97 protein-coding genes, 3 tRNA genes, 1 pseudogene and 1 riboswitch (1 of these 102 running past the window's edge) are annotated in these 114,933 nt (G+C 60.2%); of the genes and pseudogenes, 35 read left to right on the forward strand and 66 right to left on the reverse strand.

What is annotated here, in order from left to right:
* Positions 1-82: 82 nt before the first annotated feature.
* The gene (locus ACW5XC_RS02325) at positions 83-1,009 is read right to left on the reverse strand and encodes a phenylacetate--CoA ligase family protein (protein WP_042055280.1); all 927 of its coding nucleotides are present in this window, start codon (positions 1,007-1,009) and stop codon (positions 83-85) included.
* 155 nt (positions 1,010-1,164) lie between these two features.
* Between ACW5XC_RS02325 and ACW5XC_RS02330 the strand changes: the two genes are divergently transcribed.
* Both ACW5XC_RS02330 and ACW5XC_RS02335 read left to right on the forward strand, forming a co-directional pair.
* Positions 1,165-1,638: a peroxiredoxin gene (locus ACW5XC_RS02330; protein ID WP_042055283.1), complete on the forward strand. Its 474-nt coding sequence runs from the start codon at positions 1,165-1,167 to the stop codon at positions 1,636-1,638.
* A 126-nt stretch (positions 1,639-1,764) separates the two neighbouring features.
* Positions 1,765-2,733 carry a calcium/sodium antiporter gene (locus ACW5XC_RS02335; protein ID WP_042055284.1) on the forward strand — a complete coding sequence of 323 codons (969 nt, stop codon included), beginning with the start codon at positions 1,765-1,767 and terminating at the stop codon, positions 2,731-2,733.
* A gap of 84 nt (positions 2,734-2,817) precedes the next feature.
* Here ACW5XC_RS02335 and ACW5XC_RS02340 read toward each other — a convergent pair whose 3' ends face one another.
* Entirely contained in the window at positions 2,818-3,984 is a 1,167-nt protein-coding gene (locus tag ACW5XC_RS02340; RefSeq protein WP_042055287.1) for a type III PLP-dependent enzyme, read from the reverse strand.
* A gap of 507 nt (positions 3,985-4,491) precedes the next feature.
* Positions 4,492-4,607, forward strand: a riboswitch (glycine riboswitch).
* A 107-nt stretch (positions 4,608-4,714) separates the two neighbouring features.
* On the opposite strand from ACW5XC_RS02340, the gene ACW5XC_RS02345 reads away from it, so the two are divergent.
* On the forward strand, positions 4,715-6,091 hold the full coding sequence (locus tag ACW5XC_RS02345) for an alanine/glycine:cation symporter family protein (RefSeq protein ID WP_005338391.1): 1,377 nt from the start codon (positions 4,715-4,717) through the stop codon (positions 6,089-6,091).
* 114 nt (positions 6,092-6,205) lie between these two features.
* Here ACW5XC_RS02345 and ACW5XC_RS02350 read toward each other — a convergent pair whose 3' ends face one another.
* Together ACW5XC_RS02350 and ACW5XC_RS02355 are read right to left on the reverse strand one after the other, a co-directional pair.
* Positions 6,206-6,922 carry a lipoyl protein ligase domain-containing protein gene (locus ACW5XC_RS02350; protein ID WP_042055290.1) on the reverse strand — a complete coding sequence of 239 codons (717 nt, stop codon included), beginning with the start codon at positions 6,920-6,922 and terminating at the stop codon, positions 6,206-6,208.
* A 102-nt stretch (positions 6,923-7,024) separates the two neighbouring features.
* Entirely contained in the window at positions 7,025-8,422 is a 1,398-nt protein-coding gene (locus ACW5XC_RS02355; protein WP_040066712.1) for a nucleobase:cation symporter-2 family protein, read from the reverse strand.
* A gap of 246 nt (positions 8,423-8,668) precedes the next feature.
* On the opposite strand from ACW5XC_RS02355, the gene ACW5XC_RS02360 reads away from it, so the two are divergent.
* Positions 8,669-9,790: a GGDEF domain-containing protein gene (locus ACW5XC_RS02360; protein WP_005349944.1), complete on the forward strand. Its 1,122-nt coding sequence runs from the start codon at positions 8,669-8,671 to the stop codon at positions 9,788-9,790.
* A 33-nt stretch (positions 9,791-9,823) separates the two neighbouring features.
* Here ACW5XC_RS02360 and ACW5XC_RS02365 read toward each other — a convergent pair whose 3' ends face one another.
* Positions 9,824-10,072, reverse strand: coding sequence for a YciN family protein (locus ACW5XC_RS02365; protein WP_005338382.1), 249 nt, complete (start codon positions 10,070-10,072; stop codon positions 9,824-9,826).
* Positions 10,073-10,195: 123 nt separating this feature from the next.
* Positions 10,196-11,575 (reverse strand): MATE family efflux transporter, encoded by a 1,380-nt coding sequence (locus ACW5XC_RS02370; protein ID WP_042055292.1) that lies wholly within the window; start codon positions 11,573-11,575, stop codon positions 10,196-10,198.
* Positions 11,576-11,695: 120 nt separating this feature from the next.
* Between ACW5XC_RS02370 and ACW5XC_RS02375 the strand changes: the two genes are divergently transcribed.
* Both ACW5XC_RS02375 and ACW5XC_RS02380 read left to right on the forward strand, forming a co-directional pair.
* A complete protein-coding gene (locus ACW5XC_RS02375; protein ID WP_042055296.1) occupies positions 11,696-12,553 on the forward strand; it encodes a helix-turn-helix transcriptional regulator in 858 nt (285 codons plus the stop codon).
* A gap of 69 nt (positions 12,554-12,622) precedes the next feature.
* Positions 12,623-14,317, forward strand: coding sequence for an NAD-dependent malic enzyme (locus ACW5XC_RS02380; RefSeq protein ID WP_005338379.1), 1,695 nt, complete (start codon positions 12,623-12,625; stop codon positions 14,315-14,317).
* Between the two features lie 85 nt (positions 14,318-14,402).
* Here the strand turns inward: ACW5XC_RS02380 and ACW5XC_RS02385 are convergent, their stop codons facing one another.
* The 4 genes from ACW5XC_RS02385 to ACW5XC_RS02400 all read right to left on the reverse strand — a co-directional run bounded on the left by ACW5XC_RS02385 (position 14,403) and on the right by ACW5XC_RS02400 (position 18,901).
* Positions 14,403-15,440 (reverse strand): OmpA family protein, encoded by a 1,038-nt coding sequence (locus ACW5XC_RS02385; RefSeq protein ID WP_456516091.1) that lies wholly within the window; start codon positions 15,438-15,440, stop codon positions 14,403-14,405.
* Positions 15,441-15,670: 230 nt separating this feature from the next.
* The gene (ompA, locus tag ACW5XC_RS02390) at positions 15,671-16,669 is read right to left on the reverse strand and encodes a porin OmpA (protein WP_005358919.1); all 999 of its coding nucleotides are present in this window, start codon (positions 16,667-16,669) and stop codon (positions 15,671-15,673) included.
* 307 nt (positions 16,670-16,976) lie between these two features.
* A complete protein-coding gene (ompA, locus tag ACW5XC_RS02395; protein WP_042052634.1) occupies positions 16,977-17,996 on the reverse strand; it encodes a porin OmpA in 1,020 nt (339 codons plus the stop codon).
* Positions 17,997-18,304: 308 nt separating this feature from the next.
* A complete protein-coding gene (locus tag ACW5XC_RS02400) occupies positions 18,305-18,901 on the reverse strand; it encodes a hypothetical protein (RefSeq protein WP_042052636.1) in 597 nt (198 codons plus the stop codon).
* 258 nt (positions 18,902-19,159) lie between these two features.
* On the opposite strand from ACW5XC_RS02400, the gene ACW5XC_RS02405 reads away from it, so the two are divergent.
* Together ACW5XC_RS02405 and ACW5XC_RS02410 are read left to right on the forward strand one after the other, a co-directional pair.
* Positions 19,160-19,426 (forward strand): helix-turn-helix domain-containing protein, encoded by a 267-nt coding sequence (locus tag ACW5XC_RS02405; protein WP_005338367.1) that lies wholly within the window; start codon positions 19,160-19,162, stop codon positions 19,424-19,426.
* Positions 19,427-19,624: 198 nt separating this feature from the next.
* Entirely contained in the window at positions 19,625-20,965 is a 1,341-nt protein-coding gene (locus ACW5XC_RS02410; RefSeq protein ID WP_005338365.1) for an APC family permease, read from the forward strand.
* Between the two features lie 73 nt (positions 20,966-21,038).
* On the opposite strand, the gene ACW5XC_RS02415 is transcribed toward ACW5XC_RS02410, so the two are convergent.
* The gene (locus ACW5XC_RS02415; RefSeq protein ID WP_005338362.1) at positions 21,039-21,914 is read right to left on the reverse strand and encodes a patatin-like phospholipase family protein; all 876 of its coding nucleotides are present in this window, start codon (positions 21,912-21,914) and stop codon (positions 21,039-21,041) included.
* Between the two features lie 45 nt (positions 21,915-21,959).
* Positions 21,960-23,498, reverse strand: coding sequence for a sensor domain-containing diguanylate cyclase (locus ACW5XC_RS02420; RefSeq protein ID WP_042052637.1), 1,539 nt, complete (start codon positions 23,496-23,498; stop codon positions 21,960-21,962).
* A 197-nt stretch (positions 23,499-23,695) separates the two neighbouring features.
* Between ACW5XC_RS02420 and ACW5XC_RS02425 the strand changes: the two genes are divergently transcribed.
* The 3 genes from ACW5XC_RS02425 to ACW5XC_RS02435 all read left to right on the forward strand — a co-directional run bounded on the left by ACW5XC_RS02425 (position 23,696) and on the right by ACW5XC_RS02435 (position 30,382).
* Positions 23,696-24,745, forward strand: coding sequence for an efflux RND transporter periplasmic adaptor subunit (locus ACW5XC_RS02425; RefSeq protein WP_041980582.1), 1,050 nt, complete (start codon positions 23,696-23,698; stop codon positions 24,743-24,745).
* A complete protein-coding gene (locus ACW5XC_RS02430; RefSeq protein ID WP_021229114.1) occupies positions 24,745-27,861 on the forward strand; it encodes an efflux RND transporter permease subunit in 3,117 nt (1,038 codons plus the stop codon). The genes ACW5XC_RS02425 and ACW5XC_RS02430 overlap by 1 nt, the downstream gene beginning before the upstream one ends.
* A gap of 211 nt (positions 27,862-28,072) precedes the next feature.
* Positions 28,073-30,382, forward strand: a complete 2,310-nt coding sequence (locus tag ACW5XC_RS02435; RefSeq protein WP_042052638.1) for a YgiQ family radical SAM protein — start codon at positions 28,073-28,075, stop codon at positions 30,380-30,382.
* Between the two features lie 152 nt (positions 30,383-30,534).
* Here the strand turns inward: ACW5XC_RS02435 and ACW5XC_RS02440 are convergent, their stop codons facing one another.
* The 5 genes from ACW5XC_RS02440 to ACW5XC_RS02460 form a co-directional block, all read right to left on the reverse strand.
* Positions 30,535-31,998: a DUF4041 domain-containing protein gene (locus ACW5XC_RS02440; protein ID WP_042052640.1), complete on the reverse strand. Its 1,464-nt coding sequence runs from the start codon at positions 31,996-31,998 to the stop codon at positions 30,535-30,537.
* Positions 31,999-32,002: 4 nt separating this feature from the next.
* Positions 32,003-32,350 carry a hypothetical protein gene (locus ACW5XC_RS02445; protein WP_074042628.1) on the reverse strand — a complete coding sequence of 116 codons (348 nt, stop codon included), beginning with the start codon at positions 32,348-32,350 and terminating at the stop codon, positions 32,003-32,005.
* Between the two features lie 391 nt (positions 32,351-32,741).
* The gene (locus tag ACW5XC_RS02450; RefSeq protein WP_042052641.1) at positions 32,742-34,241 is read right to left on the reverse strand and encodes a histidine-type phosphatase; all 1,500 of its coding nucleotides are present in this window, start codon (positions 34,239-34,241) and stop codon (positions 32,742-32,744) included.
* A gap of 290 nt (positions 34,242-34,531) precedes the next feature.
* The gene (locus tag ACW5XC_RS02455; protein WP_143182537.1) at positions 34,532-35,176 is read right to left on the reverse strand and encodes a hypothetical protein; all 645 of its coding nucleotides are present in this window, start codon (positions 35,174-35,176) and stop codon (positions 34,532-34,534) included.
* Positions 35,177-35,533: 357 nt separating this feature from the next.
* Positions 35,534-36,142, reverse strand: a complete 609-nt coding sequence (locus ACW5XC_RS02460) for a short chain dehydrogenase (RefSeq protein ID WP_021229106.1) — start codon at positions 36,140-36,142, stop codon at positions 35,534-35,536.
* A 105-nt stretch (positions 36,143-36,247) separates the two neighbouring features.
* Here ACW5XC_RS02460 and ACW5XC_RS02465 point away from each other — a divergent pair, with 105 nt between their 5' ends.
* Both ACW5XC_RS02465 and ACW5XC_RS02470 read left to right on the forward strand, forming a co-directional pair.
* Complete coding sequence (locus tag ACW5XC_RS02465) at positions 36,248-37,129, forward strand: LysR family transcriptional regulator (protein WP_042052644.1); 882 nt, start codon at positions 36,248-36,250, stop codon at positions 37,127-37,129.
* Between the two features lie 128 nt (positions 37,130-37,257).
* On the forward strand, positions 37,258-38,172 hold the full coding sequence (locus tag ACW5XC_RS02470; RefSeq protein WP_042052645.1) for a Gfo/Idh/MocA family protein: 915 nt from the start codon (positions 37,258-37,260) through the stop codon (positions 38,170-38,172).
* Between the two features lie 111 nt (positions 38,173-38,283).
* Here ACW5XC_RS02470 and ACW5XC_RS02475 read toward each other — a convergent pair whose 3' ends face one another.
* From ACW5XC_RS02475 to ACW5XC_RS02485, 3 genes are all read right to left on the reverse strand, one after another.
* Entirely contained in the window at positions 38,284-38,634 is a 351-nt protein-coding gene (locus ACW5XC_RS02475; RefSeq protein WP_005347582.1) for a TusE/DsrC/DsvC family sulfur relay protein, read from the reverse strand.
* A 24-nt stretch (positions 38,635-38,658) separates the two neighbouring features.
* Positions 38,659-40,812, reverse strand: a complete 2,154-nt coding sequence (gene yccS, locus ACW5XC_RS02480) for a YccS family putative transporter (protein ID WP_042052687.1) — start codon at positions 40,810-40,812, stop codon at positions 38,659-38,661.
* Positions 40,813-40,976: 164 nt separating this feature from the next.
* Positions 40,977-41,633 carry a Bax inhibitor-1/YccA family protein gene (locus ACW5XC_RS02485; RefSeq protein WP_005338308.1) on the reverse strand — a complete coding sequence of 219 codons (657 nt, stop codon included), beginning with the start codon at positions 41,631-41,633 and terminating at the stop codon, positions 40,977-40,979.
* A gap of 208 nt (positions 41,634-41,841) precedes the next feature.
* On the opposite strand from ACW5XC_RS02485, the gene ACW5XC_RS02490 reads away from it, so the two are divergent.
* Positions 41,842-41,929, forward strand: a tRNA-Ser gene (locus ACW5XC_RS02490).
* Between the two features lie 139 nt (positions 41,930-42,068).
* Here ACW5XC_RS02490 and exeN read toward each other — a convergent pair.
* The 18 genes and pseudogenes from exeN to ACW5XC_RS02580 form a co-directional block, all read right to left on the reverse strand.
* Positions 42,069-42,836, reverse strand: coding sequence for a GspN family type II secretion system protein ExeN (gene exeN / locus ACW5XC_RS02495; protein WP_042052646.1), 768 nt, complete (start codon positions 42,834-42,836; stop codon positions 42,069-42,071).
* On the reverse strand, positions 42,833-43,324 hold the full coding sequence (gene exeM / locus ACW5XC_RS02500) for a GspM family type II secretion system protein ExeM (RefSeq protein WP_042052647.1): 492 nt from the start codon (positions 43,322-43,324) through the stop codon (positions 42,833-42,835). Before exeM ends, exeN begins: the two co-directional genes overlap by 4 nt.
* On the reverse strand, positions 43,321-44,505 hold the full coding sequence (gene exeL / locus ACW5XC_RS02505; protein WP_042052648.1) for a GspL family type II secretion system protein ExeL: 1,185 nt from the start codon (positions 44,503-44,505) through the stop codon (positions 43,321-43,323). Before exeL ends, exeM begins: the two co-directional genes overlap by 4 nt.
* Positions 44,506-44,627: 122 nt before the next feature.
* Complete coding sequence (gene exeK, locus ACW5XC_RS02510) at positions 44,628-45,629, reverse strand: GspK family T2SS minor pseudopilin variant ExeK (protein WP_080771368.1); 1,002 nt, start codon at positions 45,627-45,629, stop codon at positions 44,628-44,630.
* A gap of 106 nt (positions 45,630-45,735) precedes the next feature.
* Positions 45,736-46,383 (reverse strand): annotated as a pseudogene (gene gspJ, locus ACW5XC_RS02515) (type II secretion system minor pseudopilin GspJ); the annotation flags it as partial.
* Positions 46,380-46,739 (reverse strand): GspI family T2SS minor pseudopilin variant ExeI, encoded by a 360-nt coding sequence (gene exeI / locus ACW5XC_RS02520; RefSeq protein ID WP_005338301.1) that lies wholly within the window; start codon positions 46,737-46,739, stop codon positions 46,380-46,382. The pseudogene gspJ and the gene exeI, both read right to left, overlap by 4 nt.
* Positions 46,736-47,308, reverse strand: a complete 573-nt coding sequence (gene exeH, locus ACW5XC_RS02525; RefSeq protein ID WP_042052651.1) for a GspH family T2SS minor pseudopilin variant ExeH — start codon at positions 47,306-47,308, stop codon at positions 46,736-46,738. Before exeH ends, exeI begins: the two co-directional genes overlap by 4 nt.
* 38 nt (positions 47,309-47,346) lie before the next feature.
* Positions 47,347-47,778 carry a GspG family T2SS major pseudopilin variant ExeG gene (exeG, locus tag ACW5XC_RS02530; RefSeq protein WP_005338297.1) on the reverse strand — a complete coding sequence of 144 codons (432 nt, stop codon included), beginning with the start codon at positions 47,776-47,778 and terminating at the stop codon, positions 47,347-47,349.
* 97 nt (positions 47,779-47,875) lie between these two features.
* Positions 47,876-49,096 carry a GspF family T2SS innner membrane protein variant ExeF gene (gene exeF / locus ACW5XC_RS02535; protein ID WP_005338296.1) on the reverse strand — a complete coding sequence of 407 codons (1,221 nt, stop codon included), beginning with the start codon at positions 49,094-49,096 and terminating at the stop codon, positions 47,876-47,878.
* Between the two features lies 1 nt (position 49,097).
* Positions 49,098-50,603 (reverse strand): GspE family T2SS ATPase variant ExeE, encoded by a 1,506-nt coding sequence (gene exeE, locus ACW5XC_RS02540; RefSeq protein ID WP_042052652.1) that lies wholly within the window; start codon positions 50,601-50,603, stop codon positions 49,098-49,100.
* Entirely contained in the window at positions 50,603-52,642 is a 2,040-nt protein-coding gene (gene exeD / locus ACW5XC_RS02545; RefSeq protein WP_042052653.1) for a GspD family T2SS secretin variant ExeD, read from the reverse strand. Before exeD ends, exeE begins: the two co-directional genes overlap by 1 nt.
* Positions 52,643-52,663: 21 nt before the next feature.
* Positions 52,664-53,497, reverse strand: coding sequence for a GspC family type II secretion system variant ExeC (gene exeC, locus ACW5XC_RS02550; protein WP_143182540.1), 834 nt, complete (start codon positions 53,495-53,497; stop codon positions 52,664-52,666).
* A gap of 227 nt (positions 53,498-53,724) precedes the next feature.
* Positions 53,725-54,417 (reverse strand): GspB family T2SS assembly factor variant ExeB, encoded by a 693-nt coding sequence (gene exeB, locus ACW5XC_RS02555; protein ID WP_042052655.1) that lies wholly within the window; start codon positions 54,415-54,417, stop codon positions 53,725-53,727.
* Complete coding sequence (locus tag ACW5XC_RS02560) at positions 54,417-55,985, reverse strand: ExeA family protein (RefSeq protein ID WP_042052656.1); 1,569 nt, start codon at positions 55,983-55,985, stop codon at positions 54,417-54,419. The genes exeB and ACW5XC_RS02560 overlap by 1 nt, the downstream gene beginning before the upstream one ends.
* A 327-nt stretch (positions 55,986-56,312) precedes the next feature.
* Positions 56,313-57,758: an HD domain-containing phosphohydrolase gene (locus ACW5XC_RS02565; RefSeq protein ID WP_042052657.1), complete on the reverse strand. Its 1,446-nt coding sequence runs from the start codon at positions 57,756-57,758 to the stop codon at positions 56,313-56,315.
* Between the two features lie 49 nt (positions 57,759-57,807).
* Entirely contained in the window at positions 57,808-58,929 is a 1,122-nt protein-coding gene (locus tag ACW5XC_RS02570; RefSeq protein ID WP_042052658.1) for a beta-ketoacyl-ACP synthase III, read from the reverse strand.
* A gap of 54 nt (positions 58,930-58,983) precedes the next feature.
* Positions 58,984-60,147 carry a vWA domain-containing protein gene (locus ACW5XC_RS02575; protein ID WP_042052660.1) on the reverse strand — a complete coding sequence of 388 codons (1,164 nt, stop codon included), beginning with the start codon at positions 60,145-60,147 and terminating at the stop codon, positions 58,984-58,986.
* 3 nt (positions 60,148-60,150) lie between these two features.
* On the reverse strand, positions 60,151-60,993 hold the full coding sequence (locus ACW5XC_RS02580; RefSeq protein ID WP_013723987.1) for an AAA family ATPase: 843 nt from the start codon (positions 60,991-60,993) through the stop codon (positions 60,151-60,153).
* A gap of 159 nt (positions 60,994-61,152) precedes the next feature.
* On the opposite strand from ACW5XC_RS02580, the gene cysK reads away from it, so the two are divergent.
* The 4 genes from cysK to crr all read left to right on the forward strand — a co-directional run bounded on the left by cysK (position 61,153) and on the right by crr (position 65,145).
* Positions 61,153-62,121, forward strand: a complete 969-nt coding sequence (gene cysK, locus ACW5XC_RS02585; protein ID WP_042052661.1) for a cysteine synthase A — start codon at positions 61,153-61,155, stop codon at positions 62,119-62,121.
* A 440-nt stretch (positions 62,122-62,561) separates the two neighbouring features.
* A complete protein-coding gene (locus ACW5XC_RS02590; protein ID WP_005338266.1) occupies positions 62,562-62,819 on the forward strand; it encodes an HPr family phosphocarrier protein in 258 nt (85 codons plus the stop codon).
* A gap of 46 nt (positions 62,820-62,865) precedes the next feature.
* Positions 62,866-64,593: a phosphoenolpyruvate-protein phosphotransferase PtsI gene (gene ptsI, locus ACW5XC_RS02595; RefSeq protein WP_021229076.1), complete on the forward strand. Its 1,728-nt coding sequence runs from the start codon at positions 62,866-62,868 to the stop codon at positions 64,591-64,593.
* A 42-nt stretch (positions 64,594-64,635) separates the two neighbouring features.
* Positions 64,636-65,145 (forward strand): PTS glucose transporter subunit IIA, encoded by a 510-nt coding sequence (crr, locus tag ACW5XC_RS02600; RefSeq protein ID WP_005338264.1) that lies wholly within the window; start codon positions 64,636-64,638, stop codon positions 65,143-65,145.
* Between the two features lie 98 nt (positions 65,146-65,243).
* On the opposite strand, the gene ACW5XC_RS02605 is transcribed toward crr, so the two are convergent.
* The 5 genes from ACW5XC_RS02605 to pykF all read right to left on the reverse strand — a co-directional run bounded on the left by ACW5XC_RS02605 (position 65,244) and on the right by pykF (position 74,303).
* On the reverse strand, positions 65,244-66,176 hold the full coding sequence (locus ACW5XC_RS02605; RefSeq protein ID WP_042052662.1) for a GGDEF domain-containing protein: 933 nt from the start codon (positions 66,174-66,176) through the stop codon (positions 65,244-65,246).
* Positions 66,177-66,515: 339 nt separating this feature from the next.
* Positions 66,516-68,546 (reverse strand): M13 family metallopeptidase, encoded by a 2,031-nt coding sequence (locus tag ACW5XC_RS02610; RefSeq protein WP_042052663.1) that lies wholly within the window; start codon positions 68,544-68,546, stop codon positions 66,516-66,518.
* 54 nt (positions 68,547-68,600) lie between these two features.
* A complete protein-coding gene (locus ACW5XC_RS02615) occupies positions 68,601-69,005 on the reverse strand; it encodes a hypothetical protein (RefSeq protein WP_042052664.1) in 405 nt (134 codons plus the stop codon).
* Positions 69,006-69,410: 405 nt separating this feature from the next.
* Complete coding sequence (gene mscK / locus ACW5XC_RS02620) at positions 69,411-72,740, reverse strand: mechanosensitive channel MscK (RefSeq protein ID WP_042052665.1); 3,330 nt, start codon at positions 72,738-72,740, stop codon at positions 69,411-69,413.
* Between the two features lie 150 nt (positions 72,741-72,890).
* Positions 72,891-74,303: a pyruvate kinase PykF gene (gene pykF / locus ACW5XC_RS02625; RefSeq protein ID WP_031227651.1), complete on the reverse strand. Its 1,413-nt coding sequence runs from the start codon at positions 74,301-74,303 to the stop codon at positions 72,891-72,893.
* A gap of 308 nt (positions 74,304-74,611) precedes the next feature.
* Here pykF and ACW5XC_RS02630 point away from each other — a divergent pair, with 308 nt between their 5' ends.
* Together ACW5XC_RS02630 and ACW5XC_RS02635 are read left to right on the forward strand one after the other, a co-directional pair.
* A complete protein-coding gene (locus tag ACW5XC_RS02630; protein WP_005338258.1) occupies positions 74,612-74,854 on the forward strand; it encodes a hypothetical protein in 243 nt (80 codons plus the stop codon).
* Between the two features lie 167 nt (positions 74,855-75,021).
* Entirely contained in the window at positions 75,022-75,786 is a 765-nt protein-coding gene (locus tag ACW5XC_RS02635) for a DODA-type extradiol aromatic ring-opening family dioxygenase (RefSeq protein WP_042052667.1), read from the forward strand.
* 93 nt (positions 75,787-75,879) lie between these two features.
* Here ACW5XC_RS02635 and ACW5XC_RS02640 read toward each other — a convergent pair whose 3' ends face one another.
* From ACW5XC_RS02640 to ACW5XC_RS02650, 3 genes are all read right to left on the reverse strand, one after another.
* Complete coding sequence (locus tag ACW5XC_RS02640) at positions 75,880-79,632, reverse strand: AAA family ATPase (protein WP_042052668.1); 3,753 nt, start codon at positions 79,630-79,632, stop codon at positions 75,880-75,882.
* Complete coding sequence (locus tag ACW5XC_RS02645) at positions 79,629-80,855, reverse strand: exonuclease SbcCD subunit D C-terminal domain-containing protein (RefSeq protein WP_042052669.1); 1,227 nt, start codon at positions 80,853-80,855, stop codon at positions 79,629-79,631. Before ACW5XC_RS02645 ends, ACW5XC_RS02640 begins: the two co-directional genes overlap by 4 nt.
* Positions 80,856-80,958: 103 nt before the next feature.
* Positions 80,959-81,387 (reverse strand): GNAT family N-acetyltransferase, encoded by a 429-nt coding sequence (locus ACW5XC_RS02650; protein ID WP_041208255.1) that lies wholly within the window; start codon positions 81,385-81,387, stop codon positions 80,959-80,961.
* A 180-nt stretch (positions 81,388-81,567) separates the two neighbouring features.
* Here ACW5XC_RS02650 and rdgC point away from each other — a divergent pair, with 180 nt between their 5' ends.
* Both rdgC and ggt read left to right on the forward strand, forming a co-directional pair.
* Positions 81,568-82,479 carry a recombination-associated protein RdgC gene (rdgC, locus tag ACW5XC_RS02655; RefSeq protein WP_033113354.1) on the forward strand — a complete coding sequence of 304 codons (912 nt, stop codon included), beginning with the start codon at positions 81,568-81,570 and terminating at the stop codon, positions 82,477-82,479.
* Between the two features lie 177 nt (positions 82,480-82,656).
* Positions 82,657-84,438, forward strand: coding sequence for a gamma-glutamyltransferase (gene ggt, locus ACW5XC_RS02660; RefSeq protein ID WP_042052670.1), 1,782 nt, complete (start codon positions 82,657-82,659; stop codon positions 84,436-84,438).
* Between the two features lie 65 nt (positions 84,439-84,503).
* Here ggt and ACW5XC_RS02665 read toward each other — a convergent pair whose 3' ends face one another.
* The 7 genes from ACW5XC_RS02665 to ACW5XC_RS02695 form a co-directional block, all read right to left on the reverse strand.
* A complete protein-coding gene (locus tag ACW5XC_RS02665) occupies positions 84,504-84,974 on the reverse strand; it encodes an FKBP-type peptidyl-prolyl cis-trans isomerase (RefSeq protein ID WP_005338245.1) in 471 nt (156 codons plus the stop codon).
* A gap of 174 nt (positions 84,975-85,148) precedes the next feature.
* Positions 85,149-86,297: a sodium:phosphate symporter gene (locus ACW5XC_RS02670; RefSeq protein WP_042052672.1), complete on the reverse strand. Its 1,149-nt coding sequence runs from the start codon at positions 86,295-86,297 to the stop codon at positions 85,149-85,151.
* A gap of 313 nt (positions 86,298-86,610) precedes the next feature.
* Positions 86,611-87,957: an APC family permease gene (locus tag ACW5XC_RS02675; protein ID WP_021230506.1), complete on the reverse strand. Its 1,347-nt coding sequence runs from the start codon at positions 87,955-87,957 to the stop codon at positions 86,611-86,613.
* Positions 87,957-88,097, reverse strand: coding sequence for a hypothetical protein (locus tag ACW5XC_RS02680; protein WP_005338239.1), 141 nt, complete (start codon positions 88,095-88,097; stop codon positions 87,957-87,959). The genes ACW5XC_RS02675 and ACW5XC_RS02680 overlap by 1 nt, the downstream gene beginning before the upstream one ends.
* Before the next feature lie 664 nt (positions 88,098-88,761).
* Positions 88,762-90,111, reverse strand: coding sequence for an APC family permease (locus ACW5XC_RS02685; RefSeq protein WP_005359067.1), 1,350 nt, complete (start codon positions 90,109-90,111; stop codon positions 88,762-88,764).
* 366 nt (positions 90,112-90,477) lie between these two features.
* Complete coding sequence (gabT, locus tag ACW5XC_RS02690; protein ID WP_042052673.1) at positions 90,478-91,767, reverse strand: 4-aminobutyrate--2-oxoglutarate transaminase; 1,290 nt, start codon at positions 91,765-91,767, stop codon at positions 90,478-90,480.
* A gap of 124 nt (positions 91,768-91,891) precedes the next feature.
* The gene (locus ACW5XC_RS02695) at positions 91,892-93,355 is read right to left on the reverse strand and encodes an NAD-dependent succinate-semialdehyde dehydrogenase (RefSeq protein WP_042052675.1); all 1,464 of its coding nucleotides are present in this window, start codon (positions 93,353-93,355) and stop codon (positions 91,892-91,894) included.
* Between the two features lie 416 nt (positions 93,356-93,771).
* Between ACW5XC_RS02695 and puuR the strand changes: the two genes are divergently transcribed.
* Together puuR and ACW5XC_RS02705 are read left to right on the forward strand one after the other, a co-directional pair.
* The gene (puuR, locus tag ACW5XC_RS02700; protein ID WP_042052677.1) at positions 93,772-94,374 is read left to right on the forward strand and encodes an HTH-type transcriptional regulator PuuR; all 603 of its coding nucleotides are present in this window, start codon (positions 93,772-93,774) and stop codon (positions 94,372-94,374) included.
* A gap of 45 nt (positions 94,375-94,419) precedes the next feature.
* Positions 94,420-95,697, forward strand: a complete 1,278-nt coding sequence (locus tag ACW5XC_RS02705; RefSeq protein WP_042052678.1) for an NAD(P)/FAD-dependent oxidoreductase — start codon at positions 94,420-94,422, stop codon at positions 95,695-95,697.
* 127 nt (positions 95,698-95,824) lie between these two features.
* Here the strand turns inward: ACW5XC_RS02705 and ACW5XC_RS02710 are convergent, their stop codons facing one another.
* The 5 genes from ACW5XC_RS02710 to ACW5XC_RS02730 all read right to left on the reverse strand — a co-directional run bounded on the left by ACW5XC_RS02710 (position 95,825) and on the right by ACW5XC_RS02730 (position 99,430).
* Positions 95,825-96,073, reverse strand: coding sequence for a DUF3297 family protein (locus ACW5XC_RS02710; RefSeq protein WP_005338226.1), 249 nt, complete (start codon positions 96,071-96,073; stop codon positions 95,825-95,827).
* A gap of 111 nt (positions 96,074-96,184) precedes the next feature.
* Entirely contained in the window at positions 96,185-96,613 is a 429-nt protein-coding gene (locus ACW5XC_RS02715) for an N-acetyltransferase (protein WP_042052680.1), read from the reverse strand.
* Between the two features lie 85 nt (positions 96,614-96,698).
* The gene (locus ACW5XC_RS02720) at positions 96,699-97,178 is read right to left on the reverse strand and encodes a TIGR00645 family protein (RefSeq protein ID WP_230848197.1); all 480 of its coding nucleotides are present in this window, start codon (positions 97,176-97,178) and stop codon (positions 96,699-96,701) included.
* A gap of 192 nt (positions 97,179-97,370) precedes the next feature.
* Positions 97,371-98,756, reverse strand: coding sequence for an ATP-binding protein (locus ACW5XC_RS02725; RefSeq protein ID WP_005338217.1), 1,386 nt, complete (start codon positions 98,754-98,756; stop codon positions 97,371-97,373).
* Positions 98,756-99,430, reverse strand: coding sequence for a response regulator transcription factor (locus tag ACW5XC_RS02730; RefSeq protein WP_041201856.1), 675 nt, complete (start codon positions 99,428-99,430; stop codon positions 98,756-98,758). Before ACW5XC_RS02730 ends, ACW5XC_RS02725 begins: the two co-directional genes overlap by 1 nt.
* 199 nt (positions 99,431-99,629) lie before the next feature.
* On the opposite strand from ACW5XC_RS02730, the gene ACW5XC_RS02735 reads away from it, so the two are divergent.
* The gene (locus ACW5XC_RS02735) at positions 99,630-100,310 is read left to right on the forward strand and encodes a bactofilin family protein (protein WP_042052682.1); all 681 of its coding nucleotides are present in this window, start codon (positions 99,630-99,632) and stop codon (positions 100,308-100,310) included.
* A gap of 86 nt (positions 100,311-100,396) precedes the next feature.
* Here the strand turns inward: ACW5XC_RS02735 and ACW5XC_RS02740 are convergent, their stop codons facing one another.
* Positions 100,397-100,945 carry a cytochrome b gene (locus ACW5XC_RS02740; RefSeq protein WP_042052684.1) on the reverse strand — a complete coding sequence of 183 codons (549 nt, stop codon included), beginning with the start codon at positions 100,943-100,945 and terminating at the stop codon, positions 100,397-100,399.
* A gap of 287 nt (positions 100,946-101,232) precedes the next feature.
* Positions 101,233-101,937 carry a tRNA (N6-threonylcarbamoyladenosine(37)-N6)-methyltransferase TrmO gene (gene tsaA / locus ACW5XC_RS02745; RefSeq protein WP_074042627.1) on the reverse strand — a complete coding sequence of 235 codons (705 nt, stop codon included), beginning with the start codon at positions 101,935-101,937 and terminating at the stop codon, positions 101,233-101,235.
* A 213-nt stretch (positions 101,938-102,150) separates the two neighbouring features.
* Between tsaA and ACW5XC_RS02750 the strand changes: the two genes are divergently transcribed.
* Positions 102,151-103,149 (forward strand): NAD-dependent epimerase/dehydratase family protein, encoded by a 999-nt coding sequence (locus tag ACW5XC_RS02750; RefSeq protein WP_042054952.1) that lies wholly within the window; start codon positions 102,151-102,153, stop codon positions 103,147-103,149.
* A 160-nt stretch (positions 103,150-103,309) separates the two neighbouring features.
* Here ACW5XC_RS02750 and ACW5XC_RS02755 read toward each other — a convergent pair whose 3' ends face one another.
* The 4 genes from ACW5XC_RS02755 to cydD form a co-directional block, all read right to left on the reverse strand.
* Complete coding sequence (locus ACW5XC_RS02755) at positions 103,310-103,696, reverse strand: DUF488 domain-containing protein (RefSeq protein WP_005338205.1); 387 nt, start codon at positions 103,694-103,696, stop codon at positions 103,310-103,312.
* A gap of 8 nt (positions 103,697-103,704) precedes the next feature.
* Positions 103,705-104,076 carry an Rcs stress response system protein RcsF gene (gene rcsF / locus ACW5XC_RS02760; protein ID WP_013723982.1) on the reverse strand — a complete coding sequence of 124 codons (372 nt, stop codon included), beginning with the start codon at positions 104,074-104,076 and terminating at the stop codon, positions 103,705-103,707.
* 163 nt (positions 104,077-104,239) lie between these two features.
* Positions 104,240-105,970 (reverse strand): heme ABC transporter ATP-binding protein/permease CydC, encoded by a 1,731-nt coding sequence (gene cydC / locus ACW5XC_RS02765; protein WP_042054954.1) that lies wholly within the window; start codon positions 105,968-105,970, stop codon positions 104,240-104,242.
* A complete protein-coding gene (gene cydD / locus ACW5XC_RS02770; protein WP_042054956.1) occupies positions 105,963-107,732 on the reverse strand; it encodes a heme ABC transporter permease/ATP-binding protein CydD in 1,770 nt (589 codons plus the stop codon). Before cydD ends, cydC begins: the two co-directional genes overlap by 8 nt.
* 201 nt (positions 107,733-107,933) lie before the next feature.
* Here cydD and ACW5XC_RS02775 point away from each other — a divergent pair.
* Both ACW5XC_RS02775 and ACW5XC_RS02780 read left to right on the forward strand, forming a co-directional pair.
* A tRNA-Gly gene (locus tag ACW5XC_RS02775) sits at positions 107,934-108,007 on the forward strand.
* 15 nt (positions 108,008-108,022) lie between these two features.
* A tRNA-Gly gene (locus ACW5XC_RS02780) sits at positions 108,023-108,097 on the forward strand.
* Between the two features lie 162 nt (positions 108,098-108,259).
* On the opposite strand, the gene arcA is transcribed toward ACW5XC_RS02780, so the two are convergent.
* A complete protein-coding gene (gene arcA / locus ACW5XC_RS02785; RefSeq protein WP_005338193.1) occupies positions 108,260-108,979 on the reverse strand; it encodes a two-component system response regulator ArcA in 720 nt (239 codons plus the stop codon).
* Positions 108,980-109,375: 396 nt separating this feature from the next.
* Between arcA and ACW5XC_RS02790 the strand changes: the two genes are divergently transcribed.
* Positions 109,376-109,783 carry a DUF3293 domain-containing protein gene (locus ACW5XC_RS02790; RefSeq protein WP_080771407.1) on the forward strand — a complete coding sequence of 136 codons (408 nt, stop codon included), beginning with the start codon at positions 109,376-109,378 and terminating at the stop codon, positions 109,781-109,783.
* A gap of 42 nt (positions 109,784-109,825) precedes the next feature.
* Positions 109,826-110,305, forward strand: coding sequence for a putative 4-hydroxy-4-methyl-2-oxoglutarate aldolase (locus tag ACW5XC_RS02795; RefSeq protein WP_042054958.1), 480 nt, complete (start codon positions 109,826-109,828; stop codon positions 110,303-110,305).
* A gap of 3 nt (positions 110,306-110,308) precedes the next feature.
* Here ACW5XC_RS02795 and ACW5XC_RS02800 read toward each other — a convergent pair whose 3' ends face one another.
* Positions 110,309-110,788 (reverse strand): hypothetical protein, encoded by a 480-nt coding sequence (locus ACW5XC_RS02800; protein ID WP_042054960.1) that lies wholly within the window; start codon positions 110,786-110,788, stop codon positions 110,309-110,311.
* A 157-nt stretch (positions 110,789-110,945) separates the two neighbouring features.
* Between ACW5XC_RS02800 and ACW5XC_RS02805 the strand changes: the two genes are divergently transcribed.
* The 5 genes from ACW5XC_RS02805 to arsB all read left to right on the forward strand — a co-directional run.
* Entirely contained in the window at positions 110,946-111,344 is a 399-nt protein-coding gene (locus ACW5XC_RS02805) for an META domain-containing protein (RefSeq protein ID WP_005359119.1), read from the forward strand.
* Between the two features lie 254 nt (positions 111,345-111,598).
* Positions 111,599-111,967 carry an ArsR/SmtB family transcription factor gene (locus ACW5XC_RS02810; protein ID WP_042054961.1) on the forward strand — a complete coding sequence of 123 codons (369 nt, stop codon included), beginning with the start codon at positions 111,599-111,601 and terminating at the stop codon, positions 111,965-111,967.
* Between the two features lie 4 nt (positions 111,968-111,971).
* Positions 111,972-112,340 (forward strand): arsenite efflux transporter metallochaperone ArsD, encoded by a 369-nt coding sequence (gene arsD / locus ACW5XC_RS02815; protein ID WP_042054962.1) that lies wholly within the window; start codon positions 111,972-111,974, stop codon positions 112,338-112,340.
* 27 nt (positions 112,341-112,367) lie between these two features.
* The gene (gene arsA, locus ACW5XC_RS02820) at positions 112,368-114,131 is read left to right on the forward strand and encodes an arsenical pump-driving ATPase (protein WP_042054965.1); all 1,764 of its coding nucleotides are present in this window, start codon (positions 112,368-112,370) and stop codon (positions 114,129-114,131) included.
* Positions 114,132-114,240: 109 nt separating this feature from the next.
* Positions 114,241-114,933 carry the 5' portion of an ACR3 family arsenite efflux transporter gene (gene arsB / locus ACW5XC_RS02825; RefSeq protein ID WP_005338173.1) on the forward strand. The gene runs 372 nt beyond the window's last position, so the window shows 693 of its 1,065 coding nt (coding positions 1-693); its start codon is at positions 114,241-114,243; the stop codon falls past the right edge of the window.

The raw sequence follows: 114,933 nt of genomic DNA on the forward strand, positions 1-114,933 counted from the left end.
CAACTTCATATATCCTCTTCTCCAGAGACAAGACGGGCAGCCTGATGGCTGCCCGTCTGCCTTTGTGCATTTACTTGGCCTGCTACACCAGCTTGAGGCGCCGGTTGGTGCGCCCGCAAGCGCTCGGTTTGGCGAGCCAGTGACCTTGCCAGTCGGTGGCTAGCCGCAGCAGCGGATACTCCAGATCGAGCCTTGTCACCACAAGCTGGCCTGTTTCATCGCCACTCACGGGATTGCCGCTGGCGGGATCGATGATCTCGACGATGCAGCTCTCGTTGACGATAAAGCCCTGACCAGGCTGACTCTCGTAGGCCACCACCCCCACATCCTGCCACACCAGACAGTTGAGGGCCGCAATGCCGTGAATGGCGCGCAGTGGCGCGGTTTCCGGGTGAGTGGCTTCACACAGCAGGGCGCGGCGCAGCGAGTCGCTCGGGATCTCCGCCGCTTCGGCCGCTTCCAGCAGGTCGAGCAGGGTCACCAGCGGGCCGACGTAGCCGGTGGGTTGATAGCGCAGCAGTGCCTCCAGCTGGCGCTGGGTATCGTGGGGGCCGCAGGGTACCACGGGAGCCCCCAGCTGGCGGGCGCCGTTATCGAAGATAAAGGCGGTGGGGCCAGCGTGATAGTCGTGGCCGTTGAACATCACTTCCCCCGCCTTGAAACCGGCGGCAAACAGCGCCCGAGCGGCGCCCCACCAGTCTGCACCCGCATACTCGGGGATGGCCAGCTGGCCCGGACAGGAGAATACCCGCAGCGCCTGACTGGCCGGACGGCCGGTGAGACCGGCAAAGGGGGGATGAGCCTGCTGGGCGGCAAAGAGTTCTTTGCTGTCGAGTAGCGGCAGGGTGGCCAGCTCTGCCAGATCCTCGAGGCGGCACTGGCGATAGGCGCTGGAGTAACCGGCGCAATATTGACTGACATGGGTAAGCTGATGATTGATCTGGTCCAGTTGCTGCTGTTCGCGCATGGCGGGGGGACGAATTTCCAGACCATCGTAATAGTGTTGCATGGGGCCTCCTGGCGCCGTGAAACCAGCTCAAGAGTAGTCTGCCCAAGGGGAAAATGCCTGCCGCTATCCATGGTCAGGATCAGAGCCGCTGTTAGGCGGCATCGTCACTCTGGGATAAACTGGCGACTTCCCATCACGACTCAGGACGAGAAATCATGATTGCTGTAGGACTCCCCCTGCCTGCGGGCGAATTTACCTTTATCACTGCCGAGGGCAAGCAGTTGCGGGATAGTCAGACGCTGTTCGCCGGTAAAAAAGTGGTGCTGTTTGCGGTACCCGGCGCCTTTACTCCCACCTGCTCCAATGCTCATCTGCCGGGTTACGTGGTGCTGGCCGATCAGTTCATGGCCAAAGGGGTGGATGCCATCTGTTGTCTGTCGGTCAACGACGCTTTCGTGATGCGGGCCTGGCAGACGGCCCAGAATGCAGAGGCGATCACCATGCTGGCGGATGGCGACGGCAGCTGGACCCAAGCGCTGGGTCTGGCCAAGGATACCGGCGCCTTTGGCGGCATCCGTGCCCAGCGCTTTGCGTTGATCGCCAACGATGGTGTGGTCGAGCAGCTGTTTGTGGAGGCGCCGGGCAAGTTCGAGGTCTCCGATGCCGCGAGCCTGCTGGCTGCACTGTGAAATGTTAATCACGGTTTGATTTCCCCTTGAAATGGGAGGTGGCACAGCTACACTGGCGCCACTTTCCCATGGTGCCTGCCCGTTTGGGCTGGCGCTTCGTTGCAGATAACAAGAGATGAAGATCCTATGACCCTGGCTTTTGTTGCCCTGATTGCCGGACTGGCGCTGCTGGTCTGGAGTGCTGACAAGTTTGTGGATGGTGCTGCGGCGACCGCCCGTTATGCGGGGATGCCACCGCTGCTGATCGGCATGGTGATCATCGGTTTTGGTACATCGGCCCCTGAGATGGTGGTCTCGGCGCTGGCGGCGTCACAGGGCAATCCCGGGTTGGCGCTTGGTAATGCCTATGGCTCCAACATCACCAATATCGCGCTGATCCTGGGTCTGACGGCACTGATCAGCCCTATCGCGGTGGCCTCTCAGGTGGTGCGCAAGGAGATCCCCATTCTGCTCGGTATTACCCTGCTCTCCGGCGCCCTGCTGATCGATGGTCATCTGGGCCGGATGGATGCGGTCATTCTGGGGGCCGTCTTCGTTGCCCTGATGGGCTGGTCTATCTGGGCTGGCATGAATGGCAAGGGAGATGCGCTGGATACCGAGACCGCCGAGGATATCGAGAGTGAGGGGATGTCCCTCAAGAGCGCCGTTTTCTGGCTGGTGGTCGGGCTGGTGCTGCTGATCGGCGCTTCCCGCCTGTTGGTCTGGGGGGCGGTGACCATCGCTCAGGCACTTGGTATCAGCGATCTGGTGATTGGTCTCACCATAGTCGCGATAGGAACCTCCCTGCCGGAGCTGGCTTCGTCTCTCATCGCCATTCGCAAGAACGAGCATGATCTGGCCCTTGGCAACGTGCTGGGCTCCAACCTGTTCAACACCCTGGCGGTGGTGGGGATCGCGGCGGGTATTCATCCGTTGGATGTGGCGCCGGAAGTGCTCTCCCGCGACTGGAGCATCATGATGGGGTTGACCCTGCTGCTGCTGGTGATGTGTCTGGGCCGCAAGGGGCAGGGCCGCATCAACCGGCTGGAGGGGGGCGTGCTGCTCACCTGCTTCGTTGCCTACACCGGCTGGCTGCTGACCAGTCAGTTTATCTGATAGAGGTTGGTGAAATGAGAGAGGGGGAAGCTCAAGCTTCCCCCTCTTGTTTTTGCCCAGTGAACCTGTTGGCGAGCGGTGTGCTCAGGCTACTGCCACCAGCTTCTGCCCTTTCTGGCTGCTGTCCAGAATGAGGATGCTGGCTTTGGGAAAGAAGTTGAAGGTGGAGGCGGAGGCCCAGGTGTAGGCGCCCATCACCTTGCCAACCACCAACTCGCCGATAGCCAGATCCGGCAGCATGATGCCATCGCGGATCACATCCACGCTGTCGCAGGTCGGGCCGGAGAGCACCGAGTTGTGCTGCTCGCCGCTGGCATAAGGCGTGCTCACCGGATAGGTGACGTGGTCATAGAGCTGGCCGTTGTAGCTGCCGTAGAGACCGTCATCCAGGTAATACCAGATCTTGTCGCCGCGGTGCGCCTTGCCCATCACGCTGGATACCGAAGTCATGGCCGGTGCGCTGATAAAGCGGCCCGGTTCGGCAATCTTCTGCACGGTAGCGGGCAGCTTGGCCAGCGATTCGCGGATCGGCGCGCAGAAGCCGTCGATATCGAACTCGCCCCCCTCATAATCGACCGGGAAACCGCCGCCGATATCCAGCACCCAGGGCTTGAGCCCGAGCGCCCAGGCCTGCTCCATGATCTCGCGGCAGGCGTCGATAGCCTGCACATGGCGACGGGCATGAGGTACTTGGGAGCCGACGTGGAACGACAGCCCCATCACCTTGATCCCCTTGGCGTGTGCCAGTTGCAGCAGCGGCAGCGCCTGCTCCGGGGTGCAGCCAAACTTCTTGGAGAGATCGACCTTGGTCTCGGGGTTGGGGAAGCTGACCCGCAGCAGCAGTTTCACTTCGTCCTTGTAGGGAATGAACTTTTCCAGCTCCAGCGGGTTGTCGTAGACAAACACAGTGCAGCCGAACTCCAGCGCGTAACGGATATCGCTGTCGCGCTTGATGGGATGGGTATGAATGCAACGTCCCGGGCGAACCCCCTGACTGCGCACCAGATCCACTTCGCCGTTGGTGGCCAGATCGAAACAGGCCCCCTCTTCCTTCAAGACAGAGACCACCGCCTCATGGGGCAGGGGTTTGAGTGCATAGTGCAATCGTACATCGGGCAGGGCGGCGGCCAGGGCCCGATACTGTTTGCGGACGGCTGCCTTGTCGAGCAGCAGCAGGGGGGAGCCGAATTGTTCAACCAGCTGACGGTAATCTTGTGCGACCACATCTTTTGCAACCAGGGTCTCGTTCATTCTCTTTTGGTCATCCTTAGGGGGCGTGATATGCCCAAGCCATATGCGATTGAACCGGCGACGGCCGGGTCAGGCGAGCGGTCCGGTGGGACCAACCGAACACAGTGCATAAATTGATGGCAAAGTGCTTGGTTATGCAGCGGATTATCGGCTTATTGATTCTGTGTGCAAGCATTTTGATTGGATATGTCGGCAAGATTTTCTTGGCGAAACGAGAGGGATCACTGTTCTCTATCCGCCATTTTTCCCGTTTGGGCCACATTTGATCCGTGGGAGCCTAACTTGTTGATAGTTAACTAACATTTAACATTCTTGCTGCGATTCTTGTGGTCACTAAAAAAATATAAATGGGGGCGGCCAAGTGCGAGACAGCTCACATTTTTTGGATTAACATGCCGACTTCCTAATCCAAACTAGTTCGGATGAAGGTAGCAGGAGAGCGATGGGCAACCATCCACCGAAGAAGTGAATCTTTCAGGTACCGGGCAACCGGTGTGGACTGCTACTGGACGATACTCTGGAGAGACCCGTTAAATCGGGCGCCGAAGGAGCAAGGCACCATGACTACCCGCAAGGGCAGGCTGGCGCCGGAAACTCTCAGGCAAAAGGACAGAGGGGATGGGATGGTTGTACCTGGGCTTGGCCCGCATCCGATCGCCTCTGGCCGATCGCGACACCTATGGGAAGATCATCCTTCTCCTCCTTAATTTTTGTTTCTTAAGGAGGATGCATGTCATCAATTCAATCGGCGTTAACCGCCATCGATAGCTTTATCTGGGGGCCGCCCCTGCTGATCCTGCTGGTCGGGACCGGTATCTATCTCACCCTGCGTCTGGGTCTGCTTCAGGTGGTGCGCTTGCCGCTCGCTCTGCGGCTGGTTTTTGGTCGTGATCAGGGGCAGGGCAAGCAGGGGGATGTCTCCAGCTTCGGCGCCCTCTGTACCGCCCTCTCTGCCACCATAGGTACCGGCAACATCGTCGGGGTGGCCACCGCCATCAAGCTCGGCGGCCCCGGTGCCCTGTTCTGGATGTGGATGGCGGCACTGTTCGGCATGGCCACCAAGTATGCCGAGTGCCTGCTGGCGGTCAAATACCGCGAGCAGGATGCCAACGGCCAGATGGCTGGCGGCCCCATGTACTATCTGGAGAAGGGGCTCGGTTCCAAACCGCTCGCCAAGCTGTTTGCCCTGTTTGGCATCGGCGTCGCCTTCTTCGGCATCGGTACCTTCCCGCAGGTCAATGCCATCTCCGACGCCATGAGCCTCTCCTTCTCGGTGCCCCGTGAAGCGACCGCCGTGGTGCTGACCCTGATCGTGGCGCTGGTGACCCTGGGAGGGATCAAGTCCATCTCCAGCGTGTCGAGCAAGGTGGTGCCCTTCATGGCCATCTTCTACATCGTCGCCTGTCTGGGCGTGCTGGTGAATAACGCCAGCGCCTTGCCCGATGCCGTCATGCTGGTGATCGAGAGTGCCTTCACCGGCCATGCGGCGACCGGCGGCTTCGTCGGTGCCAGCATCATGCTGGCCATTCAGTCCGGGGTGGCGCGCGGGGTCTTCTCCAACGAGTCGGGGCTGGGGTCGGCCCCCATCGCGGCGGCGGCGGCCAAAACCGATTCGTGCGTGGAGCAGGGGCTGGTCTCCATGACAGGTACCTTCATCGACACCATCATCATCTGCACCATGACCGGCCTGACCCTGGTGGTGACCGGCGTGTGGAGCGGCGATGCAAGCGGCGCGGCCATGACCAGTCTGGCCTTTGCCCAGGGGCTCGATGCTCATGTCGGCCAGTATCTGGTGAGCATTGGCCTGCTGTTCTTCGCCTTTACCACCATCCTTGGCTGGAACTACTACGGCGAGCGCTGCACCGAGTATCTGTTCGGGGTTAAGGCAATCAAGCCCTATCGTCTGGTCTATCTGGCGCTGGTGGCGAGCGGTGCTTTCCTCCATCTGGACATGATTTGGCTGCTGGCCGATATCGTTAACGGCCTGATGGCGGTGCCCAACCTCATCGGCCTGATTGGCCTGCGCCATGTGGTGATCGCCGAGACCCGCGCCTATTTTAGCCGCGATCTGGATAGCGAAGCTGAACCGGAGCCGCAGACGGCTTGAGCGCCTCAGCTCGTTTCACGCTTCCCTTGAAAAGAACAAGTCACGACTTCGGTCGTGGCTTTTTTGTGCGCTGTGTCTAAGGATAGGTACTTTCCCTCTCCCTTCGGGATAAGGTCAGGATGAGGGGGATAGCCCCTCGCTCAGCAGGCTATCCAGACGTGCTCGCACTTTCTCTACCAGCGCCTGATCGCTACCGTGCCAGCCGATGCAGCTTGCCAGCGTGGTGGAGGTTCCCGTCATAAAACGCAGTTCCCCGCCCGCCAGCTCGTAGAAGCGGCTTGCCATCCTGGTTCCCTCATCCACATCACCCGCCACCAGCAGCATGGCTTGCGCCAGCACGGCGCCCTGGTGATCCTGCCCTGGCGCCAGCCAGCGCTGGGCGGTACCGGTGATCTTGCGTCCCCCGATCACCAGATTGTACTGACCATCGCAAAAGGATCCGGGCACGAAGTCATAGCTTCCCTCAAGGCCGTACTCCGCCAACAGGGTCAGCAGCGGCGCCCCCAGCAGCCGGTAGTAGTGGGCGAGATCTGTGGTGGTGCGGGGCAGCAGCAGGGATAGGTTGAGGATCCCCGCCCCGTGGGGCACGGCGGTACCGCCACTGTCGCGCACATGCACCGGCCAGCCTTCGTCTGCCAGCTGTTTGCAGGCGGCTTCGTAATGGGGGAGGCGGGTATCCTTGCGAGTGACAATCAGGCATTGGGGCGCCTGCCAGAGGTGAGCGCGGGGCTGGCCGTCATGGGCACAGTCGCGCAGCCAGCGCTGCTCTTGCGCCAGTATTTGTGCGGGTGAAGCGGTATCGGGGAGGGGAGAGAGCAGGCGATAGGGCATGGCGGCATCCTCAAAAAAGGCTGCCCAGCACACTACCCGTGGCGACTGGCAAGGTAAAGCCCCGCAGTGCGGGGCTTGGGTTGGCTATCGGTGGACGATGTCTCAGGAGTGACGCGCTTCGCGCTTGGGCAGCAGCAGGTTGAGCACGATGGCGGTAATGCCACCGGTGGCGACGCCGTAGGAGAGCACGCTCTTGGCCAGCTCCGGCAGGTGTTGCAGCACTTCCGGCACCTGCGCGACCCCCAGCCCCATGGCCAGCGACACCGCCAGGATCATCAGGGCGCGGCGATCCAGCTCCTCGCGGGCAATGATGCGCACGCCAGCGGCGGCGATGGTGCCGAACATCACGATGGTGGCACCCCCCAGCACGGGCTCGGGGATCTGCTGTACCAGACTGGCGACCGCCGGGAACAGGCCGAGCAGGGCCAGCATGGCGGCGATAAAGAGCCCGACATGGCGGCTGGCGACGCCGGTCAGCTGAATGACGCCGTTATTCTGGGCGAAGGTGGACATGGGGAAGGTGGAGAAAACTGCCGCCAGCATGGAGTTGGCACCATCGGCCAGCACGCCGCCTTTGATCCGCTCCATATAGACAGGCCCTTCCAGTGGCTCGCCGGAGATATCCGAGGTGGCGGTCATGTCGCCGATCGCTTCGAGCGCCGTCACCACGAAGATGATGGCGAGCGGCACGAACAGCTGCCAGTCAAAGCCGAGACCGTAGTGGAGCGGAATGGGCACCATCACCAGCGGGCCGTCGAAGGTGGGGGCGCTCACTTTGCCCAACAGCAGGGCCACGGCATAGCCCGCCAGCATGGCGATCATGATGGCGGAGAGACGCAGCCAGGGGTTGCGACTGCGTTGCAGCAACACGATCAGGCCGAGCACCAGCAGTGAGAGGAAGAGGTTGGTGTGACTGGCGAAGCTGCCATCAGAGAGGGCTGCATAGCCGCCGCCCATGCTGATCAGGCCCACTTTGATCAGGGTCAGGCCGATCAGCAGCACCACTATGCCGGTGACCAGCGGGGTGATGATCCGTTTCACCAGATGGAGGAAGCGGCTCATCACCACGATAGTGAGTGCGGCAACCATCATGGTGCCAAACAATGTGCCCAACAGATCCTCGGTGGGCATGGCGGCCTGCTTGAGGGCGAGACCTGAGGCGATGATGGGGCCGAGGAAGTTGAAGCTGGTGCCCTGTACCGAGAGCAGGCCGGAACCGATGGGGCCGAAGCGACGGGTTTGAATGAAGGAGGCGATGCCGGACATGACCAGCGACATGGAGACGATATAACGGGTGTCGGCGGCAGGGAGGCCGAGGGCATTAGCGATAATCAGGGGCGGGGTAATGATGGCGACAAACATGGCGAGCATATGCTGCAGGGCGGCGAACAGCGTCTGGGGCAGAGGCGGGACATCCTCTATGCCATAGACCAGTTCGCTATGGGCTCGCCTGGGTGGATGTGCCTCTCGATTGGCGCGTGTGACAGCAGCCTGTTCCATAAGTACCTCGAATTGTGTGGGGAGGGGGAGAAAATTGGGCGCTATTGTAGTGATTGAAATGAGGCTGACCAGCGCTAATTATGCAAAAAAAGGTTTATTTTTTGATGGGTTGAAACGTTTGCGCGCTGCGATTATCATCTGTCGGTTTGTGTGACCGACCTCTCCTTTTTATTCTCCCCGCTAATGACATTTTTACCACTTTGTAGGTGTAGAATGAGCCCTCAGTATTCATCGTGGAGACTCTGGATGCTCAAGTTGTCAGAGTTCTGGAGTGCGAGGGTTCACTCCGAAGACTTTACTCGTACTCGCATGGGGTTTATGACGGTGCGTTTGCGCCTGCTGACCTGCTTGCTGATGCTCGGATTGCCCGCCTGGGCCGTGGTGGATTGGTTGACCTTGCCCGCCGTTCATTTCGAGCAGCTGTTTCAGGCCAGGATCTTCTGCACCCTGGCGCTCTCGCCACTTATTCCGCTCTCGTACCTCATCCACTTCAAGCGGGAACGGATGAAGCTGGCCCTTGGCTACCTGATGGCCGTGATGATGCTCTTCTCCCTCTTTTGCCTGAACAGCTTTGGCGCCGGACAGGAGTTGCAGGCGGGTTATGCGGCCTTTCCCTATCTGCTGATCACCCTGTTTGCCATCTTCCCCATCCCCCTCTCCCTCGGCTTGCAACTGGCAGGCGTGGTACTGGTGACCATGCTGCTGGGCCACTGGCTGCTGGTGGGACAGAGCATCTGGAGTCAGGCCACTCTGAATCAGGTGTGGGTGCTCGGCATGTTTACCATGGCCAGTTGCTGGGTGCAGTGTGGCCAACTCAACATGCTGCTGCGGCTCTATCGGGAATCGACCACCGATGAGCTGACCGGCATGATGAACCGCCGCCTGCTGATGAAGCAGTTGGAGCAGGCCAGAATCCGGCTGCAACTCAAGAAGAAGCCCTTTGCGGTGATGCTGCTGGATCTCGATCGCTTCAAGCGGATCAACGATATCTACGGCCATCTGGCGGGGGATGCGGTGCTCAAGGAGGTGGCTACCACCCTGGGGGAGCAGCTGGAGCCTGACATGGTGCTGGGGCGTTATGGTGGTGAAGAGTTTGCCATCCTGATGCACAACTGCGCCGATCCGGCACTGGCGAGCAAAATGGCCGAGCGGCTGCGCATTGCCGTCGAGGCGCGTCTGGTGAAGAGCCCCACCTCGGACGAATTGCTGGAGGTGACGGTGAGTATCGGGATTGCCATGGCTCGTTCCGATGACACCATCGACATTCTGATCAACCGTGCCGACGAGTGTCTCTATCAGGCCAAGATGGCGGGACGCAACTGCGTGGTGGTCGAGGGGCAGAACCGCGCAAAAACAGATGCCGCCTGAGGGCGGCATCCTGTTGGCAATGAGCTGGCGAGATCAGGCCAGCTTGTACTTGCCGGAGAGCTGCTGGGCCAGCAGCTTGAACATGTTGAAGACCGCCATGGTCTTGCCGGTCGGGGTGCCATCTTCGGCCAGGAAATACTCCCCCTTGAACACCAGAATATCCCCCTTCTGCTCCACCGAATCGGCGCGCATACCGTGGATGAAGTCTTCATGCTCTTTGATGATCTTGTTGGCCATCTCAAGCAGGGCCGTCTCGGTGATCAGCTCTTTCTGTGGTTGCATGCTCGTCTCCTTAAACGACTACTGGACAGGGAAACCGTGGATCCCTGCCTCTGATTGAAGAGGCGCCCAGCATACTGCAAACAGGGTTTTTCTGTCATTGATATGACCCCGATTTGTGGCTGTTTATCCGATCACCAGATTCTTCAACCAGCAGCGCTGGCGAATACGGCGTTGCACCAGCAGCACCTTGCTGAGCTCCTCCAGCAGTACCACCGCTACCACCAAGGAGAGGGGCCAGCCGAGCAAAGTGACCGCCACCCAGGCGAGCGGGATGCCGATGCACCACATGCCGACGATGTCGATGAAGATGCTGTAGTTCACATCGCCGCCAGAGCGCAGTACCCCGATGATCCCCACCATGTTGAACACCTTGAGCAGCATCCCGAGGCACATGATGCCGAGCACCTGTCCCGCTTCCATCATCAGCTCGGGGGGCAGGTTGCCGACCCACTGCAGCAGGTTGGCTTGCAGCAGCCAGACGATGATCCCCACCAGTAGCGCGCCAATCGGTGCCAGTAGCAGGAATAGCTGGGAGTGCTGCCAGGCGACCTCGTACTCCTCGGCCCCGAGCCGATGACCGAGCAGGGTGGAGCAGGCCACCGCCAGTCCGAAGAAGAGGGAGATAAGGATGCTCTCTAGGGTGCCGAGTGTGGTCATGATGGCCAGCGAATCGGTGCCAAGATGGGCATAGAGAAAGCCGTAAATCAGCATGCCGAAGGCCCAGAGGCCGTCATGGAACAGCAGCGGCAGGGCGATCAGGGTAAAGCGCACCACCTCCTTACGCTTGAAGGCGGCCAGCCAGTCTGGTGCGCGCGGGATCAGGCGCGCCTCATAACGCTTTACGTAGAGCAGCAGCAGGGCTGTCTGCAGCAGCCGGGAAATGGTGGTGCCCCAGGCCGAACCGGCGACCCCCATCGCCTCGAAGCCGAAGTGACCGAAGATGAGGGCGTAGTTGAGGATGACGTTGGCGATGATGGCGATAATGCCGATGCGAGTCGGCGCGGCGGCATTGCCGACCGAGCGCAGGGCTGACTCCAGCGGCACCACGATGGCGGTACAGAGGATGGTGGCGCCGGTGATCATCAAGAATTGATCCGCCAGTGCCCGCAGTGCCGGATCCTGACTGGCAAAACCCAGCACGCTGCCCGGTGATAACACATAGATGAAGGCAAAGGGCAGGGTGACCAGCAGGGCGCCCACTATGGCCAGCGCTAGGGAGCGGCGCACCCCGGCCATCTCCCCGCGCCCGAAGTATTGTGCTGCCAATACCGAGACCCCGCCCGCGAGGCCCGCTATCACCAGCAGATTGAAAAAGAAGACCCGGTTACCCAAGCCGACCGCCGCCACAGCCGTGGTGCCAAGCTGACTCACCATCATGATATCGATGAGGCCGAGCAGGGAGAACATCATGGATTGCAGCGAGACAGGCAGAGCCAGCCGCCACAATCGGGTCATGAACTCGCGATCGGTGGTTTGTTTTAAAATCGCTTGCCAATAATTCATAGTTGTTAACCGGGTATGAGAAAAGCAAGGTTTGTCATGGGTATGATAGGGGCTGACGAGGCTCTTCTCACTGTGAGTAGCTCTCGATTTTCTTGTGTAAAACTATCCTGTTGAGGTGTTATGCCATTTGCCAGCGAGTGTCTGGAGATAGCGCCAGCCTGTGAAGAGCAGATGCTGGGACGTGAAGGGCTGCCCCTGCTCGGCGAGGCGGGGATCTTCCTGACCGGCCTCTCCCGGGTGCGAGATCACTACCTCATCCGTCGCAATCGCCCCGAGTTTCACATCCTGATGGTGAGTCACGATGAGGGTGGCGCGCTGCTCACCGACGAGGGTGAGCAAGCCATTCCGGCCGGATCGCTGATTTTCCTGCCGGCCGCCGTGCCCGGTGGGCTCAAGCTGATTGGCGAAAGCTGGCAGATCAGCTGGATTTTGCTCGATGACGTGCCGCGCTGGCAGTATCTGCACCGCCTTGGGCACCGTATCTGGCAAGGGGATGGCGGCGATCAGCTCTACCATCTGCTCAGCCTGATGCAGGGGGAGGGGGTTCGCTCCCCGCTTCAACCTCAACTGCTCAGCCTGTTGCTGGCGCTGCTGGAGCGGACCCTGCAAGGGGAGGTACGCGGTACCCCTGAACTTAGATTGCAGGCACTGTTTCGCCGGGTGGAGGCGCGCCTGGACGAACCCTGGAGTGTCGCCCTGCTGGCCCGACAGATGGCCTGCTCGGTGCCCCATCTGCATCGCCTCTGCCAGCAAGCGTTCGGTATGGGGCCGATGGCAAGGGTGACCGAGCTCAGAATGAACAAGGCGCGCCAGCTGCTGCTCTATACCAACTGGCCACTTGGCGAGCTGGCGGCCCGGGTCGGTTATAGCGATGGGGCCAACTTTGCCAACCGCTTTCGTCGTCTGACTGGTCAGACCCCCGGCGCCTTTCGTCGACTGGGTCGCAAACCTTTTGCAACGGATGTGCAAACTCTTTGAAATTAATGAGACAAGCCCCTAGGATCGGCGGGTCCCTGCGTCTAGCTAACCGTTTAGGTACCAAGATCCATGTTTGAAGATAATAACCAGAAACGTCCTCTCTACATTCCCTACGCCGGTCCCGCCCTGCTGGAGACCCCTTTGCTCAACAAGGGCAGCGCCTTCACCAGCGAAGAGCGCAGCAACTTCAACCTCGAAGGTCTGTTGCCCCAGAATATCGAGACCATCGAAGAGCAGGCCGAGCGTGCCTATCGCCAGTTCATGGCGTTTGGCAACGACATGGACAAGCACATCTACCTGCGTAACATCCAGGATACCAACGAGACACTGTTCTACCGTCTGCTGCACAACCACCTGACCGAGATGCTGCCCATCATCTACACCCCGACCGTCGGTAAGGCATGCGAAGAGTTTTCCAACATCTATCGCCGCGCCCGTGGCCTGTTTATCTCCTATCCGGACAAGGACAGGATCGATGACATGCTGCAAAATGCCACCAAGCAGAACGTCAAGGTGATCGTGGTGACCGATGGCGAGCGGATCCTGGGTCTGGGTGACCAGGGTATCGGCGGCATGGGCATTCCCATCGGCAAGCTCTCCCTCTACACCGCCTGTGGTGGCATCTCGCCTGCCTACTGCCTGCCTGTGGTGCTGGATGTCGGCACCAACAACCAGCAACTGCTGAATGACCCCTTCTATATGGGGTGGCGCAATCCGCGTATCTCGGGGGATGAGTACGCCGAGTTTGTCGATGCCTTCATTCAGGCGGTCAAGCGCCGCTGGCCCGACATCCTGCTGCAGTTCGAGGATTTCGCCCAGAACAACGCCATGCCGCTGCTCAACCGCTACAAGAACGAGCTCTGCTGCTTCAACGACGATATTCAGGGTACGGCTGCCGTGACCTTGGGCAGCCTGATCGCCGCCTGCAAGGCCTCCGGCGCCAAGCTCTCCGAGAAGCGGGTTGCCTTCCTCGGTGCGGGCAGCGCCGGTTGCGGCATCGCCGAGCAGATCGTGGCGCAGATGAAGGCCGAGGGGCTGACCGATGCCCAGGCCCGCAGCCGGGTCTTTATGGTGGACCGCTTCGGTCTTATCACCGACAAGATCCCCAACCAGCTCGACTTCCAGCGCCGTCTCTCCCAACCGGTGGAGCGCATCGCCGACTGGCCGGTGGGGGACAATATCTCCCTGCTGGAGGTGATGGAGCACGGTCGCCCGGATATCCTGATCGGGGTCTCCGGTCAGCCGGGGCTGTTCACCGAAGAGGTGGTCAAGACCATGCACAAGCACTGTGCCCGTCCCATCATCTTCCCGCTCTCCAACCCCACCTCCCGGGTCGAGGCGACGCCGGCAGACCTTATCCGCTGGACCGACGGTCAGGCGCTGGTGGCCACCGGCAGCCCGTTCGCACCGGTGGAGCACAAGGGCAAGCGCTACGTCATCGCCCAGTGCAACAACTCCTTCATCTTCCCGGGGATCGGCCTTGGCGTCATCGCCTCCGGCGCCACCCGGGTGACCGACGCCATGCTGATGTCGGCCAGCCGCGCGCTGGCGGAGTGTTCGCCGCTGGTGAAAGGGGAGGAGGGTTCTCTGCTGCCGGATCTGGCGGATATCCATCAGGTCTCCCGCTACATCGCCAAGATGGTGGCCAAGACCGCCATGCTGCAGGGCAAGGCGGTGCAGACCCCGGACGAGGTGATCGATCAGGCCATCGACGCCAACTTCTGGCATCCGGAGTATCGCCGCTACCGTCGCACTTCGTTCTGATTTCTGCGCAAAGACGCAAAGCAAAAGGGATGCCTCGGCATCCCTTTTTACTGCACGTCTGACATGGTTATCGCCTCAAGATCAACTACTCGCTGCCGCCCTGTACGCCGGTGACACGTACCTCTACCCGGCGATCCGGCCCAAGGCAGTCGATGAGCGCCGCCTTCGCCTTGATGGCATCACACTGGTTGCCGGTGACCGGATTACTCGCGCCATTGCCCTGGATGCTCACCTTGTCGGCAGGCAATCCCTTGCTGATCAGAAAGTCGGCAACGGTTTGGGCCCGAGCTTCTGACAACCTCTGATTGTTGGTATCCGAGCCGATGCGGTCGGTATACCCCATCACCACCGCACTGCCATCCTTGGGCTGCACGTCGACGATCTGCTGGTAGAGATCGTCCAGCGCACTCATCCCCTCCTGTTTGAGGTCCGCTTTGCCAAAGGCGAACAGCACATCGGAACTGAGGTTGAAGGTCTGATCCACCACTTCCGGTTCGGCCGGTGGCGGGGGAACCACGACCGGGGCGGGCGTGGGGGCTGCTTCTTTGGGTTGGCTGCGGTTCGGGTGGATCACCAGCTCCAGCGTGGCGGTGCTGATGTCGCTGACCCAGCGCTGGGTGCCGCTGTTGGCTTTGCCGTTATCCGGATCATCGCCAACGCGCACTATGTAACGGTAGCGTGCCTGCAGATCGACCCAGTCATGGAGCCGGGCCGTCACTCCCAGACCCGCCAGCGGCGCTAGGTTGTCGTCCCCGCCATTGACCGACTCGACGTGGTAGATATAGCCACCACCCTCGGCAAAGAGCGAGAACATCTCGCTGAGAGGCAGGCGGCCAATGACTGACAGCGTGGCTCCCTTGCTGTTGAAGTCATGGCCGCTGATATCCCAGTCACCGGTGGAGAGATAGCCAATCTCTGTCCCCAGATTTTCCGTGAAGTTGTAGCCGCCAAACAGGGAGAGCGCAGTCGCATCCTTGCCGACATCCTGACTGAAATCATTCAGATTGTGGGCAATGGCCCAGCCACCGCCAACCCCGGCATACCAGTCGTGAACCGGTTCCGCTTGTGCGCCTGTGCTCGCCAATGCCAGTGCAATCCACACAGGTTTTACTCTTATGTTCATCGCGTATCCTCGTCGATGTTTGGTGTAGTGAGGTTGCCTGCTGGTCAAACCCCACACTTATGTATAGGTGACGGGCTGTTTTTAACCACCAAAGAGGTATGGGGGGCGACACGCCGTGAACCATGGATGCGAGACGGGAAGTGGAAGAGCAAAAGAGGGTTACAAGGTGGGCGAATAAGCGGCAAGAAAAAGGAGGCCAGGTGGCCTCCTTGTTATGTCGGACTGCAGGATTACTGTTGTACTTGCTGCACGCCGGTGACGCGTACTTCTACACGGCGATCCGGTGCCAGGCAGGAGATCAGCTGAGCCTTGCCCTTGACGCTGTTGCACTGGGTACCGGTGACCGGATTGGCTTCACCGCGACCTTCGATGGCAACTTTGCCAGCCGGCAGACCTTTGCCAACCAGGAAGTCGGCTACGGTACGGGCACGCGCTTCGGAGAGTTTCAGGTTGTAGGCGTCAGAGCCGATACGGTCGGTGTAACCGACGACCACGGCGCTGCCATCTTTCGGCTGAACATCAACGATCTGCTGATACAGCGTATTCAGCGCTGCGACACCTTCTGGCTTGAGGGTGGATTTGCCAAAGGCAAACAGCACGTCAGAGCTCAGGGCGAAGTTCTTGTCGACCAGTACCGGCTCGGGAACCGGCTCAGGCGCAGGGGCGGCAACCGGGGCAACATAAGAGGTGCGATTCGGGTGCATCACCAGCTCCAGGGTCGCGACGCTCATGTCGCTCTCCCAGGTTTTCTGCTCGTCACCCAGATTCCACAGATAGCGGTAGCGTGCTTGCACATCGATAAGGTCGGAGAGCTTGGCAGTCAGACCCAGACCCGCCAGCGGCGCAGTGCCGTTGTCGCTGTTGCCATTGCCGTTGACGTGGTTGAAGTAGGCACCACCTTCAGCAAACACCGAGAAGATGTCGCCCAGCGGCAGGCGGGCGATACCGGAGAGGGTGGCACCCTGGGTTTTGAAATCGGCACCGTCCACGCCCGCTTTACCGGCGTAGAGGTAGCCCAGTTCCGCTGCGTAGTAGTCGTTGAAGTTGTAACCGCCGAACAGGCTCAGTGCAGTGGCGTCTTTGTCAGTGTCTTTGCCAAAATCATCCAGACCGTGGGCATATGCCCAACCTGCACCAACACCGGTGTACCAGTCATCGGCAGCCTGAGCTGTGGTGCCTGCGGCGGCGAGCGCCAGTGCAATCAGGGTAGGAGCCATTTTGAGTTTCATCGGTTTATCCTCGTTGTGTTAGCCCATGTCGGGCAATGCACTTGTTTTTATTGCTGCGAAAAATCGCCAGCAAAGTGGATAGCGAAGGCTTTGGACTCTCATGATGCATTGGCGTCATGGACAACAGACCGGACAAGAAGCGCTTTTTAGTGCTTATCCAATACCTTACAGGCGCAACTACTTTATGCTTTCGAGACGAGGCAGGCAAGGGCAGGGAGGCGGGAGTGAGGGATGCAAGCGAGAACGAGACAAACAAAAAGGGATGCCGCAGCATCCCTTTTTTTCGCACTATCTGAACGAGGTCAGATTATTGCTGAACTTCTTGTACGCCAGATACGCGAACTTCTACGCGACGATCCGGAGCCAGGCAGGAGATCAGTTGAGCTTTAGCAGTTACGCCGTTGCACTTGGTGCCGGTAACCGGGTTGGCTTCGCCACGACCTTCAATGGCAACTTTGCTGGCAGCCATACCTTTGCTTACCAGGAAGTTGGCAACGGTGCGGGCACGGGCTTCAGACAGCTTCTGGTTGTAAGCGTCGGAACCGATACGGTCGGTGTAACCAACAACAACAGCGTTGCCATCTTTCGGCTGGAACTCAACGATTTGCTGATACAGACCGTTCAGGGCTGCAACGCCTTCCGGCTTCAGGGTGTCTTTGCCGAAGGAAAACAGCACGTCTGAGTTCAGGGCGAAGTTCTTCTCTACCACTTGCGGAGCAGGAGCCGGAGCTTCTTCAACTACCGGAGCAGCTACCGGAGCTACGTAGGAAGTACGGAACGGGTGGTATACCGCTTCCAGAGTAGCGATGCTCTGGTTGGCTTTGTAACGCTCACCGTTGGCGTGCAGGTCAGCCACGTCCCACATGTAGCGGTAGCGAGCTTGCAGATCCAGCGCGTCATTTACCTTGTAAGTCACACCAGCACCGGCCAGCGGGGAAACTTTAGTGTCGCTGGTGCCCAGACCATCGGTGTGACCCCAGTAGGCGCCGCCTTCAGCGAACAGGGAGAAGTCGTTGCCAACCGGCATACGGGCGATACCGGACAGGGTGGCACCCTGGCTCTCGTAACGGTTGCCGTCGGTGTTGCCACGACCGGTGTACTGGTAGCCCAGTTCGGTACCGAAGTTCTCGGTGAAGTTGTAACCCATGAAGGCGTTGGCAGCAGCCGCGTCTTCCTGGCCTACATTGGTGCTTTCCAGCTTGTTCAGGCCGTTGAAGTGAGTAGCACCGACACCGGCACCGAAGTAGATGTCGTCAGCGGCGTGAGCAGCGGTAGCACCCAGAGCAGCCATGGCGATGGCGATCATGGAAGGAGCCATTTTCATCATAAAAAAATCCTCGTTGAGATCGCACGTTATTCACGTGCTTCACACTTTGTAATTTATGTAAGCTGCAGGCTCCGCCGTACGGCTGGCGTCGAGTCTGGCAGATGACCCGGTATAACCGGGTTGCACACTCTCCTGGTGTGTCGAGTGCGCTGGCATGGCACGCAATGCGTGAGAAACCACTGCCAGGCAACTGATGTCATTCCGATGACGAGGCGCACTCTATGCCGATTTTAAAACATGATCAAGCTCACAAATGAGCCTTGTGGCAAATTGTGTCGTGCCCTTAACTGGCTGTTTATTTTGATTAATTAGTGATCCAGATAGGCCCTGTGCAGTTTCTTCTCCAGCTTCATATAAGCCTGAACCCAGTCGCTATGCGGGCTGGCAGGATTCGCTCTGGCGGCAAAGACCGCAAGGTAATCTGCCTGGGTTGCGCTCTGCAGCAGGGGGGTAAATGTCATCAAGAAATGTCGGGCCAGATAGGGGTCAAGGGGCCAGATGTTGAGGATGGCGCGAGCCACAGGCTGAACCGCAGCTGAACAGATGAAGTGGCGATGTCCCGCCTCCAGCCAGTCGGCCATCTCGCACATGCCCGATTCGGGTACCAGACCACCATCACCCGGGGTGGTTGCCAGAGCAATTGCCTGACCATTTACCGTGACTAGCTGCTCATTGTTATGCAGGGTGCCGTCATGGCTGCGCAAGGCCAGGTCCGGGCATGCCTGTTCAAGAAACAGGCTGCAGCTCTCCGGCAGGGCTGCCAGCAGTTCGCTGGCGTGGCTGGACATCAAGGCCGGAAGCCAGAATGCTTCGGCGCGATATTGTTCACCTTGCAGGCGCTGTTGTGCCAGTTCTTCTGTGCTGGATACGGGGTGCAGGCGAGAGATAATGCCGGGAAACGCCATACTTATTCCTCTTAATGGGTATCCGGCGGATTATACGAGTTATTGGGGGGGCCACAATAAAGGTTTCTTTTCGAGACTGTTTACCTGAGGCGGCTGAGCGATTACCATCCCCCCTTGAAGGCAAGGGTTGTCGCCGAAAGGCGCTCATAAGATAGAGGCTCGACCATAACGAGTCCGAACAAAACTGATACACTTGACTACGAGTCGTCGCGAAAAATAAAAGGCGGAGTAAATCCGCCAAACGGAGTATGGAACATTATGAATTCAAATATCGTCACTGTTGGCAAGAAGATCCGTCAGATCCGTGAAGCGGTCGGTTTGAGCCGTCCGAAGTTTGCAGATTTGCTGGGTGTTCCTCCCACCACGCTGAAAAACTACGAGCTGGGTTACCGTGAAGTTGGGGGCGCCTTCCTGGTTGCCCTGGCGCACCACCCGGATCTGCACAAGTTCACCCTCTGGCTGCTGGCAGACAAGAAAGTCGCCGAAATCGGCCAGATTGGCCCGGATGACCTCGCCAAGGCGTGATCATCGATGTGAATAGAAATGCCGCCTTCGGGCGGTATTTTTTTGGGTTGCCGATCGATATTTTGATCTAACACGCTTTGAATTATCCATGCAGGCCAACGAGAATAAGCGGCCCCGAAAAGTGGGCCCCTGGTGGTATCTGGCCACCTGAACACTATTACATTCAGGATGATATGAGCAATCGTATGGAGTATGGGTATGAGCAGTAATGAGTTGGATAAACGTTATGGCCTGATGACTGCCATTGCGATGGTGGTCGGCGTGGTGATCGGCTCCGGTGTCTTCTTCAAGGCCGATGATGTACTGCGTCTGACTGGCGGTAATCTGGCCATTGCGCTGCTGGCATGGGCGCTGGGGGCATTTTCGATGATCTTCGGCGCGCTGGTGTTTGCCGAGTTTGCCCAGCGGATCGAAAAGTCCAACGGTATCGTCGATTATGCCGAAGCGGCATACGGCAAAATGTTTGGTTATCTGGTGGGGTGGTTCAAAGGCGTACTCTATTACGCCCCTCTTTCCGCCATCCTTGCCTGGGTCGCCGCTCTGTACACCATGATCTTGCTCGGCAGTGATAATCCGACCAACTCTGGTGCGACCTGGATACTGGCGGCTGTCTATATGACGGTCACCTATCTGATCAACTTCTACACCCCGGTCCTGGCGGGCAAGCTGCAAGTGGGTTCTACCCTGATCAAGTTGATCCCGCTGATCCTTGTTGCCATTGTGGGCACCATTTCAGGCTTGCTCAATGGTGTCACCGTGACCAACTTTGTGCAGGCAATGGATGGTATAGGAAGCACCGGAGGCACTCTGGCCACGGCCGTGGTTGCCACCGCCTTCGCTTATGAGGGGTGGATTGCCGCTGTGACCATCAACAGCGAAATTCGCGATTCCAAGAAGAATCTGCCCAGAGCGCTGGTGATTGGCACCCTGATAGTCTTTGTGGTCTATGTCACCTATTTTCTGGGGATCGCCAGCGTCTTGCCGACGGACGAGATAGTGGCGCAAGGGGATAACGCGGTAAATCTCGCGACAACCAGCCTGTTTGGCGGGACTGCCTCGACCATTTTGACCGTGTTCGTGATTATCTCCTGCCTCGGCACCCTCAATGGTCTGGTGTTGGCGACCATGCGCATTCCCTACTCGCTGGCGATCCGCAATCAGGGGCCAGCCCCCAAGTGGATGAGCCGTATCGAACCGCATCACCACATGCCAATCAACTCGGCCCTCGCGGCAGCGCTGTTGTCGGTGATCTACTCAGTGTTGTGGTACTGCAGCATCAACGAGACATTCGGTCGTTACATCGCTCTGGACGAGATGCCGATCGTGCTGATTTATGGCCTCTATCTGTTCCTCTATGTCTGGTACATGCGCACCTTTACCGAGTTGGGCTGGATAAAGCGGTTTGTGATCCCGACCTGCGCCACTTTGGGCGCGCTCATCATTCTGTATGGTGGTATCACCAATCCCAGTCTGGGACTCTATCTGCTGGTCTCTGTGGGGGTGATTCTGCTCGGGTTGCTCTTCTACCGTAAGGAGTAACCGGGTAAGTGAGTTGAATAAAAAAGCGCCGAATGGCGCTTTTTTTCATTTTTAAACCACAGCATGTCGACAACTAACTGCCCAGCAACCCGAGGCGGCCCAGTTCATCCTTGAGCTGATCGAGATTGCGCTCGACACAGGCTTCCCCCTCGTTGATGGCATCGCTGGCGCGATGAAAATCCATGATGGAGAAGCTGCCAAGGCGCGGGCAGAGCTGGATCTCCGGCGGGTCACCTGCCATCCTGGCGCGGGTGATCCGCTCCTGCATGATGTTGATGGAGCCACTCATCACGCTCCACAGACCCGGGGTGGCTGGCGCGGATTCACCGCGATTGAGCCACTGGCTGAGCAGGCCGCCGCTGCCGGGTTGATCTGGCTCATCGGTCCAGGGCTGGTGCATATCGGTGTTGAGGTTGACCGCAATCACCACCTCGGCCCCCATGGCGCGGGCCAGCGAGATGGGCACCGGATTGACCACGGCGCCATCGACCAGCCAGCGGTCGTTGATCCGGGTCGGGGTGAGGATCCCCGGCATGCCGCAGGAGGCGCGCACCGACTGGCGCAGCGGGCCCTGTTGCAACCAGATCTCGCGGCCGGTATCGAGTTCGGTGGCGATGCAGGCGAAGGGGATGGGCAGATTCTCGAGATCGGGATCCCCCAGATGGCTGGCGGCAAGGCCAAATACCTTTTCGCCGCGAAACAGCCCACCGGAGAGGGCCGGGTCGAGCAGGCTGACCACCTGCAGGCGGGTAAAGCCGCGCACCCAGGTTTCCAGTCGATCCAGTTCACCGGCGGCATAGGCGGCACCGACAAAGCTGCCGATGGAGCAGCCAGCGATCAAATCCGGTTTGATGCCGAGACGTTCAAGGGCTCGGATGACGCCGATATGGGCCCATCCTCTGGCGGCGCCGCTCCCGAGAGCGAGCCCTACGCGGGGTTTACGTGGCACGACAGTCCTCCAAAAAGGGGTTGAGGGCTCAGCTTACTCCGAGAGTCAGGAGGCGTCACCCTGCCATCTTTCGCTGCGGTTGCGACCGTTGGCCTTGGCCTGATAGAGCGCCACATCGGCGCGGCGCACCGCTTCGTGCAGGGGAAGGTTCTCCTGGTGGGGCAGATAGCCGAGACTGATGGTGACCTCCAGCCCGGGCTCGATGGCGGCCCAGTCGTGATCCGCTACCGCCTTTCTCAGCCGCTCCGCCAGCTCGCCGAGCTGCGTTGCATCAGCGCGGCCAATCAGCAGCAGAAACTCTTCGCCCCCCCAGCGGATCAGGCGATCAGTGGGTCTAAGCTGCTGCTGGCAGATCTGCACCAGCCGGATCAGCACGATATCGCCGACGGCATGGCCGAAGTTGTCATTGACCCGTTTGAAGTGATCCGCATCGAACATCAGGATCCCCGCTTGCAGCCGGGCCAGATCGCCCGCCTGTTCCAGCAGCACCAGATAGTGGCGGTTGAAGGCGCCGGTGAGGGCATCGTGGCAGGAGAGGTAATTGAGCCGCTGGTTGAGGCGATGGGATCTCAGGTTGGAGAGGGCGGCCAGCAGCATAAAGAGAATGGCGAGCAGGGTCGGCGTGGACTGGCAGAGCATGGCCCACACCAGCGGCAGCAGGGTGACGCTGTGCACCAGTCGCAACGGGGTATCTGGGATTGCCATGGTCAGCTGCAATGCCCCTTGTTGCCACTGGTACTCGTCGGTCGGCTCGGGCTCTTGCGGCACCACGGGCTGGTGTGCGCTGCTGGCCAGCACCTGATGGTACTGATTGAGCAGCAGATACTCACCCAACGCTGGCGCCAGCTGATTGAGCTGCGATTGCAAGCGTGAGAGCAGGATGTCCATGCTGATCATCCCTACCAGCGAGCCGTCCTTGTAGAGAGGCTGGGACATGGTGACCATGGTGCCCAGTCCGGCAAAATCTTCGTAAGGGCGGGAGAGAATGGTGTCCCGGCTGGGGTTGGGTGACATCAGCGCATCCTGCCAGTAGTGCTTGTCATAGATGCTGCGGGCAAAGCGAAACTGGCTGGAGGGGATCCAGGGATAGAGGTAGATAAAATTGTCCACGCCGGTGAAGTAGGCCCAGGCGATCTCGCTGCCAAGGCGCTGGCTGGCGGTGGACAACAAGGGGGAGAGGCTCAGGGCCAAATGAAGTTGCGCCTCCCGCGCACTGCCGGGGGGCGGCAGCGGGCCGTCACCGGTGAGGTTGCCCGCCAGTCCGGCCGGTAAATCACTGGGGAGCTTGTCGAGGGCCAGCCCCTCTGGCAGCGCCTCGATATGGCGATAGAGCTGGCGGGTGAGCACCGACTGGGGGTCGCTGCGCAGTCGCTCTTCGGCCTGCCCGCGCATCGCCTCCAGAAACACTTCGGTCTGTTTGAAACGATCTCGCAGGTAGATGGCGCTGTTGAGGGTATCGCTCTGGTAGAGGCGTTCTATCTGTTTCAGGCTTTGCCGCAAGGTCAGACCAATCAGCAGGATGACCACGGCAAACAGGAGCCAGGTCAGGCGTGTGAGAAAGCGGTGGTCAGACATTTTGGGCATAGGCAGTCAGTCGGGTTGCGAAGGAAATTGTCGTTAGTGTATGCGATGTGGCGTGAAAACAAACGGCGCGACCTGAAACAGAGTGAGCTTATCCCGCTCTTGTTACGTTTTGTCACATTTATACATAGTCACGGCATAGTCTGGGGCTAAAATGGCCCCAATCTGGATTTACCCTCTCACTCTTCATGGACTGTTCGATGAAAATGCGTATCTGGCTCGGCTTGGGCCTTCTTCTAATCGTGGTTGCCGGCGTCTGGGCGCTGCGTCACAGCGAACCCGCCGCCAAAGCACCGACCAGACAGGTCAATATCCGCACTCAAACCGTCAAACAGAGTCTGGCCGAGCCTACCCTCAAGCTGGTGGGCAAGCTGGCGGCCAATCGTTCTGTCATCATCAGCCCCGAAGTGACCGGTCGCATCGTCAAGATTGCGGTGCAATCTGGTCAGAGCGTGGCGAAGGGGGAGACCCTGATCGCGCTCGATGCGGGCAAACAGCAGGCGGAGCTGGCCGAGCAGAGCGCCAGTCTGCGCGACGAGAACCGCAAGCTGAGTGATATGCGCAAGCTGGTGGCCCGTGGCGCCGTGACCCAATCCGAGCTGGAGGGGCAGGAGGCCACCGTGGCCCAGGTGCAGGCACGCCTCGATGCCGCCCGCTACGAGCTCTCCCTGCGTACCCTGCAGGCGCCCTTTGCCGGTACCGTGAGCCTGATTGACTTGAGCGAAGGGGCGCTGGTGGGCAGCGGCGATACCCTGCTGCATCTCGATGAACTGGACAAACTGCGCCTCGATCTGGCGGTGCCGGAGCGTTACCTCTCCCTGCTGCGCCCGGGCATGGCGGTCACCGCCACCAGTACTGCCTGGCCGGATCAACAATTCAACGGCACTTTGACCACCCTCGATAGCCGTGTCTCCAACGATACCCAGAACATCAAGGCGCGGGTGATGATCCCCAATGGCAACGGCCAGTTGCGCCCGGGCATGCTGCTCAATGTGGAGCTGGCGCTGCCCGCCCAGCAGCTCACCCTGATCCCCGCCCAGTCGGTGGAGTACGCCGGTGAGCAGCGCTTTGTTTACCGTCTCGAGGCCGATGGCCGTGTCAAGCGGGTGCCTGTGGTGCTTGGCGAGACCGAAGGGGAGACCGTCTGGGTCACCGAGGGGCTGAAGGTCGGCGATCGCATCGTGGTCGAGGGGCTGGTCAATCTGCGTGATGGGGTGCAGGTGCGTGATCTGGCCGAGGTGAACGGCTGATGTGGCTCTCCGATATTTCAGTTCGCCGTCCGCTGGTGGCGGTGGTGCTCAGCGCCCTGCTCACCGTGTTTGGTCTGGTCGCGTTCAGCAAATTGACGGTGCGGGAGATGCCGGACGTGCAGATCCCGTCGGTCTCCATCACCACCACCTATGAGGGGGCCGCCCCCTCGGTGATGGAGAGCCAGGTCACCAAGCCCATCGAGGATCAGCTCTCCGGCATCAGCGGCATCAAGAACATCAACTCCATGACCCGCAAGGGGCGCTCGATGATCACCGTCGAGTTCAAGCTCGGCTGGAACATGGTGGAGGGGATCTCCGATGTGCGCGATGCCCTCTCCCGCGCGCGGCCCCGGCTGCCCGATGATGTGGACGAGCCGCTGGTGACCAAGGACAGCGGCAACGGCGATGTGGCGATCTGGCTCAACTTCAGCAGCAGCCAGATGGATCGCACCGCCATGACCGACTACGCCAACCGGGTGCTGGTCGACCCCTTGAGTCTGGTGGATGGGGTGAGCGAAGTGGCGCTCTCCGGCGATCTCACCCAGGTGATGTATGTACGGCTGCGCCCGGCCGACATGGCGGCCCGTGGCATCACGGTGAGCGATGTGGAAGAGGCCCTCAAGCGCGAGAACATCGAGCTGCCGGGTGGCGAGATCCGCAACAACTCCATGACCATGGCGGTGCAGATCGCCCGTCTCTATCACACAGCGGAAGACTTCCAGCAACTGCAAGTCACCACAGCCGCCAACGGCCAGAGCGTCTATCTGGCCGATATCGCCGACGTGGAGGTAGGAGCCAAGAACGAAGACAGCGCCTATCAGCGCAACGGCAAAGAGAGTCTGGGTATCGGCATCGTCGCCCAGTCCACCGCCAACCCGCTGGCAGTGGCGCAGGGGATCGAGAAGAAACTCGGCGAGATGCAGCGCTTCCTGCCGGAGGGGGCCAAGCTCGAGGTGGATTACGACTCCACCATCTTTATCAAGCAGGCCATCGACGAGGTGTACGAGACCCTGGCCATCTGCGCCGTGCTGGTGGTGGCGGTGCTCTATCTGTTCCTCGGACAGGGGCGCACCACGCTCATTCCGGCCATTACGGTGCCGGTATCGCTCATCTCCGCCTTTATCGGCGCCTGGTATTTCGGCTTTTCCATCAACCTCATCACCTTGCTGGCCCTTATTCTCGCCATCGGCTTGGTGGTGGATGACGCCATCGTGGTGGTGGAGAACATCCACCACCATCTGCAGCGGGGTGAACCGCCGCTGCTGGCTGCTTGGCACGGCACCCGCGAAGTGGGCTTTGCGGTTATCGCCACCACCGCCGTGCTGGTGATGGTGTTTGTCCCCATTGCCTTTATGGATGGCATGGTGGGGCGGCTCTTTACCGAGTTTGCGATATTGCTTTCGCTCGCTGTGCTCTGCTCCTCGCTGGTGGCGCTGACCCTGACTCCGGCCATGGGCTCCTGGTTGATGCGCCCGCTCGATAAACCGAATCGACTCACCGCTGGGCTCGATCGCGGGCTCGGCTGGCTGGAGGGGCACTATCGCCACCTGCTGGCGTGGGTGCTGCGTCGCTCCCGCTGGACGCCGCTGGTGCTGCTGCTCTGTCTGGGCGGTATCGGTGCCCTCTTTACCCAACTGCCGACCAGCCTTACCCCGACCGAGGATCGCGGCGTCATCTATGTCTTCGTCAAGGGGGCAGAGGGGACCAGCATTGAGCGGATGAAGCGCAATATGCAGCAGGTGGAGTCCGCCATCATGCCGATGCTGGGCAAAGGGGTGGTGCAGGCGCTGAGCTTCAGTACCCCCGCCTTTGGCCGTGGCGGCGATCAGACCGGTATGGTAATCATCCAGCTCACCGACTGGGCGGAGCGCGACGTCACCGCCACCGAGTTCTCCCGCTCGCTGGGTGCCAAGCTCTCCGGCATTCCCGATGTGATGATCCGCACCTTCCAGCCCGGTTTCCGCGGTGGCTCCACCGCACCGGTGCAGTTCGTGCTGCAGGGTAACGACTATGCCGAGCTCTACCAGCAAGGGTTGGCGCTGCAACAGGCGGCGCAGGGCAGCGGCCTGATGCTGAGCCCGGATCTCGACTACGCCGAGAAGACCCCGGAGCTGCAGGTGACCATCAATCGCGACAGCGCCAGCCAGCTTGGCATTCCGGTCTCCACCGTGGCCAACAGCTTGCAGACCTTGCTGGGTGGGGCGAGCAAGACCACCTATGTGGACAGAGGCGAGGAGTATGACGTCTACCTGCGCGGCAACCAGACCGAGTTCAACGGCATCTCGGATCTCGGTCGAATCTATCTAAAGGCCGCCAACGGCGAGATGGTCAGTCTCTCGACCCTGGCCACCGTCAAGCAGGTGGCGACAGCCAACCGCCTCAACCACTACCAGCGGCAAAAAGCGATTACCCTGACCGCCGATGTGCATCCCGACCACACCCTGGGGGAGGCCCTCGATTTCCTCGATGGCTGGGCCAACGCCAACCTGCCTACCGGCATGACTGTGGATTACGCCGGTGATTCCAAGGATTACCGCGACAATCAGGGGGAGATGGTGCTGGTCTTTGGCCTCGCCCTGCTGGTGGTCTATCTGGTGCTGGTGGCCCAGTTCGAGAGCACCCTGACCCCGGCGGTGGTGATGGTGACGGTGCCGCTCGGCATCTTCGGTGGTCTGCTTGGCCTCTGGCTGACGGGGCAGGAGATGAGCATCTACAGCCAGATCGGCATGATCATGCTGATTGGCATGGTGACCAAGAACGGCATCCTCATCGTCGAGTTCATCAACCAGCTGCGCCAGCGCGGTGAAGGGTTCGAGGAGGCGATCATCGCAGGCTCGGTGCGCCGCTTGCGCCCCATCCTGATGACCTCGCTCACCGCCATTATCGGCGCGGTGCCGCTGATGCTCTCCATGGGGGCTGGCTACGAGAGCCGGATGGCGGTGGGGACAGTGGTCTTCTTCGGACTGTCGCTGGCCACCCTGGTCACCCTGCTGGTGGTGCCTGCCATCTACCATCTGATCGCCCGTCACGCCGGAATGACTGGTGCGCGGGATCAGCAGGTAGACGAAGCACTGGCCGCCAAGGGGGCAGGGGAGTCGCACCCTCCGGCGCCCTGATCAGCACCTTGGCCTGAATCCTGGCCTGAACCCTGACCTGCGCGCTCAAGCGGGGCCAGTTATCAGCCTCCATCATCACAAGGGCGCCTGCGGGCGCCCTTGCTATTGCGGGCGGCGACCTATTCCGCGGGATCTATAGGGACAAAAAGCCATCGCTCCCCTTGGCCGCAACCGGTATAATGCGCGACCCGAATTTTTCCAGGTGTTCAAAATGCAGCCGGTACCCAACCTTTTCTCCTATCCCCGCTATTGGGCCGAGTGCTACGGCACGGCGCCCTTCCTGCCCATGTCCCGCAAAGAGATGGACAAGCTGGGTTGGGACAGCTGCGACGTCATTCTGGTGACGGGTGATGCCTACGTGGATCACCCGAGCTTCGGCATGGCGGTCATCGGCCGCATGCTGGAGGCGCAGGGCTTTCGGGTCGGCATCATCGCTCAGCCGGACTGGTCATCGAAGGATGACTTTATGCGTCTGGGCAAACCGAACCTCTTCTTCGGGGTGACCGCGGGCAACATGGACTCCATGATCAACCGCTACACCTCCGACAAGAAGCTACGCCACGACGACGCCTACACCCCGGGGGATGTGGGCGGCAAGCGGCCGGATCGCGCCACCCTGGTCTATACCCAGCGCTGCAAGGAGGCCTTCAAGGAGGTGCCGGTGGTTATCGGCGGCATCGAGGCATCCTTACGCCGTATCGCCCACTACGACTACTGGTCCGAGACCATCCGCCGCTCCATCCTGCTCGATGCCAAGGCCGATATCCTCATCTACGGCAACGCCGAGCGGCCGCTGGTGGAAGTGGCCCACCGCATCGCGGCGGGGGAGAGCATCGACACCATGCAGGATATTCGCGGCACCGCCGTTATCCGCAAGGAGCCGCTGCCGGGCTGGAAAGGGGTGGATTCGAGCAAGCTCGACCAGATTGGCCGCATCGATCCCATCATGAACCCTTATATGGAAGGGGCCCCCTGCTCGGATGATGCCACCGACGCGGCCCCTGCCGTGCAGGAAGCCCAACCCGTGCTGGTGCAGCCGCCCAAACCCAAGCCGTGGGAAAAAACCTATGTGAAGCTGCCGGCGTTCGAGCGGGTGAAAGAGGACAAGGTGCTCTACGCCCACGCCTCGCGCATTCTGCACCACGAGACCAACCCCGGCTGTGCCCGCGCCCTGTCGCAGGCTCACGGCGATCGCATCGTCTGGGTCAACCCGCCCGCCTTCCCGCTTGAAACCGAGGAGATGGACGGCGTATTCGGCCTGCCCTACCAGCGGGTGCCGCACCCGGCCTATGGCAACGAGAAGATCCCCGCCTTCGAGATGATCAAGACCTCGGTCAACATCATGCGCGGCTGCTTTGGCGGCTGCTCCTTCTGCTCCATCACCGAGCACGAAGGGCGCATCATCCAGAGCCGCTCGGAAGAGTCGATCCTCAAAGAAATCGAAGATATCCGCGACAAGGTGCCGGGCTTTACCGGCGTCATCTCGGATCTCGGCGGCCCCACCGCCAACATGTACAAACTGCGCTGCAAGAGCCCCAAGGCCGAGCAGACCTGCCGTCGCGCCTCCTGTGTCTGGCCCACCATCTGCCCGCACATGGACACCGACCACAGTCCGACCATCAACCTCTATCGCAAGGCGCGCGACCTCAAGGGGATCAAGAAGATCCTCATCGCCTCCGGCGTGCGTTACGACATCGCGGTGGAAGATCCCCGCTATATCAAGGAGCTGGCCAAGTACCACGTCGGCGGCTACCTCAAGATTGCGCCGGAACACACCGAGGAGGGCCCGCTCTCCAAGATGATGAAGCCGGGCATGGGCAGCTACTACCAGTTCAAGGAGCTGTTCGACAAATACTCCAAAGAGGCGGGCAAGCAGCAGTACCTGATCCCCTACTTTATCTCTGCCCACCCGGGCACCACCGATGAAGACATGATCAATCTGGCGCTCTGGGTCAAAGAGAACCGCTTCAAGCTCGATCAGGTGCAGAACTTCTACCCGTCGCCGCTCGCCAACGCCACCACCATGTATTACACGGAGAAAAACCCGTTAAACAAGGTGAGCCGCACCGGTGGCGATGTGTTTGTTGCCAAGGGCGAGCGCCGTCGCCGCCTGCACAAGGCGCTGCTGCGCTACCACGACCCCGCTGGCTGGCCGATGATCCGCGAAGCCCTGCTCGCCATGGGCAAAGGCCACCTGATTGGCAATGGCCCCGGCTGTCTGGTGCCGCCGGAAGGTCGCAACGAGCGCGCCGCCAGCGGCAAGGGGATGAAACCGGCCCTGACTCGCCACAGTAACATTGCCCACCAGCGTGGTAATGGCACAGGCAACAAGCCGACGGGCGGCAAGCCGGTGGGTTCCCAGCTGCACAAAGGCGCGGCTAACGGCAAACCGGCTGGTAAACCCGCCCATAAGGGCAAGGCGCCGACCCGCGCGGGTTCTGCCAAGCCGGGTGCCAAACCCGCTGCTCAGGGCGGCAAGCCTGCGGCCAAAGGAAATGGTGCCAAGCGACCGGCTCGGTAATATTTCCTGATTGGAAAGCGATAGAAATAAAAAGGCGACCGGATGGTCGCCTTTTTTAGTTTAAAAATTAATGTCATTATTATTTTTATATATTAAAAAGAATGATTTTTAATTATTAACATGTAATGTAAGTTAATTATTAAACTACTGCATTAAGCAACCAGTTCAACAGTTTGAAGGCGCAAGCTCTCATAATACTCCTCTGCCAATGCTGTTAATTTAAACTCACTATCAATATCAACAATAGTATCCACAGCATCCTTTATCGACAACAAGTCTACTTGGAAGAATTCTTTCCTAAGATTTACTGCATTCACTCGATGAGCTCTAAATTCACGATGTAAAGCTGCCTCCAACGCCGGAGCATCATCGGAATAAATCATAGCATGAACATCAAAAGAAAATGGCACACTAGCATCACCTAACTCTTTAACTCTATCCATCGGATCTAGTCTCCTAGTTAAGCCAATTTTATAGATATCCTCACCAAATGAACCAATATTACTGATGACGTATACATGGCCTTTACGAGTTTGTTCAGCCATGCTTTTTGCTCGAGCCTCTTTCATCTCTGCCTCAAGTAGCTGTTGTTCAAGCTCAGCTATTCTCTGCTCTGCAAATGCCCTTTCGCTTTCAGAGGTTTTCAACAATTCTTCTCGAGCCTTGCTCAATAGATCCCTATAGATACGCTCTTCCTTTTCAGCCTCAGCAATAGCTCGCTCATACTCTTTAATTGCGCGCTGTTCTTCGCGGATCTGTTCTTTTATGATTCTTTGCTCATCAGCCTCTTCTTGTTTTTTCAAGGTGTATTGATACTGAAGCTTGCACTCTTCAAATTTCAATTCTACATAACTAATATTAAAGCCACACTTCAATGTTGCTGCTGACTTTTCTATTGTGTTGGCAAGACTTTCTATTCTCTGCAAGGTTCGGGCGAAGTTACTAGGACTCACCTTCCCAATCAAGAAATCACACTCAATATTAAATGCCGCTAGCATTAGCTTTATTTGACCATCGAGAATCTTTTTGTTTAATGATTTGTCATTCGCAATGATCAGAGTGACAGGATACGTTATCGCATTTTTATCTCTAATTAGATCTTTTTGTTGGCTTCGGATGTATTTTATTTCTTCTGAAAATCTAGCTGATGTTTCATAGAGATACTCTGGATTTTCAAAATGCCCAACAGACGTGAATTCGTCCAATCGAGAGTATAGGTCAAGCATTCCCATCAGATTTTTCACATCAACATTGAGCTTTGCTATTTCTAATGAAAGCCGATCCTTTTCCTCACTCTGTTTGTTATTTTGTTCAGTTGCTTCTCTGATTCTTTCTAAAAGCTGGGCTTCATCTGCTTTAAGTGCCCTCAGCTCTTCCGTCTCAATTCTGACCTGCTCTAGTTCTTTTGTATCGTTATACAAATCACTTTTTAGCGATGTAAGGCTCTCTTTTAATTGCGACAACTCTGTCTCAAGACTTGTATGCTCGCCAAGCTTAGCATCAACATCAGCCTTATATTTAGCCAGCTCCTTGTTATGTTTTAATTTGAGAATGAAATAGCCAATCAATATGGCTGCAATTGCACCAATGATAATGGCTAAAAGCATGTGTTCCATTTTTCTACCTTAGTTGTAAACTGATAAATTGTTGGCGCAGAGTCGCACGCTCTAAGCATCTGTCTTCATATTCGTCTTGGGCATCAGAAAGTTCATCTTTTAATCTTTCCTTTGCCTGAGCAATACTCAATTTTTCAGCTTTTTTAGCCAGTGCAAATTTTTCCTTTTCAGCACGAATTGCATCTCGTTCCTGTTCTCTTAAAAATTTTTGATATTCTCTTTCTGCTCTGGCATTTTCGCGTTCGGCAGACTTTTGTCTACGCGCTGATTCCCTAGCAGCCTGCTTACCGGCTCTGTCAATTGCCTTAGCAACTTTGATAGATAAACTTAAAAGACTACCCCGCCTTGCCAAACCATCCTCCTTACCACTTGTTTCTGTAACCTATTGTCATATGAAAAGATAAAACCTGAGACACCCACCCTTCTGAGCAGGAATAATGCTAGCGAGTCCCACGCTAATGCCCGTGGATTACAGCATTTCACAATGCTCAATTAACCAGCAGTGCAGGTACCAATTGCTGATTAATAAGCACCGTATGGGGATGTTAAGCCAAGCAAGGTTTACGACGCGAGCCTTTAAATGATTAAATTGTCAGAAATTAATCATTTTTTGCGCTTGATCAGCAAATGGAGCCGGAAGGCGGCTTTATAGCCATATTGATCTCTGGCAAGCAGGGAAGGGGAGTGAATAGGGGCGACCTGCTGGTCGCCCCTGGTGATTGCCATATCCGGCGTGCGAAGGGTTAGCCGTTATAGCCGTAGCAGCGCTTGAGCTCCTCGAAGTCGTAGTAGTGGCTGCCGCTCTGGTAGGGCTGGCAGCCCGTCTTAAAGGCGATCTCCTTTTCGTTGTAGAGCATCTTGACCAGCACCTGCCGCTGCCCGTTCTGGTAGATATCCCACTGAATATTGGCGGTATAGGGGGAGACCCAGCCGCCGCGCCACTCGTTGTTCTGCTGGCTGAACAGCTGATCCGGGCTGGCCCCCTGACGGCTCCCTTCCAGCTTCATCAGGGCGGCGAGGGGGATAATGGCTTCGGCGTGGGCAAAGCGCAGGGTGGCCCGTCGGCTCTGCTCGCCTTCCACCACCTGACGTTGCACCTCGCCAAACAGGCCGTCGAGCAGCGGCTGGGCAATGGCATAGGGGGCGCTCTGGTTGGCAAAGCTCGGCCCCTTCTCGTAGAAATCTTCCGCATCGGAGAGGTAGGAGAACCAGGCTGACTCCTGTGGAGTGAGGAACTGCTCCAGCGCCCAGGGCTCGCTGCCCTGTGCCTGCGCTTCGCGGATCATGCCGGGGCCGATGATAAAGAGGTTGTAGAGCATCAGGGCCGCATCCACTTCGTCGCGCACATAGGTCATGCCGCCATCCTCCGGGTTGACGGCGACAAACTCGACGCCGCCCGCCAGATAGTCGACAAAGCCCTTGCTGTAGATACGCTCCAGCATGCTGCGGGCCATCTCTTTGGTCTTGCTCAGGTTTTTAAGCTGATCCAGCGCTCTGGCCAGCTCGGGGGCCGGGGCAATTCCGGCATCTTCGTCGCCGATAAAGCGCTGGTAGCTCTCATAGGCGGGCAGGTAGTTGGCGTAATCCCCCTCGGGCGTGGTCTTGTGGAAGTAGAGCTCGAACTTGTTGACCAGCTTTTTGTCGATCTTCGAGGGGTCATCCTGCGTGAGGTAGCACTGCGCCGAGTCGCTGACATAGTTCACGTCGCGCTTGAGGCTCTCCATAAAGTAGAAGGCGCTTTCGTTGGCCCTGTCTTTGCCCGAGGTGACCACCTTGATGCAGTGGGGCTCGCTGCTGTTGAGCAGGGTCGGCAGCCGCGCCGCCAGCCGGGTGGCGAGATTGGCGTGCTCCTCCTTGCCCAGCGCCGAGAGCAGGCCATAGCCCAGTTTCTGGTTGGCGGCCGTCACCAGATCGACCTTGCCTCCCAGCCCCTGCCCGAGGGTGGTAAGCGCCCCCTGACGCTGCGCCTCTTCCCAGACCAGCTTGGTCAGCACGTCATATTTCGGGCTGGAGAGGGAGCGCGAGCCGTGGCGCGCCACCATCTCGGTAAAGACCGGGCTGAACCCCTGAGGCGCTGGCTCGTAGCTCTCCGCCTGCTGTTGCGGGCTGTAGACCGCTTTGGTGCTGTATTGGTAGGCGGTTTTGCCCTGGCTGTCGGCAGACGATTCGTTCTCTGACTGGCAGCCGCCAAGCAAGACCAGCGAGACGGCCAAAGCCACATAAGAAGAGCGCGGGAAAGTCATGATGTTCCTTATCTATCCATATGAAAAATAAGTGAAAAACTCTATGGCTTGAAAATGACCGCGGGATGTCAGCCAGATGACAGGCTGATGACTTCTGATAAAGCAGTAAGCAAGGGGAGGGGAGAGAGGATGGCTACAGGGAGGGCAATAGAGGCTCAACCAACCACTGCGCCGGTCACGGCAGAGTGGTCAGTGAGCGCGTTTGGGATGGGGGCTTATTGTCTTACCTCCTGTCCCGTCATCTTGATCCAAAGGGAGAGGTCAATTGAAGATTGCCAATTAAGGGTTGCTCAATACCACGCCAATAAGGCATCGAACATGCGGGTATGGGTCACTTGCAGGTTTGCCGCCTTGGTAGAAATGGCTGCGCTATAGAGCTGGACGCCGGGTTCGTTATGACTCTGCACCAGATAGTTTTTATGGCGACAGGTTCCATAGAGAGAAAGGCTTTTTCTCGCACAGTGGCCGAGAAACAGCACTGCGCCAAGGCCGATCAACAGGCCGGATATATCCAGCAGATTGATATCCATCAGATTGACGGCGTACAGGGCAAATTGTGCCTCGGCTTGCTGCGCGAGTTCATAGAGTGACACGGCAAACATGGCGCCGCAGAGCAGCAGTTTGAGGCGGGCGAGGCTGGTGAGTTTGGTCTGCATCACGTCCGGCGAGACAAAATAGAGATTCTCCAGATGCCGTCTCTGCTCCTTGATAAGGATCCCGCGCACATTGACATCAACCTCGACCTGAGTCGATTCGCGATAGACCAGCCCCTGTTTTTCCCACTCGTCCGCCAGCATGGCAACCAGCACCGGATAGACGACAATGGCCAGGCCGCAATAGATCGGCAGCGCATGATATCCGCTGGATATCAGCCCAACTGACAATATTGCGAATATATAGGGCGACAAGGCTTTGAGTGCAATTGATGATTTCATCGTTATACATCCATAAATAACGCGTTTTATAAGTGCCGATAGCGCAGAGGCAATAGTGGCCGCGCCAATAAGCTGCAGCCAAACAGGGCGTTGGTCAGCGGTAATTCATTCCGGCAAATGGCCTGAAATAGTCCTTTTGCACGGCAGTAGGGACAAGAGCGCCATAGTAAGCCAAACGAGGCCACTCTGACAGTGACCCGGATGACATAAATCTGTGGGTTGTCGTCGAAATGAAATCATATTCTGTCGCTACTCCGGTTCCTCTATGCAAAAAGCCCCGAGAGCAGGGCGCTTTCGGGGAAGAGGAAAAACATCGACAAGGAGTTACAAAGGCATTGGGGTCACACCTGAACCGGATCAGGCATCGACATAGAGCACCTGACCGCTAATAAAGCCATCGACGGAGCGCTCAAACGCCTTGCCGACCAGGGCACCCGGCACCGGCTGGAAGCCCGGCATCATCTCGCCATATACGTCCCACGCCTCTTCCAGTACGGTCGGGTTGACCACATTGATACGAATGCCACGGGGCAGCTCGTGGGCCACGCACTGGACAAAGGTATCGATGGCGCCGCTGGTGGTGGCATCGGCAATGGCCAGCGGGATCGGCTTGATATTGAGGATGCCGGAGATCAGGGTGAAGGAGCCCCCCTGATTGATGTAGTTGAGGCCGACATTGACCAGATTGATCTGCCCCATCAGCTTGCTCTGGATGGTGGTTTGCCACTGCTCGTCGCTCATCTCGCCAAATGGGGCGTATTCGCAAAATCCTGCGGTATTGACCACCGCATCGAAGGAGCCCACGTTTTGGTAGAGCCGCTCAATGGACTCTCTGCTGGTGATATCCACCTGAAAATCACATCCCTCGCCGGAGCGGCTGGCGGTAATGACCTTGTGCTTGCCCAGACCACTGAGGGCGGCTTGCCCCATTTTCCCCTGAGCACCAATCAGAATGACAGTTTTCATCGTTAACCTCGCTTTGCTGGAAGAGCTGCAAGGTTAGAGAGCCACTGATACAATGTAAATCATGGGTAATTTGTATGTGATACAACTGAAATTGGTGAGGTAGGGGTGGAGAGGATCGATATCAGGCAGATGCGGGTGCTGGTGCTGCTGGTCAGATACAAGAGCGTGTCGCGGGTGGCCGAGCTGCTGGAGATCTCCCAGCAGGGGGTGAGCAGCCATCTGAAAAAGCTGCGCGACCTCTTTCCCGCCGAGCTCTTTATCCGCCAAAGCACCGGGTTGCAGCCGACCGACTACGCCTGCGAGCTGGCTGCCAGGTTCGAGCAGATCCTGGCCGATATCGACAGGGTCTTTGTGGCAGCCCCCTTCGATCCCGCCAACAGCCAGCGCACCTTCAGGGTGATGGCGAACGAATATGCACAGCTCGCCATTATCCCAAGGTTGGCGAGCGCCCTGCGCAGTCAGGCGCCCTCCATCCGGCTCGATGTGGTGGACTTTCAGGCCGAGCTGCATCTGGAGGCGCTGGCCAGCGGCGAGGTCGATCTGGTGATTGGTTTTGATGCCTATCTCGACCCGGGGTTGCTGCGCGCCACCCTGCGCCGGGATCACTACTGCTGTGTGCTGCGCCAGGACTCCCGATATCTTTCGGACAACGCCCCGCAGGATCTGGCGGCCATCCCATTTGTGCAGTTTGCTAACAGCGTCGGCAATTTCGAAGGGCAGATGAGCCCGCAGCAGGTTGCCAGCGCGGCGGTGGCGACGCTCCCCTGTTACACCTCGCTGCAAGCCTTTATGTCGGTCAATGACGTGGCGGCCTGCATTCCATCGGCCATCGCCGCCCTCGGCGATTTTCGCACCGTGGAGCTGGCCGGGGCGCCGCAGCAGTTCGAGGTGGTGGTCGGCAGACACCGCAAAAGTCAGGGCAATCTCGCCATCGAGTGGCTGGCCGAGGTGATCAAGTCGGTCTGCGATCTTGCCATGCCGAGATAACATCGCCGTTTGCACAGAGCTGCGCACGCCAGCCAGTGCGCTAACGGCAGGCTGGATCTGCGGGAGAAATCCTGCGATGGTGCGGGCAGTTATCCGCTTGTCCCGTTATCGAGTGAAAAGGAGTTGAGATGCGCATTGCCATGATTGGTCTGGGGGATATCGCCCAGAAAGCCTATCTGCCGCTGCTGGCGAGCGATGAGCGGGTCACCCCGTTGCTCTGCACCCGCAATCCAGCGGTGCTGGAGAAGCTCGCCCGCCAGTATCGGGTCGCCGAGAGCTTTACCGATGTGGCGGCCCTGCTGGCCAGCCGTCCCGACGCCGTGATGATCCACGCCGCCACCGCCGTTCACCGCGAGCTGGCCGAGCAGTGCCTGCGCGCAGGGATCCCCACCTTTGTCGACAAGCCCCTGTGCGACAATCTGGCCGAGGCAGAAGCGCTGGCCAACCTTGCCATCGCGCAAGATTGCGCCCTCTTTACCGGCTTTAACCGCCGTTATCTGCCCGCCATGGCCGAGGCGCGGGCCCAGCCGCTCACCGAGCTGAACTGGCAGAAACATCGCTTTGCCCTGCCCGGCAAGGCGCGGGATTTTATGTTCGACGACTTTATCCATGTGCTCGACAGCCTCTGCTTCTATGGCGGCGTGCCGGGCGGTGACTTTCATGCGGTATTGCGCCCCGATGCGAAGGACAACAGCCTGTTGGCTGGGGTGAGCGTCAGCTGGCAGATCGGCGATCGCGCCATCAGCGGCAGCATGAATCGCAGCGCCGGTATCACCGAGGAGCGCATCGATGCCTATGGCGACAACCTCTCCCTGCACCTTGAGAACTGCACTCGCGGCATTATCGCCCGCGATAAGACAGCGCAGGCGATCGCCCCCAATGATTGGCAGCCGGTGCTGGCCCAGCGCGGCTTTGCCGCCATGCTGGGGCACTGGTATCAGCAGATTGCAGTCGGCAAGGCAGATAGCGAGCTGATTACCTCCTACCTGCACGGGCACCGGCTGGCGGAGCAGCTGGTGGCGCTGGCTGACCAGCGGGAATAAGGCTGGCTGGAAGCCTGAGATATATGAATGGGAGGTGCGCGAAGGTAGCGCACCAAAAACAACGGGGGCCGCAGTTGCGGCCCCCGTTGTTATGGGATGAGATGCATGGGATCAGATGCACTTCACCGGTTTGGGCAGGCCGCCAATCTTGGTCGCCTGCTTGGCTGGCCCTTCCGGGAACAGCTTGTAGAGGTAGCGGCTGTTGCCCTTCTCGGGGCCGTACTGCTTCTCCATCGCCTTGACCAGCGCGCGGATGGCGGGGGAGGTGTTGAACTCCAGATAGAAGGCGCGCACAAAGCGCACCACTTCCCAGTGCGGCTCCTCAAGCTCGATCCCCTCCTGCGCGGCCAGCACCAGCGCCAGCTCCTCGCTCCAGTCGTTGCTGTTGAGCAGGTAGCCCTTGGCATCGGTCTCGATGAGTTGGCCGTTGAATTCCAGCTGATGTTTTTCGGACGCAGACATGAGGGCTCCTCGCTAATGGGGCTATCAGGATTGGGCGGGCATGGTAGCGCCTTGATCCCCGGTGAGCAACCGGCTCTCGTTGGCCAGATGCAGCAGCTGATCCGCCAGCTCGCTGATCAGGTTGAGCTGCTGGGTCAGCATCAGCTGCTCCTCGCTGCTGTCCGGACTTATCACCGGGCACTGACCTCCGATGGAGCTGGAGGGATTGCCCGCCAGATGGCCAGCGGCCTGCTCCAGGGTGTGGCAGATGTGGTGGCGCACCTCATCCAGCCCGCTGATGGCCTCCAGCTTGTCGCGATGGGCCCCCAGAGCCGAGATGTAGGAGAGCAGGGCGTGGTTGCGCCAGGTGAGGGTAAAGCAGAGATCGAGGAAGCGGCGGCGCTTTTGCGGCTCTACCAGCATGCTCTGCCAGGCGGTGGCCAGCTCGCTGTCCGCCAGATGGGCGCTCTTGCGCGCCACCCGATAATCGATGGACTCGTCGCGCTGCTGCTTGAGGCTTGCCAGCACCGCCGAGAGGTAGCGGGCGTTTGCAGACAGCGAATTGGCGATAAGCGTCGGCAGCCGCTTGTACTGCCAGTCCGGCCAGAGCCAGGCTACCAGCCCGTAGGAGATCAGGCAGCCGAGCAGGGTATCGAGCAGCCGCGGCCCCAGAATGGCAAAGCCGATGCCATCGAGCAGGTTGAACGCCATCAGCACGTAGAGGGTGATAAAGCAGACCGCGGCGCTGTAGTTGTTGCGCACCTGGGTGAAAAACAGGAAAGCGGCCAGCCCCATCACCACCAGCTGGACGTGCAGCTCGGGGAAGAGCCAGAGCACCGGAATACCCACCAGTATGCCGGCGAAGGTGCCGAGCATCCGCTGCACCAGTCGGCGGCGGGTGGCGCTGTAGCTGGGCTGGCAGACAAACAGCACGGTCAGCAAAATCCAGTAGCCCTTTTCCAGATCAAAGGCTTGCAGTATGCCGTAGCCGATCACCAGCCCGAGTGACAAACGCAGCGCGTGGCGAAACACCATGGAGTGCAAGGTGAGGTGCTGCTTGAACTGGGCCAGCAGCGGCAGGCGGGGCGGGCGCGCCAGCGCGGGCAGCTCCTGCTCCGGCTGCTCGGGGTTTTGCAGCACTTCGGCGCTGCCCAGCAGCTGGTTGATGCTGGCTAGATTGCGGCGCAGGAACTTCATCGGCGTCAGCAGGGTTTTCGGGTAGTGCTGCTTGAGATTGGTGAACTCCAGCTGATCGCCAAGGGCCTCCAGCGTCCAGTGAATGCGCTTGTTATGGGCGTAGGGCTTGTGCACCAGAATGGCGTAACCGAGCCGCTGGCACGCCTCGGAGAGTTGCAGGAACACCTCCTGAAATCCTTCCAGTACGATGCCTTGCTTGAGCTCCGCTTCCAGCCGGCTGTAGGGATAGTGGCTGGAGGTGGCGCGCTCGTGAATTTCCAGCGCTAGCAGATAGAGGCGCAGCAGGCTGGCAAGCTCGGGGCTCGCCGGATGGCGGCGGCTCAGACGGGCATTGAGGGCCGACTTGGTGAGGGTCAGCGCGCTCACCAGATTGATGTTGAGCTGGGCCAGATTGTGGCGAATGGCCTGGGCGCCGTGCTCGTCCGCCGGGAAGAAGCGGGATTTTTCCAGCAGGTAGCGACCAAGGGCGAAGTAGCTCTGGGCCAGTTGCTCGTGCAGGGTCTTGTAGGGCAGCAACCAGAGCCAGATAAACGAGACCAGCCCGTACCAGAGGGCGCCAGCGCCGAGCGCCAGCGGCTGGTAGAAGAGATCCGGCGCCTTGGCGGCCCCCAGCATGGTGTAGATGGCGATCAGCAGCGAGCCGAAGCTGATGGTGGCGTAGCGGGCACCGAGCGCCCCCACCATCACGAAGATAAAGGTGGAGCTGGCGAGCCCGATGGCAAACAGCCAGGGTGTGGGGTAGAGATACTGCACACAGAGGGACGCGAACATGAAGCAGATGAGCGTCATGGCGAGGTTTTTGAGCCGTCCCCACAGGCTGTCGTCGGTTTCGGCGATGGCGCCCGCCACGACCCCTAGGGAGAGCAGCACGGTGAGCTGGATATTGCCGGTGGCCAGGGTGAAGGCGAGCAGACCGAGAATGGCCAGCAGCACCTTGAGTGCGAAGTAGATGTGACTATCGGTCAGCAGTCGGCGCAGCAGGCCAGAGAGATCCATCGGCATGAGACAGGTGAAACCCTTGATCGAAACGAGAGCGAGATAGTAACCCGCCAAGCGCGAAGTGGCCCTGATCCAAATCAGGGACACTTCGCTTCATATCCTTGATTTACAACTTATCCTGACAAAAATCGGCGCCAATAAAAACCCCGCCGAAGCGGGGTTTCTGATTAGTTGCGGTTGCCGCCAAGCAGGCTCAGCAAGCTCAGGAAGATGTTGTAGATGGAGACATACAGGGTGACGGTGGCAGAGATGTAGTTGGTCTCGCCGCCGCGCACGATCTGCTGGGTAGTCAGCAGGATGGCACCGGAGGAGAAGAGCATGAACATGGCGGACAGAGCCAGGCTCAGGGCGCTCATCTGCAGGAAGATGTTGGCAATCATGGCCACCAGCAGTACCCAGAAACCGACGAACAGCATGCCGCCGATGAAAGAGAGGTCACGCTTGGTGGTCAGGGCATAGGCCGACAGACCGAAGAAGGTGAGCGCGGTGCCGCCAAGGGCGGTCATCACGATCTCGCCACCACCATTGTTCATATACATGTTGATGATGGGGCCCAGGCTATAGCCCAGCAAACCGGTCAGGGCGAAGGTGAAGACCAGCCCCATGCCGTTGTTGCGATTCTTCTCTGTCAGGAACATCAGACCGTAGACGCCGATCAGGAACACGGCCCAGTGCAGCGGCGGCATGTTCATCACGGTAGCGACCCCCGCCACCACGGCAGAGAAGCCCAGAGTGAGGGAGAGCAGCATATAGGTGTTACGCAGTACCTTGTTGGTATCGCGTACGGCACTTTGGGTGCCAGTGTAGATAGAACGGGTATCCATCTTGGGTGTCCTCTTGATGTCCGGGTGAGACGGCGAGCAGCCGCCTCGTGATCGCTGTTTGTTACTGCATGTTTACGCATTGTATGTAGAACAAATAGGGATGACGAGGAACAATTTCAAGCCACCTGCCATTTTGCTCCCGCACACTATCCCACAGGAAATATGTATTGCATATGAACAAGGGCTTAGCGTAGTATGCACGCCGTTCGGAGGGGTGGCAGAGCGGCTGAATGCACCGGTCTTGAAAACCGGCGATGGGCGACCATCCGTGGGTTCAAATCCCACCTCCTCCGCCATATTCAAAGAGAAAGCCCAAGCGATCCAATCGCTTGGGCTTTTTTGTATCTGTCGTATCTGGCATTTCAACTGACATGTCACATGGACGATAAAAATGGCTCGGGTTGTCCCTGAGCCATTTTCACCTTGAATGATGGCTTAGATCCGCCCCTGATAGCGCAGGGGGAAGCGGCCCTGACTGTCGGGCTGGCCGAGGAAGGGGAGCCCTTGCTGCATCTGTGGCGGCAGTTCTGGGCCTGGCTTCAGGGTGCCCTGGAACAGGTATTGGCCATTGGGTTGCAGCTCGAGGTGCCCCATGGTCTGCACCGCATCCGAGCCCTGCTTGAGTTCGGCCACCAGTTTGGAGTCGAGGCAGGTGAGCTTCAGCTCGGGGTCAGCCAGATCCAGCTTGCCCGCCGGGGTATCGGCGCTGGCGTTGTACCAGTCGAGGTTGCCGTAGAGGTTGTCACACCAGGGGTTGCCCTGGGCAAATTGCTCCACTTTGAGCTGCAGCTGGCCGCTGACGGTGAGCGGGATCGGCAGGCGCATCGGCACCCGGCTCAGCAACCAGGGGGCGGGGGCGTTGAGGGTCAGATCCCGGCCGAAAGCGGCGCCATTCCAGCCGACAACGCCCTGACCATTGAGTCCGTTGCGATCGCCAAAGCGAATGGCCACTTCGGGGGCGAAGCGCAGCAGCGACCAGCCGTTGAGATCCCAGCGCAGTTGGTTCACCGATTCGCTGGCATATTGCAGTCGGGCAATCTGGCCACTCCAGAGGGTGCCGCTCACCCCTTCCAGTTTCAGCAGGTTGGCAACATTGGCAGGCAGCGGCAGATGGCGAGCCACCAGTGCCGCGGGCAGGGTGGCCAGCAGGAATACCAGATAGGCGGCCAGAAACAGGCTGGCAATCAGGATGCGTTTTTTCATTGTGGACGACTCAACTGCAAACGTCTGACCTTGACCAGACCCGGGGCCAGATCCTCGCGGGCGATCTCGATGATTTGAACCTGAATGCCGTGCTGCTCCACCAGCGTGGAGAGCCAGAGCAGCAAGTCATCGAACTGGACAGTGTCGATCCACACTTGCAGCTCCTGCGCCTGGGGTTGCAGCCGGGCAATCTTGATCTTGTGGTTGAAGGCGGTGCGGTTGACCACCCCTTCCAGGGTGCCGCTGGTATCGATCGGGCGACCCGAGCCACCCTGCATGGCCAGCACCTCTTCACCTTTCTCCTTGAGCCATGCGAGGGTCTGCTGCTGGTTCTGCACCTGCCGCTCCCGCTCCGCGATGCGGTTGGCGATGGGCTGCCAGACGCTCCAGTAGAAGAGACCGACCAGCAACAAGGCGCCACCCGTGACCACCAGCCGCTGTTCCCGTGCGGTGATGCCGTGCCACCAGCTCTGCAATTTTTCCATCATGATGATTTACCCTTGAGCACCAGTGCGCCCTCTACCTTGCCCTCGGTGCTGCGCACCTCGCCTTGCTGTACCTCGAATTGTTTGCCAGCCAGCTCGCGGAACCGCTCGATCTCGGCAAAGCCGGGGGCGGTCACCTGCAGCCGCAGCTCGCGGCGACTGGCATCAAAGCGCATCACCTGTGGTTTCAGGCCGGGGACTTCGGCAAAGGTGGGGGCCAGCTCGGTGAGCATCAGCAGCACGCCGTTTTGCGGGGCCTGTCCCATCTGTTGCAGATGCTGGTTCATCTGGCTGCGCACGTTCACGATGCGGCTCTCACCCGGGAAGATGCGGGTATAGACGGCGCGGATCTCCGCTTTCAGTGCCTTGTCCTGCTCGGTGAGCTGATAGAGCTGCACCCCGCGCTGGCCGAGGGCCACCAGCAGCAACAAGCCTGCGGTGATGGCCACCTTGCGCCACTGCAACCAGTAGCGGGCATATTCGGTCTGGGGTCGATAGGGGCCGGTCAGCAGGTTGGCGCGGCAGGTGAGTGCCCCTTTGGCCAGCAGCAGCATGGGGAGTTCGGGCTCCGCCGCCTGCCAGTTGGCGGCGGCAATGGCGGGCACCGGGGTGTGGCTGTGGATGGTGACCGGCTCGACTTCGGTTGCCAGCAAGATGGCCAGCAGCGGTTCGTCGGCGACGATCCCCTGACAGGGGCCCTGGCGTACCAGCCACTCGCTGCCGAGCTGCAGGGCAGACCAGCCATCAGCGGCCTGTGGCAGCGCCAGCACATCGGGCAGCAGTTGCACGCTCTTGAGGCCAGCGGCATCGAGCCAGCCGAGCCACTCGGTCATCTTCTGCCGATCCACCGCCATCAGGTCGACCTGTTGCCCTTCGTGGGCCAGCACCACCAGATGGAGCTCGTCCACGTCGGAGGCGATCTGCTCCTCCAGCAGGTAGGGGAGGGCCGCCGCCGACTGGCGGTTGTAGCGACCCGGCAGGGTGACGCGCCGGAAGATCAGATTGCTGCCCGGCACCAGGGTGACTACGGGGCGGCCACCGGCCCGCTCCTGCAGCTCGCCCAGGGCATCGGCCGAGGGCAGGGTGCCGGAGGCGATGATCTCCTGCTCCTGACCGGACCAGACCAGCCAGGCCACGGGTTGTTGTTTATTGGTCCCCAGTCGGATGACCAGACTTTCGCTCACGCATCTCTCTCCTGCGATACCGTTTTGCAAAGGGCGTTGTGCGCCCTGGCAACCGGTGCGCAGCCCGCAGGCTGCATCCAACATCTCTCGTACCCGCGGGCGAGGGCCTGCAGGTGCGCTGTTTATTCGGCGCCGCTACTGAGGCGGCGCAGCATCACCAGTTTATTGTCCTTGCCCCGCTGGAACAGGGTTTCGAGCCAGGCCCGGTTGTCGCCGACCTCGGCCACGACTCGGGCTTCGAAGAAGTCGCTCTTGACCACCAGCGCCTCTTTCAGCCCTTTCACCGCATCGACCGGAGCGAGCATGTCTGTCATCAGCTTGCTCTCTTTCCACCCCTTCTGTGGCCGCTCGTTCAGCACCCGCTTGGCGTCATCCAGCCCGATAGTGCCCAGATAGAGGGCGACCAGCAGCTCGGGGCGCTGGGGGGCAAGGGTATTGATATTGATCTTCAACTTGTCGCTGGGCAGGGTGCAGACATAGGGGGCCAGTTTGGCATAGACCCTGGCCGTCACCCCGCGCACCGCCCGCAGCTCATCCTTGCCCAACATCCACTGGTTGGCGGTGAGGTAGGGTGGCTTGAGCCCCTCGTAATAGGCGTCCTCTGCGCCAAGGCTGGAGACCAGCACAGTATCCTTGTCAGTCCAGTCACGGATGGCATCGGTGAGCTGGGCCGCCTCGTAATCATCCATCGCCAGCTGCTTGAGCAGTTCGCGAAACACCTGCACCGGATAGGGCTGCTGCGCCAGCTCCTCGCCGCTTCCCGCCTTGGAGGCCACGCTGAGGCTGTTGAGGTTGAAGCAGGATTGCAGGTCTGTCACCTCGCCCTTGAGCTGGCCATCGTCCACCGGAAACACAGTATTCTTGCGGGCCCAGTTCTGGCTGAGGTTGACCACCTCGGGATTGTCCTTGAAATCCTGCGTCAGCACCTTGCTCACCAGCGCTTCCGCCGAGAGGGCATACCACCACGCCTGTTTGCCTGTGGTGATGTTGGCGGTGCGGCGCAGCTCAAGCTGCAGGCGGCCGCTCATATTGCTGGCGATGATCACCATTACCGAGAGGATCAGCAGCACCACCAGCAGCGCCATGCCGCGCTGGCGATCGGGTGCGGCGAGATTAGCCCGCATTGGCGCCCCCTCCGTTCTGGCTGTCACCATTACCGCCATTGGTATTGCCGTTGCCGCCGTTGTTCCCGTTGTTGTTGCCGCCCCCCTGGTCGGGGTTGCTGCTCTGGCTGTTCTCTTCGGCGCGCTGGCCGCCAGCGCCAATCAGGAATTGACGGCGAATGGTGCCGTAATCCTCCAGATCCAGCTCGACCGCGAGCCCGTAAGGGAGCACGCTGCGCTGGGTCCACTCCTCTTTCCAGTTGCCCTTGTCGAAGAAGTAGAGGCGAAACGCCGTGACTCCCGCCAGCACCGGTTGGATGCGCGGCTCGGTGCCGATCACCGGATCCGGATAGAGGTAGCTCAGGCGCTCCAGCTTCTGATCCTTGAGTCGCCAGCCGACCCGTTGCAGATGGGAGCGGGGCAGCATGCCGTCCGGGTTGAGCCAGCCGCTGCGCATAAAGGCCATGCCCCAGTCATCGCTCTGCTGGCCGAACCGGGAGGCCGCCAGCAGCACCTTGTTGTTCTCCCCCTCGATGCGACCGCTGCGCGGCACCATCTGGGTGATATCTCGCTCCAGCAGGGTGAAGGCGAGCTGCAGTTCGTTGAGGCGGGCCTCCTTGCGCTTGGCTACCTCGTCGCTGGTGAGTACCCCCTGCAGCACCTGATAGGCGCCCATGCTGAGAGTGGCGAAGATGGCGATCGCCACCAGCATTTCGAGCAGGGTGAAACCGGCGTGACGGACGGGGCGAGGCGTGCGGGCGGAGAGCTGGGTCATCGGCTGATATAAGTCCGCATCATGGCGACCGGGTTCTCGGCCTTGGCCTCGGTGCGCACTTCCATATCGAGCGCCCGGAAGTTGTTGTCGGCGGTGGCGACACCGCGATAGCGCCAGTACCAGGTGCTGCCCGCCATCTGCTCATCCCCTTCCACCCAGCTGTCGCCGGGCCACTTGTTCTCGAGCTTTTGTTGCACCAGCTGGTTCTCCACCACCCAGGTGGCGAGTGTCTTCTGCTCCAGATAGTTGAGGGCCGAGAGGTGTTCGCTGGCGGTTTTCATTACCGCGAGACCCGCGATGGCAAAGACTGCCAGCGCTACCATGACTTCGAGTAAGGTCATGCCCCGCGCGTTCATTCGCTCACCTCTTCATCTTCATCGCCGGTGAGCAGGGTGAGGCGGCCAAACTCGTCCCCCTTGACGATGCGGGTGTAGCGGGCATCCTCATCCTGCTGGGTGAAGGTGAGCACGAACGGGCTCAGCTCGCCGCCCGGGAAGATAAGCAACTGAGGCGTGCGCTCCTTCTCGTCGTGCTTCTGTTCGGTTTTCTCGTCGGAGTCCGGCTGCCAGCCAAAGCCTTCCAGCTCCAGCGCCAGCGTCATGTTCTCGGCCAGTTGCACCGGCCCCAGTTGCTTGTCGCCAGTCAGGGCCAGCCACTTGCGATCCTTGGCCTGACGCTGCATAAACTGCCAGCCGTTATCCTCGATGCGAATGCCTACCAGTCGACCATCCATCACCGCATACTCCTGCGCCAGCTGCAGCGTCGCCATCAGGCGACGCGCCTGCTTGTCCAGCTCCCTATCCCCTCTGGCGCCTCCCATGCTGAGAGTGACGGCGGTGGCCACTAGTCCCATCAGCATGGCGACCAGCAACACTTCCAGCAGAGTAAAGCCGGATTGGCGATGAAAGGAGAGAGATCGCTTCATGCAGTCAGCTCACAAGGAGTGCGGTGGCGACATATCACTTATTGGAAATCCTTCAGGTTCCAGTTGCCGATGTCGTCATCGGTACCGGCTTCACCATCCAGACCCATGGAGAAGATGTCGATCTTGCCGAACTGGCCCGGGCTCAGCAGCTGGTACGGGTTGCCCCAGGGATCTTGCGGCAGGCGCTTGATGTAGCCGCCATCGCGGTAGCTGCGCGGCGCCGGATCGATGGAGGGCTTGGTCACCAGAGCGTCCAGACCCTGTTCTGTGGTCGGGTAGCGGTTGTTGTCCAGCTTGTACATGTCGAGGGCATTTTCCAACGCCACGATATCGGAGACCGCTTTCTGCTGGTCAGCTTTCTCCTTGTTGCCCATCAGGTTGGGCACCACCAGACTGGCCAGAATGCCGAGGATCACGATGACCACCATGACTTCCAGCAGGGTAAAACCGGATTGACGACGTTTGTTCATGAGTTGCTCCGTAACGAATGAGATGGGATAGCCCATCAGAGAGTGATCACTGGGTGGGTTCGACGGGCCGCCAGCGGGGCTATCGAACGCCGGAAACTTACATATTCACCATATTGTTGAGCTCGAGGATCGGCTGCAGGATCGACATCACGATAAACAGCACCACCCCGGCCATGGAGACCACCAGCATGGGTTCGAACACCCCGAGGGCGATATTGACCTGGGATTCAAACTCCCGATCCTGGTTGTCTGCCGCCCGCTCCAGCATGCTGTCGAGCTCGCCGCTCTGCTCGCCGGAGGCGATCATGTGCAGCATCATGGGCGGGAAAATCTTGGTCTCGGTCAGCGATTTGCGCAGACTGGTCCCCTCGCGCACCCGTTCGGCGGCCTCGAGAATGCGCATTCTGGCAAAGTCGTTGGAGAGCACTTCGCCGGAGATCTTCATCCCCTCCAGCAGCGGCACCGCGCTGGCGTTGAGGATGCTTAAAGTACGGGCGAAGCGGGCGGTGTTGAGACCGCGACTGACCCGGCCAATCACCGGCAGACCGAGCAGTACCTGATGCCAGCGTCGGCGACGCTTTTCATCGGTGAGCCACCAGCGCCAGACAAAGCTGCCAAGGAAGATCAGCAGCAGGAACCAGAGGCCGTAGGCCTGCATCAGCTCGCTGGTACCGATGAGAAAACGTGTGGTGCCCGGCAACTGCTGGCCCATGTGTTCAAACTGGGCCACCACCTTGGGTACCACGGCGGTGAGCAGGATCGAGATAACCCCGATGGCGACACAGGTGAGCACGATGGGGTAGATCATCGCCTGCAGCAGCTTGGTGCGCATATGCTGGCGCTGCTCTGTGTAGTCAGCGAGACGGTTGAGCACTTTCTCCAGATGACCCGACTTTTCACCGGCCGCCACCATGGAGCGGAACAGCTGGTCGAACACATGGGGAAAAGCCCCCAGCGAGTCGGCCAGCGAATAACCTTCCACTACCTTGCTGCGCACGGTTGCCACCAGAGAGCGCAAGTGGGCCTTTTCACACTGCTCGGCCACCGCCTTGAGCGCCTCTTCGATGGTGAGACCGGCCCCCACCAGGGTCGCCAGCTGGCGAGTGATCAGGGCCAGCTCGGCAGTGCTGGCACCACGCCGAAACAGGGCGAAGCGGGTCGCTTCCCGTTTCGCCTTCTCGGTGGTCTCGTTCACCTCGAGGGGAGTGAGCCCCTGCTCGCGCAGCAGCTGGCGTACCTGACGGGCCGAGTCACCCTCCATCACGCCGCTCTTGCTGCGCCCCTTGTTGTCGAGGGCCTTGTATTCGAATGCCGCCATCTCAATCTTCCCGGGTCACGCGCAGTACCTCTTCGAGGCTGGTCTGCCCCTTGAGGACCTTGTCGATGCCGTCACGGCGGATGCTGGGGGTGTGGCCGCGGATCAGTCGCTCGATGGCGAGCTCGCCGCTGGCACTGTGAATGGCTTCACGCACCGCTTCGTCGATCACCACCAGCTCGTGGATACCAGTCCGGCCACGGTAGCCGGTGTGGTTGCACAGCTCGCAGCCTACCGGGCGCCACACCTGCTGATCGGGGGCCAGCTCGATCCCCATGGCGAGGCGCTCCTGCTCGGTGATGGGGCGCGGGGCGCGGCAATCGGGGCAGAGGGTGCGCACCAGCCGCTGGGCCAGTACCGCCAAGAGCGACGAGGAGAGCAGGAAGGGCTCGATCCCCATGTCCCGCATCCGGGTGATGGCGCCGATGGCGGTGTTGGTGTGCAGGGTCGACATCACCAGGTGACCGGTCAGCGACGCCTGCACCGCAATCTGGGCGGTTTCCAGATCTCGAATTTCCCCCACCATCACTACGTCCGGATCTTGGCGCAGAATGGCGCGCAGGCCGCGGGCGAAGGTCATGTCCACCTTGGTGTTGACCTGGGTCTGGCCTACCCCTTCGAGGTCATATTCGATGGGGTCTTCCACCGTCAGGATGTTGCGATCCCGCGAGTTGATTTCAGACAGCGCCGCATAGAGGGTGGTGGATTTACCGGAACCGGTCGGGCCGGTCACCAGAATAATGCCGTGGGGCTTGCGAATGAGTTCGCTGATGATGGTGCGGTTGGCCGCGGTCATCCCCAGCTGCTTGAGCTCGAGGCGCACGTTGTTCTTGTCGAGCAGACGCAGTACCACCCGCTCGCCGTAGCTGGACGGCATGGTGGAGACCCGCACGTCGACGGCGCGACCGCCGATACGCAACGAGATACGGCCATCCTGCGGTACCCGCTTCTCGGCGATATCCATTCGCGACATCACCTTGATCCGGGAGACCAGGAGTGATGCCAGCTTGCGATGGGGGCGAAGTATCTCCCGCAGTACCCCATCGATGCGAAAGCGGATAACCAGTGCCCGCTCGAAGGTCTCGATATGGATATCGGAGGCCTCCTCCTTGATCGCCTCGCTCAACATGGCGTTGATGAGGCGAATGATGGGGGCGTCATCATCGGCATCCAGCAGATCTTCGCTTTGCGGCAGCTCTTCGGCCAGGGCGAAGAAGTCCATCTCGTTGCCGAGATCTTCCATCAGCTGGCGCGCTTCGGAGGAGTCGCGCTGGTAGTGAGCCATCAGCAGCTCTTCGAAGGCCTCGTTGTCGAGCTGCTCCACCGCGAAGCTGCAACCCGCGACCCGCCGCACTTCCAGCAGGGCCTGCGGGGTGACGCCGAGGCGGCACTGCAGCACGGGGGCGCCGTCCCGCTCAATCAGGATCACCCCGAAGTTGCGGGCAAAGACAAAGGGGAGCTCGGGCAGTGGCGCAGGCCCGACGCTTCCATCCAGATGGTAGGCACTCATCAGGGCTTACTCTGCACAAACGGGGTGGTGGTCTCGACAGTGTTCTGCTGTCTGCTCCGCATCTCGTTGATCTGCTTCTGGATCTCTTTTTGCAGCTCGGGCGACACCATCACATCCTGGCCATAGGCAGGCAATACCTGACGTTTGGGCGAGGTGAGATAGCCCTCCTGGGCAGCCGCATCAAGCTGTTCGGCGCGGAACAGGGAGTATTTGTTGCTGGAGACACCGGTATAGACGTCCGCATCGCGCAAGATGGTCGGCCGGATAAAGACCATCAGGTTGCGCTTGGAGGTGGTGTTGGAGGTGGAGCGGAACAGATAGCCCAGCACCGGGATATCGCCCAGCAAGGGCACCTTGGAGACCTGCTCCTTGGTCTCCTCATTCATCAAACCGCCCAGCACCACGGTTTCGCCGCTTTTGACCAGCACCGCGTTTTTGACGGTACGGGTGTCGAAGGTGGGGCCAAGGTTGGCGGTACCGGTCGCCTGGGTCTGGGCGACACTGGAGACCTCCTGCTCGATATTGAGCAGCACCGAATCCCCTTCGTTGATCTGCGGGGTCACCACCAGCTTGGTGCCCACCGTCTTGCGCTCAATGGTGTTGAACACCTGATCGCTGGTGGTGGAGCTTTGCGAACCGCTCTGGACCGGGACCTCCTGACCGACGTTGAAGGAGGCCTCCTTGTTGTCCATGGTGACGATACTCGGGGTGGAGAGAATATCGTTCTTGGTATTGGAGGCCAGCGCCGTGGCCAGCATGGCCCAGTCGCCGTGATAGAAACCGGCGGCCATGCCGTTGAACTCTTTCAGCAGACCGGCAGCGGTGTCGGTCTTGCCATTCTGGTAATCCTTGCCCGCCGCAATGGCGCTGCCGAGGGGCAGACCGGAGTTGGTGAACTGGGTGCCACCGCCGTTGGCATTGCCCCACTGGACGCCAAGGCTGAGGCCGTCGCCATCCTGCATCTCGACGATGATCGCCTCCACCAGCACCTGGGCGCGGCGGATATCGAGCTTGGCCACCACCTGCTCCAGTTCGGACATCACGTCCGGCTGTGCGGTGATGACCAGCGCATTGGTGGTCTCGTCGGCTGAGATGGCCAGCTTGCCACCGCCGATGCTGGCGCCACCTGTGGTTGCGCCGCCGCCCTTCTTGTCGGCCTCGATGCTGGAGCTGACCCCCTTGAGCACCTCGACCATGTCTTTGGCCTTGCCATATTTGAGGTAGAAGACCCGGGTGTTGCCCTGGCTCTGCAGGTCGCGGTCGAGCTGGCGCACCATCTGGATGATGCGGGCGCGCGCTTTCGGCTCACCACTCACCACCACCGAGTTGGTGCGCTCGTCGGCCACCACCTTGGGGGAGAGCAGCAGGGAGGCGGTGCCGCCCTGGGGGTTGCCATCCTTGTTGAGGTTGGTCACCAGCCGCACCATTTCCCCCGCCGAGGCGAATTTGAGCTTGATGATGTCCACATCCTGATCGCCTGCGCGGTCGACCCGGTTCACCACCTCCACCAAGCGGTTGACCACGGCGGCGCGGCCGGTGATCAGCAGCACATTGGAGGGCTCGTAGTGCACCACGTTGCCACCACCGGCGTTGTCGTTGAGCTGGCGCAGCAGTGGCGCCAGTTCACGGACCGAGACGTTGCGCACCGGCACTACCCTAGTCACCATCTCGTCGCCCATGCCCGGGTTGCTGCCATCCACCACCGGAATGGCGGAGGTCTTGGCATCCCGCGAGCGCAGCACCTTGAGTACCCCGTTGTCCATAGGCACCACGGCAAAGCCGTAGACGTCGAGCACGCTCAGGAAGAACTGGTAGTACTGCTCCTCATTGAGCAGGTCGTAGCTGCGCACGTTGATCTTGCCGCGCACCGATGGCTCTATGATGATGGTTTTATTGAGGTTCTTGCCTACCGTATTGATGAACTCTTCAATGTCGGCGTTCTTGAAACTGGCAGAGTATTCGGTGGCCCAGGCTGAGCCCGCCATCATCAGTGCCGCTGCGATAGTGGCCAGACGCCAGCTTTTCCCTTTAGTGGTCATTATTGGTACGACTCCAAATCATTATTCTGACAAGCGCACATAGATGTCGAACTGTTCGCCCTGTCGCTCGACGGTCACTGTCATTTCCGTTGCGCCAGCCATCTGCTGCATCGCCTGCATGGCTTGCATGTTGTCCCGTAAATCCAGCCCGTTGATGCTGATGGCCAGGTCATTGGCCTGCAGCCCGCTCTGGTTGAAAAATTCAGGATTGCTGCCCGGGTTGAGGCGATAACCGGTCATGCGGCCATCCACCTGAACCGGTGAAATATTGAGGTAATCAGTGATCTTGCCCGGATCGGCCATCAGCTCGCTGCGCAGGGAGCCAAGGGGGGCGGAGTTGGTCTGCGGCAGCGGCTTGCCATACTCCTCGCCATCCAGCATCAGGGTCTCGTCGCGGCCATCCCGCTCGATGATCACCCGATCCGGATAGACCTGCCGGATCCGCGCCTGTGTGCCGTCAATCATGTCACCGACCCCATAGGAGTTCTGGATGCCGGACATGGCGATGATGGCGATGGATTTGGCGGGATCCGAGCTGGCCAGCACCCCGTTGAGCTGGGCATTGAGCTGGGTACGCGGCGCATTGGCGGCCACGGCGGCTTTGGCTTGCGCCTTGGGGATCGCCTTGCCAAACAGCGCCAGTCGGCTTACCTCGCCCAGTTCAAGGCGCGGGTTGCTCTGGCCGCTGACCGCCACGGCGGAGGGTTGCCACGGTTGGCTGGTTTGCGGGCTTGCCAGGGTGAGCAGACGCCAGGTGAGGGCGGCGCTCTGCTGGGCCAGCATGATCAGCAGCGCCAGAAAGGCCACCTGGGTGACTCTGGTCATGGGAAGCCGCCGGCACTGGGCCAGCAGCATGGTCAAGATGTCATCCCTGAATCGTAGCGTCATATTAATCAACAAATTCCAGGCTCTGGGGCGGCTGCGTATTGTGTACGGCCGATGGCTGTGACACAACGGGTCGGGGCGCGCCAAACCGTAAAAATGGATATTTCATCACACCGTAAACCTTTGAATGCTCACAAAAGTGTCACTCAGGTGAGGTGCATCCTGCTTGCCAGCAAACATCAGGGTACGGTGCGTACTCATCCTCGCCAATCCTGCAGCGCCTTGAGGGTAACGCTCTGTCCGGCGACCTGCAGCACTATGTATTGCTGGTCGATGGTAGCGAGCACGACCCCCGGGGCGAGTTCGCTCCCCTCCCGGTATTCCCGGCCATTGAGCACCACGGCCCGCTTGGCGGGGTTGGAGGAGAACACATGAGAGCCATAGCTCAGCTGCGGCACCTGCTGGCGCACCGACTGGGGTGCCGAGCCCAGCGCCATCAACTGGGCTGGTTGCACGTTCTTGCTGGCGGCGTGTGACGTCTCCTGCAATGGGGTTTCATTGAGGGCTTTCATCAGCTGCTCGGCCAGACTCAGCGCGGGGGTATTCCCCTGACTGGTCCCTTCGTTTTTGGCCACTGCTCTGGGTTGGGCCACCGGCTCCGGCAGGGGCGGGGGCAGCGGTCGGGTCACCATTGCCTTGGGTTCGACCCGCACGAAGGGCGGGGTGATCACCTCTTTCACCTCTACCTTTTCCTCGATGGGGCGCAGGTGGAGCAGATGCCAGCCATAGTTGGCGCCCGCCCCCAGCAGCAAGGCCAGGGGAGCCAGCAGCCAGCCGATGCGGCGTGGGCTGCGCTCCTCTTCCCGGGGCATGGGCAAGCCCATGGCCGGAATATGGGCGGAGAGTTGCGGTTGCTGCGCACGGCGCAGCGCCTTGAGCAGGGTAGACATCAGGAGGCCTCCTCCAGTCTGGGCATGGGTTCACCGGAGAGGGCGTTGAGACGCAGCAGGGTGTTGCTGCCAGCGATGCCATCAGGGGTGAGCCCCTGATCCCGTTGGAACTGTTGCAGCTTGTTCTTGAGCTCGCCATCGAAACGGCGCACCTTGCGCTCGGGTTGTTGCAGCGCACGGCTCAGGGCGTTGTCGAGCCACTGGATCTGGGTCTGACCGGCATTGCTGGCGATCAGGCTGACGCCCCCTTTCGGCATGCGCCAGAGCAGGGTGTAGCTGCCGCCCCAGTTGTCGCTGAGCCACTGGCGATCCACCTGCCAGCTCTGGTCACCTATCATCAGGCTGGCCTTGTTCGGCCCCAGATTGACCAGGGTCGCGTAGTAGAGGCCGCCAGTCTGGTCAGTGAGCGTGATCATGGCGGGATACTGCAGGGCGCGCAGCTCGTCAAGGCTTGCCTCTCCCTCCTGACAGCGCAGACCGGCACGGGGCGCGTTGTCACAGATTGCCTCGAACGGTTCCGGTTCATAACCCCAGACCCGATAGAGATTCTGCATGGCGCTGTCGGGGTCGATGGCCTGATTGATCGCTTCGGTCAGCTGCTCCTGCTGCTCGGCGGTCTCGTCGATGGTGACCGGCACCTCAACCTTGACTACCGGACGGGTGGGGAACACACCGAAAAATTGCCAACCCCACCAGCCTGCGGCCACCAGCAGGGCGCCCGCCAGCGTCACCATCAGACCGGAGGCCCAGCTTCCTTCGTCCCGAACGCCATTGACCTCGAAGGCGGCCTGGCTGATATCGCTGTGGACAATCTTGTAGCTGCCACGGGCGAAAGCGGCGATCAGAGCGCGGTCGCAGATGAGGTTGATGAAACGGGGGATGCCGCCACTCAGGCGATGAAGCGTCTTGATGGCGCGCGGGGTGAAGATGGGTTGTACGCAGCCTGCAACTTGCAGCCGGAAGCGGACGTAGGCATCCACATCGCTGTGGGAGAGCGGCAGCAGGTGATAGCGGGCGGTAATGCGCTGGGCCAGCTGGCGTAGCAGGGGTTGGCGCAGCATCTGTTGCAGCTCGGGCTGACCGATCAGTACCACCTGCAGCAGTTTTCGTTCGTCGGTTTCGAGGTTGGTGAGCAGACGCAGTTGCTCCAGTACGCCGGGCAGCAGGTGCTGCGCCTCATCCACCAGTACCACGCTGCGCTTGCCTGCCGCCAGGTTGGCCAGCAGGTGATCGCGAATAAGGTCGAACAGCCGCTTGATCCCGGCATCTTCGGGATAGGGGAGTTTAAACTCGTCGCAGATGGCGGCCAGCAGATCCCGTTCGGTCAGGGAGGGGTTGAGGATGTAGGCGATCTCGGTCTCGGCGGGCAGCTGTTGCAGCAGGCAGCGGGAGACGGTGGTTTTGCCAGTGCCCACTTCGCCGGTCAGCAGCACAAAGCCGCCGCCATCCTGCAATCCATAGTTGAGATGAGCAAGGGCTTCGCCGTGGCGCTCGCTCATATAGAGGTACTTGGGATTGGGCGAGATGGAAAACGGGTGTTCCGAGAGGCCGAAGAACTGTGTGTACATGAGGGTATTCTTTTGTAGCCGGCGACAGATGAAAAATGTCTCCGGATGATAGCAAACCTCGCTTTCATTGGAAGCCATCATTGGCGCCGAAGGGTAAATTGCGGCCTTTTCCTGCCATCTTGTGATCCCGGTTGCGTCATTGGCACGAATCCGGATCACAAAATGACAAAAAACAGCTGTAAATAAAGGGAAATATCAATATAGGCGCGGCGTGGCAAATGCCGTCAGCATGGCGCTGAACCGGCAATGGCTGGACCTGTTTGTGTACAATTTATGACGCCGGTTGCCCTGTCAGCCATCAGGGCAAGCTGGGCGGGATGTACTTGCTCAGTGGTGATCCTGAAACTGCGCGGCAATCTCCCTGAACTGCGCTTCGCAGGCGAGAAACGCCGCGACAATGCCGGGATCAAAATGGCTGCCGCTCCCCTTCACGATGATCTCCTTCGCTTCTTCATGGCTGAAAGCAGGTTTGTAGACCCGTTTCGAGATGAGGGCATCGTAGACATCCGCTACCGCCATCAAACGCCCGGAGAGGGGAATGTCCTCACCCGCCAGCCCAGCCGGATAGCCGCTGCCATCCCACTTTTCGTGGTGGGTGAGGGAGATCTCCCGGGCCAGCCGCAAGAAGGAGTTGGAGCCCAGCTGCGCCTCGGCACTCGCCAGCGCATCGGCGCCGATCTGCGGGTGGCGCTTCATGATGGCGAACTCTTCGTCGGTCAGCTTGCCCGGTTTGAGCAGGATTGCATCGGGAATGCCCACCTTGCCCACATCGTGCAGCGGGGCCGACTTGAACAGCAGGTCGATGGTGGCGTCATCGAGCGGATAGCGATCCCAATCGCTGCGACTGAGGTATTGCGCCAGCGCCTTCACATAGTGCTGGGTGCGGATGATATGGGCGCCGGTCTCGTTGTCACGGGTCTCTGCCAGCGAGGCGAGGCCGAGGATGGCCACATCGCGGGTCAGGTTGAGCTCGTCACTGCGGGATTTCAGCTCGCCGATCATCTGATTGGTGCTGGCGGCGATAAGACCGAACTCGTCATCCCGGGTGACCGGCACCCGGGCGTCGAAGTCACCGCACTGTACTCTGGCCATGGTGCTGGTCTGCTGGCGCAGGGATAGGCCGAGATTGCGACCATAACCGTGAATAATGAGGGCGAGATAACAGAAGGTCACCGTCATTACGAAGGCGATCTCCCACAGGATGTAGTGCTGGGCATCGACCCTCGGCAGGCTGCGCTCCACCGTCACCAGCCACTCCAGATCCTTGTTGAACAGCAAGAAGAAGACGCCTCCCAGCAGGGTGAGGGTCGCCAGGGTAAAGAGGGTGAACTTGCGTGGCATCGGCATGGCCAGCGGGTGGCTCAGTGTCAGGCTCTGCTCGGCTTGCCGTGCTCTGGCCCGATGCAAGTCTCGCTCCAGAGTCAGATCGGCCGCCACCAGAAAGCCGAGGGTGGTCATCCCCAGCAGCACCTTGAGGTGACTCTCCAGCGGGAAGTCGTGGGCCAGGGCGTTGTAGCCCGACAGCAGCAGTGCCCCCAGCAGGTAGAAACCCACCTCCAGTCCAAACCCGTCCAGCCCGTTGCGCGGCAGGGGCCGCCTTGAGAGCAGCCAATTGCGCACGGCAAACATGATGGCGAACGTCACCAGGGTCGGCCCCAGCAACTGGGGCAGGGTGAGACTCTCGAGAAACGGGCAAACCTGCCAGCCATAGAGACAAAATAGTGACAGGGTTACCCCGTAGTGCAGGGCGCAGCGCCCCGTGATCCTCTGCATATTCCCACCCATGTTGCTGGTTATTGTTATGTCGGCGGGAGGCCCGCCATTACAGGCGCCGCAGCAGCAGGCTACCGATAGAGTAGCCGGCGCCAAACGAGCAAAGTACGCCGCGCGCCCCCGCAGGAAGGTCGCGATTGTACAGATGAAACGCGATGATGGAACCCGCCGAGCTGGTATTACCATAGCTATCAAGAATGACCGGCGCCTCCTGCTGGCTGGCATCGTGGCCGAGCAGTTTGCGGCCGATGAACTGGTTCATGGTGAGGTTGGCCTGATGGAGCCAGAGCCGGTTCAGGCTCTCGGCGGGCCAGCCCTGCTCATCGAGCTGGTTGGCAATCTGGTCGCACACCAGTGGCAACACCTCCTTGAATACCTTGCGCCCCTGCTGGCGAAACAGCTTGTCGTCGCCGTAGCGGGTGCGCGGGCTCAGCCGGTTCAGAAAGCCGAAGTTGTTGCGGATGTTGTTGGAGTACTGGGTCACCAGCTTGCTGGCCACCAGTTGCCACGGATTGGCCGCCTTGCAATCGGTCTCCCGCTCCAGCAGCACCGCGGTGCAGGCATCGCCGAAGATAAAGTGACTGTCTCTGTCCCGGAAATTGAGGTGTCCCGAGCAGATCTCCGGATTGACTACCAGCGCCAGTTTGGCGGTACCTGCCGCCAGCATATCGGCGGCTGTCTTGATGCCGAAGGTGGCAGACGAGCAGGCCACGTTCATGTCAAAGGCCATGCCGCTCGCCCCGAGATAGTGCTGCAGCTCGATGGCCAGTGCCGGATAGGGGCGCGGCATGTTGGAGGCGGCGACGATCACCAGATCGATCTCGCCGGGCTCGCGGCCGGCGGCGATCAGTGCCTGCTCGGCGGCAGCCACAGCCATCTCCACCATGATGGAGGGCATCTCATCGGGCCGCTCCGCCAGCAGCGGCTGCATGATGTCGGGGTTGAGCACTCCCTCTCGGCTCACCAGATAACGACTCTTGATGCCGGAGGCCTTCTCGATGAACTCGCAGCTGGAGTGCTGCTTGGCGGGAAGCTGGCCAGCGTCGATGGCGGAGGCGTTCTCCTCGTTGTAGAGATCCACATGCTGGTTGAAGGCGGCCACCAGCTCTTCATTGCTGACGGCAAAGGGTGGGGTATAGAGGCCTGAGCCACTGATCACGATAGAGGTCATCTTTGCTCCTCGCCGGGTGCGTTCCCGGCTTGTCGGTTTATAGGGGTGAGAGGGTTACAGCTGGTCGATCGCTGCAGCGAGACCCGCCAGGGTCAGCGGATGCATCCGTCCGCCAACCACGTCATTCATCAGTTTGATGGAGGGATGCCAGAGCCACTCCCGGCGCGGGGTGGGATTGATCCACACCAGTTTGGGAAAGTGTTGCTGCAAGCGTGTGAGCCACACCTGACCCGACTCCTCGTTCCACTGCTCGACACTGCCGCCCGGCCAGGTGATCTCGTAGGGGCCCATGGTGGCATCCCCCACCAGGATAACCTTGTAGTCGCTGCCATAGGTGCGCAGCAGCCGCAGGGTATCGAACCGCTCCTCAAAACGGCGGGCGTTATCCTTCCAGACGAAGTCGTAGAGGCAGTTGTGAAAATAGAAGTACTCCAGATGCTTGAACTCGTGGCGCAGAGCCGAGAAGAGGCGCTGTACCTCGGCCACGTGAGCATCCATGGAGCCCCCCACATCGAAAAAAACCAGCAGCTTGACCCCGTTGTGGCGCTCGGGCCGCAGCTTCACATCGAGCCAGCCCTGGCGGGCCGAACTTTTTATGGTGTCGTCGAGATCCAGCTCGTCGGGATTGCCTCTGCGCACCCAACGCCTGAGCTTGCGCAGCGCGAGCTGGATGGCGCGCTGGCCGAGCGGCGAGTCGTCGCTGAAGTTGCGATAGTGACGGGCCTCCCACACCTTGGCCGCCTTGCCGTGCTGCCCCTCTCCACCCATGCGCACCCCCTCTGGGTGAAAACCGCCATGGCCAAACGGGCTGCTGCCACCGGTCCCTACCCACTTGTTGCCGCCGGCATGGCGCTCTTTCTGCTCGTTCAGCCGCTGATTAAGGGTCTCCAGCAGCTTGTCGAGTCCGCCAAGGGATTTGAGCAGCGCCTTCTCTTCTGGGCTCAACAGCCGTTCGAACTCCTTGCGCAGCCACTCCTCGGGCAGGCTCTCCGGCAACAGGGGGATGGCTTCCAGCCCTTCGTAGTACTCGGCGAAGGCACGATCGAAGCGATCGTAGTGGGCCTCGTCTTTTACCAGCAGGCAGCAGGAGAGTTGGTAGAACTCGTCCATATCGACAGCGACCAGCCGGGCCGCCAGCGCGGCGTGCAAGTCCAGCAGTTCGCGCAGGCTGCAGGGGAGCTTGTGGCGGTGCAGGTGGGTAAAAAAGTCGATCAGCATGGGTCAGCTGCCGCGTCGGGCCAAAAAGGCGAGCTTCTCGAAGAGATGCAGATCCTGCTCGGTCTTGAGCAGAGCGCCATATAGCGCGGGCACTAGCTTGCCGGGCTCGCGGGCGCGCATCGCCTCGGGGGCGATATCGTCGGCCAAGAGCAGGCGGATCCAGTCCAGCAGCTCCGAAGTGGAGGGCTTCTTGCGCAGCCCCTCAACCTCGCGCAGCTCGAAGAAGAGATCCATTGCCTCGCCAAGCAGGCTCTCCTTGAGGTCGGGGTAGTGGAGTTTGACGATGGCCTGCATCTCGGCCTTATCGGGGAAGCGGATGTAGTGGAAAAAGCAGCGGCGTAGGAAGGCATCCGGCAGCTCTTTTTCATTGTTGGAGGTGATGATGACCACCGGCCGCTGGCGTGCCTTGACTCGCTCGCCGGTCTCGTAAACATCGAACTCCATTCGATCCAGCTCCAGCAGCAGATCGTTGGGGAATTCGATGTCGGCCTTGTCGATCTCGTCGATCAGCAGCACAGGTCGCTGCTCGGCGCTGAAGGCCTGCCACAACTTGCCTTTACGAATGTAGTGACTGATATCGGCCACTCTGGGGTCGCCGAGCTGGGAGTCCCGCAGCCGGGCCACCGCATCATATTCGTAGAGTCCCTGTTGGGCCTTGGTGGTGGACTTGATATGCCAAGCAATGAGATCGGTGCCGAGATGGTCGGCGACCGCTTCCGCCAGCACCGTCTTGCCGGTGCCCGGCTCCCCTTTGATCAGCAGCGGTTTTTCGAGGGTGATGGCGGCATTGACCGCCATCTTCAATGCATCGGAGGCGAGATACTGGCTGCTTCCTGAAAATCCCATAACGTCGGTTCCTTTGACGATTGGCTCCCGGAGTCAGGGGCCAGAGAGAATAAGCTCTATATGTTGTAATACCATATGGTTATAACGAATAGTCACTTCTCATTCAGAAACCACAGGGTAATCTTGTTTCATCGCCGTAACAAACACAGGGATAGCACCATGAGCAAAATTTTTGAGGACAACAGCCAGACTATCGGTCACACCCCGCTGGTTCGTCTCAACCGTGTTACCAAAGGCCGCGTGCTGGCCAAGATCGAGAGCCGCAACCCCAGCTTCAGCGTCAAGTGCCGTATCGGTGCCAACCTGATCTGGGATGCCGAGAAGCGCGGTATCCTGACCAAGGGTAAGGAGATCATCGAGCCCACCAGCGGCAACACGGGTATTGCTCTGGCCTTTGTCGCGGCGGCTCGCGGCTATCCCATCACCCTGACCATGCCGGCTACCATGAGCTTGGAGCGCCGCAAGTTGCTCAAGGCGCTCGGTGCCAATCTGGTGTTAACCGAAGGGCCGCTCGGCATGAAGGGTGCCATTGCCAAGGCCAGCGAGATCCTCGAATCCGAGCCGGGCAAGTATGTGTTGTTGCAACAGTTTGAAAACCCGGCCAACCCGGAGATCCACGAAAAGACCACCGGCCCCGAGATTTGGGATGCCACTGACGGCGAAGTGGATGTGTTCGTGGCCGGGGTCGGTACCGGCGGCACCATTACCGGTGTCTCCCGCTATCTGAAGCAGACGAAAGGCAAGGCGGTGGTCTCTGTCGCGGTCGAACCGGCCGAGTCGCCGGTCATCAGCCAGAAGCTGGCCGGGGAAGAGATTAAACCCGGCCCCCACAAGATCCAGGGGATCGGCGCCGGCTTTATCCCTGGCAACCTGGACCTCTCCCTCATCGATCGGGTGGAGAAGGTGACCAGTGACGAAGCCATCGAGATGGCCCGTCGCCTGATGGAGGAGGAGGGGATCCTGGCCGGTATCAGCTCCGGTGCTGCGGTGGTGGCTGCCAGCCGTCTGGCCGAGCTGCCGGAATTTGCGGGCAAAACCATAGTGGTCATCCTGCCGAGCGCGGCGGAGCGTTACCTCTCCAGCGCCCTGTTTGCCGGGGTGTTCAGCGAGCAGGAACTGCAGCAGTAACTGATCGGAATCTTTCAAAACAGCGGCGCTCCCAGGAGCGCCGCTTCTTTATGGGCTAGACTCAACCCCTGTTAGTGTCACTTGATCCTTATTTTTTGGGGTAAAATAACAAGTTCCGGAGTGAGAAAAAAAGCAGACATTCCGCTCTAAATCTCATATCCTGTGCGGCGTCACGCGGTGTTTGCTGGCTGGGTATCACAAAGTAACAAAGTGTTATTTTTCGTTATAAAATAATTTCAGGCCAGTCCTGATGCGGCTTGTAGCCCAATAACTGAAAATTGCCAACCAGCGCGCCGATTACTGCACAGAAACTTGACCTGGATTAAACCATTGCGGGTCTGCTTTCGTTACTTTACAACATATCCATACTGACACGGTGGGTCAGGTTGCTTCAAAAACGACCAATCCACCAAAAAATATCAATAATATGGGGTGAAACCATGTACGAGAAGTCTGTTGTTATTACTGCTGAAAACGGCCTGCACACCCGTCCGGCAGCTCAGTTCGTGAAAGAAGCCAAAGAATTCCAAAGCGAGATCACTGTGGTCTCCGGTGGCAAGTCCGCCAGCGCCAAGAGCCTGTTCAAGCTGCAGACCCTGGGCCTGACCAAGGGTACCAACGTAACTATCCAGGCTGACGGCCCGGATGCTCAGCAAGCTGTTGAGAAGCTGGTTGCCCTGATGGACGAGCTGGAGTAATCCAGCTTTAGATTCCTCCCCCACAGTCGTTTTAATAGGAAGGATTATGATATCTGGCATTCTTGCGTCCCCCGGTATCGCATTCGGTAAGGCGCTTCTTCTTAAAGAAGATGAAATCGTTATCAATCAGGGCAAAATCTCTGCTGACCAGATTGATGCCGAGATCAACCGTTTCCTCGAAGCTCGTACCAAGTCAGCTACCCAGCTGGAAGCCATCAAAGAGATGGCCGGTCGCACCTTCGGTGAGGAAAAAGAGGCCATCTTCGAAGGCCACATCATGCTGCTCGAAGATGAGGAGCTGGAAGGGGATATCAAATCCTTCATCAAAGAGAACAAGGCTTCCGCTGACAAAGCCATCTATGAGGTGATCGAACAGTACGCCAAGATGATGGCCGAGCTGGATGACCCTTATCTGCGCGAACGCGCTACCGACTTCCGTGACATCGGTACCCGTCTGGTCAAGAACGTACTGGGCATCGCCGTTGTCAACCTGAGCACCATCGACGAAGAGGTGATCCTGGTCGCCAAAGACCTGACCCCGTCTGAAACCGCTCAAATCAACCTGAAATATGTGCTGGGTTTCGTCACCGACATCGGTGGCCGTACCTCTCACACCTCCATCATGGCCCGCTCCCTGGAGCTGCCGGCCGTGGTAGGCACCAACGACATCACCGAGCGCGTCAAGAACGGTGACATGCTGGTGCTGGATGCGATCAACAACCAGATCATCATCAATCCGACCGCTGAACAGCTGACCGAAGCCAAGAAGTTCCAGGCTCAGTTCCAGGCCGAGAAAGATGAGCTGGCCAAGCTGAAAGATCTGCCTGCCATCACGCTGGATGGTCACCAGGTCGAAGTGTGCGCCAACATCGGTACCGTCAAGGATACCGAAGGTGCCATCCGCAATGGCGCCGAAGGCGTGGGTCTGTACCGTACCGAGTTCCTGTTTATGGACCGTGACGCGCTGCCGACCGAAGACGAGCAGTTCAAAGCCTACAAAGAAGTGGCCGAAGCGATGCCGGATCAGCCGATCATCGTGCGTACCATGGACATTGGCGGCGACAAAGAGCTGCCCTACATGAATTTCCCGAAAGAGATGAACCCCTTCCTGGGCTGGCGTGCCGTGCGTATTTTCTTCGACCGCGAAGACATCATGCACGCTCAGCTGCGGGCCATTCTGCGCGCCTCTGCCTTCGGCAAACTGCGCATCATGTTCCCGATGATCATCTCTGTCGAAGAGTTCCGTAGCCTGAAAGCTACCGTAGAGACGCTGAAGGCCGAACTGCGTGCCGAAGGCAAAGCCTTTGATGAATCCATCGAAGTGGGTATCATGATCGAGACCCCGGCCGCTGCCGTGATGGCTCATCATCTGGCCAAGGAAGTGGATTTCTTCAGTATCGGTACCAACGACCTGACCCAATACACCCTGGCTGTCGATCGTGGTAACGAGATGATCTCCGCCATGTACAACCCGCTGTCACCCTCCGTCCTGACCCTGATCAAGATGGTTATCGATGCGTCCCACGCCGAAGGCAAGTGGACCGGTATGTGTGGTGAACTGGCTGGTGACGAGCGCGCTACCCTGCTGCTGCTGGGTATGGGTCTGGATGAGTTCTCCATGAGCGCCATCTCTGTACCGCGTATCAAGAAGCTTATCCGCAACACCAACTTCGAAGATGTGAAGGCAATGGCTGATCAAGCACTGAGCTTTGCCACCGCCGCTGAAATCGAAGCATGCGTAGATAACTTTATTAAGCAGAAGGCAGTCTGCTAAGATCGGCTGCAAACAGCGACAAATCATCTCTAGGAGCTTTATATGGGTCTGTTTGATAAACTGAAGAAACTGGTTTCCGACGATAGCTCTGACACCGGCGGCATCGAAATCTTTGCTCCGCTGTCTGGCGAAATCGTGCCGATCGAAGATGTGCCTGACGTTGTCTTCGCCGAGAAGATCGTTGGTGACGGTATCGCCATCAAGCCGGCTGGCAACAAGATGGTTGCTCCGTGCGATGGTACCATTGGCAAGATTTTCGAGACCAACCACGCGTTCTCTCTGGAATCCGACTCCGGTATCGAGCTGTTCGTTCACTTCGGTATCGACACCGTTGAACTGAAAGGCGAAGGCTTCAAGCGTATCGCTCAGGAAGGCCAGCAGGTCAAGCGCGGCGACACCATCATCGAGTTCGATCTGGCCGTTCTGGAAGCGAAAGCCAAGTCTACCCTGACTCCGGTTGTCATCTCCAACATGGACGAGATCAAAGAGCTGATCAAAATGACTGGTGCCGTGACTGTGGGCGAGACCCCGGTTATCCGTATCAAGAAGTAATGCCCGGCTGGCTCACGCCAGTTGCGCAGTAAAAAACCGAAGCCTTGTGCTTCGGTTTTTTTATGGCTGCGAGTCGGCTTTTCTTTCTGGTTATTACTCTATTCCGTCGAGATGACAACCCGGTTACGGCCCTGATCCTTGGCCTGATAAAGGGCCCGGTCTGCCATCATCAGCAGATAGTCGATGCTCTCCTGCCCCTTCATGCTGGCACACCCCAGACTGATGGTGAGGGATAGCTGCTTCCCCTGCCATGGCAATCGGGTGGTACTGACATGCTGGCGCAGCTGTTCGGCGCGCCGTGCCGCCTGTTCAATATCGCAACCAGGCAGGATCAGCAGAAACTCCTCTCCACCCCAACGGGCCAGACTCTCCCCCGGCAACAGCTGGCCCGCCATAGCGTGGGCGACGGCGCAGAGCGCGGCATCGCCAGCAGGATGGCCGTAGCGGTCATTGACCTGTTTGAAATGGTCGATATCTCCCAGTACCACCGAGAGGGGATCCCCCTGCAACCAAAGGGCCTGCAGCTGTTGCTGGGCGCCGCGCCGGTTGGTCAGTTCGGTGAGCGGATCGGTGCAGGAGAGGCGGCTCACCTCTTCCACCATGCACTGCAGGTCGTGGATATCGCGAAAGGTGACGATATGGCCATCCGGGATGGCATCGGCTCCCAGCTGGGCAGTGACGATAAACCAGCGCGACTGACCGCTCTTGCAGCGGATCAGCGCAGGCATTTCGGCGACCTCCAGCCCTTGCGACAAGCTCTGTTCCACCTGGGAGTGCCAGGAGTCGATGATGGTGCGGCGATACCCTTCATCCGGGTAGGCGACCTGAAACCAGGAAGCCATGTCCGGCAGATCGTCAAGGTTGTAGCCCAGTTGCTCAATGAAGGCTTTATTCAGGAAGCGGTGGCGCCGCTGCGGGATCATGTCGGGTGAGCAGCCATCGTGACGGGCAATGGATTCGGACACCAGAATAGGCAGCGGGATCACATCGAACGAGCGAAACAGGATCTGTTGCAGTTCTCGGTCATTCATAGGAAAAGCGGCTCCACGATGCATCTTTTACATGCTTTACCATAGGTCAGACCTGTTTGGTGGTAAACCGATTTATAGCGGTTCCGCCGCCGGTTTTTCAGCCAATGGCAAAGGCGAGAAAATGGCAGAGTTGTGTGCCGTGACCGTATCAGGTGAAAGCAGGGCAGGCTGAGGAGAAGCGGCGGGGCAAAAGGGTCAAAAAAACCCACATGGTCAGGCACATGTGGGTCGGGAAAAACCAGACAGGGTAAAACAGACACTCCCTGTGTCGGTCATCTTCAGCTCAGGTGGAGGTGGTCCATCTGCTGGAGCTTTTCGGGCCAGGGCCCCTGCTGGTGGTCACCAAATCTTCACACGCTCGGAAGGTGGCAGATAGAGCTTGTCTCCCGGCTTGATGGCAAAGGCGCGATAGAAGGCCGGCATATTAGCGACGACGCCGTTGACCCGGTACTCCAGCGGTGAGTGGGGATCTGTCTTGAGCAGAACGGCAGCGAGCTCGGGCCGGTACTTTCCTTTCCACACCTGCGCCCAGCCGATAAAGAAACGCTGCTCGGCAGTGAAGCCATCGAGCACAGCTGGCAGGCGGTTGCCCAGGGCGAGCCGGTACGCCTTGTGGGCGATGGTCAGGCCACCGAGATCGCCGATGTTCTCGCCAAGGGTCAGCTGGCCGTTGACATGCTCCCCCTTGATGGGCTCGTAACGGTCGTACTGTTTCGCCAGTTTTTGCGCTCTGGCGGTGAACTCCTTGAGATCGGCCGGAGCCCACCAGTTGTGCAAGGCACCGTTGCCATCGAATTTGGCCCCCTGATCATCGAAACCATGGCTCAACTCGTGACCGATGACCGCGCCGATAGCGCCATAGTTGACCGCATCATCCGCCTTAAGATCGAAGTAGGGCGGTTGCAGTATGGCGGCCGGGAAGACGATCTCGTTGTTGTTCGGGTTGTAGTAGGCATTCACCGTCTGCGGATTGTCGAACCACTCCTCCCGATCTACCGGTTGATGGAGGCGGGCAAGGTGCTCGTTGTAACGCACCGTGGCCGCGCGCTGGGCATTGCCGACCAGATCATCGGGACGGATCTCGATTGCGCTGTAATCCTGCCACTGGTCGGGATAGCCGATCTTGACCCGTACCTTCTCCAGTTTCGCCCGCGCCTGCTGTTTGGTCGGGGCAGACATCCAGTCGAGCCCACAGATCTCCTGGCGATAGGCAGCGATCAGATTGCGTACCATGGTCGCCATCTGTGCCTTGGCTTCGGCCGGAAAGTAGCGCTCCACGTAGAGTTTGCCCACCGCCTGACCCAGATAGTCGTCCAGCACCTCCATGGCCTGCTTCCAAGGCTCCCGCTGCCGGGGGATGCCGCTCAGGGTTGTACCGTAGAAAGCGAAGTGCAGGGCATTGCTCTGGCTGTCGAGATAGGGCGCATAAGTACGTAGCAGATGGAACAGGCAGTAGGATTGCCACTGCGCGATGCTGGTCTCCTGCATCACGGCGGCCAGCTTCTCCAGATAGTCCGGCTCACTGACGATGATCTCCGTTTCCCCGGCGATAACGGCCTCTGTCAGGTAGCGTTGCCAATCCAGGGTGGGCAGCAACTGACTGAGGCGAGCGATGGGTAGTTTGTTGTAGGTGAGGTTGTCATCCCGCAGCTTGACTCTATCCCACTGCAGGCTGGCGAGGCGGGTCTCCAACGTCAGAATGCGATGGGCCTGCTCGCTCGCCCCCTCGACGCCGGCATGGTTGAGCAGGGCGGTAATGAACTGCTCGTAGCTGGCCCGCAGAGCCTTGCTGGCGGCATCTGCTTTCAGGTAGTAGTCCCGATCCGGCAGACCGAGGCCGGATTGCTGCAGGTAGATCCCGTAGCTGTCAGGCTGTTTCTTGTCGGCCATGAACCCGATACCAAAGGGAGCGCCGCCCCCCAGCTTGTTAACCCGGGCAAAGTAGGTGGCTAGCGAGGCGCCATCATGGATGGCCATGATCTCGTCGCGCAGTGGCTGAATGGGGGTCAGCCCTTTGGCATCCCGCCCGGCCTGATCCAGATAGCTGGCGTAGAGGTCGGCGATCTGCTGGTGAGGGGTTCCGGCCTGTTGCGGGCGCTTGAGCAGCTCCTCCAGCAACACCTTGCGATCCTCCAGCGACTTGTCCGCCAACAGATTGCCGATGGTCTGCCCCGGCATGTCATCCGGTATCCGGGTCTGTGCCAGCCAGTTGCCGTTGACGTGGCGAAACAGATCGTCTGCCGCACGCACGCTGTCATCCATGCTGGCCAGATCCACCCCGGAGTGGCCGCTGGTGGCACCGGCGCATGGGGCGAGGCCAAGCAGGGCCAGCGCAATGAGGCTGGCGATCATGCTGCGTTGCTGTTTCATCTTGTGTGTCCTGTATGGGGAGCCTGTGGTGAATTGGCTGTAACCGCTGGCCAATCAGCTGCGAACGACCGAGAGGAAACGACCGTCGTGATTGAAGGTGCAGGTAAAGTCGACCGCATCATCGTCGGTCTCGTACTGGCCATAGACCTTGTATCTGTGGCCACTCTCTTCTGCCGACTCGGTGGTGATATCGCGCGGGGAGACATGGAATTTGCTGGCTGCTTCCCCCGAGCAGTAACGGGGCATCTTGCTGGTGGCCATATGCTGGTCATCGCTATCGTCATGCTGGCCATCATGCTCGTGTTTGTTATCGCTGTGCTTTTTCCCGGCGTAATAGCCAGCGGCGCCGATGGCCCCCAGCGCAGCTGCACCTATCAAGACTTTCTTGGTATCCATATTCTGGCAGCCGCTCAATGCCAGACAGGCGGCCAACCCCATTACCATCAAGGAGTGTTTCATCTCTCGGATCCTTTCAATTATCAAATGAGCAAGTCGGTGTCAGCCGAGTGGTGGTCACAGTGCCCGGCGCTGGAATGGCGCCACTTTGCAATGGTCAGGATGAAGAGGACACTCAAATAAAATTAAAAAAAGTTATAAAAATCCGGGAGCCGGAGCGAGCGCAGTATGGGGTAAGCAGTGAGGGGAGAAGGGCGCAGGTTTCATCCATGCGGTAAGTAGTGGTGTGGGGCAAGTGTCTGTTTTTAGACTTTTATTTCTCTTTATATTTTATCAAGGGTGATGGCTGCTTGTTGTGCGGCGGCCAGCCATGCTGGCGGTGGATAGCCGTCTCTATCTTCAACTGGGCATAAAAAAGCCGCTCACCTGGGTGAGCGGCTGTTACCATCAGAACCGTGCAGTTCGCTATCAGGCTGGCTGCTTGCCATCTTCCGCGGGCGGCGGCAGGGCGGCGGAGTTGGACTCCACCTTCTGCTCTTCGCCCTGCATGTTCTTGATGTAGACATCCATCTGGTTGAAGGCGATCTCGATGCCGTTCTCGCGGAACAGCTGGTCGATCTTGCGGTTCAACTCGTCCACCGCCGGGTTGCGGTCTCCCAGTTCGCTCACGAAGAAGCGCAGCTCGTGGTCCAGAGTGCTGGCGCCAAAGGTGAGGAAGTAGACGATGGGGGCCGGATCTTTCAGCACGCGGCTGTTTTCGTCGGCCGCCTGTTTGAGCAGGGTGCGGGTCAGTTCCAGATCCGAGCCATACGCCACGCCCACCCGCACGATCACCCGGGTGACGGTGTCACTCAGCGACCAGTTGATGAGCCGTTCTGTCATCAGTTGCTGGTTGGGGATGATCACCTCTTTGCGGTCGAAGTCGGTCAGGGTGGTGGCGCGAATGCGGATCCGCGAGACGGTACCGGAGAAGGAGCCGATGGTGACGGTGTCACCGATCCGCACCGGACGCTCGAACAGGATGATGATGCCGGAGACGAAGTTGGAAAGAATTTCCTTCATGCCGAAACCGATACCGACTGACAGACCACCCGCTACCCACTGCAGCTTGTCCCACTGCACGCCCATCATGGAGAGGGCGGTCAGGGAGCCAAAGCCGATCAGCACGTAGTTGAGCATGGTGGTGATGGCGTAGGCGGTCCCCTGAGCCAGGTTGAGCTTGGAGAGCACCAGCACCTCCAGCAAGCCCGGCAGGTTGCGCGCCAGTGACCATGCACCGCCGAGCAGCAGGAAGCCGATCAGCACGTCACTGAGGCTGATGGGGAAGAGCACGGCGTTGGCGCCGGTGCCTTCACTGCGGTGCCACAGCACCATGCTGTCGAGGTAGGAGAAGACCGCGACCAGATCGGACCAGAGCCAGTAGAAGGCGACGCCGAAGATCAGCATCAGCACGGTACGGGTCAGACGCAGGGACTGCTGGCTGACATCCTCCAGATCCATGGGCTGCTCTTCAATGGACTCACCACCTTCCGCATCTTCCGAAGATTTGTGCTCACGCTTGGCCACCGCACGGCGGTAGGCCAGACGACGGGCGGCCAGCTCAAGACCACGCAGGGCGGTGCGGTAGACCAGGCTCCAGATGATGATGAGGTAGAAGGATTCGATCAGGCGACCGGTCAGCTTCAGCGCGGTGTAGTAGTAACCGAGCACCGCCAGCACGATCAGCGCCACCGGCGCCAGCGCCAGGGCAATGGCGATCAGCGACTTCTGCATGCTCGCCTCGCCCTTGATGCGGGCGCGGGAGATAGGGAACACCAGATAGGCTGCCAGCCCCAGCAGGGTCAGGGTCATGGCCTGACCGATCACGTCGTTGCCCAGGGTGGAGGGTTCAACCACCGCCTTGGTTGCGAGCATGATGAGCGGCAGCAGTGGCAACCAGATGTAGCGCATGCTGTTGCGCTTGGCTTGCAGCTCCGCTTTCGGGATCCGGAAGTGGGATTCGGCGATGCCGCCCGGGCGCATCACCGCCAGATAGACGCTGAACACCAGATAACCGAGGGCGAGGTTCAGGGTGATCTGGAACATCAGCTTGGGACTGAGCAGACCGCAGTAGGTGAGCAGCAGACCGCCAGCCAGAATGAACATGCTGCCCGGCAGGCGTTGCAGCACGGTATAGAGCAGGGCGCGCGGGGTGTGCCACTGGCTGTCCTGACGGAAACGGCCCAGGTCCTTGGTGATCTTCTTCTCGCGCTCAACCAGCGCCGGACGTTTCCAGACCAGCAGGCCGCCGATCAGCAGCAGCGGGAAGGCGAGCAGGGAGATCCCCAGCAGCTCTTCGCGCCAGCGTTTCCAGTCCGGTTTCAATACCCAGTCGGAGGCCTGTTTGTAGGCCTGGGCGGGCCAGCTGATAAACCACTTGCTGTCGATGGGCTTGTTGCTGCTTACCCAGAAGATGTGTTGCTGCAGGGTAAATTCGATAGAGGCATAGACCCGCGCCAGCTGCTGCTGGGTCAGCTGCAGGCTGATGGCGTTGGTGAGCTGGCTGTCGAGTTGGCGGTTGAGCTGATCGAGCAGATTGATGCGGGTGTCGAGCAGCTTGGCAAGGCTCTGCTTGTCCTCCTCGCTCACCGGATCCTTGCTGCCGGCGATCAGATTGTCCAGATAGAGGTTCTTCTGGAACAGCTGGTCACGCTGCTGGCTCAGTTCAAACTGAGCCAGATGCAGATCGGCGATCTGCTCTTCCAGATTTTTGACGGCGATGGTGGGTGCCGCTTCCAGCTGCTGGTAGAGCTGATAGAGGATGCGCGACAGCAGCAGATTGCCCTTGAGCATCTGCACCTGTTCATTGAGGTTGCGCTCGGTCTGGATGCCGCGCTCCAGCCAGCTCTTGGCTTGCAGGTTTTTCTGGACCAGCGAGTTGAGGCTGGTGGTGGCACCGATCAGCTGCTGGCTGAGCTGGTGGTTGAGCTCCTGCTCTTTTTGCACCAGCGGGCTGTCTTCGGTCGCCACCAGTTCACCGGTCTGCTCGGCGGTTTTCTCTGTGTCGCCGAGGCGCTTGGCGCTGCTCTGATCCTGTAACAGCTGCAGTTTCTGCTCTTCGCTGGCGAGGCGGGCACTCTGGTAGTCGCGCTGCTTGATCGCCAGATCCTGCATGCTGGTACGGTTATCCAGCTCCTTTTGCAGGTGGGCCAGTTGCAGGTCGAGCAGGGCCAGCTCGGCACCGAGCTTCATCTTCTCGGCGCTGGAGACGCTTTCACCTGCGTTGAGGCGGGTACGGATCTCCTGACTGCGCTGGTAGGCACGGCTCATGCTGGCCTGGGCCCGCTCCGGCAGGGTCTGCAAGCTGGTGAGCTGGCTGCCGATGGCGCCGAGGGCCTCCTGGGCCGCCTGCATGTTGGCCAGCACTTCCGGCTGACGGCTGTCGAGCTCTGCCAGACTCATGCTGGCGTATTCGCTCTTGATCTGCTCGGCACTCTTGCCCTTGGTCAGGGCATCGAGCTTGGCACTGATCTCTCTGAGTTCGGTGGGCAGGCTGCGGATCCGCTGGGCCTGGGTCTTGGCCTTCGCCTCTTCCTTGTCGATGCTGTCGAGCAGTCCGAGGGTTTCGGTCAGCAACTTCTGATCCGCTTGCTGACTGACGGTCAGGGTCTCTGATTTACCCAGACCATCCAGCGCTCGCTGAACTGCGTTGCGAGAGGGGACATCTTGCGCCATGGCTTGCGGGACGCAGAGGCTGGCGAGGAGACAGAGTAGCGGCAACAAGGTAGCCGAGACTCTTTTAAAACGTATTGAGGGCATATAACTTCCGGGTTATTACGCGATATTCGGGAGATTTCCCGCATAGATTAAATTCGCGTGGATTCTAACACCGGGCTTGTCAGGTAAGCAGGGGGGAGGGACAAAAAAAACGGCGCCCGCAGGCGCCGTTTTCAACTCGTTCAGCTCTGATTAAAGAACGTGAACAGAAGCGGTGTTGGTGGTGCCGCTCGGTACCAGAGCACCGGAGACCATCACAACCACGTCACCTTTCAGACCCATGCCGATTTCCAGCGCGGCTTCTTTACCGATGCGATAGAAATCGTCGGTAGAGGCGATGCTGTCAACCACGTGAGCAACTACACCCTTGGTCAGAACCAGCTGGGCAGCAGTTTTCTTGTTGGTGGTGATAGCCAGGATCCAGGCTTTCGGGAAGTACTTGCGAATGGCTTTGGCAGACTTGCCGCCTTCGGTAGCGACCACGATCAGCGGGGCATCCAGCTTCTCGGAGGTCTCTACGGCGCCTTTACATACGGCTTCGGTGATGCGCAGCTTGTTGCTGTCGTTGGCAGCAGACAGGTTGGACGGCATCACGGCATCGGTACGCTCGCAGATGGTGGCCATGATGGTCACGGCTTCCAGCGGGTACTTACCCTTGGCGGATTCACCGGACAGCATCACTGCGTCGGTACCGTCCAGGATGGCGTTGGCCACGTCACCAGCTTCGGCGCGGGTCGGACGCGGGTTCTTGATCATGGAGTCCAGCATCTGGGTGGCAGTGATAACCACTTTGCGGGCTTTGTTGCACTTGGCGATGATCATCTTCTGGGCGAAGATAACTTCTTCAACCGGGATCTCTACACCCATGTCGCCACGAGCAACCATGATGCCGTCGGAAACAGCCAGGATCTCGTCGAAGTTGTCCAGACCTTCCTGGTTTTCGATCTTGGAGATGATCTGGATGTTCTCGCCACCGTGGGCTTTCAGGTGCTCACGGATTTCCAGAACGTCTTCTTTCTTACGGATGAAAGAAGCAGCAACGAAATCAACGCCTTGCTCGCAACCGAAGATCAGGTCGCGCTTGTCTTTCTCGGCCAGGGCCGGCAGCTTGATGGAGACGCCCGGCAGGTTAACGCCTTTGTTCTCGCCCAGGTCACCGTTGTTCAGCACTTTACAGATAACTTCGCGCTCGGTGATTTCGATAACGTCCAGACCGATCAGGCCGTCATCAACCAGGATGCGGTTGCCGACGCGCAGATCGTTGGCGAAACCTGCATAGGTCACCGCCACTTTGTCTTTGTTGCCAACCACGGTCTGGTCGGTGGTGAAGGTGAAAGTCTGGCCAGCGACCAGCGCGACGTCGTTGCCGCCTTCCAGCTTCATGGTACGGATTTCCGGACCCTTGGTGTCCAGCAGGATAGCTGCGTGCTTGCCGGTCTCGGCCATCACAGCGCGCAGGTTGCTGATGCGGCTGCCGTGCTCGGCGTAGTCACCGTGGGAGAAGTTCAGGCGCATGACGTTCATGCCGGCGTCCAGCATTTTGGCCAGCATTTCTTTGGATTCGGTCTTCGGACCGATGGTGCAGACAATTTTGGTCTTTTTCATGTCAATCTTCATGGTTAAGGAATTTCCGCCGAGCAATATACACCAGTTTTTGGAATCTTTTTATGATCCAGAAACAACGTTTTGACCAGATAACGTTTTCTTTTCAGGGATAACGTTTTCCTGTGAGTCACATTTTAGAGCATACGGCCACAGGTTCGGGCTGAAGGGATACAAATGTTGCCATCTGTGGTTGTTTGGCCGGGTTGAGGTTCAGATGTTGTAAAATGACCACCCGTCCGCTGTCACCGTCTTGTCACCGGCTTGCGCAAAAATGTTAGTTCATTGGCGCAAGGGTGAAGGAGGTCGGGATGAAAAACAGCCATGAAACCGGATGGGCTCTGCTCTTGCTGGGCGCCGCCCTGCTGCTGGTTCAGACGCTGCCAGCCCGCTACTGGCCTGATAATGCGCGACTGCTGGCGATCTTCTCCCTCCCAGTGAAAGGGGAGGCGGCCGCCGAGGGATTAGCGTGGCGAGAGTGGCAGGATCACAGTGCAGCGACCCGGATGGCGCTTCGTGTAGCCCGACCGCTGCCGGATGCTCCTCAGCCTTGATATCTATTGCCGATTACCTGTCGTGAAGGCGTGAAATTATCAACCGTTGGTTGATAGTGCTTATCTATCTTGCTGGATTGTTCACCTTTAATGGCAGGGGGATAATCGATTCCAACAGCGATATCCCCTCCGGTATCGCCCCCTGATACTTTGTTGGAGTCCGCTTTATGTCCCTCGCCCCCGTCTGGTTTATCTCTCACGGCGCACCGGATCTGGTGCTGCGTGAGCAACCCGCCACCCGCTTTCTGCGAACCCTGCGTCTGGGTGAGCTCAAGGGGCTGGTGGTCATCTCCGCCCACTGGTTCAGCCGCGAGCTGCAGATCAACGTCGAGCCCAAACCGGCCTTGATGTACGACTTTTACGGTTTTCCCGAGCCCCTCTACCGGATGCGCTGGCCTGCCAGCAGCCCCGCGTGGCTGCAACAAGGGGTGAGCGACCAGCTGGCACAGGCCGGACTGACCGCCACCCCGGTGCGGCGCGAGCTGGATCACGGGGTCTGGTCGCCGCTCTCCCTGATCGACCCAAACAGCGAGATCCCGCTGGTGCAGGTCTCCATTCCCGCGAGCTTCACCCCGGCCCAGTTGTGGCAGTTGGGAGAGGTGTTGGGGGCACTGCGCAGTCAGGGAATTGGCATCCTCGCCTCCGGCGCCATCACCCACAACCTGCGGGCGCTGGCACCGGAAGGCTCGCCAGTGCCGGAGTGGGCCAGCCTGTTTGTAGACTGGCTGGAGCAGAAGATGGCCGACGAGGATCGGCTGGCGCTGCTCGACTATCGTCGGCTGGCTCCAGGCGCGGTGGAGTCCCATCCCCACGACGATCATCTGCGCCCACTCTTTGTGGCGTTGGGGGCCGCTGATGGTGTGGCGCCCGCTCGGCTGCACGAGAGCTGGGATGGCGGCAGCCTCTATATGGGCGCCTACCGCTTCGGCTGATAGCCTCTCAACAAGACCCCGCCAATTGGCGGGGTCTTGTTATTTTCGGCGTAGTGATTTAGCCGATGGTACTGGTGATTGAGCTGATGCTACTCAGGGGACCACTACCCGGCTCTCGCCGCCGCCGAGGGCTTCGACTCTGATCTGCACGCCAATCCGTTCTACCAGCGTCTGGACGTGGGAGATGACCCCGATCTGGCGACCGGCGGCCTGCAGGGAGTCGAGGCTGGCGAGCGCCAGATCCAGACTGTCCGGATCGAGGGTGCCGAACCCTTCGTCAATAAACAGCGACTCGACCTGGGTCTGGCGTGACGAGAGGCTGGAGAGGGCCAGCGCCAGCGCCAGCGACACCAGAAAACTCTCGCCGCCGGAGAGAGAGTCCACCGAGCGCACCTCGTCCCCCATATCGAGATCCACCACCTGCAGCGCCAGATCGGTGCCGGGCACCCGCTCCAGTCGGTAGCGGGGCGAGAGCTCGGCGAGCTGGGCGTTGGCCTCCAGCAGCAGACGCTCGAGGGTGAGGCTCTGGGCGAAGGTGCGGAACTTGGCGCCGTTGGCCTGCCCGATCAGATCGCACAGCTGCTGCCAGTGGTCGGCCACCGCCTGCTGGGCGGCCAGTTCCTGTTGCAGGCTGCCCGCCTTGAGCGCTGCGGCTTCGGCCTGTGCCAGCTTGCTCTTGCACTCGAACAGCTGCTCTTCAAGGGCGCGACAACGGGCATCGAGCGCCGTCAGCTGCTCGCTCAGCTCTGCATCCGGCAGGGCGGCCAGCTCGGGATGGTGCTCGCGATAGCGATCCCGCTTGCTCTCCTCCAGCGCCAGCGCCCGTTGCCGCTCGGCAAGGCGGGTACGCGCTTCACCAAGGGCATCTTCCAGCCCTTGCAGGGCAGAGCGGCGAGCCTTGAGTTCATCGGGGCTGATGGCCAGCAGGCGGCGAAGGTCGTACTCGGCAATGCCAAGGGTGCTGGCGTGGGCAGCCCAGCGCCCCAGCACCTCCCGCTTGCGGCGGCTGCTGGTCTGCTTTTCCTGCTCCACATGGGTGAGGCGGGTCTTGAGTTCAGTCTGCCGCTCCCGCAGAGCACGGCCGCCGCTTTGCATCAGCTCCAGTTCGCTGGCGAGTTGTTGCAGTCGTTGCTGCCAGCGGCTCTCGACCAGCGGGATCTCCTCGCCACCCAGACAGGCGGCACGGCTGGTGAGCAGCCCCTGACGCTGCTGTTCGTGCTCCTTGTAGTCCCGCTCGAGTTTGTGCAGCAGCTCGCGCTGGGTCTGCAGGCGCGCCTCCTGCGCACTTAGTGCTGGGGTGAGGCTGGCGATCTCGCTGGCCAGCCGCTCCCACTCGCTCTGGCCGTGCAGCCAGGCTTCGCAGGCTCGCTGCCACTCGTGCCACTGCTGGCTGCCGAGCCATTGGCGCCACGGTTGGCCGCCCATCTGTTCGTCGAGGCGGTGGGCACCCTGTTCGAGGCGCTGGCGCAGGGTCGCCTCCTGCTCGCCCATCCCCTTCACTTCCCCTTCCAGCGCGATGCGCTGGCGATCGGCCTCCTGCCACTGCTGGTCAAACTGCTGGTGCTGGGCAGCCAGTTGGCTCAGTTGCTGACGCACCCCTTGCAGCTGTTGTTGACCAAGCTGGGCCTGACGCAGCTGCTGCTGGCTCTGGGCCAACCCCAGCTCCAGCGCCTGGCCACGGCCAAGCAGTGTGCTCATCAGCTCGTTCCACTCAATGGGGCTTTGGCGCAGCGGCAGCGGATGGCCGAGCAGGGTATCTCCCCCCAGCTGTTGCCAGCGCTGGGTCAGCTGCTCGGCGCGGTTTTCCAGCTCTGGCAGGTGCTGCTGGCGTACCGCCAGCTGGCGGGCCAGCTCCTGACGCTCGCTCTCGCACTGAATGTATTGATGATTGAGCCGCTCCCACTCCAGCTCCAGACTGCGGGCCCGTTCCGCCAGTTGACCAAGAATGCCGGCCACCTGTGGCTGGCTCTGGCTGTAGGGGTGCTCCCCGGAACCGCACAGCGGGCAAGGTTCGCCATCGCTCAGGATATGGCGATACTGCTCGAAGCTGGCGATGGCGCGGGACTGCTCCAGCGCATGGCGCGCCTCGTCCCGCTGCAGGGCGAGCCGCTCGCGGGCGGGGGCCAGCTCTTCGCCAAGGGTGGCGAGCTTGCCCAGCGCCTGCTCCAGCTGGGCAATCTCCTGCTGCAGACGGCCATGCTGCTCGCCGTGATTGCGGCCATAATCGGCAAGTTCCAGCAATTGGCGCAGCTGACCCAGCTGTTCGGTTTGCTGCTGCCACTGCTCCTGCGCCTTGGCGAGGCGGCTCTCCCACTGCTGCTCCTGCAACTCGTTCTGTTGCTGTTGCAGCCGGGCTTGTTCATGTTGCCAGTAGTCGCGCTCCTGCTGACCCTGCTCCAGCTGGCGCTGCAACTGCTGCAGGGCGCGCAGTTTGTGGTCGCGCAGGGTGAGCAGTTGCTGCAACTTGTCGGCATCCCCGGCCCAATCCTGCATGGCGGTAAGCAGGGGCTGCCACTGGCGGGCGACCGGTGCCAGCTCCTTGTTCTCTTCCAGCCAGAGGCTCCACTGCTGGTGCTGGCGCCTGAGCTGTTCCACCTGCTGACTCTGTTCGCGCCACCCCTGCTCGAGGGTGAGCTGCACTTCCCGCTCCTGAGTCCCCTCCTGCTGGATCTTCTGCAACTGCTGCTGCTTTTCCCGAATGCGGGTGTCCAGCTCCTGTGCCCGCTTGAGTTCGGGTTGCAGGGCGCCCCATTCGCGCTCGGCGGCGATCTTCTCTGCCAGCAGCTGCTGTTCGGTGAGGGCGCTCTGCTGGGTCTGCTCCTCGAGTTTGGCCAGCTCCGGCCCCAGCTCGGCGATGACCTTCTCCTGCTGCTGCACCTCAAGAGTGAGGCGGGCCAGCTCGTCGTGATCGGCGCGGGCCACCTGGGCCTGTTCGGCACGGGCAAACTCCTCGCGCTCGGGCGCGGCGGCACCGTGGGCCTGCATGGCGGCTTCCAGCGCAGCTTCACCCTCACTGCAACCTTGCTGCTGGGTGGCTATGCGACCGTTGAGGTCACGCAGATCCTGCATCAGCTGCTGCTGTTGCTGCTCATGCTTGAGGGTGGTGGCGAGGCTCACCTGCCGGCTTACCCACTGCTCGCGGGTCGCCTCGTCCACCAGCGCCACGTCGCCGAGGCGTTGAGTGATGGCGGCCAGCTTCTGCTGCTCCTCCCGCGCCCGTTCATAGGTCTGGATGGAGATGGCGGAGTAGAGCTCGGTGCCGGTCATCCGTTCGAGCAGGGCGGAACGCTCGTTGGCGTCCGACTTGAGAAAGGCGGCGAACTCCCCCTGCGGCAGGATCACCGCGCGGCGGAACTGCTCCCAGGAGAGACCCACCAGCTCGTCAATGCGATCCTGCAGCTCCCGCTTGCTGCCACTGAATACTTGCCCCGATTCCACATCGGTCAGGGTGCGCTCCTGTGCCTGAAAACGCCCCTCGGCGCGGTTGCGTGCACGGCGCACCGCCCAGCGGGCCAGCCAGATGCGGCCATCACAGCCACGAAACTGCACCTCGGCAAAGCCGCTGGCGTGACCGCGACTGAGGATGCCGCGCACGTCGTTGGCCTTGAGCTTCTCCTCGTCATCCATGCGGCCTACTTCGGCCACGTTCTTGCGATTGGCGATAAAGCGCGGCATCTCGTCGTAGAGGGCGAGACAAATGGCGTCGAGCAGGGTGCTCTTGCCGGCGCCTGTATTGCCGGTGATGGCAAACAGGCCCGCGGCGCCGAGTGCCCCGCTGGTAAAGTCGATGGTGAAGGCGCCGGTCAGACTGGCCAGATTCTCACCTGACAGAGACAAGATTTTCATTGGTTAGACTCCTTCACCTGCTCAAGGATCTCTTCAAACGAGGCGACCAGCTCGGCTTCGGGCTCCCCCTCAAACTGGCGCTGATAGCAGAGGCGAAAAACTTCGGTGGGGGAGAGCTCATCCAGCCTGCGCCGCTCGCGACCATCGGCCAGCCCTTCGCCCGAGCCCTGATACTGAGTGCTGATGCGGGCCAGCCGCACCGGTTTGTCGGCGATGGCAGTGAGGATTCGCTCGCGGATGCGGGCCTCTGGCTTGGGCAGCAGCAACCGCACTTCGAGGAAGGGCTGTGCTTCTTGTGGACAAGGGGGGAGCGTCAGTGCCTCGATGGCCTGGAGCGCCTCGTCGAGACCGCTCTGGGGCAGCCGGATCATCTCCACCGCGCGGGGCACCGGGATCCGTTCAAGCCTGACCAGTTTGCCCCCCTCAAACGTCACCTCCAGCACCTGATGGTTGTAGTTGGCTTCGGCGAGCGAAAGCGGCAGCGGCGAGCCGCTGTAGTACACCCCCTCGGCCGGGCTCTGGGCCAGATGGAGGTGACCGAGCGCCGTGTAGTCGGCACCGGCAAAGAGTTCGGCAGGCAGGGCGTGCTGGTTGCCGCCGAGCACCCGCCGCTCTGATAGCTCGGAGAGTTGGCCCGCCGCCAGATAGGCGTGGCCCATGGCGATGAGCGGCAGATCCTCGCCGCAGCGGGCGCGCCCTTCGGCCAGCACCTCGGCATAGATCTGGCGTACCCCTTCGATCAGCCTGTCTTGTCCTTCTGCCAACTGTTCCACCCGCAGATCGCTGCTGCGCAGGAACGGCACGGCGGCGCACCAGGCGGCAATCTTGCCCTCCCGGTCTTGCAGCGGTACCAGCAGACGGTCGGTGTCGAGTTTGCCCTCACTGTCGCGGCTGATGCTGCCGACCAGATGCAGGTCAAAGGCGCGCAGCAGCTCGTGGGGGGCATCCAGCTTGGAGGGGGAGTCGTGGTTGCCGCCAATCAGCACCATGTTGAGGTGAGGCAGCTCGGCGCGCAGCCGTGCCAGAAAGCGGTAGAGCTGCTGCCAGGCGCTGGCGGGGGGATTGGCGGTATCGAACAGATCGCCCGCTACCAGCAGGGCGTCGATCTCGCGCGCCTTGAGGGTGTCGGTCAGCCAGTCGAGGAAGGCATCGTGTTCAAAACGGCGGTCGTGACCATGGAGTTGATGGCCAAGATGCCAGTCGGCGGTATGGAGGATTTTCATGAGAAAGCAACCCGGATCCTGGGATGGTGCCGGTGGCACCCGATGGTGACAAGATGAGGATGCCCCATGCTTTTTTCAAGTAAAACAGGGGGCTGCCGTCAGTTCATGCGGGTTCGCAGCACATCTTGTACTGGGGGTGGCCGGTGAGGGGATCGGACTCCTCTGCCTCGATGACAAAGCCGTGGCGGCGGTAGAAGCGCACCGCTTGGGAGTTTTCCACGAAGACTCTGGCGTGGAGCGACGCACCCTGACGCTTGGCCTCCTGCAAGAGGGCATGGCCGACGCCGCGTCCCTGTCGGTCGGGGCGCACAAAGAGGGCGGCGAGGTAGTTGTCTACCAGCGCCATAAATCCGAGCAGGTCGCCGCGCTCCTCGAACACCCAGATGTGGGCGTGATCGAGGTAGCGGGTGCGCAGATCCTCCTGAGCCTGCCACCAGCAGGAGGCATCGACGAAATCGTGGGCCTGCAGGGAGGCCAGCAACCAGATTTCGACGATCTCGTCCATGTCTTCGGGGCGACTGGGCCGCAACATATCTTCATCCTTGTTAACAACTTCACCTTCGCAGTCTAGGGGAACTTGATGACAGTTCCGGTAACCGGGATGGCACCCTGTGAAGTCGATCGCCCTTTATTTAGCAAGAATGATTGGCTGATCACAAAGCGCCTCTCTAGTACAATGCCCGCCGGACAATCTATCGAGACCGAGGACGCCATGTGGTTTAAAAACCTGCAGATTTATCGCTTTACCCGCCCCTTCGACCTGACCGTTGAGCAGCTGGAAACCCAGCTGGAGGCCTGTGCCTTCACCCCTTGCGGCAGTCAGGACATCTCCCGGTTCGGGTGGGTCAAGCCCCTTGGCAAATTCGGCTCAACCCTGACCCACTCTGCCTCCGGCCACATCCTCATCTGCGCCCGCAAGGAGGAGAAGATGCTGCCCGGTACCGTGGTCAAGGAGATGCTGGCGGAGAAGGTAGAGGCGATCGAGTTCGAGCAGGGCCGCGCCCTCAAGAAGAAAGAGAAGGAAGCGCTGAAAGAGGAGATCCTCCACACCCTGCTGCCGCGTGCCTTCAGCCGTACCAGCCAGACCTTCGCCTGGATCAATCCGGCCGACAACCTGATGGTGGTGGATGCGGGCTCAGCCAAGAAGGCGGACGACCTGCTGGCACTGTTGCGCAAATCCATCGGCTCCCTGCCGGTGGTGCCGGTGGCCCTCAAGAACCCGCCCGAAATCACCATGACCGAGTGGCTGAACGAGGGCAACCTGCCTGCCTCCTTCACTCTGGAAGATGAAGCCGAGCTGCGCAGTGCCATGGAGCACGGCGGCATCATCCGCTGCAAGCAGCAGGATCTGATGACCGACGAGATCAAGAACCATCTGGCCAACGACAAGCTGGTGACCAAGCTGGCCCTCAACTGGGGCGAGACCGTCAGCTTCGTGCTGGGGGATGATCTCTCCATCAAGCGCCTGAAGTTCAGTGAAGAGCTGCGCGAGCAGAATGACGACGTGACCAGCGAAGATCCGGCCGCCCGTCTGGATGCCGACTTCGCGCTGGTCACCGCCGAGCTATCCCAGTTTATCCCGGCGCTGTTTGCCGCCCTGGGTGGCGAAGAGCAGTCCATCTAAGCGAACTGGCTCTACCTGATCGAAAAAAACCGCCTTCGGGCGGTTTTTTTATATCTGTTACGGATAGCCATTATTGATAGATGAGTAAGATATTGATCTTGTTCAATAACTTGAGCTGTCAGCGCCAATCGTGACATAGTCCCTCTTCATGGTCATAAAACAGACAAGGAGAGTGTCATGTTGCGCAAACCTCTGGGGCTGGTTGTCGCCCTTGCCCTGCTGGCCGGTTGTGCCAGTGACAACGGCTTTCACTACACCCCGCCAGCCCAGACCCTGATCGCACCCGAAGCAGCCAGTGGCTGGATCGACAAGCAGGGCTGGCAGGGCCATGACTTCATGGTGGCGGCCGCCAACCCGCTGGCGGTGGATGCGGGCTACCAAATCATCAAGGCCGGTGGCAGTGCCGTCGATGCAGCCATTGCGGTGCAGCTGGTATTGACGCTGGTGGAGCCGCAATCCTCCGGGATCGGTGGCGGGACGCTGCTGCTGGTGTGGGATGGCCGCAAGGTGAGTGCAGTGGATGGCCGCGAGACGGCACCGGCCGCCGCCACCGACCAGCTGTTTATTCAAGATGGCAAGCCGCTGGCGTTTTATGACGGTGTGGTCGGGGGCCGCTCGGTCGGTGTTCCCGGTACCCTGCGCGCTCTGGCACTGGCCCATCAGCGTTATGGCAAGCTGCCCTGGGCTGTGCTGTTCCAGCCCGCCATCACGCTGGCAGAACAAGGATTTGTGATAAGTCCACGGCTGGCCACATTGCTGGCCAAGGATCCCTATCTGGCACGGGATCCGCAGGCGCGTGCCTACTTCTATCAGGCGGATGGCAGCCCCAAAACGGCGGGTACCCTGCTGACCAACCCGGCGCTGGCCAGGGTGCTGCGCACTCTGGCCACAGAGGGGGCGGATGCCTTCTATCGGGGGGCGCTGGCGGATGCCATGGTGGCCAAGGTTCGCCAGCATCCCACCAATCCCGGGGTACTGGCGGCCACCGATCTGGCCAGCTATCAGGCCAAAGTGCGTGATGGCCTCTGCTTTGACTATCGCCAGAACAAGATCTGCGGTTTCCCCACTCCCTCATCCGGCACCCTGGCACTCGGCCAGATCTTCGGCATGCTGGAGAGCCGCGATATGGCGACCCTCAAGCCGATCACCACGAAGGAGGGGGAACTGGCTGCCTCCAGCGAGGCCATCCACCTCTACAGTGAAGCGGCGCGTCTGGCCTTTGCCGATCGCAACCAGTACGTCGCCGACAGCGATTTTGTCAGCGTGCCGGTGAAGGGGCTGCTGGACAAGGGCTATCTGGCCGAGCGCGGCAAACTTGTCGGTCAGCACTCCATGGGGATTGCCAAGCCCGGTACGCCGCCGCTGGCGCTGGCGCGCGGCAAGGATGCGACCCCCGAACTCCCCTCTACCAGCCATGTCTCGATTGTCGACAAGGCGGGGATGGCCATCTCCATGACCAGCTCCATCGAGGATGGTTTCGGATCGCGCCAGATGGTCAACGGCTACCTGCTCAACAACCAGCTCACCGATTTTTCCTTCACCTCGGTGGATGCCGCCGGTCTGCCGGTGGCAAACCGGGTGGAGCCGGGCAAGCGGCCCCGCTCCTCCATGTCACCCCTGCTGGTGTTTGACAAGCCAAGTGGCGAGCTGACCATGACGCTGGGCTCGCCGGGGGGCTCCGCCATCATCAACTACGTGGGTAAGACCCTGCTCGGCACCCAGGATTGGGGCCTGAACCTGCAACAGGCTATCAACCTGCCCAACTTTGGCAGCCGCAACGGCCCCACCGAGTTGGAAGCGGGACGCACCCCCATGTCGGTGGTCGAGGGATTGAAGGCGAAGGGACACGAAGTGGTATTGAACGAGCAGACCTCCGGCCTGCAGGGGGTTGAGCGCAACGCTGGCGGCTGGTTTGGCGCAGCGGATCCGCGCCGGGAAGGGATCGCCAAGGGGGAGTGAGGTTCCCATAGCAACAAGGCCAGCATGATGCTGGCCTTGTTGCTGATGGTGCATGGCAGAGCGAGTTACTGGATACCCAGCAGCTCCACATCAAAGATCAGGACTGATCCCGGCGGGATTTTGCCAGCGGCGCGGTCGCCGTAGGCGAGGTTGGCAGGGATGTAGAAACGGGTCTTCTCACCTTCCACCATCAGCTGCACCCCTTCGGTCCAGCCAGCGATCACTTGATTGAGGCCAAATTCGATGGGCTCGCCACGGGCAACCGAGCTGTCAAAGACGGTGCCGTCCAGCAGCTTGCCCTCGTAATGCACCTTCACCTTGCTGGTGGCGGTGGGGTGAACGGTGCCAGTGCCCGGGGTCAGCACTTCGTACTGCAGGCCGGAGGCGGTGGTGGTCACCAGCGGTTTGTCCTTGTTGCTGGCGAGGAACTCGGCGCCAATTCGCACGTTGTCGGCCGCCAGCTTCTTGTTGTTGCTGCTGGAGTAGAAGTAGTAGGCCACACCGGCGATGAGCAGTGCGATCAGTATGAATTTCATCGGTTTTTCCTGTTCCATGAAATGTAAAAAGTGCAATGAGGACGCCATCTTATCGCGCACCGCCCCTGATGGCGAGCCACAGGGCGGGAGGATGTGAGCGGGCAGGCAAAGCTCGGAGACGCAGACGCAAAAAGGGGCGAGTCGGTGACTCGCCCCTCGTCATGGCGGCGGCGCTTACTTGGCGGCCACCATCATCAGGGCGGGCAGGGCGAAGAAGAGACCCGCCACATAACCCAGAGCCAGCAGCTTGTTCTCGCTGCCGACCCGTGCCAGCCCCTCGGCGGCGCGTACCGGCAGGTCGCGCAGGAAGGGGATGCCATAGATGATGACCACGGCAAAGAGGTTGAACAGCACGTGGACCAGCGCGATGGTCAGGGCCAGCTGGGCACCGGCTCCACTGATGGCGGTGGCAGCCAGCAGGGCGGTGATGGTGGTCCCGATATTGGCCCCCAGGGTGAAGGGGTAGAGCTGACGGGTGCTGAACACACCGCCGCCGGCCAGCGGGATCATCAGGCTGGTGGTGGTGGAGGAGGACTGCACCATGATGGTCACCAGCGCACCGGAGGTGATGCCGGTCAGCGGGCCACGGCCCAGCGCCTTGTGCAGCACCTCTTTGGCGCGGCCAACCAGTACCTGTTGCAGCACTTTGCCGAGATAAGTGACGCAAGCGAGGATCAGCAGGATACCGATGATGATGGTCGCGATGGCGGCACCCTTGCCCGGCAGGAAGGCAACGGCGCTGTCAATCAGCTGCTGGGCCGGTGCGGTCAGCGGCTTCATGAAATCCATGCCCTTCATCGACATGTTGGCGGAGCCTACCAGCAGGTTGGCCAGCCACTCGGCGCTGTGTTGCAGCAGACCGAACATCAGTTCCAGCGGCAGGAAGATGAACACCGCCAGCAGGTTGAAAAAGTCGTGCACGGTGGCGGCGGCGAAGGCGCGGCGGAACTCGGCGCGATCCCGCACATGGCCCATGGAGACGATGGTGTTGGTGATGGTGGTGCCGAGGTTGGCACCCATCACCATGGGGATGGCCATGCTGATGGGCAGGCCGCCAGCCACCAGACCGACGATCACCGAGGTGACGGTGCTGGAGGATTGCACCAGCGCGGTAGCGAGAATACCCAGCAGCAGGGCTACAAAGGGGTTGTTGGCAAAGGCGAAGATCTGGGCTGCGCCCTCGGCGCCGCCGGAGAAATCTTTGAAGCCGTGGGAGATGGCGCCCACGGCAACCAGGATCAGGTAGACCAGTACGATGACACTCATCCAGTTGAACAGGGCGCGGGTCGCGGGCGGCTGTGACAAGGAGTGATGGTGTTGCATAAAGCCTCTTGAGACGGTCGTTCCGTCTTGGGTTGTTGATGACCCGCGCATTTAATCAGTGGTTAATGACAGAAATATGACAAGGTGACACTTTTATGATGGTTTTATGACTTGCGTTGGTGGTTTGCTCGCCAATAGATGATGGGGATGGCGAGAAATATGGCTGGTGGCGCCATCCGTCCGGTCTGTTTCTTGCCGACCACTACGGGTAGGCTGCGCCAGAGTGGCAATAGTCGAGCCCCATTTTCAGCCCGTCAAATAGCAAGAAGGGGAGCCATGGCTCCCCTTCTGTCTATCCGTTATCCGCAAAGGATCAGGCGTCAGCCGCCTCTTCGTACTGACGGAACGGGATGCGGAACACCGCCAGACGCAGGAACAGATAGGTTGCGCCGAGGCCCGCCCAGATCAGGCCCAGCTCCAGCGAGCTCTGCTCCAGGTTGATCCACAGAGCACCGATGGTGGCGGCGCCGAGCAGCGGCATCAGCAGGTAGATGACGTGATCCTTGAGGGTCTTGTTGCGCTTCTCGCGTACCCAGAACTGACCGATCACCGACAGGTTGACGAAGCTGAACGCCACCAGTGCGCCGAAGTTGACCAGCGCCAGCGCGGTATCCAGATCAAACGACACGGCGGAGAGGGCCAGACCGCCCACCATCAGCACGTTGATGGCCGGGGTGCGGTATTTCGGGTGGATGTAGCCAAACACCCGCTCCGGGATCATGCGGTCACGCCCCATCACGTAGAGGATGCGCGACACACCGGCGTGAGCCGCCATGCCGGAGGCCAGTACCGCGACCGTGGTGCAGACCAGCACCACGGACTGGAAGAAGGTGCCGCCAACGTAGAGGGCGATCTCCGGCAGTACCGCATCCGGATGCTGGAAGCGGGCGAGGCTCGGGAAGTAGAGCTGCAGGCAGTAAGAGACCACCACGAAGATGATGCCGCCGATAAGGGCCGTCAGCACGATCGCCTTGGGGATCACCTTGCCAGCGTTCGGAGTCTCTTCGGAGAGGGAACTCAGACCGTCAAAGCCCAGGAACGAGAAGCAGAGAATGGTCGCACCGGTGAAGAGCGGTACCAGCTGTGCAGACTCGAAGTGGAACGGACGGCTGCTCATCAGGGTGCCAGCCCCTTCGCCGTGGTAGATGCCCCACGCCATCAGGCCGATAAAGAGGGTGATGATGGCCAGCTGGATCACCACGATCAGACCGTTGAAGTTGGCTACCAGGTTGATGCCGCGCAGGTTCAGGAAGGTCATCACGGTCACCAGACCGAAGATGAACACCCAGGGCTCAACGCCCGGGAACATGGCGGTCAGGTAGATCTTGGCCAGCAGGATGTTGATCATCGGCATGAACATGTAGTCGAGCAGGGATGACCAGCCGACCATGAAACCGACGTAGGGGTTGAACACCTTCTGGGCATAGGTATAGGCAGAGCCCGCAGAGGGGAACTTGCGTACCAGATGGCCGTAGCTGAAAGCGGTGAGCAGGATGCCACCCAGAGCCAGCAGATAGGCGGTGGCGACCCGGCCATCGGTGATGTCACCGACGATGGCGAAGGTGTCGAAGACAGCCATGGGGGTCAGATAGGCCAGACCCATCACAATCACTTGTGTCAGGGTAAGGGTCTTGAGCAGCTTGGCGTTTTGCGATGCCATTACGCTTTCTCCTCAATCAGTGCCGCAGCACGTGCTTGCAACGAGCGCAGGGATACGATGGATTCGCAAGCCTGTACATCAAGGGCGCCGGGGAGGCGCATACCGGGCTGTACCGGCAGGAAAGCATTAAAACGCCCCATTGTTATCCTCTCAACGTCGGGAGATTGTTTGGCAATCTCGAATATCACTTCCGGAAACGTTCCGGCCTCTTGTGGTGGGTTTGTACTGCACTTCAAAAATACAAAAACCGATGTCGCAGTGAACATCGGTCCTTTATTGGCGGCGTATTGTGCATTCGGTCAGCCCCCTTGACAAGCAAAAAAGGGCGGATTAACGCATTTTTTTGCATACGTACGGGGCAGGTAAGTGATCACTCGCCCCCTGCAGCCGTCCCCGAGCCGCTCCCCCTTTTTCGGGGGGGAAGAGAACCCTGTCGTGGCGTATGAAAAATCGGCAAATCGGGGCTGCAGGGTGCATAGCGCCTCAACATTGATCCTGATCATATTTGCCGGCGTCCCCCCGGGTTCGAGTCCAGCGAACTGATCGGCTGGCGGGGGATGGGAGGGGTTGAAGTGGATAAAGAGTGGCTGCATATCCATTCACATTAATGACTGAGGATAGAAGGCAAAGCGGCTCGGGCCATGGCCCGGGGAGCAGTCCGGCTGGGTAGTTATTTGAAATCAGTCACACTTCCTGCAGAAACCGTATTTCTGGCAACCCGTGCTGCTGGCAATCAGCGCGCCGCAAAAACAACAAGGAGCCCGCAGGCTCCTTGTTCGCTATCGGGGGGAGGGGCGCCAGCGGTTACTGGGCGATCTCCACCTTGTCGGCGGTATGCAGCGGGATGCGGAACACAGTCAGGCGCAGGAACAGGTAGATGGCCCCCAGCGCCGCCCAGATCAGCCCCAGCTCGAAGGAGGAGGGCTCGAGGTTGAGCCACAGCACCCCGATGCAGGCAGCGCCACAGAGTGGCAGCAGCAGATACATCAGGTGGTCCTTGAGACACTTGTTGCGGCCCAGCTTCACATAGAAGTGGGCAATCACCGCCAGATTGACGAAGGTGAAGGCCACCAGGGCGCCAAAGTTGATCAGCGCCAGCGCCATCTCCAGATCCAGCGACACCGCAGAGAGGGCCAGCAGGCCGACCAGCAGCACGTTGAACGCCGGAGTCTGCCACTTCGGATGGATGTAGCCGAAGAAGCGGGCGGGCAGGGCGCGATCACGACCCATCACGTAGAGCAGGCGCGATACACCGGCGTGGGAGGCGAGCCCCGAGGCCAGCACCGCTACTGTGGTGCAGACCAGCACCACCGCCTGGAACAGCTTGCCGCCGACATAGAGGGCGATCTCCGGCAGTACCGCATCCGGATGCTGGAAGCGGGAGATGTCCGGGAAGTAGAGCTGCAGGAAGTAGGAGGTAGTGACGAACAGCACACCGCCGATCAGCGCCGTCAACACGATGGCGCGGGGGATCACCCGATCCGCGTCCGGGGTCTCTTCCGACAGGGTACTGATGGCGTCAAAACCGAGGAACGACAAACAGAGGATGGAGGCCCCCATCAGCAGCGGTGACACCTGGATCTGCTCGGAGAAGAAGGGACGGCTGCTGGCCACGGTCCCCAGCCCTTCACCATTGTGAACGCCCCAGGCGATCAGGCCGATGAAGATGGCGATGATGCTGAACTGCATCACCACGATCAGGCTGTTGAAGTTGGCCACCAGCTTGATGCCGCGCAGGTTGAGGGCGGTCATCACCGCCGCCAGACCGAAGATATAGGTCCAGGGCTCTACGTTCGGGAAGAGGGCTTCCAGATAGATCTTGGCCAGCAGCATGTTGATCATCGGCATAAACATGTAGTCGAGCAGGGAGGTCCAGCCCACCATAAAGCCGACATAGGGGTGAAACACCTTCTGGGCATAGGTATAGGCGGAGCCGGCTGACGGGAACTTGCGCACCAGATGGCCGTAGCTCAGGGCTGTGAACAGCATGCCGATGAGGGCAAACAGGTAGGCGGTTGGCACATGGCCTTCGGTGATTTCGGTAACGATGCCGAAGGTGTCGAACACAGCCATGGGGGTGAGGTACGCCAGTCCCATAACCACGACCTGCCACAGTTTGAGGGTCTTTTTCAGACCAACCTGCTGGGCCGCCATTATGCATGTTCCTCATGCAGTGCCAGAGTGGCACGGTCCATCAACGAAACCGGGAGAGAGGCCCGGGAATCAAGGGCGCCAGGGCGGCGCACACCGGCCATGGCCGGTTGGAAAGCATTGAGATGCCCCATGTTGTTCCTCACTAGACTTGGTGTCGGGAGACTGCTGCCAATCTCGCTATCTTTTCCGGGGGTGATCCGGCCTCGTTTATGGGTGTGTTCACTGTCTAAAAAAGAACCGATGCCATTGTTTTACATCGGTTCATTCAGTGGCGGCGCATTGTGCATTTGCAGGGCCCCCTTGACAAGAAAAAAAGGGGGCGAAATTGCATTTATTTGCACAGGTAAGTGGTCACTTTCCTGCTGGTCAGGCCAGCACGGCCTCCAGTGATTTTTCAAGGAGTTGCAACCCCTCGTCAATCACTGCCGCAGGGGCTGTCAGGGGGGCGAGAAAACGGATGACATTTGCGCGCACCCCGCATGAGAGCAGGACAAGACCCCGTTTGCCCGCCTCGGCCACCAGTCGCTTGGTAAGGTCGGGATCGGGCTGGCTGGCATCACGCCGTTTCACCAGCTCCATGGCCACCATGGCACCGGGGCCGCGAATTTGACCTATGCAGTCAAAACGCTCGGCTATGCGTTCCAGCCCCGCCTTGATCTGCTCACCCTGATCCAGCGCTTTCTGGTTGAGTTTTTCCTCGTCGATCACCTGCAAGACCGCCAGCGCGGCGGCGCAGGCGATGGGGGAACCGGCATAGGTGCCACCCAGGCCCCCCGGCTTGGCAGAGTTCATGATCTCCGCCTTGCCCACCACCGCCGAGAGAGGGAAGCCCCCCGCCAGACTCTTGGCCAACGTCATGATGTCCGGCTCGATGCCGGCATACTCGGTGGCGAAGGTTTTGCCGGTGCGGCAAAAACCACTCTGGATCTCGTCGCAGATCAGCAGAATGCCGTGCTGGTCGCAGATGCTGCGCAGCTTCTGCATAAAGCTCGGGGAGGCGGGATAGAAGCCCCCTTCGCCCTGTACCGGCTCGATGATGATGGCGGCGACGCGATTCGGCTCGATATCGGCGCTGAAGCAGAGCTCGAGGGCGTGCAGGGCATCCTCTTCACTCACCCCGAGATAATCGGCGGGGAAGGGGATGTGGTAGACCTCGCCCGGGAAGGGGCCAAAGCCGGTCTTGTAGGGCACCACCTTGCCGGTGAGCGCCATCCCCATCATGGTGCGGCCATGAAAGCCCCCCTTGAAGGCGATGGTGCCGCTGCGACCGGTGTGGGCGCGGGCGATCTTGATGGCGTTCTCGACCGCCTCGGCGCCGGTGGAGAGAAACAGGGTGCGTTTCGGGGTCGGGCCGGGCACCAGGGCGTTGAGCTTCTCGGCAAGCTCGATATAGCCCGGGTAGGGGGTGACCTGAAAGCAGGTGTGGCTGAATTTTTCCAGTTGATCGCGCACTGCCGCCACCACTTTGGGGTGGTTGTGGCCGGTGTTGAGCACGGCGATGCCGGAGGCAAAGTCGATGTAGCGGTTGCCCTCCACATCCCACAGCTCGGCGTTTTGCGCCCGGTCGATAAAGACCGGCAGCAGGGTACCGACGCCGTTGACCACGGCCGCTTCGCGGCGCGCTTGCCACGCCTTGTTTGATTCTGACTGACTCATCTTTCCTCCCTGAGGGGCCATGGCCCCCGATATTCCCTGAAAATGTGGCAGGCGTTTTGGCGCCCATCACCGCCGATCAGCCCATCGGGCCAGATCGGCGGCGCCTTGTCTCTCTGTTGCTGCCCTAGCGGATAGAGCCAAAGCAGAGGTATTTGGTCTCCAGATACTCCTCCAGCCCCTCGGCTGCCCCCTCCCGACCCAGACCCGACTCCTTGATGCCGCCAAAGGGGGCCAATTCGGTCGAGATGATCCCCTCGTTGATGCCGACCATGCCGTACTCCAGCTGCTCGGCGACGCGCCACACCCGGGCGATATCGCGGCCATAGAAGTAGGCGGCCAGGCCATAAGGGGTGTCGTTGGCAATGGCGATGGCTTCGGCTTCCGTCTCGAAGCGCACCAGCGGGGCGACCGGGCCGAAGATCTCCTCCTGCAGGATGGGGTTGGTTTTATCCACCTTGCCCAGAATAGTGGGGCGGTAAAAAAGGGGACCGGCGGGGTGAGCTTCACCCCCCAGCAACACTTCGGCACCGGCGGTGACCGATTGCTGCACCAGCTCGGCCACCTTGCTGGCGGCGGCGGGGTTGATGAGCGGGCCGATCTGGGTGCCCTCCGCCATGCCATCACCCACCTTGAAGGCCTTGACAGCGGCGGTCAGCTTCTCGGCGAAGGCATCGTAGACGCTGGCCTGCACCAGAATCCGGTTGGCGCAGACGCAGGTCTGCCCGGCGTTGCGGTATTTGGAGGCGAGCGCCCCTGCCACGGCGGCGTCGAGGTCGGCATCGTCAAAGACGATAAAGGGGGCGTTGCCACCCAGCTCCAGCGACAGCTTCTTCATGGTGTCGGCGCACTGGCGCATCAGCAGCTTGCCGATGCGGGTAGAGCCGGTGAAGGAGAGCTTGCGCACCACCGGATTGCTGCACAGCTCGTTGCCCACCGCGCTCGCCTGATGACTGGTGACGATATTGATGACACCGGCGGGGATGCCCGCCTGCTCGGCCAGTACCGCCAGCGCCAGTGCGCAGAGCGGGGTTTCGGCGGCCGGCTTGATGACGATGGTGCAACCGGCGGCCAGCGCCGGGCCCGCCTTGCGGGTGATCATGGCAATCGGGAAGTTCCACGGAGTGATGGCGGCGACTACCCCGACCGGCTGCTTGATGGTGGCCAGCCGGCGATCGCCGCTAAAGCCCGGGATGGTGCGGCCATAGGCGCGCTTGCCCTCCTCGGCGAACCACTGGATAAAGCTGGCGCCGTAAGCCACCTCGCCCTTGGCTTCCGCCAGCGGCTTGCCCTGCTCGCAGGTCATGATGCGGGCCAGCTCGTCGCTGTGGGCTGTGATGGCGGCAAACCAGGCGTAGAGCTTGTTGCTGCGCTCCTTGGCGGTCAGCGCCGCCCAGGCGGGTTGCGCCGCGTGGGCGGCCGCGATGGCGCGGCGGGTATCCTCGGCATCCATGTCGGGCACCTGGGTAATGACGGCCCCGCTGGCGGGGTTGGTGACCTCGAAGGTGCGGCCGCTGGCGGCCTCGCACCACTGTCCATCTATATAGGCGCGGGATGTGATCAAGCTGGAGTGGGATGTTGTTCCTGACATGAGAAGCCTCGAGTGTGGGTCAGAGCAGCTGGTTGCCGGAGTGAGCCGACCCTTCCTGCGCCGCTGCCGTATAAAATAATAAGCACAGGAAGACCATAATTTGAGCTGAAATGTTTTTCAAGTGTTAAATATATTTGAATTGCTGGGGGGCGCCATGCTAGAAAATGGGCTGTGTAGCGCGCTTTTACCCATTCGCTTGCAGGCTGTAAGTGGGCAAACGACGGGGAGATGGTAAATCAGGTGTGCAAAATAATGAACGGCTGTGCTGTGTAACATAGTGAACGGCAAGGGAAAGCTGGTCGGCTATTTTAACCAGCAGGGTAAACAGGCAGCGCCTGATCCGATGCGATCACGCGCAAGCAGGAGAGGCTGATGATGCAAGGATGCAGAGATAGCGCAGCAAGAGGAGGCTTGCGGTGAGCGGGCCACAGAGTCGGGAGAGCGTGGCTCGACCGTTGGGTGCGGCTGACGCCGGGGCGCGCACCATGGGGGAACGGTTGGCGGCGGTGCGCCATCAGCTGGGGCTCTCCCAGCGACGAGCGGCCGAGTTGAGCGGCCTGACTCATGGCGCCATCTGCATGATCGAGCAGGACAAGGTGAGCCCCTCGGTCGCCTCCCTGCAAAAGCTGCTCACCATCTATGGCCTGCCGTTGTCGCGCTTTTTCGCCGAGGAGGAGAGCCGCACTCCGGAGGTGGTGATCAAGGCTGATCAGCTGATCGAGCTGGGCAGTCAGGGGGTCTCCCTCAAGCTGGTGCACAACGGCAACAACCGCCGCCAGCTCGGCTTTATGCTGGAGACCTATCCCCCCGGCACCGACACCGGCGGTCAGGTGACCCATCAGGGGGAGGAGGTCGGCACCGTGCTGGAGGGGTCGGTGATCCTGACGGTGGCGGGCCAGAGTTATCCGCTGGAGGCGGGCGACAGCTATGTGATCGACACCGGCGAGCCCCACAGCTTCAGCAATCCGTCGGGGCAGACCTGTCGCATCGTCAGCGCCCACACCCCGGCGAGCTTTTAATCCTGATAGTAGTTTGGCAACCGAACCGGTAAGGAAACAGGGATCATGACCGAACATGTAAACAGTTACTACGCAGCCAGCGCCAATAAACACGCGCCCTACCCGACATTGACCGAGCAGCTGGAGTGCGATGTCTGCGTCATCGGGGCGGGCTATACCGGCCTCTCCAGCGCCCTGCATCTGGTGGAGAAGGGCTACAGGGTGGTGGTACTGGAGGCTGCCCGGGTCGGCTTTGGCGCCAGCGGCCGCAACGGCGGCCAGATCGTCAACTCCTACAGCCGCGACATCGACACCATAGAAGCGAACTGCCCGCCGGATCAGGCCAGGCTGCTCGGTTCCATGCTGTTTGAGGGGGGCCAGATCATCCGTGAGCGGATCAAGCGCTATAACATCCAGTGCGATCTGCAGGAGGGGGGGGTCTTTGCCGCCGAGACCGAAAAACAGTTCCACGAGCTCAAATCCCAATACGCCCGCTGGCAGAAGTGGGGTAACGACAAGCTGGAGCTGCTCGATGCCAAGGGGGTGCGCGAGGTGGTCGCGAGCGATCGCTACGTCGGCGCCCTGCTCGACAAGAGCGGCGGCCATATTCACCCTCTCAATCTGGCGCTGGGGGAGGCGGAAGCGATCCGCATCCAGGGGGGGCAGATCTTCGAGCAGTCCGCCGTCACCAGCATTACTCCGGGCCAGCCAGCGCTGGTCAAGACCGCCAAGGGGGCGGTGAAGGCACGCTTTATCGTGGTGGCGGGCAATGCCTACCTCGGCAATCTGGTGCCGGAACTGGCCAGCAAGAGCATGCCCTGTGGCACCCAGGTGATCGCCACCGAAGTGCTGGGAGAGGAGCGGGCCCGTTCACTCTTGCCGCAAAACTACTGTCTGGAGGATTGCAACTATCTGCTCGACTACTACCGTACCTCCGGCGATCACCGGCTGCTCTATGGCGGTGGCGTGGTCTATGGCGCGCGAGATCCGGCGGATATCGAGCGGCTGATCATCCCCAAGATGCTGAAAACCTTCCCGCAACTGGCCGACGTCAAAGTGGAGTACACCTGGACCGGCAATTTCCTGCTCACCCTGTCGCGGCTGCCGCAGTTTGGTCGCATCGGCCCCAACATCTACTACATGCAGGGCTACAGCGGCCACGGTGTCACCTGTACCCATCTGGCGGGCAAGCTGCTCTCCGAGGTGCTGAGCGGTCAGGCCGAGCGCTTCGATGCCTTTGCCAAACTGCCGCACTACCCCTTCCCGGGTGGCCGCCTGTTCCGCATCCCCTTCACCGCTGCGGGCGCCGCCTGGTACACCCTGCGCGACCGCTTGGGGGTATAAGAGCTACCCAGCGAGAAATGTGGGCTGGTGGGTGCCGCTTAGATAACGCTGACGCCAGCACCAATACCGGAAACAACAAGGCCACCGCGAGGGTGGCCTTGTTGTTTATCAAGCAGCAGCGCGCTGATTAGCTGTAGAAGGCTTCAACGGTGCCCTTGAGCTTGATCAGGATGGGCTGACCACGGCGATCCAGCGCTTTGGGGGAGGGGATCTTCACCCAACCTTCGCTGATGCAGTACTCCTCGACATCGGTGCGCTCTTTGCCGTTCAGGCGAATACCGATCGGGTGCTCGAAGCAGGCGGCCACATAGTGAGGGCTGCGGGGATTGCAGGAGAGGTGATCCGGCAGAGCCGGTTTGGTGCTGGTATCGCTCATCGATATAACCCGAAATGAATAAAAAGTGGGTCATTGTAGAGAATGCCGCCATGGCATTCAAGGCGGCCCAATACCGGCCAAGGCGGGCGGCCATCTATGTTGGCGCTCCGCTTATCCCCGTTGCCAATGCATCACCAACTCGGGGTGGCCGCTATGCTCGCACAACTGCTGCTCACCCTCTTTGAAACCGTTGCGGGAATAGAAGCGCCGCGCCTGCTCATTTTCGGCGTAGACCGTCAACTCGAGCCGGTCATATTGGGCTTTGAGGTATTCGAGCAGTTGGCGACCCAGCCCGTGTGATTGGTGATCTGGGGAGATAAACAGGGCGGCAACAGAGCCCTGATACCAGGAGATAAAGCCCAGTAGCTGTCCATCCTCCTCATAGACCCAGCTCTTGCTGGCGGGCAGATAGATGTCCCGCATCGCTGCCCGTTGCTCATGCCAAAAGGCGGCGGGAATAAAGTCGTGGGCTTTTACCGATGCCTGATACCAGAGCTCGACGGCGACATCCAGATCGGTTGTTAATAATGGACGGATCATAGTGGCCTCGACTGTGAAGAGTGGTCGCACGATATGCCCGCTCCATGTCGTGTTATCGGGCATATCGTTTATCGCAGGCTGACTCCTATTTGCGGGTCAGCTTGTCGAGGTAGCCCATGGCGAAGGCCGAGAGGACAAAGGTGATGTGGATCAGCAGGTACCACTTGATCTTGTCGTTGGGGAGGTTTTCGGCATTCATAAACACTTTGAGCAGGTGAATAGAGGAGATGGCGACAATGGAGGCGGCGACCTTGTTTTTCAGAGAGCCGGCATCGAGCTTGCCGAGCCACACCAGTTTGTCGCCCTCATCCCCGACATCGAGGCGCGAGACGAAGTTCTCATAGCCGGAAAACATCACCATCACGATAAGTCCCCCCACCAGGGTGATATCGATCAGCGACAGTGTGACCAGCACCAGATCCACCTCTTTCATCTCCAGTATGTTGGGCAGGATATGGAGGATCTCCTGAAAGAATTTCACTCCCAGTGCCAGCAGTATGAGGCTGAGCCCAAGATAAATGGGGGCCATGATCCAGCGGGATGCGTACATCAATCTTTCAAACATGTTTTCCATAGTGCGATTACAGGTCCATCAAATGGTTAACAAACGAGTCGGCCATAGCTTAACCGAGATGCCTCACATCTCAAGTATCTCGATAGCATATTGCTGAATTGGGTGGTGTCAGGCAGGAGTTTTTAACCCTGGGTAGGGCTGTGCAGCGGGTGGCAGAGGGCCCGTGGTCGGGCCTATCCGTTGTCAGGGAAGATCCAGGGTAAAGCGGGCGCCGCCGAGGGGGGATTCATCGACCCGGATCTGGCCGCCGTAGCTGTGGACGATTTCGGTCACCACCGCCAGACCTATGCCCTGACCCGGCGAGCTGTCGGCCCGCACGCCGCGCTGGAAGATCTGCTCCGATTTGGCCGGATCGATACCAGGGCCATCATCTTCCACTTCGATGCGCAGCCGCTCGAGATGGCGGCGCACCGTCACCTTCACTTCGCTGATGGCAAACTTGCAGGCGTTGTCGAGCAGGTTGCCCATCAGCTCCATCAGGTCGCCCTGTTCGCCGTGGAAGAGGGCGTCATCATCGAACTTGAAGTGGGTTTGCAGCTTCTTGTGGCGATAGACCTTGGTCAGGCTGGCCAGCAGTTTTTCAATCAGCGGTACCGGCTCGGTACCCTTGCTGGCAAGGCGCTGGCGGCCGGTTACTGCCCGTCTGAGCTGATACTGGATCATCTGATCCATGGTGAGGATCTGCTCATTGATGTTGTCGTGGATCTCCCGCCCCAGCTTCACTTCGCGGGTGGTGATCTGGATCAGCGCCAGCCGGGTTTTCAGGCTGTGGGCAAGATCGTTGAGGGCGTGCTGGTAGCGCTGGGTCTGCTGGCGTTCGTTCTCCAGCAGCTGGTTGATGGAGTCGGTCAGCGGGGCCAGCTCCCGCTCAAAATCGCTCGAGAGGTCATCGCGCTTGCCGGCCCGGATATCGTCGATCTGACGGGCGATGGTGCGCAGGGAGCTGAGGCTCCAGAAGGTGGTGAGCAGCAGCAGCCCGGCCAGCAGCATATAGGCGAGCAGCGCCTGTTTGGCGGTCTGGTAGAGATAGGTGCGGGACTCTTCGTGATAGCGTTTGGCCGAATCGATCATCACCACGTAGTAGGCGGTGGTGCCGCTGCCGGGATTGCGGATAAACCGCAGGCTGTAGACGAAGTAGCTCTCGCCGTTCTTGATGGTGTGCTTCTTGAAGAAGTAGTCGAGATCCATCCCCCCCAGATACTTCATCAGATCGCCGCAGATGGTCTGTTTGGCCTTGATTACCTCCGGCATATGGAGGCTCGACCAGACCAGATCGCCATCGGCGCGGCAGATCAGGGTATCGAGGTTGCGATCCCCCGCACCACGGGATATCCGCCCCAGCTCGACGTTTGACCCCTTGTCATCCGGTTCGGTGGAGGAAAACAACTTGGCCAGGTTCTCCTGCATCCGGGCGCTGGCCTTCTGGGTCTGCTCCTCGACGTGGCCGAGGTAGAGGGCGTAGACGGCAAACCCCATGATCAGCGCGATGACCAGCAGCGAGCTGAGCAGCAGTTTGATGTGCAGTGAGCTGCGGATCATCTTGATGGGGCGCGGTAGATGAAACTGCATCAGTTACAGGAGAGGTTGAAGATGTAACCCTGACGCCGGATGGTGGAGATGGGTTGAATCGTCCCCTCCGGATCCAGCTTCTTGCGCAGGCGGCTCACCATCACCTCAATGGTGTTGGGATCCCCTTCGCCGTCGCCGTAGAGCTGGTCGAGCAGTTGCTGCTTGGAGACCACCTGACGGGCGTTGCGCATCAGGTACTCCAGAATGAGGTATTCAAAGCTGGTGAGCACCGCCACTTCACCGGCGATAGTCAGCTCCTTGCGGGAGAGATCCAGCTCGTAATCACCGGCTTTCACCCTGGGCGAGATAAAACCGGCGCTGCGGCGCACCAGCGCGTTGAGTCGGGCCAGCAGCTCATCTTTCTGGAACGGTTTGACCAGATAGTCATCAGCACCTGCTTCCAGTCCTTCGACCTTGTCCTGCCAGTTGCCACGGGCGGTCAGCACAATGATGGGGAAGGGGATCTGCCGTTCGCGCAGTTGCCGGATCAGTTGCAGGCCGTCCATATCGGGCAGACCGAGGTCGATGATGGCCACATCAATGGGATAGTCGGCGGCGTAGTGCAGTGCAATCCCGGCCTGGTCGGTGCTGTAGACCTGATTGTCGGCTTCGGTCAGCAGAGAGGAGAGGTGGTGATTGAGCAGCTTGTCGTCTTCGACCAACAGAATTTTCATGATGTGAGCGGTCATAGGGATCCAGGCTGTCAATTAGAAAGTGTATGTCGCTTCGAGTCAATTCGAATCCTAATGCATCCCGGCTGTATCGGGACTGAATCAGCGGGACTTCAGAGTTCGCATCAACTGGTCGTTTAACCATGGTCCGGGTTGTCGATGGCATGCTGGTCGGCAGCCATGTTGCGAAAGGTTTGATGTGATGAGAGAGATGGCCGGGAGGCTGCTGGCGCGACTGCAACAGCGTGAGCGCAGCGACCTCCTCTATATTGTCTGGCTCTGCTGGGGGGCAGCCTTGCTGCTCTACGTGCTGGGGTCGCCCTGTTTTCTGTGGCCAGTGGCGCCGATGCCGCTGGTTCTGCTTGTGTGGTTGGTGGAGAGAGTACGGATGTTTGGAAGAAACAAAGGTGGTGCGGCTACTGCGTCGGCCGGCGCCACCGTGATTGCAGCCGGTGCCCGCTTCAAGGGCGAGTTGCAGGTGGAGGGGGATCTGGAGGTGCGCGGTCAGGTCAATGGCACCATCCAGCTCATCGGTGGTGTGCTGCGCATCATGCAGGGTGGTAGCGTTGAGGGGGAGGTAAGTGCGCCCCACGTGATCATCAATGGTCTGCTGGAAGGCACTTGTACCTCCGCCGAGGTGGAGATCTTGGAGAGCGGCAAGATGCAGGGGATCTTCAAGGGGGGCAGTCTCTCCATCTGCAAAGGCGGCAACTTTGTTGGCCAGTCCCAGCCCACCGTGGCCGGCAAGGCCGATCCCGTGTTGCAAGCCTTGTCTGAAAACAGTGCGTCCGGGAGCAAGCAGCCGGAGAACAAGAGCAATGTGAAAAAGCTGCCGCACGAACCGAAAGGCAAGCCGACCGAGGAGCTGGCCAAGCAGGCGTGATGTCGTTTGCCAGCGGTGCAGATGACGGTTGTTCAGGAAATGCAGAGGGGGCCACAATGGCCCCCTCTGCGTTTCTCTGTCACCCGTTAGCTGCGGCGCGGCGGCAGCATATTGGTGAGGGTGTTGTCTTTGAGAATATGGTGGTGATAGAGGGCCGCCAGCGTGTGCAGGCCGATCAGGGCGTAACCGATATTACCCAGCGTCTCGTGCACCTCCTTGATCAGCCCCTTGAGATCCGGACTGGGGGAGAGCAGGGCAGGCAGCTCAAGCCCGAAGAAGGGGATGGGCTTGCCCGCGGCGCTCAGCAGCAGCCAGCCAAACAGCGGGGTGAGAATCAGAAAACCGTAGAGGGCGAGGTGGGCCAGTTTTGCCAGCTTGTGCATGATCGGGGAGAGCTCGGGCACGATACGCGGCGTCGGGCTCATCCAGCGCAGGGCCAGTCTGACAAAGACCAGGGCGAAGATAAGCAGCCCCAGCATAAAGTGCCACTCCTTCATCAGATCCCGGCCAGGGTCCCCTTTGGGGAAAATATCGCGAAATTCGATCAGGGCGTAGACGGCGATCATGGCCCACAGGGTCAGCCAGTGCAGCCCGATATTCAGGGTGCCATAACGTTGTTCACTGTTCATCAGCATAGGTTTGTTCCTTCGAAGTGCTGTCACATCCGTGTGGCATCCCCGCACTCAAGTGTGTCGGGGCGAAGCCAGATCCTTTGGCGGCAACAGGCAGGCTGCCATGCTTCCATCAACCGGCAGCCTGCGGCTGGCCTCAGTCAGAGAGGCGGTGCCCTCTACTGTCTGCATGGTATCACTGGCAACCGGGTGGATAGTCTGATCAATGCCACACAATTTACAGGCTCATTAAGCCCCTTGTGACGTGAAGAAGGCGTGAAATAGCATCAGTGATGTCGGCCCGCCCAGGTTCAGGCGGGCTCGATGGCCAGCACCATGCAATCCGGTTCGTTGATGCGAAAACGGACGTTGCAGTCAAACAGCCGCACCCCGTACTCCTTCTCATCGGGCTTGCCCTTCTTGTAGGCGGGGCGCGGATCTTGCGCCAGCACTTCGCTCACCAGCTGGTGCAGCTCGGGGTGGGCCTTGAGCCAGGGTTGCAACTGCTGCTCGGCCTCGGCACTGAAGCTCACCGCCAGCGGCGGGGTGGGCGCGTCGGGGGCAAAGCCGCCACGGGCATCCGGCAGGCTGTCGGCATAGGGAATATAGGGTTTGATATCGACGATGGGGGTGCCATCGAGCAGATCCACCGCCCCCAGCTCCAGCCACAGCTTGCCCCGTTCGCGACCGACCCCGTGCAGTTCGACCACAGAGAGGCCAAGGGGATTGGGGCGGAAGGTGGAGCGAGTGGCAAAGACGCCGACCCGTTCGTTGCCGCCAAGGCGCGGCGGGCGCACTGTCGGGTGCCAGCCCTGCGCCATGGTCTGGTGAAACACGAAGCTTAGCCACAGATGGGAGAACTGCTCGATGCAGCGCAGTACATCCGGCTGATCGTAAGGGGGAAGCAGCTCGAGGCGGGCGCGGGCCGATTTGACCAGACCGGGCTGGCGGGGGATGGCGAACTTCTCCTTGTAGGGAGAGCGGATGATCCCGAGGGTGTCGATTTCGAACTTCATGGCGGATCCTGACTGAAAACCCCGGCAATTTAGCACAGACAGCCCCAAAACGCAGGCTTGGCCTCGATACGCCCTTTTCTGCGGCGCTGCCGTGATCCCTGTCCCATCCCGGCCAGTCGGGGGCTGTGCCCGCGCGCCAAGTTGCGTAGGGTGAAGGCAACTGGCGTGTCAGGATGAAATGTGCGCACTCGCGCCGAAGGGGGAGGGAGAGGGATGAAACTGCTGATTATCGGTGGCACCGGCTTTTTGGGGCGCCACCTCACCGCGCTCGCGCTGGATTGGGGCCATGAAGTGACCCTGTTCAACCGTGGCCTGCACCAGCATCCGGATTGGCGCGATCTGGTGCAGCTCACCGGCGACAGGGACAAGAGCCTGAGCTCCCTGCAAGGGGCCGGGTTGCAGTGGGACCTCGTCATCGATACCTGCTGCTATCGCCCCGAGCAGGCGGCGAACCTCTCGGCGGCTTTGCGCGGGCGCTGCGCGCGGCTGATTTTTATCTCCACCATCAGCGTCTATCGCGATTTCTCAATGCCCGGGATGAATGAGTCGGCGCCGCTTCATGCTATCCCCGAAGGGGAAATGCCCACTGACTATGGCCCCCTCAAGGTGTTGTGCGAGCAGGAGTATCGCGCCCGCTGGGACGGGCGGCTCTGCATCCTGCGCCCGGGCGTGTTGTGCGGCCCCCATGATCCTACCGGGCGCATGGCCTGGTGGATTAAGCGGGTGCAGCAGGGCGGGCCCTGGTTGCTGCCGGGCAGTGGCGAGGATCGCTTGCAGTATCTCGATGTGCGCGATTGCGCCGAGTTTGTGTTGCGCGCGGCCGAGCAGCAGTTGGGGGGCACATTCAACTTGCTCAAGCCCGGCATTACCCTCTGCGACTGGCTGGAGCGGCTGAGCGCCCGGTTGCAGCCCGCCCGCCCCATCCAGCCCGAGTGGTTGCCCTGGTCGACCCTTATGGCGGCCGGTATCGAGCCCTGGCAGAGCTATCCCACCCTGCTGCCCTGCGCGCAGGCGGTGTTTGCCGGTTATGGTTCGGTCAGCGCCGAGGCGGCCATCGTCCACGGGTTGAACTTCCGGCCGCTGGAGGAGACCGCCGCCGATCTTGCCCACTGGCTGGCCATCGAGCCTGCCGCCGAGGTGGCGGAACATGCCATGACTCAGGCCGAGGAGACTGCGCTACGGCAGCAGTTGCTGGAGCCCAGTCTGCAATAAGAGAGGGGGCATCGAGCCGCTGCTACCAAGCGTGGCGCGGCAGGTGTGAATACAACGAGAGAGGGCAGCCCGCGGGATGCCCTCTCTCTCTATCCAATGTCTGATGGTTGCCGAATACAGGCTGACGCGATTCCCCATCCCATCGCTGTCGCTCGCCGAGTTAGCGGATGGCGGCCCCCGCGGCTACCAGCAGCTCTTTCAAAATTGTGCGATGGCAGCGGGATTCCTGCTCGCAGTAGCAACCCACCGACAGATTGGTGGTGTGGGAGAGGGCGGCCAGCAGCGCCAGATCATGCCTGGCGGCAGGTTGCGCCATCTCGGCCTTGTACTGTTTGCCAAACGCCGCCCATTGGGCGGGTGTCTCGGCTGCCTGCCCCAGCTTCATGGTTTCGCTGCTGGGGGCCAGATTGGGGAACCAGACATCGTACCAATGCTGGCTGGCAAATTCGCTCTTGGGTACGCCGCGGGGCGGGCGGCGCACCGTGCCGATCCGCAGCCCCTCATCGGGCAGGCGCGGGCTGCCAAGGCGAACGATAGCGAGGGCCATGACAGCGGTTACTTCTCTTCGGCCACTTTCAGCGCCTGCCCGTAGCAGATCACCTGTTTCAGGCAGCCCGGGGTGTCGCTGAACTCGGCGCACTTGTCGATGGTGACGCCGTTGCCGCCCATGTCGGCGGCGCGGCGGCGGGCCAGGGTGCGTGCTTCACCGGCGTTGGGCACCGGCTGGTTGGCATCGGCCTGGCAGGATTCACCCTCGATGGTGCCGAGGTAGAGGTAGTTGAGGTCAGCCAGCTCATCCTGTTCATAGATGCGCACGCTACCGGGTTTGAAGTATTCGTCGAAGTTCTCTTTATCCAGATTGCTGTTGAAGGCGTAGTTGGCACAGCCGGAGGCAATCAGGGGCATCATCAGGATCAGGCGTTTCATCGTCTCGTATCTTGTGTCGGTGATGAGGACAGTAGAAATGCGCAGGCGCTCCATGTCGGCATCTTGTTGAATAATGAGGGGGACATTATAGGGGCCAGCCGCCTGCGGCGACCAGCCCCGTTTTGCGCCCTGTTGTCAGGGTGTGACCCCCATCAGCCTGATATCAAACCGGAGCCAGTCGCTGATAGAGGCTGCGGTAGTAATCATCCGCCAGCAGCTTGTCATGAGGGGCGCAGAGGCGGATCTGTCCCTCTTCCATCAGGGCAATCCGGTCCATCTGCTCCATCCCCAGCAGGCGGTGGGAGATGAGCAGCAAGGTGCGATTTGCCCCGAGCTTGAACAACAGATCCATGATCTCCCGTTCGGTCTGACTGTCGAGCCCTTCGGTCGGTTCGTCCAGCAGCCAGAGCGGCGCATCGTGCAGCAGGGCGCGGGCGATACCGATACGGCGACGCTCACCACCGGAGAGGGGGCGGCCGCCGTCACCGAGCCAGGCGTCGAGGCCCGCCTCATCTTCCAGCAGATTGGCCAGTCCGACCTGGGTCAGTACCGCAATCAACTGCTCGTCAGTGGCGGTCGGGGCGGCCAGCTTGAGGTTGCCCCGCAGGGTATCGGCAAACAGGTGCACCCGCTGGCTCACCACCGAGATGGAGGCGCGCAGCGCCCCTTCGCTATAGTCGGTGAGCGGCTTGCCATCGAGAAGGATCTTGCCAGCCTGCGGGCTCCACTCCCGGGTCAGCAGCCCCATCAGGGTCGATTTGCCGCAGCCGGTTTGGCCCAGCAGCGCCAGCTTCTCACCGGCGTGCAGTTGCAGGGTGCAGCCACGCAGCACCGGCTGGGGGTTGCCGGGGTAGCCAAAATAGAGGTCATTGATCTGCAGCGCGCCAGCGGTAGCGTGGGTCTGCTCGTCGCCCCACACGGGGGCTTTTGCCTCTTGCAGGATCTCGTTCAGGCGGCGTGCCGAGGTGAGGCTGGTGGAGAGGTGCTGGAAAGCCCCCGCCAGTGGCATCAGTGCCTCGAAGCTTGCCAGGGTGGCAAAGACCATCAGTGCGGTGATGGGGTCGGGCGCAGCGCCCGCCACCCCATGACCGGCCAGCCAGAGCATCAGAGTCAGGGTCCAGCCGCTCAGCAGTTGCACCGAGAAGTTGGCCAGCCCGCTCACCTTGGCCATCCGGGCCTGCGCGGCGAGCAGCGCCTGCTCGGCTTGTTGCAGCTCAACCAGCGCCTTGGGGGCGGCGGCAAACATCTGCAGTTCGGCCTGACCATCCAGATAGTCCACCATCCGGGTACGCAGGGTCGATTTTTCGGCAATCAGCGCCTGACCGGGGCGACGGCCGAGGAAGTAGAACACCAGCGGCAGGGCAATCATGCCAAATAGCAGAATGGCACCCAGGGTGAGGGCGAGACGGCTGTCGAAAAACGACAGGAAGAAGACCAGTCCGGCGGTACTGAGCAGGGCCGCGCCTATGGGGGTGATCAGCCGCAGATAGACGTGGTCCATCGCATCTATGTCTGCCACCAGTCGGTTGAGCAGATCCGCCTGACGAAAACCGGCCAGGGTACCGGTGGAGAGCGGCGAGAGTTTCTGCCAGAACCAGACCCGCAGTCGGGTCAGCACCCGGAAGGTGGCATCGTGGCTCACGACCCGCTCACCCCAGCGACCGGCGGTACGGACGATGGAGAAGAAGCGCACCCCGCCTGCAGGGGTCATGTAGTTAAAGGCATGGGTCGTCGCAACTGTCATCCCCGCCACGGCGGCGGCGGAGAGGAACCAGCCGGAGAGGGAGAGCAGTCCCATGCCGGCGGCCAGGGTCACCAGCGCCAGCAGCAAACCAATGGTGAGGCTGAGCCAGTGTTGGCGATAGAGGCGCAGAAACGGCAACAGATCACTCATCGAGAGAACCTCCGGAACGTTGGGAGAGCAGGCGGGCAAAAGGCCCCTGCCCAGAACTAAGTTGCTGGAAGCTGCCTTGCTCCACCAGCTGGCCGCGGGCCAGCACCATTATCTTGTCCATCTTGGTAAGCTGGTCGAGGCGGTGGGTGATCATCAGCAGGGTCTGGCCAGCCATCGCCTGCTCAAGGGTGGTCATGATGGCGCGTTCGGAGTGGCGATCCAGACTGGCGGTCGGTTCATCGAGCACCATCAGCTGGGTCGATTTGAGCAGGGTTCGCGCCAGGGCGAGGCGCTGGGCCTGACCGACCGAGAGGCCGCCTGCCTGATCGCCGACCGGATAGTCGAGCCCCTTTTCCATGGCAAATTCCCACGCCTGTGCCCGTTTCAGGGCATCCTCCAGCTCTGCATCGCTGGCCGTTGGCTTGGCCAGCAGCAGGTTGTCGCGCAAGGAGGCGTGGAACAGCTGCGGGTTTTGCGAGAGCCAGCCCAGTTGCAGGCGCCACTGGCTCATGTCGAGGGTGGCAAGCTCCTGCCCGTTGACCTTGAGCTCACCGTGATAGGGGGCAAAGCCAAGCAGGGCGTTGACCAGCGAGCTTTTGCCTGCGCCGCTGACGCCGATGAGGGCGGTGCGCGAACCGGCTTCCAGGGTGAAGTCGATGGGGCCGACCAGCACCTTGCCTTCGGCGCTCAGCACTTCAAGCCCTTTGGCTTCGACCTTGACCGGGCTGTCGGCATGGAACGGCGCTGTGCCTGCGGCCGGCTCGCTCACCTCGGCTTCTAGGAATTCCCGCAACTGCTCGGCAGCGCCGATAGCCTGCGCTTTGGCGTGGTAGTGGGCACCCAGTTCCCGCAGCGGGGCGTAGAACTCGGGGGCGAGAAACAGCACGAACAGACCGGTAAAGAGGGTGACCTTGACCCCATAGCTACCAAAGTTCAGATGGTCGATATAAGAGAAGCCGAAGTAGACGGCGACCAGCGCTACCGAGATGGCGGCGAAGAACTCCAGCACGGCGGTGCTCAAAAACGCCAGGCGCAGCACCTCCATGGTGCGTTCGCGAAAATCTTCCGAGGCATCGCGAATGGCTTCACCTTCAGCCTGGGTACGCATAAAGAGTTGCAGGGTACGCAGCCCCTTCAGGCGATCGAGGAAGTGGCCGGAGAGACGGGCCAGCGCCTGAAAGTTGCGGCGGTTGGCATCGGCGGCGCCCACACCCACCAGGATCATAAAGATGGGGATGAGGGGCGCAGTGCCGAGCAGGATCAGACCCGCCGCCCAGTTGACCGGGAACACGGCCACCAGAATCACCACCGGAATAAAGACGGCGATGGCCATCTGCGGCAGATAGCGGGAGAAGAAATCCTGCATGTTTTCAATCTGTTCCAGCAACAGGCTGGCCCAGCTACCGGCCGGACGGCGCTGGATATAAGCAGGGCCGAGACGGCTCAAGCGAGTGAGCACCAGTTGGCGGATGGTCTGGCGTACCGCGCTGCCCGCCCTGAAACTGGCCACTTCGCGGCCGTAGGCCAGCGCTGCCTTGCCAAGCGTCACCAGCAGCAGGGTAATAAAGAGCGTGATGGATTGCTCAGGCGTTGAGCCTTCGATGATAAAGCCGTGCAATAGGGTCGCCAACAGCCAGGCTTGCGCCACCATCAGAATGCCTTGGCCAAGGCCAAAAGCGATGGATATCGTGATCCAGCGGCGACCGTGACTCGATTGCTTGCGCAACCAGCCATAGAGACGTTTTTGCGTTTTTTTATCCATTACCACCATCCTCGCGTCGAGTGGCGCAAGACTATCCTTGCCGTTTGGCCTTGGCAACCTTGTAAATTATCTGTGTTGAAAATGTTTGATTGAAAAAGCAACCGTCTGTTCAATCCTTGTCCGAACAGATTGATTTATTGAAAAAAGTGGCAAAGGCGCCATTGCGCTCGGCGGCAAAATGCATATAGTAGGAGCCCTGACGCGGGTGTAGTTCAATGGTAGAACGGTAGCTTCCCAAGCTGCATACGTGGGTTCGATTCCCATCACCCGCTCCAAATTTCAGATGCCAGGCGGGCATCGTATAATGGCTATTACCTCAGCCTTCCAAGCTGATGATGCGGGTTCGATTCCCGCTGCCCGCTCCAGCTTCAAAACAAAAAGCCCACTCCTGCGAGTGGGCTTTTTGTTTTTCATCTGTCTTGTGCGCCGTTCGACGTCACGCTCACGGTTTCTCAGCTTTTAAGGCAAACCGCAGAGACAGAAAAGGCGCCCAAGGCGCCTTTTCAGATCAACAGCGTCGCAGGAGCTTATTCCTGCTCCAGCTCACCACAGAAACGGTAGCCTTCGCCGTGGATGGTGGCGATGATCTCCGGAGTATCGTTAACGCTTTCGAAGTGCTTGCGAATGCGACGGATGGTCACGTCAACGGTACGGTCGTGTGGCTTGAGCTCACGGCCGGTCATCTTCTTCAGCAGCTCGGCACGGGTCTGGATCTGGCCCGGGTTTTCGCAGAAGTGCAGCATGGCGCGGAACTCGGAGCGCGGCAGCTTGAACATGTCGCCAGTCGGGCTGACCAGTGCGCGGCTGTTGATATCCAGCGCCCAGCCGTTGAAGAGGTAGCGCTCAACCAGCTTCTTCTCTTCGCCACCGGCAGCCACGTTCATGGTGCGGCTCAGCAGGTTGCGGGCACGGATAGTCAGCTCGCGCGGGTTGAACGGCTTGGTGATGTAATCATCGGCGCCGATCTCCAGACCCAGGATCTTGTCCACTTCGTTGTCACGACCGGTCAGGAACATCAGGGCGATGTTGTCGTTCTCACGCAGCTCACGGGCCAGCAGCAGGCCGTTCTTGCCCGGCAGGTTGATGTCCATGATCACCAGATTGATGGTGTGGGAAGTGAGGGCCTGGTGCATTTCGTCGCCGTTGTTGGCTTCGAGCACGATGTAGCCTTCGGCTTCAAAAATGCTTTTCAGGGTATTGCGTGTGACCAGCTCGTCTTCGACGATCAGAATGTGTGGTGTTTGCATGAGTATTCCCAGATTCTTATCAGTTAATTATCTTAAATTTAACACTCTTTGGCGTTTCAAACCGATTTCCTGACTGATCCTGAAAATTTATTACGTCATCCTGGGTATGAGAGTCAGGTCGGAATATCGCTAATTAGGCATCAGTACCGGCAAGTATCCCTGTGCCACTTATAGGTTCCCGACAAGTCTGGTCGAGCAGAGCCTGGAAAGGTCGTCCATTACGAAAGTGGCCGCATTTTATCAGTTAACAGGAGCATAACAACACTCTTTGCCGTCAGATAGCAACTTTTTAACTCTGATTTGATATAGGTCAAACCCTGGTACAGCAGCATCATACTTGGCCTGAACCGGGTTTTCGCCCCTACAAAATGTAATGGAATGTAACATGTGATTGACATGAATTTGTGGGAAAACTACAAGAAAATCTGCTTTATCGCGCCATTTGAGCCACCAGATTGGTCTGCTTTTGCCATCATCACAGCCTGGAATCCGGCCAGCCAGTGGGCCACACAACGACGCAATATGCGGCGGGAACGGGCGCTGTGGTGCCATCTGACCGTGGATTTGCAGGTGCCCGTGGTGGGGCCGTTTTGGGGATCTGACCCGGACGAAGGCTGGCAGGAGTCATCGCTGGCGGTGGCGCTATCCCTGCCACAAGCCCGTCAGCTGGCTGCCCGTTTTGGCCAGAACGCCATCTACTGGGTGGAGGATGGCCAGCTCTGGCTGGTGCCAGTATTGATGGATAAATCAGCAGTTTGTCTGGGCAATATTGAATCCTTCTGGATTGCCAGAAACCTTGCCTGATGAAAGAATGAACACCTTCATGTATCTGAAAGGAATCAAATCATGCTGGATCTCCTGCCCGACCTCTGCGATCAACATGGCGATTTGCTGCAAGTGGCCGACCCGGTGTTTCAGGATTTTGGCGGCAAGGCCATCTTCTATGGTCGCGCCGTAACGCTCTCCTGTTATGAAGACAACAGTCTGGTGCGGGATCTGGTGACCCGCCCCGGTCACGGCAAGGTGATGGTGATCGACGGCGGCGGCTCGCTACGCCGTGCGCTGCTTGGCGATCAACTGGCGGTCAAGGCGGTGGAGCAGGGGTGGGAGGGGATCCTGATCCACGGCGCGGCGCGGGATGTGGGCACTCTGGCGACACTGGCGCTCGGGGTCAAGGCGCTGGCGGCCTGTCCGGTCAAGACCGAGAAGCGGGGATTGGGTGAGCTGGGGGCTGTGGTCAGCTTTGCCGGGGTGACCATCCACGAAGGAGATTACGTCTATGCGGATCGCAACGGCGTGGTGGTGAGCGCCACGCCGCTGTTGTGATCATCAGAAATTGAAGCCGACCCCCAGACTCAGTGCCTGATCGGCAGTGATGGCGCTGACGCCGTAGTTGGCGGTGAGGGAGAGTCTGGGGGTCAGCAGCAGGCTGGAGTTGAGCTCCAGCAGGGTGCTGGCCTTGTTGAGATCGAGATGCTTGATCTGGCTGCCGATATTGAATGCCGGAGAGAGTTGGTAGCGTATCCCCGAACTCATATTGAAACCGGATGTGCGATTCTGATCCGCCACTGCCGGGCCCGCTTCCATAAAGAGGGTCACATCATCCACCACCGGATACTGATAGCCGCTATTGACCAGCCAGAGATCAAAACTGTCGCTGTGATGGCTATGGCCATTGAGCAGCACACCCGAGTAACTTTTGACATAGAGAGACGGGTTGGATTGCGGCTGAACCACTGCCCAGTCGGCGGCCTGTGCGGCCATGCTGGCGCAGGTTGCAAGCAGTGTGATGATGAGCGATTTGACCATTCGTTTCCCCTCCCTGGGTCCGGAACTGAGCCTAAGCATGGCACATGCCAGCTGGTAGTAAAGTGAAGGGAGATCACAATAAAATCCTTTGGCATGGGCGCCAGCCATGATAAACAGGCTGCCGTATTGATGGCTCTAATCATTAAGAGGTGAATCCATGAACAAGAAACTGACTCTGCTGGCCGCGCTGGCACTGGGAGGCTGCGCAATGGCAACGGGTTCCAGCATGGCTCAACTGCAAGCATCCAGCTGGCAGCTGCAAGGCGCCACCGGCGATACCTTCACCCTGCAAGTGGTCGACGGCAAGGTGGCGGGCAAGGGCGGCTGCAACCGCTATTTTGGCGGTATCACCAAGCAGGGTGACGGTGTCTTGACGCTGGGCGCCATGGGCTCTACTCGCATGATGTGCATCGGCGACGCCATGAACAAAGAGACCGAGTTCCTGCAAAAGCTGGAGAAGGTGGCCACCTACTCCATCAACGGCAACCAGCTGACTCTGAGCGATGCCAACAAGGCGGCCCTGCTCACCTTTAACGCTGTGCCTGCTGCCAAATAAGGCACGCGTTCGTCTGATTGCCCCGACAGTGCTGACTGTGCTGCCGGTCAAACGCTCTGATACGCCCTCCCTCTGGAGGGCGTCTGTTTATCTGCGATGAGCCCTGTGTGGTCGTCCTCAACGGTTGTTCACTCGTAGCCCCCTTTCTGCCCGGTTTGATGCCAGCACTTCGGATCTTCGTTTCAGTACGTATCTTGATCATTTCAATAATTCTTGTATAGTTGAAATGAAAGGTCGCACCAAGGGGAGTGAAGATGAACAAAGAGATGGCCACCAAGGTCTTTGAATCGCTGGCATCCGGCATCCGGCTCGATGTGTGGCGGCTGCTGGTGAAGGCGGGGCTGGAGGGGCGAGTCGCCGGTGAACTGGCCAGCGAGCTCGATATTGCCCCCAATACCCTCTCGTTTCACCTCAAGGCGATGCTCAACACCGGTCTGCTGTCGGTGGAGCAGGAGGGGCGTTTTCTGCGCTACCGCGCCAATATTCCCCTGATGCTGGATGTGATCGCCTACCTCACCGAGGAGTGCTGCGCCGGTCATCCCGAGGCGTGCGGCGTGATGCGTGCCGAGTCAGCCTGCTCCCCCCATGTTCTGCCTGTGCAGCCCTGCTGCAACAAGGAGTAATGCCATGTCCTCCATTCAGATTTTTGATCCCGCCCTCTGCTGCTCCAGCGGTGTCTGCGGTACCGAGGTTGATCAGGCACTGGTCACCTTCGCAGCAGACCTCGCCTGGGCCAAGGAGCAGGGCGTTGCCATCGAGCGTTTCAATCTGGCCCAGCAGCCGATGCAGTTTGCCGAGACGCCTGCCGTCAGCGCTTTTCTGACCCACGCCGGGGAGGAGGGGTTGCCGCTGGTGCTGGTGGAGGGACAGGTGGTGTTGACCGGCCGTTATCCGAGCCGCAGCGAGCTGGCTCGTTATGCCGGGCTGCCAGCGCCGCAAGCGGCCATCAAGGGGGTCGTCAAGGGTGGCTGCTGCTCTGGCAGCGGTTGCTGCTGAGTCGCGATGCACCATTCGGGAGAGGCTATGTACCATTTTCAGACCAATCCACCGCCGTTTCTCTTTTTCACCGGCAAGGGCGGGGTGGGCAAGACCTCGCTGGCCTGCGCCAGTGCGGTGGCGCTGTGTGATATTGGCAAGCGGGTGCTGCTGGTGAGCACAGATCCTGCCTCCAACGTGGGGCAGGTGTTTGCCACCGAGATCGGCAATCGCGTCACCACCATCGCCGCTGTGCCCGGTTTGTCGGCGCTGGAGATAGATCCCCCCGCGGCGGCCAAAGCTTATCGGGAGCGGATTGTCGGGCCGGTGCGCGGCAAGTTGCCCGAGAGCGTGGTGCGCAGCATCGAGGAGCAGCTCTCCGGCGCCTGTACCACCGAGATCGCCGCCTTTGACGAATTCACCGCCCTGCTGACCGACCACACGCTGCTGGCCGAGTATGACCATATCGTCTTTGATACGGCCCCAACCGGCCACACCATCCGGCTGCTGCAACTGCCGGGCGCCTGGAGCGAATTTCTGGAACAGGGCAAGGGGGATGCCTCCTGCCTCGGCCCGCTGGCGGGGCTGGAGAAACAGCGCAGCCAGTATGCCGAGGCGGTCGCTGCCCTGGCTGATGCTGCCCGCACCCGGCTGGTGCTGGTGGCGCGGGCCCAGCAATCCACTCTGCGGGAAGTGGCCCGCACCCACGAGGAGCTGGCCGCCATCGGCTTGCTGAATCAGCAACTGGTGATCAATGGCCTCTTCCCCGAGGGGGCTATTGCCGGAGATCCGCTGGCAATGGCGCTCTGGCAGCGCGAGCAACAGGCTCTCGCCCAGATGCCGCAAGGGATAAAGGGGCTGGCGCAGGATCATATCCCGCTGCTGGCCACCAATCTGGTGGGGCTCGATAGTTTGCGGCTGTTGCTGCAATCAGAGGGAACAGCCGCTCAATTATCGACCGCACACTCCACTGTCAAGCAAGCCCAGCCCGAGTTGAGTTCGTTGGTAGACGAGCTGGCCGCCGACGGTCACGGCCTTATCATGCTGATGGGAAAGGGCGGGGTGGGCAAGACCACCTTGGCGGCCGCTGTGGCGGTGGAGCTGGCGAGTCGCGGCCTGCCGGTGCACCTCACCACCTCGGATCCCGCCGCGCATCTGAGCGAGACGCTGGCAGGTAGCCTGCATCATCTGGAGGTGAGCCGCATCGACCCCCACGCCGAGACCGAGCGTTACCGCGCCCAGGTGCTGGCCACCAAGGGGGCGGCCCTGGACGAGCAGGGGCGGGCACTGCTGGAGGAGGACTTGCGCTCCCCCTGTACCGAGGAGATTGCCGTGTTTCAGGCCTTCTCGCGCATCATTCGCGAGGCGGGCAAGCGCTTCGTGGTGATGGATACTGCCCCCACCGGCCACACCCTGCTGCTGCTCGACGCCACCGGCGCCTACCACAGGGAGATCGCTCGCCAGATGGGAAACAAGGGGCTGCACTTCACTACCCCCATGATGCAGTTGCAGGATCCCAAACAGACCAAGGTGTTGATTGTGACCCTACCCGAGCCGACGCCAGTGCAGGAGGCGGCCAATCTGCAATCCGATCTGCGCCGGGCCGGCATCGAGCCCTGGGGCTGGCTCATCAACCACAGCTTGCAGCAAGCCGCGGTCAGCTCGCCGCTGCTGCAACTGCGGGCCGAGCGCCAGTTGTCCCATATCGAGGCGGTCGAGCAGCAACACGCCAGCCGTTTCGCCGTGGTGCCGCTGCTCGCCGAGGAGCCGGTGGGGCCCGATGCCCTGCGCCGTCTCTGCCAGCACCATTGAGTCGCCGCCCCGGCCTGCTGCCGGGGCGGCTTGAATATGCCGTTACTTGTTATAAACCCGTGTTTTGAACCAATAGAAGATGCGAAATTGCGCCGCATCGGGAGCTGTGATGTCTGCAACATGTGATGCCAAGGCCGTGCCTGCCATCGGCTTTTTTGAACGTTATCTGACCGCCTGGGTCGCCCTCTGCATTCTGGTGGGGATTGGCCTCGGGCAGGGTTTGCCGGATCTCTTCAAGGCGATCGGTGCCATGGAGGTGGCCAAGGTCAACCTGCCGGTGGGGCTGCTAATCTGGGTGATGATCATCCCCATGCTGCTCAAGATCGATTTTGGCGCCCTGCATCAGGTGAAGGGCCACATGAAGGGGATTGGGGTCACCCTCTTTATCAACTGGCTGGTCAAGCCCTTCTCCATGGCCTTCCTCGGTTGGCTCTTTATCCGCGTGCTGTTTGCCGACTGGCTGCCGGCTGATCAACTCGACAGTTACGTAGCGGGCCTGATCCTGCTGGCGGCGGCCCCCTGCACCGCCATGGTGTTTGTCTGGAGTCGCCTCACCAACGGCGATCCCTACTTCACCCTGTCGCAGGTGGCGGTGAACGACCTCATCATGGTGTTTGCCTTCGCGCCGCTTGTGGCGCTGCTGCTCGGGGTCTCCAGCATCATAGTGCCGTGGGATACCCTGCTCACCTCTGTGGTGCTCTATATCGTCATCCCGGTCATCATCGCCCAACTGCTGCGCAAGGCTTTGCTGAAAAAGGGAGAGGCCCATTTTGACGGCGTCATGACTCGCATCCAGCCCTGG

Source organism: Aeromonas sp. 25-AL00135 (genome assembly GCF_054052385.1).

Coding starts and splice junctions, on each gene's coding strand:
- ACW5XC_RS02425 (WP_041980582.1), top strand. CDS start 23,696: ATGAAAATGCGTATCTGGCTCGGCTTGGGCCTTCTTCTAATCGTGGTT.
- ACW5XC_RS02610 (WP_042052663.1), bottom strand. CDS start 68,546: ATGAAACAGCAACGCAGCATGATCGCCAGCCTCATTGCGCTGGCCCTG.
- ACW5XC_RS02350 (WP_042055290.1), bottom strand. CDS start 6,922: ATGCCCTATCGCCTGCTCTCTCCCCTCCCCGATACCGCTTCACCCGCA.
- ACW5XC_RS02370 (WP_042055292.1), bottom strand. CDS start 11,575: ATGAATTATTGGCAAGCGATTTTAAAACAAACCACCGATCGCGAGTTC.
- ompA (WP_005358919.1), bottom strand. CDS start 16,669: ATGAAACTCAAAATGGCTCCTACCCTGATTGCACTGGCGCTCGCCGCC.
- ACW5XC_RS02685 (WP_005359067.1), bottom strand. CDS start 90,111: ATGGCGGCCCAGCAGGTTGGTCTGAAAAAGACCCTCAAACTGTGGCAG.
- ACW5XC_RS02695 (WP_042052675.1), bottom strand. CDS start 93,355: ATGTCAGGAACAACATCCCACTCCAGCTTGATCACATCCCGCGCCTAT.
- ACW5XC_RS02790 (WP_080771407.1), top strand. CDS start 109,376: ATGAATTTGTGGGAAAACTACAAGAAAATCTGCTTTATCGCGCCATTT.
- ACW5XC_RS02380 (WP_005338379.1), top strand. CDS start 12,623: ATGTTTGAAGATAATAACCAGAAACGTCCTCTCTACATTCCCTACGCC.
- pykF (WP_031227651.1), bottom strand. CDS start 74,303: ATGAAAAAGACCAAAATTGTCTGCACCATCGGTCCGAAGACCGAATCC.
- rdgC (WP_033113354.1), top strand. CDS start 81,568: ATGTGGTTTAAAAACCTGCAGATTTATCGCTTTACCCGCCCCTTCGAC.
- ACW5XC_RS02400 (WP_042052636.1), bottom strand. CDS start 18,901: ATGGCGTTTCCCGGCATTATCTCTCGCCTGCACCCCGTATCCAGCACA.
- crr (WP_005338264.1), top strand. CDS start 64,636: ATGGGTCTGTTTGATAAACTGAAGAAACTGGTTTCCGACGATAGCTCT.
- rcsF (WP_013723982.1), bottom strand. CDS start 104,076: ATGAAACGCCTGATCCTGATGATGCCCCTGATTGCCTCCGGCTGTGCC.
- exeK (WP_080771368.1), bottom strand. CDS start 45,629: ATGCGGGCTAATCTCGCCGCACCCGATCGCCAGCGCGGCATGGCGCTG.
- ACW5XC_RS02470 (WP_042052645.1), top strand. CDS start 37,258: ATGCGCATTGCCATGATTGGTCTGGGGGATATCGCCCAGAAAGCCTAT.
- ACW5XC_RS02805 (WP_005359119.1), top strand. CDS start 110,946: ATGAACAAGAAACTGACTCTGCTGGCCGCGCTGGCACTGGGAGGCTGC.
- exeN (WP_042052646.1), bottom strand. CDS start 42,836: ATGAAAAAACGCATCCTGATTGCCAGCCTGTTTCTGGCCGCCTATCTG.
- ACW5XC_RS02455 (WP_143182537.1), bottom strand. CDS start 35,176: ATGAAATCATCAATTGCACTCAAAGCCTTGTCGCCCTATATATTCGCA.
- ACW5XC_RS02430 (WP_021229114.1), top strand. CDS start 24,745: ATGTGGCTCTCCGATATTTCAGTTCGCCGTCCGCTGGTGGCGGTGGTG.
- ACW5XC_RS02375 (WP_042055296.1), top strand. CDS start 11,696: ATGCCATTTGCCAGCGAGTGTCTGGAGATAGCGCCAGCCTGTGAAGAG.
- ACW5XC_RS02740 (WP_042052684.1), bottom strand. CDS start 100,945: ATGCTGATGAACAGTGAACAACGTTATGGCACCCTGAATATCGGGCTG.
- cydD (WP_042054956.1), bottom strand. CDS start 107,732: ATGGATAAAAAAACGCAAAAACGTCTCTATGGCTGGTTGCGCAAGCAA.
- ACW5XC_RS02665 (WP_005338245.1), bottom strand. CDS start 84,974: ATGAAATTCATACTGATCGCACTGCTCATCGCCGGTGTGGCCTACTAC.
- cysK (WP_042052661.1), top strand. CDS start 61,153: ATGAGCAAAATTTTTGAGGACAACAGCCAGACTATCGGTCACACCCCG.
- ACW5XC_RS02485 (WP_005338308.1), bottom strand. CDS start 41,633: ATGGATACCCGTTCTATCTACACTGGCACCCAAAGTGCCGTACGCGAT.
- ACW5XC_RS02650 (WP_041208255.1), bottom strand. CDS start 81,387: ATGTTGCGGCCCAGTCGCCCCGAAGACATGGACGAGATCGTCGAAATC.
- ACW5XC_RS02570 (WP_042052658.1), bottom strand. CDS start 58,929: ATGACCTCTATCGTGATCAGTGGCTCAGGCCTCTATACCCCACCCTTT.
- cydC (WP_042054954.1), bottom strand. CDS start 105,970: ATGAGTGATCTGTTGCCGTTTCTGCGCCTCTATCGCCAACACTGGCTC.
- exeM (WP_042052647.1), bottom strand. CDS start 43,324: ATGATGGAAAAATTGCAGAGCTGGTGGCACGGCATCACCGCACGGGAA.
- ACW5XC_RS02725 (WP_005338217.1), bottom strand. CDS start 98,756: ATGCAGTTTCATCTACCGCGCCCCATCAAGATGATCCGCAGCTCACTG.
- exeB (WP_042052655.1), bottom strand. CDS start 54,417: ATGTCTACCCTGCTCAAGGCGCTGCGCCGTGCGCAGCAACCGCAACTC.
- tsaA (WP_074042627.1), bottom strand. CDS start 101,937: ATGAAGTTCGAAATCGACACCCTCGGGATCATCCGCTCTCCCTACAAG.
- ACW5XC_RS02355 (WP_040066712.1), bottom strand. CDS start 8,422: ATGGAACAGGCTGCTGTCACACGCGCCAATCGAGAGGCACATCCACCC.
- exeD (WP_042052653.1), bottom strand. CDS start 52,642: ATGACCACTAAAGGGAAAAGCTGGCGTCTGGCCACTATCGCAGCGGCA.
- ACW5XC_RS02345 (WP_005338391.1), top strand. CDS start 4,715: ATGTCATCAATTCAATCGGCGTTAACCGCCATCGATAGCTTTATCTGG.
- ACW5XC_RS02720 (WP_230848197.1), bottom strand. CDS start 97,178: ATGTTTGAAAGATTGATGTACGCATCCCGCTGGATCATGGCCCCCATT.
- ACW5XC_RS02615 (WP_042052664.1), bottom strand. CDS start 69,005: ATGAAACACTCCTTGATGGTAATGGGGTTGGCCGCCTGTCTGGCATTG.
- ACW5XC_RS02420 (WP_042052637.1), bottom strand. CDS start 23,498: ATGCCCAAAATGTCTGACCACCGCTTTCTCACACGCCTGACCTGGCTC.
- ACW5XC_RS02460 (WP_021229106.1), bottom strand. CDS start 36,142: ATGAAAACTGTCATTCTGATTGGTGCTCAGGGGAAAATGGGGCAAGCC.
- exeC (WP_143182540.1), bottom strand. CDS start 53,497: ATGCTGCTGGCCCAGTGCCGGCGGCTTCCCATGACCAGAGTCACCCAG.
- ACW5XC_RS02605 (WP_042052662.1), bottom strand. CDS start 66,176: ATGAATGACCGAGAACTGCAACAGATCCTGTTTCGCTCGTTCGATGTG.
- exeH (WP_042052651.1), bottom strand. CDS start 47,308: ATGAAGCGATCTCTCTCCTTTCATCGCCAATCCGGCTTTACTCTGCTG.
- ACW5XC_RS02560 (WP_042052656.1), bottom strand. CDS start 55,985: ATGTACACACAGTTCTTCGGCCTCTCGGAACACCCGTTTTCCATCTCG.
- ompA (WP_042052634.1), bottom strand. CDS start 17,996: ATGATGAAAATGGCTCCTTCCATGATCGCCATCGCCATGGCTGCTCTG.
- ACW5XC_RS02575 (WP_042052660.1), bottom strand. CDS start 60,147: ATGCTGATCGACTTTTTTACCCACCTGCACCGCCACAAGCTCCCCTGC.
- ACW5XC_RS02410 (WP_005338365.1), top strand. CDS start 19,625: ATGAGCAGTAATGAGTTGGATAAACGTTATGGCCTGATGACTGCCATT.
- ACW5XC_RS02670 (WP_042052672.1), bottom strand. CDS start 86,297: ATGCAACACCATCACTCCTTGTCACAGCCGCCCGCGACCCGCGCCCTG.
- mscK (WP_042052665.1), bottom strand. CDS start 72,740: ATGCCCTCAATACGTTTTAAAAGAGTCTCGGCTACCTTGTTGCCGCTA.
- ACW5XC_RS02340 (WP_042055287.1), bottom strand. CDS start 3,984: ATGAACGAGACCCTGGTTGCAAAAGATGTGGTCGCACAAGATTACCGT.
- exeE (WP_042052652.1), bottom strand. CDS start 50,603: ATGAGTGCCTACCATCTGGATGGAAGCGTCGGGCCTGCGCCACTGCCC.
- ACW5XC_RS02330 (WP_042055283.1), top strand. CDS start 1,165: ATGATTGCTGTAGGACTCCCCCTGCCTGCGGGCGAATTTACCTTTATC.
- exeI (WP_005338301.1), bottom strand. CDS start 46,739: ATGAACGCGCGGGGCATGACCTTACTCGAAGTCATGGTAGCGCTGGCA.
- exeF (WP_005338296.1), bottom strand. CDS start 49,096: ATGGCGGCATTCGAATACAAGGCCCTCGACAACAAGGGGCGCAGCAAG.
- ACW5XC_RS02475 (WP_005347582.1), bottom strand. CDS start 38,634: ATGTCTGCGTCCGAAAAACATCAGCTGGAATTCAACGGCCAACTCATC.
- ACW5XC_RS02365 (WP_005338382.1), bottom strand. CDS start 10,072: ATGCAACCACAGAAAGAGCTGATCACCGAGACGGCCCTGCTTGAGATG.
- ACW5XC_RS02645 (WP_042052669.1), bottom strand. CDS start 80,855: ATGAAAATCCTCCATACCGCCGACTGGCATCTTGGCCATCAACTCCAT.
- ACW5XC_RS02705 (WP_042052678.1), top strand. CDS start 94,420: ATGACCGAACATGTAAACAGTTACTACGCAGCCAGCGCCAATAAACAC.
- arsD (WP_042054962.1), top strand. CDS start 111,972: ATGTCCTCCATTCAGATTTTTGATCCCGCCCTCTGCTGCTCCAGCGGT.
- ACW5XC_RS02710 (WP_005338226.1), bottom strand. CDS start 96,073: ATGAGCGATACCAGCACCAAACCGGCTCTGCCGGATCACCTCTCCTGC.
- ACW5XC_RS02675 (WP_021230506.1), bottom strand. CDS start 87,957: ATGGCATCGCAAAACGCCAAGCTGCTCAAGACCCTTACCCTGACACAA.
- ACW5XC_RS02325 (WP_042055280.1), bottom strand. CDS start 1,009: ATGCAACACTATTACGATGGTCTGGAAATTCGTCCCCCCGCCATGCGC.
- ACW5XC_RS02360 (WP_005349944.1), top strand. CDS start 8,669: ATGCTCAAGTTGTCAGAGTTCTGGAGTGCGAGGGTTCACTCCGAAGAC.
- ACW5XC_RS02715 (WP_042052680.1), bottom strand. CDS start 96,613: ATGATCCGTCCATTATTAACAACCGATCTGGATGTCGCCGTCGAGCTC.
- ACW5XC_RS02450 (WP_042052641.1), bottom strand. CDS start 34,241: ATGACTTTCCCGCGCTCTTCTTATGTGGCTTTGGCCGTCTCGCTGGTC.
- ACW5XC_RS02810 (WP_042054961.1), top strand. CDS start 111,599: ATGAACAAAGAGATGGCCACCAAGGTCTTTGAATCGCTGGCATCCGGC.
- ACW5XC_RS02800 (WP_042054960.1), bottom strand. CDS start 110,788: ATGGTCAAATCGCTCATCATCACACTGCTTGCAACCTGCGCCAGCATG.
- ACW5XC_RS02590 (WP_005338266.1), top strand. CDS start 62,562: ATGTACGAGAAGTCTGTTGTTATTACTGCTGAAAACGGCCTGCACACC.
- ACW5XC_RS02565 (WP_042052657.1), bottom strand. CDS start 57,758: ATGCAGAGGATCACGGGGCGCTGCGCCCTGCACTACGGGGTAACCCTG.
- ggt (WP_042052670.1), top strand. CDS start 82,657: ATGTTGCGCAAACCTCTGGGGCTGGTTGTCGCCCTTGCCCTGCTGGCC.
- ACW5XC_RS02680 (WP_005338239.1), bottom strand. CDS start 88,097: ATGGGGCGTTTTAATGCTTTCCTGCCGGTACAGCCCGGTATGCGCCTC.
- ACW5XC_RS02755 (WP_005338205.1), bottom strand. CDS start 103,696: ATGGCCCTCGCTATCGTTCGCCTTGGCAGCCCGCGCCTGCCCGATGAG.
- ACW5XC_RS02435 (WP_042052638.1), top strand. CDS start 28,073: ATGCAGCCGGTACCCAACCTTTTCTCCTATCCCCGCTATTGGGCCGAG.
- yccS (WP_042052687.1), bottom strand. CDS start 40,812: ATGCCGATGGATCTCTCTGGCCTGCTGCGCCGACTGCTGACCGATAGT.
- ACW5XC_RS02440 (WP_042052640.1), bottom strand. CDS start 31,998: ATGGAACACATGCTTTTAGCCATTATCATTGGTGCAATTGCAGCCATA.
- ACW5XC_RS02335 (WP_042055284.1), top strand. CDS start 1,765: ATGACCCTGGCTTTTGTTGCCCTGATTGCCGGACTGGCGCTGCTGGTC.
- ACW5XC_RS02735 (WP_042052682.1), top strand. CDS start 99,630: ATGAGAGAGATGGCCGGGAGGCTGCTGGCGCGACTGCAACAGCGTGAG.
- exeG (WP_005338297.1), bottom strand. CDS start 47,778: ATGAACAAACGTCGTCAATCCGGTTTTACCCTGCTGGAAGTCATGGTG.
- ACW5XC_RS02640 (WP_042052668.1), bottom strand. CDS start 79,632: ATGAAAATCTTGTCTCTGTCAGGTGAGAATCTGGCCAGTCTGACCGGC.
- ACW5XC_RS02405 (WP_005338367.1), top strand. CDS start 19,160: ATGAATTCAAATATCGTCACTGTTGGCAAGAAGATCCGTCAGATCCGT.
- ACW5XC_RS02630 (WP_005338258.1), top strand. CDS start 74,612: ATGAAAAACAGCCATGAAACCGGATGGGCTCTGCTCTTGCTGGGCGCC.
- ACW5XC_RS02730 (WP_041201856.1), bottom strand. CDS start 99,430: ATGAAAATTCTGTTGGTCGAAGACGACAAGCTGCTCAATCACCACCTC.
- ACW5XC_RS02580 (WP_013723987.1), bottom strand. CDS start 60,993: ATGGGATTTTCAGGAAGCAGCCAGTATCTCGCCTCCGATGCATTGAAG.
- ACW5XC_RS02795 (WP_042054958.1), top strand. CDS start 109,826: ATGCTGGATCTCCTGCCCGACCTCTGCGATCAACATGGCGATTTGCTG.
- arcA (WP_005338193.1), bottom strand. CDS start 108,979: ATGCAAACACCACACATTCTGATCGTCGAAGACGAGCTGGTCACACGC.
- ACW5XC_RS02385 (WP_456516091.1), bottom strand. CDS start 15,440: ATGAACATAAGAGTAAAACCTGTGTGGATTGCACTGGCATTGGCGAGC.
- gabT (WP_042052673.1), bottom strand. CDS start 91,767: ATGAGTCAGTCAGAATCAAACAAGGCGTGGCAAGCGCGCCGCGAAGCG.
- ptsI (WP_021229076.1), top strand. CDS start 62,866: ATGATATCTGGCATTCTTGCGTCCCCCGGTATCGCATTCGGTAAGGCG.
- ACW5XC_RS02635 (WP_042052667.1), top strand. CDS start 75,022: ATGTCCCTCGCCCCCGTCTGGTTTATCTCTCACGGCGCACCGGATCTG.
- arsA (WP_042054965.1), top strand. CDS start 112,368: ATGTACCATTTTCAGACCAATCCACCGCCGTTTCTCTTTTTCACCGGC.
- ACW5XC_RS02750 (WP_042054952.1), top strand. CDS start 102,151: ATGAAACTGCTGATTATCGGTGGCACCGGCTTTTTGGGGCGCCACCTC.